This is a genomic window from Actinocorallia libanotica (genome assembly GCF_039525175.1).
GTDB lineage: Bacteria > Actinomycetota > Actinomycetes > Streptosporangiales > Streptosporangiaceae > Actinocorallia > Actinocorallia libanotica.
Window position 1 is genome coordinate 1 of record NZ_BAAAHH010000030.1, and the last position, 99,960, is coordinate 99,960.

Annotated in this window: 95 protein-coding genes, 2 tRNA genes and 1 pseudogene; 45 read left to right on the plus strand and 53 right to left on the minus strand. The window is 71.7% G+C overall.

Features of this window, described 5'->3' with window-relative positions; all coding sequences use genetic code 11:
- On the minus strand, positions 1-1,210 hold a 1,210-nt coding region (locus tag ABD140_RS29220), incomplete at its 3' end, for a PucR family transcriptional regulator (RefSeq protein ID WP_344244247.1).
- Between the two features lie 81 nt (positions 1,211-1,291).
- On the opposite strand from ABD140_RS29220, the gene ABD140_RS29225 reads away from it, so the two are divergent.
- The 5 genes from ABD140_RS29225 (at position 1,292) to ABD140_RS29245 (ending at position 6,095) form a co-directional block, all read left to right on the plus strand.
- Positions 1,292-1,594, plus strand: a complete 303-nt coding sequence (locus ABD140_RS29225) for a hydroxyisourate hydrolase (RefSeq protein ID WP_344244248.1) — start codon at positions 1,292-1,294, stop codon at positions 1,592-1,594.
- A gap of 52 nt (positions 1,595-1,646) precedes the next feature.
- Positions 1,647-3,038 (plus strand): NCS2 family permease, encoded by a 1,392-nt coding sequence (locus ABD140_RS29230; RefSeq protein WP_344244249.1) that lies wholly within the window; start codon positions 1,647-1,649, stop codon positions 3,036-3,038.
- Positions 3,039-3,187: 149 nt separating this feature from the next.
- A complete protein-coding gene (locus tag ABD140_RS29235; RefSeq protein ID WP_344244250.1) occupies positions 3,188-4,315 on the plus strand; it encodes a glycerate kinase in 1,128 nt (375 codons plus the stop codon).
- A gap of 51 nt (positions 4,316-4,366) precedes the next feature.
- Positions 4,367-5,497 carry an alanine dehydrogenase gene (gene ald / locus ABD140_RS29240; RefSeq protein WP_344244251.1) on the plus strand — a complete coding sequence of 377 codons (1,131 nt, stop codon included), beginning with the start codon at positions 4,367-4,369 and terminating at the stop codon, positions 5,495-5,497.
- Positions 5,498-5,507: 10 nt separating this feature from the next.
- On the plus strand, positions 5,508-6,095 hold the full coding sequence (locus ABD140_RS29245) for a histidine phosphatase family protein (RefSeq protein WP_344244252.1): 588 nt from the start codon (positions 5,508-5,510) through the stop codon (positions 6,093-6,095).
- Between the two features lie 8 nt (positions 6,096-6,103).
- Here ABD140_RS29245 and ABD140_RS29250 read toward each other — a convergent pair whose 3' ends face one another.
- Positions 6,104-6,304 carry a heavy-metal-associated domain-containing protein gene (locus tag ABD140_RS29250; RefSeq protein ID WP_344244253.1) on the minus strand — a complete coding sequence of 67 codons (201 nt, stop codon included), beginning with the start codon at positions 6,302-6,304 and terminating at the stop codon, positions 6,104-6,106.
- A 113-nt stretch (positions 6,305-6,417) separates the two neighbouring features.
- Between ABD140_RS29250 and ABD140_RS29255 the strand changes: the two genes are divergently transcribed.
- Positions 6,418-6,702, plus strand: a complete 285-nt coding sequence (locus ABD140_RS29255; protein ID WP_344244254.1) for a metal-sensitive transcriptional regulator — start codon at positions 6,418-6,420, stop codon at positions 6,700-6,702.
- 133 nt (positions 6,703-6,835) lie between these two features.
- Here the strand turns inward: ABD140_RS29255 and ABD140_RS29260 are convergent, their stop codons facing one another.
- Both ABD140_RS29260 and cutA read right to left on the minus strand, forming a co-directional pair.
- Positions 6,836-7,675 carry an oxygenase MpaB family protein gene (locus ABD140_RS29260; protein ID WP_344244255.1) on the minus strand — a complete coding sequence of 280 codons (840 nt, stop codon included), beginning with the start codon at positions 7,673-7,675 and terminating at the stop codon, positions 6,836-6,838.
- Positions 7,676-7,745: 70 nt separating this feature from the next.
- Positions 7,746-8,105 (minus strand): divalent-cation tolerance protein CutA, encoded by a 360-nt coding sequence (cutA, locus tag ABD140_RS29265; protein WP_344244256.1) that lies wholly within the window; start codon positions 8,103-8,105, stop codon positions 7,746-7,748.
- Positions 8,106-8,236: 131 nt separating this feature from the next.
- Here cutA and ABD140_RS29270 point away from each other — a divergent pair, with 131 nt between their 5' ends.
- Genes ABD140_RS29270 through ABD140_RS29285 form a run of 4 tightly spaced genes read left to right on the plus strand, consistent with a single transcriptional unit; the run spans position 8,237 to position 12,202 of the window.
- A complete protein-coding gene (locus tag ABD140_RS29270; protein WP_344244257.1) occupies positions 8,237-9,031 on the plus strand; it encodes an NUDIX hydrolase in 795 nt (264 codons plus the stop codon).
- Positions 9,032-9,039: 8 nt separating this feature from the next.
- The gene (locus ABD140_RS29275) at positions 9,040-10,005 is read left to right on the plus strand and encodes a serine/threonine-protein kinase (protein WP_344244258.1); all 966 of its coding nucleotides are present in this window, start codon (positions 9,040-9,042) and stop codon (positions 10,003-10,005) included.
- A gap of 26 nt (positions 10,006-10,031) precedes the next feature.
- Entirely contained in the window at positions 10,032-10,997 is a 966-nt protein-coding gene (locus ABD140_RS29280; protein WP_344244259.1) for a hypothetical protein, read from the plus strand.
- A complete protein-coding gene (locus ABD140_RS29285) occupies positions 10,994-12,202 on the plus strand; it encodes an adenylosuccinate synthetase (RefSeq protein WP_344244260.1) in 1,209 nt (402 codons plus the stop codon). The genes ABD140_RS29280 and ABD140_RS29285 overlap by 4 nt, the downstream gene beginning before the upstream one ends.
- Here ABD140_RS29285 and xylB read toward each other — a convergent pair.
- Both xylB and xylA read right to left on the minus strand, forming a co-directional pair.
- Positions 12,154-13,530 (minus strand): xylulokinase, encoded by a 1,377-nt coding sequence (gene xylB, locus ABD140_RS29290; protein WP_344244261.1) that lies wholly within the window; start codon positions 13,528-13,530, stop codon positions 12,154-12,156. The two genes, ABD140_RS29285 and xylB, sit on opposite strands and share 49 nt — an antisense overlap.
- Positions 13,527-14,672 carry a xylose isomerase gene (gene xylA / locus ABD140_RS29295; RefSeq protein WP_344244262.1) on the minus strand — a complete coding sequence of 382 codons (1,146 nt, stop codon included), beginning with the start codon at positions 14,670-14,672 and terminating at the stop codon, positions 13,527-13,529. The genes xylB and xylA overlap by 4 nt, the downstream gene beginning before the upstream one ends.
- 70 nt (positions 14,673-14,742) lie before the next feature.
- On the opposite strand from xylA, the gene ABD140_RS29300 reads away from it, so the two are divergent.
- The 6 genes from ABD140_RS29300 (at position 14,743) to ABD140_RS29325 (ending at position 20,048) form a co-directional block, all read left to right on the plus strand.
- The gene (locus tag ABD140_RS29300) at positions 14,743-15,849 is read left to right on the plus strand and encodes an ROK family transcriptional regulator (RefSeq protein ID WP_344244263.1); all 1,107 of its coding nucleotides are present in this window, start codon (positions 14,743-14,745) and stop codon (positions 15,847-15,849) included.
- Positions 15,850-15,947: 98 nt separating this feature from the next.
- A complete protein-coding gene (locus ABD140_RS29305) occupies positions 15,948-16,709 on the plus strand; it encodes a neutral zinc metallopeptidase (protein WP_344244264.1) in 762 nt (253 codons plus the stop codon).
- A gap of 107 nt (positions 16,710-16,816) precedes the next feature.
- Positions 16,817-17,176: a hypothetical protein gene (locus tag ABD140_RS29310; RefSeq protein ID WP_344244265.1), complete on the plus strand. Its 360-nt coding sequence runs from the start codon at positions 16,817-16,819 to the stop codon at positions 17,174-17,176.
- Between the two features lie 62 nt (positions 17,177-17,238).
- The gene (locus ABD140_RS29315) at positions 17,239-18,012 is read left to right on the plus strand and encodes a hypothetical protein (RefSeq protein WP_344244266.1); all 774 of its coding nucleotides are present in this window, start codon (positions 17,239-17,241) and stop codon (positions 18,010-18,012) included.
- Between the two features lie 499 nt (positions 18,013-18,511).
- Positions 18,512-19,720, plus strand: coding sequence for a S8 family serine peptidase (locus tag ABD140_RS29320; RefSeq protein ID WP_344244267.1), 1,209 nt, complete (start codon positions 18,512-18,514; stop codon positions 19,718-19,720).
- A 199-nt stretch (positions 19,721-19,919) separates the two neighbouring features.
- The gene (locus ABD140_RS29325; RefSeq protein WP_344244268.1) at positions 19,920-20,048 is read left to right on the plus strand and encodes a hypothetical protein; all 129 of its coding nucleotides are present in this window, start codon (positions 19,920-19,922) and stop codon (positions 20,046-20,048) included.
- Between the two features lie 281 nt (positions 20,049-20,329).
- On the opposite strand, the gene ABD140_RS29330 is transcribed toward ABD140_RS29325, so the two are convergent.
- The gene (locus ABD140_RS29330) at positions 20,330-21,490 is read right to left on the minus strand and encodes a M20 metallopeptidase family protein (RefSeq protein ID WP_344244269.1); all 1,161 of its coding nucleotides are present in this window, start codon (positions 21,488-21,490) and stop codon (positions 20,330-20,332) included.
- Between the two features lie 60 nt (positions 21,491-21,550).
- Entirely contained in the window at positions 21,551-22,642 is a 1,092-nt protein-coding gene (locus ABD140_RS29335) for a carboxylate-amine ligase (RefSeq protein ID WP_344244270.1), read from the minus strand.
- 72 nt (positions 22,643-22,714) lie between these two features.
- Here ABD140_RS29335 and ABD140_RS29340 point away from each other — a divergent pair.
- The 5 genes from ABD140_RS29340 (at position 22,715) to ABD140_RS29360 (ending at position 27,318) form a co-directional block, all read left to right on the plus strand.
- Positions 22,715-22,788: transfer RNA gene (locus tag ABD140_RS29340), tRNA-Ile, on the plus strand.
- A 196-nt stretch (positions 22,789-22,984) separates the two neighbouring features.
- The gene (locus tag ABD140_RS29345; RefSeq protein ID WP_344244271.1) at positions 22,985-23,521 is read left to right on the plus strand and encodes a DUF6968 family protein; all 537 of its coding nucleotides are present in this window, start codon (positions 22,985-22,987) and stop codon (positions 23,519-23,521) included.
- Positions 23,522-23,630: 109 nt separating this feature from the next.
- Positions 23,631-24,290: an LppX_LprAFG lipoprotein gene (locus ABD140_RS29350; RefSeq protein WP_344244272.1), complete on the plus strand. Its 660-nt coding sequence runs from the start codon at positions 23,631-23,633 to the stop codon at positions 24,288-24,290.
- Positions 24,291-24,292: 2 nt separating this feature from the next.
- A complete protein-coding gene (locus ABD140_RS29355) occupies positions 24,293-25,795 on the plus strand; it encodes an MFS transporter (RefSeq protein ID WP_344244273.1) in 1,503 nt (500 codons plus the stop codon).
- A 122-nt stretch (positions 25,796-25,917) separates the two neighbouring features.
- Complete coding sequence (locus ABD140_RS29360) at positions 25,918-27,318, plus strand: WS/DGAT/MGAT family O-acyltransferase (RefSeq protein WP_344244274.1); 1,401 nt, start codon at positions 25,918-25,920, stop codon at positions 27,316-27,318.
- Between the two features lie 12 nt (positions 27,319-27,330).
- On the opposite strand, the gene ABD140_RS29365 is transcribed toward ABD140_RS29360, so the two are convergent.
- Complete coding sequence (locus ABD140_RS29365) at positions 27,331-27,951, minus strand: TetR/AcrR family transcriptional regulator (protein ID WP_344244275.1); 621 nt, start codon at positions 27,949-27,951, stop codon at positions 27,331-27,333.
- Between the two features lie 98 nt (positions 27,952-28,049).
- Here ABD140_RS29365 and ABD140_RS29370 point away from each other — a divergent pair, with 98 nt between their 5' ends.
- Together ABD140_RS29370 and ABD140_RS29375 are read left to right on the plus strand one after the other, a co-directional pair.
- Positions 28,050-29,414: an MFS transporter gene (locus ABD140_RS29370; RefSeq protein WP_344244276.1), complete on the plus strand. Its 1,365-nt coding sequence runs from the start codon at positions 28,050-28,052 to the stop codon at positions 29,412-29,414.
- Entirely contained in the window at positions 29,411-30,016 is a 606-nt protein-coding gene (locus ABD140_RS29375; RefSeq protein ID WP_344244277.1) for an SGNH/GDSL hydrolase family protein, read from the plus strand. The genes ABD140_RS29370 and ABD140_RS29375 overlap by 4 nt, the downstream gene beginning before the upstream one ends.
- On the opposite strand, the gene ABD140_RS29380 is transcribed toward ABD140_RS29375, so the two are convergent.
- The 8 genes from ABD140_RS29380 to ABD140_RS29415 all read right to left on the minus strand — a co-directional run bounded on the left by ABD140_RS29380 (position 30,006) and on the right by ABD140_RS29415 (position 36,330).
- The gene (locus ABD140_RS29380; RefSeq protein WP_344244278.1) at positions 30,006-30,740 is read right to left on the minus strand and encodes an amino acid ABC transporter ATP-binding protein; all 735 of its coding nucleotides are present in this window, start codon (positions 30,738-30,740) and stop codon (positions 30,006-30,008) included. The two genes, ABD140_RS29375 and ABD140_RS29380, sit on opposite strands and share 11 nt — an antisense overlap.
- Positions 30,740-31,603 (minus strand): amino acid ABC transporter permease, encoded by an 864-nt coding sequence (locus tag ABD140_RS29385; RefSeq protein ID WP_344244279.1) that lies wholly within the window; start codon positions 31,601-31,603, stop codon positions 30,740-30,742. The genes ABD140_RS29380 and ABD140_RS29385 overlap by 1 nt, the downstream gene beginning before the upstream one ends.
- Complete coding sequence (locus tag ABD140_RS29390; RefSeq protein ID WP_344244280.1) at positions 31,600-32,460, minus strand: ABC transporter substrate-binding protein; 861 nt, start codon at positions 32,458-32,460, stop codon at positions 31,600-31,602. Before ABD140_RS29390 ends, ABD140_RS29385 begins: the two co-directional genes overlap by 4 nt.
- A 57-nt stretch (positions 32,461-32,517) precedes the next feature.
- Positions 32,518-33,318: an SAM hydrolase/SAM-dependent halogenase family protein gene (locus ABD140_RS29395; protein WP_344244281.1), complete on the minus strand. Its 801-nt coding sequence runs from the start codon at positions 33,316-33,318 to the stop codon at positions 32,518-32,520.
- Positions 33,319-33,421: 103 nt separating this feature from the next.
- A complete protein-coding gene (locus tag ABD140_RS29400; protein WP_344244282.1) occupies positions 33,422-34,318 on the minus strand; it encodes a DUF1648 domain-containing protein in 897 nt (298 codons plus the stop codon).
- Positions 34,315-34,653 carry a GntR family transcriptional regulator gene (locus ABD140_RS29405; protein WP_344244283.1) on the minus strand — a complete coding sequence of 113 codons (339 nt, stop codon included), beginning with the start codon at positions 34,651-34,653 and terminating at the stop codon, positions 34,315-34,317. Before ABD140_RS29405 ends, ABD140_RS29400 begins: the two co-directional genes overlap by 4 nt.
- 28 nt (positions 34,654-34,681) lie before the next feature.
- Entirely contained in the window at positions 34,682-36,016 is a 1,335-nt protein-coding gene (locus tag ABD140_RS29410) for an MGH1-like glycoside hydrolase domain-containing protein (RefSeq protein ID WP_344244284.1), read from the minus strand.
- A gap of 44 nt (positions 36,017-36,060) precedes the next feature.
- Positions 36,061-36,330, minus strand: coding sequence for a YtxH domain-containing protein (locus ABD140_RS29415; RefSeq protein WP_344244285.1), 270 nt, complete (start codon positions 36,328-36,330; stop codon positions 36,061-36,063).
- Between the two features lie 134 nt (positions 36,331-36,464).
- Between ABD140_RS29415 and ABD140_RS29420 the strand changes: the two genes are divergently transcribed.
- Together ABD140_RS29420 and ABD140_RS29425 are read left to right on the plus strand one after the other, a co-directional pair.
- Positions 36,465-36,540 (plus strand) — tRNA-Asn (locus tag ABD140_RS29420).
- 250 nt (positions 36,541-36,790) lie between these two features.
- On the plus strand, positions 36,791-37,297 hold the full coding sequence (locus ABD140_RS29425; protein ID WP_344244286.1) for a hypothetical protein: 507 nt from the start codon (positions 36,791-36,793) through the stop codon (positions 37,295-37,297).
- Between the two features lie 327 nt (positions 37,298-37,624).
- On the opposite strand, the pseudogene ABD140_RS40225 reads toward ABD140_RS29425, so the two are convergent.
- From ABD140_RS40225 to ABD140_RS29460, 8 genes and pseudogenes are all read right to left on the minus strand, one after another.
- Positions 37,625-39,352 (minus strand): annotated as a pseudogene (locus tag ABD140_RS40225) (transposase family protein); the annotation flags it as partial.
- An 89-nt stretch (positions 39,353-39,441) separates the two neighbouring features.
- Complete coding sequence (locus tag ABD140_RS29430) at positions 39,442-40,290, minus strand: HAD family hydrolase (protein ID WP_344244287.1); 849 nt, start codon at positions 40,288-40,290, stop codon at positions 39,442-39,444.
- Complete coding sequence (locus ABD140_RS29435; protein WP_344244288.1) at positions 40,287-41,378, minus strand: cysteine protease StiP family protein; 1,092 nt, start codon at positions 41,376-41,378, stop codon at positions 40,287-40,289. The genes ABD140_RS29430 and ABD140_RS29435 overlap by 4 nt, the downstream gene beginning before the upstream one ends.
- Positions 41,375-42,733 (minus strand): phosphoribosyltransferase family protein, encoded by a 1,359-nt coding sequence (locus tag ABD140_RS29440; protein ID WP_344244289.1) that lies wholly within the window; start codon positions 42,731-42,733, stop codon positions 41,375-41,377. Before ABD140_RS29440 ends, ABD140_RS29435 begins: the two co-directional genes overlap by 4 nt.
- Complete coding sequence (locus tag ABD140_RS29445) at positions 42,730-43,905, minus strand: HpcH/HpaI aldolase/citrate lyase family protein (RefSeq protein WP_344244290.1); 1,176 nt, start codon at positions 43,903-43,905, stop codon at positions 42,730-42,732. The genes ABD140_RS29440 and ABD140_RS29445 overlap by 4 nt, the downstream gene beginning before the upstream one ends.
- A 223-nt stretch (positions 43,906-44,128) precedes the next feature.
- Positions 44,129-45,238 carry a DUF475 domain-containing protein gene (locus tag ABD140_RS29450; protein ID WP_344244291.1) on the minus strand — a complete coding sequence of 370 codons (1,110 nt, stop codon included), beginning with the start codon at positions 45,236-45,238 and terminating at the stop codon, positions 44,129-44,131.
- Between the two features lie 64 nt (positions 45,239-45,302).
- On the minus strand, positions 45,303-45,881 hold the full coding sequence (locus ABD140_RS29455; RefSeq protein ID WP_344244292.1) for a TerD family protein: 579 nt from the start codon (positions 45,879-45,881) through the stop codon (positions 45,303-45,305).
- Positions 45,882-45,907: 26 nt separating this feature from the next.
- Positions 45,908-46,483, minus strand: coding sequence for a TerD family protein (locus ABD140_RS29460; protein ID WP_344244293.1), 576 nt, complete (start codon positions 46,481-46,483; stop codon positions 45,908-45,910).
- 196 nt (positions 46,484-46,679) lie between these two features.
- On the opposite strand from ABD140_RS29460, the gene ABD140_RS29465 reads away from it, so the two are divergent.
- Entirely contained in the window at positions 46,680-47,933 is a 1,254-nt protein-coding gene (locus ABD140_RS29465; RefSeq protein WP_344244294.1) for a coiled-coil domain-containing protein, read from the plus strand.
- 9 nt (positions 47,934-47,942) lie between these two features.
- On the opposite strand, the gene ABD140_RS29470 is transcribed toward ABD140_RS29465, so the two are convergent.
- The 4 genes from ABD140_RS29470 to ABD140_RS29485 form a co-directional block, all read right to left on the minus strand.
- A complete protein-coding gene (locus ABD140_RS29470) occupies positions 47,943-48,323 on the minus strand; it encodes a YbjQ family protein (RefSeq protein WP_344244295.1) in 381 nt (126 codons plus the stop codon).
- A gap of 84 nt (positions 48,324-48,407) precedes the next feature.
- Positions 48,408-49,556 (minus strand): RNA polymerase sigma factor RpoD, encoded by a 1,149-nt coding sequence (gene rpoD, locus ABD140_RS29475; RefSeq protein WP_344244339.1) that lies wholly within the window; start codon positions 49,554-49,556, stop codon positions 48,408-48,410.
- Positions 49,557-49,629: 73 nt separating this feature from the next.
- The gene (gene dnaG, locus ABD140_RS29480; RefSeq protein ID WP_344244296.1) at positions 49,630-51,477 is read right to left on the minus strand and encodes a DNA primase; all 1,848 of its coding nucleotides are present in this window, start codon (positions 51,475-51,477) and stop codon (positions 49,630-49,632) included.
- A 10-nt stretch (positions 51,478-51,487) separates the two neighbouring features.
- Positions 51,488-52,525 (minus strand): phosphatase PAP2 family protein, encoded by a 1,038-nt coding sequence (locus ABD140_RS29485; RefSeq protein WP_344244297.1) that lies wholly within the window; start codon positions 52,523-52,525, stop codon positions 51,488-51,490.
- Between the two features lie 166 nt (positions 52,526-52,691).
- Here ABD140_RS29485 and ABD140_RS29490 point away from each other — a divergent pair, with 166 nt between their 5' ends.
- From ABD140_RS29490 to ABD140_RS29520, 7 genes are all read left to right on the plus strand, one after another.
- Complete coding sequence (locus ABD140_RS29490) at positions 52,692-52,994, plus strand: urease subunit gamma (protein WP_344244298.1); 303 nt, start codon at positions 52,692-52,694, stop codon at positions 52,992-52,994.
- Positions 52,995-53,005: 11 nt separating this feature from the next.
- Entirely contained in the window at positions 53,006-53,323 is a 318-nt protein-coding gene (locus ABD140_RS29495; protein ID WP_344244299.1) for an urease subunit beta, read from the plus strand.
- Entirely contained in the window at positions 53,316-55,025 is a 1,710-nt protein-coding gene (locus ABD140_RS29500) for an urease subunit alpha (RefSeq protein ID WP_344244300.1), read from the plus strand. Before ABD140_RS29495 ends, ABD140_RS29500 begins: the two co-directional genes overlap by 8 nt.
- The gene (locus tag ABD140_RS29505; RefSeq protein ID WP_344244301.1) at positions 55,025-55,726 is read left to right on the plus strand and encodes an urease accessory protein UreF; all 702 of its coding nucleotides are present in this window, start codon (positions 55,025-55,027) and stop codon (positions 55,724-55,726) included. Before ABD140_RS29500 ends, ABD140_RS29505 begins: the two co-directional genes overlap by 1 nt.
- Before the next feature lie 10 nt (positions 55,727-55,736).
- A complete protein-coding gene (gene ureG, locus ABD140_RS29510) occupies positions 55,737-56,396 on the plus strand; it encodes an urease accessory protein UreG (RefSeq protein WP_344244302.1) in 660 nt (219 codons plus the stop codon).
- On the plus strand, positions 56,396-57,130 hold the full coding sequence (locus ABD140_RS29515; protein ID WP_344244303.1) for an urease accessory protein UreD: 735 nt from the start codon (positions 56,396-56,398) through the stop codon (positions 57,128-57,130). Before ureG ends, ABD140_RS29515 begins: the two co-directional genes overlap by 1 nt.
- A 93-nt stretch (positions 57,131-57,223) precedes the next feature.
- On the plus strand, positions 57,224-58,483 hold the full coding sequence (locus ABD140_RS29520) for an ABC transporter ATP-binding protein (RefSeq protein WP_344244304.1): 1,260 nt from the start codon (positions 57,224-57,226) through the stop codon (positions 58,481-58,483).
- Positions 58,484-58,501: 18 nt separating this feature from the next.
- On the opposite strand, the gene ABD140_RS29525 is transcribed toward ABD140_RS29520, so the two are convergent.
- From ABD140_RS29525 to ppdK, 3 genes are all read right to left on the minus strand, one after another.
- On the minus strand, positions 58,502-59,713 hold the full coding sequence (locus ABD140_RS29525) for a deoxyguanosinetriphosphate triphosphohydrolase (RefSeq protein ID WP_344244305.1): 1,212 nt from the start codon (positions 59,711-59,713) through the stop codon (positions 58,502-58,504).
- Between the two features lie 40 nt (positions 59,714-59,753).
- Positions 59,754-60,434, minus strand: a complete 681-nt coding sequence (locus ABD140_RS29530) for a YdcF family protein (protein ID WP_344244306.1) — start codon at positions 60,432-60,434, stop codon at positions 59,754-59,756.
- A gap of 164 nt (positions 60,435-60,598) precedes the next feature.
- Positions 60,599-63,268 (minus strand): pyruvate, phosphate dikinase, encoded by a 2,670-nt coding sequence (gene ppdK / locus ABD140_RS29535; protein ID WP_344244307.1) that lies wholly within the window; start codon positions 63,266-63,268, stop codon positions 60,599-60,601.
- 216 nt (positions 63,269-63,484) lie between these two features.
- Here ppdK and ABD140_RS29540 point away from each other — a divergent pair, with 216 nt between their 5' ends.
- Together ABD140_RS29540 and ABD140_RS29545 are read left to right on the plus strand one after the other, a co-directional pair.
- On the plus strand, positions 63,485-65,383 hold the full coding sequence (locus tag ABD140_RS29540; protein WP_344244308.1) for a glycoside hydrolase family 15 protein: 1,899 nt from the start codon (positions 63,485-63,487) through the stop codon (positions 65,381-65,383).
- Between the two features lie 435 nt (positions 65,384-65,818).
- The gene (locus tag ABD140_RS29545; protein ID WP_344244309.1) at positions 65,819-66,481 is read left to right on the plus strand and encodes a hypothetical protein; all 663 of its coding nucleotides are present in this window, start codon (positions 65,819-65,821) and stop codon (positions 66,479-66,481) included.
- Between the two features lie 149 nt (positions 66,482-66,630).
- Here ABD140_RS29545 and ABD140_RS29550 read toward each other — a convergent pair whose 3' ends face one another.
- Genes ABD140_RS29550 through ABD140_RS29565 form a run of 4 tightly spaced genes read right to left on the minus strand, consistent with a single transcriptional unit; the run spans position 66,631 to position 69,630 of the window.
- Positions 66,631-67,023 (minus strand): Fur family transcriptional regulator, encoded by a 393-nt coding sequence (locus tag ABD140_RS29550; protein ID WP_344244310.1) that lies wholly within the window; start codon positions 67,021-67,023, stop codon positions 66,631-66,633.
- Positions 67,020-67,883 carry a metal ABC transporter permease gene (locus ABD140_RS29555; RefSeq protein ID WP_344244340.1) on the minus strand — a complete coding sequence of 288 codons (864 nt, stop codon included), beginning with the start codon at positions 67,881-67,883 and terminating at the stop codon, positions 67,020-67,022. Before ABD140_RS29555 ends, ABD140_RS29550 begins: the two co-directional genes overlap by 4 nt.
- A 22-nt stretch (positions 67,884-67,905) precedes the next feature.
- The gene (locus ABD140_RS29560; RefSeq protein WP_425544165.1) at positions 67,906-68,694 is read right to left on the minus strand and encodes a metal ABC transporter ATP-binding protein; all 789 of its coding nucleotides are present in this window, start codon (positions 68,692-68,694) and stop codon (positions 67,906-67,908) included.
- Positions 68,695-68,700: 6 nt separating this feature from the next.
- The gene (locus ABD140_RS29565) at positions 68,701-69,630 is read right to left on the minus strand and encodes a metal ABC transporter substrate-binding protein (RefSeq protein WP_344244312.1); all 930 of its coding nucleotides are present in this window, start codon (positions 69,628-69,630) and stop codon (positions 68,701-68,703) included.
- Positions 69,631-69,719: 89 nt separating this feature from the next.
- Here ABD140_RS29565 and ABD140_RS29570 point away from each other — a divergent pair, with 89 nt between their 5' ends.
- The 3 genes from ABD140_RS29570 (at position 69,720) to ABD140_RS29580 (ending at position 72,423) form a co-directional block, all read left to right on the plus strand.
- The gene (locus ABD140_RS29570; RefSeq protein ID WP_344244313.1) at positions 69,720-70,007 is read left to right on the plus strand and encodes an antibiotic biosynthesis monooxygenase family protein; all 288 of its coding nucleotides are present in this window, start codon (positions 69,720-69,722) and stop codon (positions 70,005-70,007) included.
- A gap of 88 nt (positions 70,008-70,095) precedes the next feature.
- A complete protein-coding gene (locus ABD140_RS29575) occupies positions 70,096-70,914 on the plus strand; it encodes a DUF1906 domain-containing protein (RefSeq protein WP_344244314.1) in 819 nt (272 codons plus the stop codon).
- A gap of 120 nt (positions 70,915-71,034) precedes the next feature.
- Positions 71,035-72,423: a glycine--tRNA ligase gene (locus ABD140_RS29580; protein ID WP_344244315.1), complete on the plus strand. Its 1,389-nt coding sequence runs from the start codon at positions 71,035-71,037 to the stop codon at positions 72,421-72,423.
- An 84-nt stretch (positions 72,424-72,507) separates the two neighbouring features.
- Here ABD140_RS29580 and ABD140_RS29585 read toward each other — a convergent pair whose 3' ends face one another.
- Positions 72,508-72,870, minus strand: coding sequence for a winged helix-turn-helix transcriptional regulator (locus tag ABD140_RS29585; RefSeq protein WP_344244316.1), 363 nt, complete (start codon positions 72,868-72,870; stop codon positions 72,508-72,510).
- Positions 72,871-72,987: 117 nt separating this feature from the next.
- Here ABD140_RS29585 and ABD140_RS29590 point away from each other — a divergent pair, with 117 nt between their 5' ends.
- A complete protein-coding gene (locus ABD140_RS29590) occupies positions 72,988-73,725 on the plus strand; it encodes an SDR family oxidoreductase (protein WP_344244317.1) in 738 nt (245 codons plus the stop codon).
- Positions 73,726-73,835: 110 nt separating this feature from the next.
- On the opposite strand, the gene ABD140_RS29595 is transcribed toward ABD140_RS29590, so the two are convergent.
- Positions 73,836-74,465, minus strand: coding sequence for an RlpA-like double-psi beta-barrel domain-containing protein (locus ABD140_RS29595; RefSeq protein WP_344244318.1), 630 nt, complete (start codon positions 74,463-74,465; stop codon positions 73,836-73,838).
- Positions 74,466-74,777: 312 nt separating this feature from the next.
- Here ABD140_RS29595 and ABD140_RS29600 point away from each other — a divergent pair, with 312 nt between their 5' ends.
- On the plus strand, positions 74,778-75,203 hold the full coding sequence (locus ABD140_RS29600; RefSeq protein WP_344244319.1) for an OsmC family protein: 426 nt from the start codon (positions 74,778-74,780) through the stop codon (positions 75,201-75,203).
- Between the two features lie 103 nt (positions 75,204-75,306).
- Here the strand turns inward: ABD140_RS29600 and ABD140_RS29605 are convergent, their stop codons facing one another.
- The 3 genes from ABD140_RS29605 to recO all read right to left on the minus strand — a co-directional run bounded on the left by ABD140_RS29605 (position 75,307) and on the right by recO (position 77,706).
- Positions 75,307-76,104, minus strand: a complete 798-nt coding sequence (locus tag ABD140_RS29605; RefSeq protein WP_344244320.1) for a hypothetical protein — start codon at positions 76,102-76,104, stop codon at positions 75,307-75,309.
- An 86-nt stretch (positions 76,105-76,190) separates the two neighbouring features.
- Positions 76,191-76,973: an isoprenyl transferase gene (locus ABD140_RS29610; protein WP_344244321.1), complete on the minus strand. Its 783-nt coding sequence runs from the start codon at positions 76,971-76,973 to the stop codon at positions 76,191-76,193.
- Positions 76,912-77,706, minus strand: a complete 795-nt coding sequence (recO, locus tag ABD140_RS29615) for a DNA repair protein RecO (RefSeq protein WP_344244322.1) — start codon at positions 77,704-77,706, stop codon at positions 76,912-76,914. The genes ABD140_RS29610 and recO overlap by 62 nt, the downstream gene beginning before the upstream one ends.
- A gap of 89 nt (positions 77,707-77,795) precedes the next feature.
- Between recO and ABD140_RS29620 the strand changes: the two genes are divergently transcribed.
- Together ABD140_RS29620 and ABD140_RS29625 are read left to right on the plus strand one after the other, a co-directional pair.
- Complete coding sequence (locus ABD140_RS29620) at positions 77,796-78,833, plus strand: M4 family metallopeptidase (RefSeq protein WP_344244323.1); 1,038 nt, start codon at positions 77,796-77,798, stop codon at positions 78,831-78,833.
- The gene (locus ABD140_RS29625) at positions 78,830-79,087 is read left to right on the plus strand and encodes a protealysin inhibitor emfourin (protein ID WP_344244324.1); all 258 of its coding nucleotides are present in this window, start codon (positions 78,830-78,832) and stop codon (positions 79,085-79,087) included. The genes ABD140_RS29620 and ABD140_RS29625 overlap by 4 nt, the downstream gene beginning before the upstream one ends.
- Before the next feature lie 86 nt (positions 79,088-79,173).
- On the opposite strand, the gene ABD140_RS29630 is transcribed toward ABD140_RS29625, so the two are convergent.
- Positions 79,174-79,608 carry a GtrA family protein gene (locus tag ABD140_RS29630; RefSeq protein WP_344244325.1) on the minus strand — a complete coding sequence of 145 codons (435 nt, stop codon included), beginning with the start codon at positions 79,606-79,608 and terminating at the stop codon, positions 79,174-79,176.
- A gap of 131 nt (positions 79,609-79,739) precedes the next feature.
- On the opposite strand from ABD140_RS29630, the gene ABD140_RS29635 reads away from it, so the two are divergent.
- Positions 79,740-81,755, plus strand: coding sequence for a hypothetical protein (locus ABD140_RS29635; protein ID WP_344244326.1), 2,016 nt, complete (start codon positions 79,740-79,742; stop codon positions 81,753-81,755).
- A gap of 23 nt (positions 81,756-81,778) precedes the next feature.
- Positions 81,779-82,720, plus strand: a complete 942-nt coding sequence (locus tag ABD140_RS29640) for a decaprenyl-phosphate phosphoribosyltransferase (protein WP_344244327.1) — start codon at positions 81,779-81,781, stop codon at positions 82,718-82,720.
- 66 nt (positions 82,721-82,786) lie between these two features.
- On the opposite strand, the gene leuA is transcribed toward ABD140_RS29640, so the two are convergent.
- Complete coding sequence (leuA, locus tag ABD140_RS29645; RefSeq protein ID WP_344244328.1) at positions 82,787-84,481, minus strand: 2-isopropylmalate synthase; 1,695 nt, start codon at positions 84,479-84,481, stop codon at positions 82,787-82,789.
- Between the two features lie 271 nt (positions 84,482-84,752).
- Here leuA and ABD140_RS29650 point away from each other — a divergent pair, with 271 nt between their 5' ends.
- The gene (locus tag ABD140_RS29650) at positions 84,753-85,673 is read left to right on the plus strand and encodes a GH12 family glycosyl hydrolase domain-containing protein (protein WP_344244329.1); all 921 of its coding nucleotides are present in this window, start codon (positions 84,753-84,755) and stop codon (positions 85,671-85,673) included.
- A 3-nt stretch (positions 85,674-85,676) separates the two neighbouring features.
- Here ABD140_RS29650 and ABD140_RS29655 read toward each other — a convergent pair whose 3' ends face one another.
- The 10 genes from ABD140_RS29655 to ABD140_RS29700 form a co-directional block, all read right to left on the minus strand.
- Positions 85,677-87,842 (minus strand): galactose oxidase early set domain-containing protein, encoded by a 2,166-nt coding sequence (locus ABD140_RS29655; protein WP_344244330.1) that lies wholly within the window; start codon positions 87,840-87,842, stop codon positions 85,677-85,679.
- Positions 87,843-88,031: 189 nt separating this feature from the next.
- Positions 88,032-90,188 carry a galactose oxidase early set domain-containing protein gene (locus ABD140_RS29660; RefSeq protein WP_344244341.1) on the minus strand — a complete coding sequence of 719 codons (2,157 nt, stop codon included), beginning with the start codon at positions 90,186-90,188 and terminating at the stop codon, positions 88,032-88,034.
- 72 nt (positions 90,189-90,260) lie between these two features.
- Positions 90,261-90,752 (minus strand): hypothetical protein, encoded by a 492-nt coding sequence (locus ABD140_RS29665; RefSeq protein ID WP_344244331.1) that lies wholly within the window; start codon positions 90,750-90,752, stop codon positions 90,261-90,263.
- Between the two features lie 440 nt (positions 90,753-91,192).
- Positions 91,193-92,368, minus strand: coding sequence for a mannose-6-phosphate isomerase, class I (gene manA, locus ABD140_RS29670; RefSeq protein ID WP_344244332.1), 1,176 nt, complete (start codon positions 92,366-92,368; stop codon positions 91,193-91,195).
- 21 nt (positions 92,369-92,389) lie between these two features.
- Positions 92,390-93,397, minus strand: a complete 1,008-nt coding sequence (locus tag ABD140_RS29675; RefSeq protein ID WP_344244333.1) for a glycoside hydrolase family 26 protein — start codon at positions 93,395-93,397, stop codon at positions 92,390-92,392.
- Positions 93,398-93,465: 68 nt separating this feature from the next.
- Positions 93,466-94,212, minus strand: coding sequence for a polyprenol monophosphomannose synthase (locus ABD140_RS29680; RefSeq protein WP_344244334.1), 747 nt, complete (start codon positions 94,210-94,212; stop codon positions 93,466-93,468).
- Between the two features lie 27 nt (positions 94,213-94,239).
- Complete coding sequence (locus tag ABD140_RS29685; protein WP_344244335.1) at positions 94,240-95,562, minus strand: glycoside hydrolase family 26 protein; 1,323 nt, start codon at positions 95,560-95,562, stop codon at positions 94,240-94,242.
- Between the two features lie 34 nt (positions 95,563-95,596).
- A complete protein-coding gene (locus ABD140_RS29690) occupies positions 95,597-97,141 on the minus strand; it encodes a hypothetical protein (RefSeq protein ID WP_344244336.1) in 1,545 nt (514 codons plus the stop codon).
- A complete protein-coding gene (locus tag ABD140_RS29695) occupies positions 97,131-98,276 on the minus strand; it encodes a glycoside hydrolase family 26 protein (protein WP_344244337.1) in 1,146 nt (381 codons plus the stop codon). The genes ABD140_RS29690 and ABD140_RS29695 overlap by 11 nt, the downstream gene beginning before the upstream one ends.
- Positions 98,277-99,960: glycosyltransferase family 2 protein (locus ABD140_RS29700; RefSeq protein WP_344244338.1), on the minus strand; the 1,684-nt coding region annotated here is incomplete at its 5' end. It lies immediately after the preceding gene.

The window sequence follows — 99,960 nt, forward strand, 5'->3', positions numbered from 1 at the left end:
TCTCGTCGCTGGTCACCAGGTGGGCGCCCCGGGCGCGGCGGGCCCCCGCCAGCCGCCGGGTGTGGCGCGCCTCCTCCACCGCGCCGCGCAGCAGCGACGGGCCGGGCGCCGGGCCGCTGACGCCGACGGTCAGCCGCTCGCGGGTCAGCGCCGTCTCCAGCAGCGCCGCCCCGGCGCGCAGCTGCTCGACCAGGCCGGGGTCGTCGGCGGGGACGACGGTCACCGCCTCGTCCTCCAGCGCGGTCACCGCCGCCGCCTCGGGCATCAGCTCGCGCAGCACCGCCACCGCGTCGCCCGGCTCGGCCTCGCCCGGCCCGCCGAACGCGCAGGCCACCGCGACGAACCGGCGCTCGGGGTCCAGGCCGCAGGCGCGCATCCGGGCGGCGACCTCGCTCGGCTCGGTCACCCCCGGGTCCAGCAGCGCGTCCAGCAGCCGCCGCTCCACCCGGTGCCCCTCGGCCAGGCGCGCCCGCTCCAGTGCGGTGAGCGCCGCCAGCTCGTACGCCGACTCCCGGCTCTCCTCCGGCACGTCGACCAGCGCGCCCTCGCAGACCAGGAACCATCCGGCGACCCGGTGCGCGGCCCTGGTGTTGATCGGCAGCAGGGTGTGGGTGGCGCCGCCGGGCCGCGCCACCACGTGCGGGAGCCGGTCGGCCGAGAGGTACTCGGCGGCCAGGCCCTCGGCGCCGGGCAGCTCGCGCCCGGGGCCCACGACCACCCGCCCGGTCGAGGAGACCACCCAGCAGGACCGGCCGAGCTCGGCGCGGGTGAGCTCGAACACCCGGGCCAGCCCGGACCCCTCGGCCACCGAGGAGATCAGCCTGCGGTGCCGGCCCAGCACGGTGGCCAGGCCCGCGGCCCGCTCGGCGGTGAGCCGCCGGGTGACCACCTCGCTGATGGTGGCGAACGACACCTCGCGCGGCACCTCGACCAGCGGGAGGCCGACGCGCTCGCACGCCTCCCTGACCCGTTCGGGCACCTCGTCCTGCACCGAGAGCCCCACGCCCAACGCGGTGGCCCCGGCGTCGACCAGCTCGTCGACGAGCGCCTCGGGGCGTTCGCGCAGCTGCGGGCCGATCAGCCCGGTGAGCACCAGCTCGTTGCCCGACAGGTAGCGCCCGGCCTCCGGCAGCTCCGTCAGGTAGACCCAGCGGATGGGGCGGTCCAGCGCGTGCCCGCCGGACAGCAGCCGCAACCCCAGACCGCTCATACCTAGAAGATCCCGGAGTTTCACCCCTACAGGCTAGTGGCGGAAGTTTGGAGGATCATCCGAATCATGCAGGATAGGGACATGAGTCTCACCCTGCGCGCCCTCGACGCCGTGCGCGGCCGTCCTGCCGCCGACCTGCCCGTCCGCCTCGACCGCTACGACGGGAACACCTGGCAGGCGGTGGAGGAGGGCGCCACCGGCGGCGCCGGGGAGATCGTCTTCCCGGTCGCCGAGGCCGGGCTCTACCGGGCGCGTGCGGCGGCCGGTCAGTACTTCACTACGAAATTTCCGGAAATCCAGGTCATTTTTGAGTTCACACCGGGTGATCGAATCGAACTCCAGGTGACCCCCGCGGGGTACACCACCTGTCTGGTGACGCCATAATCTGCGTTGGCCGTTTACGGAAATCGGCCGACGCACTTATGAAAGGACCGAAATGGCGGGAAGTTCACTGTTGGAGCGGCGTTTCGCTCTGACGGAGCGGCGGACCACGGTGGGCCGCGAGTTCCGCGGTGGTATCACCACCTTCGTGGCGATGGCCTACATCCTGCTGCTGAACCCCATCATTCTCGGCGGGGCCACCGACGTCACCGGCGCGCAGCTGTCCATCCCGCAGCTCACCGCGATGACGGCGCTGTCCGCGGCGATCGCCACCGTGCTCATGGGCCTGGTCGGCAACGTCCCCATGGCGGTCGCCTCGGGCCTGGGCATCAACGCCGTGGTCGCCTACCAGGCCGCGCCCCAGATGACCTGGCCGCAGGCGATGGGCCTGGTGGTGCTGGAAGGCGTGATCATCGTGCTGCTCGCCGTCACCGGCGTCCGGCAGATGATCATGGACTCCATCCCGCTGGCCCTCAAGTACGCCATCACCGCGGGCATCGGCGCCTTCATCGCCCTCATCGGCCTGGTCGACGCCGGTTTCGTCAGCTCCGGCGAGGGCACCGTGCTCACCCTCGGCCAGGGCGGGCTGCTGCGCGGCTGGCCCATCGTGGTCTTCGTGTTCACCCTGCTGCTGATGTTCGTGCTGCACGCCCGGCGGGTGCCCGGCGCCATCCTCATCAGCATCGTCGCGGGCACCGTCCTGGCCGTGGTGATCAACGCCGTGGCCACCGTCCCCGAGGGGCAGTGGGGCCTGGTGACGCCGCACCTGCCCGACCAGCTGCTGGCCATGCCCGACCTGTCGCTGTTCGGACAGGTCGACGTCTTCGGCGGCTTCGGCCGGGCCGGCGTCGTCACCGCGCTGGTCGTGCTGTTCACCCTGGTGCTGTCGGGCTTCTTCGACGCCATGGGCACCATCGTGGGCCTCAGCGAGGAGGCCGGCACCGCCGACGAGAAGGGCCAGGTCCCGGGCCTGGGCCGCATCCTCACCGTCGACGGCGTCTCGGCGGCGCTGGGCGGGCTCACCAGCTCCTCGGCCAACACCGTCTTCGTCGAGTCCGCGGCCGGCATCGGCGAGGGCGCCCGCACCGGCCTGGCCAACCTGGTCACCGGCGGCCTGTTCGCGCTCACCCTGTTCTTCACCCCGCTGGCCTCGGTGGTCCCCGCCCAGGCCGCGGCGCCCGCGCTGGTGATCGTCGGCGCGATGATGATGGCCCAGGTGGCGAAGATCGACTGGTCCGACCCCGAGATGCTCGTCCCGGCCTTCGTCACCATCGTGATGATGCCCTTCACCTACTCGATCACCACCGGCATCGGCGCCGGCGTCGTGGCCTACACCGTGGTGCGCACCGCGCTGGGCCGCCGCGCCGGCTGGCTGCTGTGGGTCATCACCGCCGTCTTCGCCGTCTTCTTCGCGCTCGATCCCCTGCAGCGGCTCTTCGGCATCTGAGCGAACCGCTGAGAACGGCTGCCCGGCGCCTTGGCAAGAGGCTCCGGGTAGCCGTTTCCATATCGGCTGGGCCACTCTCCCCTGCGGACGCGGCCGGGTGGGCTTCAATGGATGCCATCCCCTGCGAATCGCGGCCAGAAAGGCATGTGGTGGCCTCACCCACCGGGCACGTCCTCATCTCCCCGGACAAGTTCAAGGGCTCGCTCAGCGCCTCCGAGGCGGCCGCCCGCCTCGCGGCCGGGCTGGCCCGGCACCGGCCCGGCGTCCCGCTGGTGATGCTGCCCGTCGCGGACGGCGGCGACGGCACGGTCGAGGCCGCCGTCGCCGCCGGCTTCACCCGCCGCTCGGCACGGGTCGCGGGTCCGACGGGAGAGCCGGTCGAGGCCGGGTACGCCGTCCGCGGCGACACCGCCGTGGTGGAGCTGGCCGAGGCCGCCGGGCTGCACCTGCTGCCGGAGGGGCGGCTTCGGCCGCTCGGCGCCTCCAGCCTCGGCGCGGGCCAGCTCCTGCTGGCCGCGGCCCGGGGCGGCGCCCGCCGGATCGTGCTGGGCCTGGGCGGCAGCGCCTGCACCGACGGCGGCGCCGGGCTCGTCCAGGCGCTGGGCGCCCGGCTGCTGGACGCCGGCGGCAACCGGCTGCCGCCCGGCGGGGCGGCGCTGCGCCGGCTGCACGCGCTGGACCTGCGCGGGTTCAACGACCTGGGCGGCCTGGAGGTCGTCGTCACCACCGACGGCGACGACCCGCTGCTGGGCCGGGAGGGCGCCGCCGCCGTCTACGGGCCGCAGAAGGGCGCCGACCGGGAGGGCGTGAAGACGCTGGAGGCCGGGCTGCGCCGCTGGGCCGACCTGGCCGAGGCCGCGGTGCGTCGGCCCGCCCGGGACCGTCCGGGAGCGGGCGCGGCCGGCGGTGTCGGCTTCGCCGCGCTGGCGTTCCTCGGCGCCCGGGTCGAACCGGGCATCGCCTACCTGCTGGACCTGCTCGGCTTCACCGAGAAGCTGGCCGGGGCCCGGCTGGTGATCACCGGGGAGGGCTCGCTGGACGCCCAGACCCTGCGCGGCAAGGCGCCGGTGGGCGTGGCCCGCGCCGCCGCCCGCGCGGGCGTCCCGGTGGTGGCCGTCTGCGGCCGCAGGGCGCTCACCGGCGAGCAGCTGCGCCGGGCGCGGATCAGCGCCGCCTATCCGCTCACCGATCTGGAGCCCGATGTGGAACGCTGCATCAGCGCCGCGGGCCCGCTCCTGGAGCGCCTGACCTTCGCCATCGCCGAGGAGTGGCTGTGAGCGGGAGCGGGAACCCTTCTGGGGTACGCGGCTGACCCTGGGGGCGATGCGGTGAGGATCGGCGTTCCACGCGAGATCAAGGAGCAGGAGGACCGGGTGGCCGTCACCCCCGCGGGGGTGCACGCGCTCGTCGGCGCGGGCCACGAGGTGCTCGTCGAGCGCGGCGCGGGCGCCGGCTCGGCCCTGCCGGACGGCGAGTACGCGCGGGCGGGCGCCGTCCTGACCGCCTCCGCCGACGAGGTGTGGGCCGAGGGCGAGCTGATCCTCAAGGTCAAGGAGCCGGTCGCCGCCGAGTACCACCGGATGCGGCAGGGCCAGGTGCTCTTCACCTACCTGCACCTGGCCGCCTCCCGCGCGTGCACCGACGCGCTGCTGGAGGCGGGGGTCACCGCGATCGCCTACGAGACGGTGCAGACCTCCGGCGGGGCGCTGCCGCTGCTGGCGCCGATGTCGGAGGTGGCCGGGCGGCTGGCCGCGCAGGCCGGCGCGCACCACCTGCTGAGCTTCAACGGCGGCCGCGGGGTGCTGCTCGGCGGCGTCCCCGGGGTCTCGCCCGCCGACGTGCTGGTGCTGGGCGGCGGTGTCGTCGGCCTGAACGCGGCGCGGATCGCCGCGGGGATGGGCGCCCTGGTGACGATCATGGACGTGGACGTCGACCGGCTCCGCCTGGTCGAGGCGCGCTACGGGGCGCGCATCCGGACCCTGGTCTCCAGCGCCTACGCGGTGGAGCGGCAGGCGCTCCGGTCGGATCTGGTGATCGGCGCGGTGCTCGTCCCCGGCGCCAAGGCGCCGACCGTGGTCTCCCGCGAGCTGGTCGGCCGGATGCGGCCGGGCTCGGTGCTGGTGGACGTCTCCATCGACCAGGGCGGCTGCTTCGAGGGCTCCCGCCCCACCACCCACACCGACCCGACGTTCCGGGTGCACGACTCGCTCTTCTACTGCGTCGCCAACATGCCGGGCTCGGTGCCCCACACCTCGACGTACGCGCTGTCCAACGTGACGCTCCCCTACGCGCTGGCCCTGGCCGGCCGGGGCTGGGCGGAGGCGCTGCGGGCGGACCCCGCGCTGGCGCGCGGCCTCAACACGCACGCCGGCCGGCTCGTCCATCCCGGTGTCGCGCAGGCGCACGGGCTCCCCTTCACCCCGCTCTCGGAGCTTCTGGAAGGGCCCGGAGTCCCGTAACGTGATGCCCATGGGGGAACTGCTGATCCTGCGCCACGGGGAGACCGAGTGGAGCCGGGTGCGCAAGCACACCGGACGGACCGATCTCCCCCTCACGCCGCGCGGCGAGGAGGAGGCCGCGGCCCTGGCCCCGCGGGTGGCCGCGCGCCACGTCGTCCGCGCCTTCTGCTCCCCCGCGCTGCGCGCCCGCACCACCGCGCGGCTGGTCGGCCTCGGCGACGCCGAGCCGCTGGAGGACCTGTGGGAGTGGGACTACGGCGGGTACGAGGGCCGCACCACCGCCGAGATCCGCCAGGAGATCCCCGGGTGGGCGGTCTGGACGCACGAGATCGTCCCCGGCAGGACGCCGGGCGAGAGCGTGGAGGCGGTCGGCGCGCGCTGCGACCGGGTGATCGCGGCGGCCCGCCCCTTCCTGGCGGAGGGGGACGTGGCGCTGGTGGCGCACGGGCACGTGCTGCGCGTCCTGGCGGCCCGCTGGCTGGGCCTGCCCGCCGACCACGGCAGGCTGTTCGCCCTGCGCACGGGCACCACCTGCACGCTGGGCTTCGAGCACGGCCGGGAGGTCTTCACCTCCTGGAACGTCCCGCCGGACGCGTAGCCCGCGGCTCAGACGACCTGGTAGCCGGCCTCCTCGACGGCCTTGCGGACCTGGTCGTCGGTGAAGCCCTCGCCGCTGACGACGACCTTGCCGCTCTCCAGGTCCACGTCCACGCCGGTGACGCCGGAGACCTCGCCGACCTCCTCGGTCACCGAGGCCTTGCAGTGGCCGCAGGTCATGCCCTGGACGGTGTAGGTGCGCTCGGACACGGGTACTCCTTCCGATAGGGATACCCCGTAGGGGTATATCGACAGGAACAGATCATACCCCCTGGGGGTTGGTAGTCTGTACACCACCCCGCCCGGCGATTGTGAGGCCCGCCATGACCACCCGCGGCTACACCGCGACCAAGGACCAGTTGCAGACCCGGCTGCGCCGGATCGAGGGCCAGGTGCGCGGCATCGAGCGCATGGTCGACGAGGACCGCTACTGCATCGACGTCCTCACCCAGATCAGCGCGATCCAGGCCGCCCTGGACAAGGTCGCCCTGGGCCTGCTCGACGGCCACGTGCGGCACTGCGTCACCAAGAGCGCCGCGGAGGGCAAGAGCGAGGAGATGTCCGAGGAGCTGATGGCCGCCGTCGGCAGGCTCATGCGCCGCGGCTGACCCCGCCCTCCCCCGGCGCGGTCCGGCGCCGCCGTGGTCGGCTCACGGGCTTCTGCGGTGCGCCGAGCACCCGTTGCGGACGGCCCGCGCGCCCCGCGACGCGGCCGAGCACCACCGCGGTCGAGTCGCGGGCTCAGGCGGCGTGGTCGAGGGTCTCCGCGGTCAGGTCGCGGGCGCGCCGGGCCTCCGGCGGGTAGCGCAGTGAGGCGGGCACCAGCCGGGTCGAGCGGTGGAGCGCGCGCAGCGCCGCGGTCGCGGCCAGGTCGGAGGTCGGCAGGCCCGGGAGGCCGTACATCCGCCGCGCCCAGCGCGGGAGCGTCGCGACGACCAGCGCGGCCAGCGGGGGCGCGATCGGCTTCAGCGCCGCGGCGTACGGCAGGGGCACCGGCGGGTTCAGCAGGCGCCGCAGCCCCTGCTTCGCCTCGTCGCAGGCGTACAGGTGCGGCCGCATCGCCCGGTAGTAGTCGGACATCTCCTCCACCGAGCCCGGGACCTCCGCCGGGTCGAGCCCGACGACGGCCGCGGCGCGGCGCTGCTCGTCCACGAAGCGGTCGCAGTCGGCGCGGGACAGCCCGACCCCGGCGCGGCGCGCGACGTCGAGGTAGGAGTCGACCTCGCCCAGGTGCACCCACAGCAGGTTCTCGGGGTCGTCCACCGGGAAGACCTCGCCGGTCCGCCGGTCGACGCCGCTCAGCTTGGAGTGCAGCTTGCGCACCCGCCGGCCGACCCGCTCGACCTCCTGGGTGCTCCCCCAGGTGCGCACGCCCACGAACTCGATCGTGCGGCCCAGCCGCGACCAGGCGGCGTCGGCGTCCATCAGCGCGGAGTTCTGCGCCGTCCCCCACATCGAGTGCGGGTGCAGCGCCTGCAGCAGCAGCGCGCGGAACCCGCCGACCATGAGCACCGGCTCGCCCATGATCCGCCAGGTGACCGAACCCGGCCCGAACAGCCCGTGATCCTGCGCGGCGGCCATGGCGGCTCCTCAGTCAAGCGACGCCTTATGGTGCGATATGTCACCGCGACGCGGCAAGACCAAACGGTCGCTAGTCCAAAATCTCCAGTTCGTCCTCTTCGAGCGCCGGCTCGGCGGTCTGCGCGCTGACCCAGCCGAGGTAGTCGGCGCTCCCGGCCACCACGGGCGTCGCGATGATCTCCGGCGTCTCGTAGGAGTGCTGCTCGTTGATCAGGCCGGCCAGCTCCTCGAAGCGGTCGGCCGTGGTCTTGAACAGGACCATCCACTCCTCGGCCGTCTCGATCTCGTCCTCCCACCAGTAGGTGCTGGAGATCGGCCCGAGGACCTGCGCGCACGCGGCCAGCCTTTCGGACACCGCCACGGCGGCCAGCTCGGCCGCCTCGGCCCGCTCGTCGACCGTGGTGGTCACCTGCACGTAAGCCTGCGCCATCAAAGGGCTCCTTCCCCACCCGATGATCGTAGCCGCTGGACATCCCGCGCGCCCCGGGTTATGTTGTTCTCAGTTAGAGTTTTACTCAATTTGAGATAGACCGGCGGAGCCGGGAAGGGACAGGTGGCGGGATGAGCGAAGAGGAGTTCCTCGCCGAGTACGACCCGCGGGCCTACGACCCGATCGCGGTGACGGTGGACGTCGTGGCGCTCACCATTCGCGACGGCGTGCTGCACGTCCTGCTGATCCGGCGGGCCGAGCCCCCCTTCGCCGGCCGGTGGGCGCTGCCCGGCGGGTTCGTCCGGGCCGTCGAGGACGAGGAGGACCTGCGCGAGGCCGCCGCCCGCGAGCTCGCGGAGGAGACCGGGCTGACCACCAAGGCGCTGGGCCGCGTCCATCTGGAGCAGCTCGGCACCTACGGGAAGCCGGGACGCGACCCCCGCATGCGCGTGATCTCGGTGGCCTACCTGGCGTTCGGCCCGGATCTGCCCGACCCGCAGGCCGGAAGCGACGCCGCCGACGCCTCCTGGATCCCGGTCGAGGCGCTGCGGCTGACCGCGGCCGCCTCCCAGGCGCCCGGAACCACCCGCAGGCTCGCCTTCGACCACGCGCGGATCCTCGCCGACGGGCTGGAGCGTGCCCGCGCCAAGCTCGAATACACCCCGCTGGCCACCGCCTTCCTCGGTGAGTCCTTCACCATCCCCGAGCTCCGCGCGGTCTACGAGTCGGTCTGGGGCGAGCCCCTGCACGCGGGCAACTTCCACCGCAAGGTGCTGTCGGTGCCCGGCTTCGTCGAAGGCACCGGCGACACCACCCCGACCGGCGGCCGTCGAGGCGGCCCCCGCGCCCGGCTCTACCGCGCCGGCGACGCCCGCCTGCTGCACCCCGCGCTGCTGCGGCCCAGCAGCGAGGACGACCTGCGATAGGAGCCCGCATGAACAGGGACACCGTGCTGGCGCTCCTCGACCGCCCCGCCGCGGAGATCTTCGGGGCCGACCCGGCCGAGGCCGTGCGCGTCTACCACCGGATGGCCCGCCTGCTGCACCCCGACACCGGTGCCGACGGTACGGCGTTCACCCGGCTGGCCGCCAAATGGCGCTCCTACGGCCGCGGGGAGACGGTGACGATCACCACTCGGAAGCACCGCTACGAGGTGGGACCGAAGCTGGCCAGAGGAGACCTGGCCGACCTGTTCGCGCTCACCCGCGACGGCGGCTCCGCCATCCTCAAGCTTCCCCGCGACCCGGCCGACAACGACCTGCTGGAACGCGAGGCCACCGCGCTGCGGCGGTTGCGCAAGGACGGCGACCCCCAGTTCCTGCCGTACGTGCCGGAACTGGTGGAGAACCTGCGTTACGAAGGCCGCAGCGGCAACGTTCTCGCCCGCCTGGAGGGCTTCCACACGCTCGCCGAGGTGAGGGAGGCCCGCCCGGACGGGGTGGACCCGCGGGACGCGGCCTGGATGTGGCGCAGGCTGCTCGTGGCGCTCGGTTTCGCGCACCGGGCGGGCGTCCTGCACGGTGCGGTGCTGCCCGAGCACGTGCTGATCCACCCCGAGCAGCACGGCCTCGTACTGGTCGACTGGTGCTATTCGGTGTCGGCCTCCGCCGATCCCGGCGAACGGGTGCCTGCGCTGGTGAGCGACAGGGCGTCCTGGTACCCGCCGGAGGTGCCCGGACGCGAACCCGCCTCCCCTGCCACCGACCTGTTCCTGGCCGCCCGCTGCATGACCTACCTGATGGGCCCGAAGATCCCGGACCCGCTGCGGAACTTCGCACGAGGCTGCACCCTGCCCGCGCAGAAGAAGCGCCCCTCGGACGCCTGGCGCCTTCTGGAGGAGCTGGACGAGCTCCTGGAGCGCCTGTACGGGCCGCGCAAGTTCCGTCCCTTCGCCCTCTGAACCCCCGCGACACAAGGAGAACCCTCATGGGAAGCGGTACCTGGTCCACCGACGTCTACGCCGCCGCGGCGAGCTACCGCCGCGCCACCGGGGCGAGCGCCTTCGCCCACTCCGACAGCGGCGCCCGCCACGTCCACCCCGCCCTCGACCCGCACGGCGTGACCGTCCGGGAGAGCCGCGACAACGACGAGCACCCCGAGTCGCAGGCGATCGCGGTGCTGTTCGACGTCACCGGCTCGATGCGCAACGTGCCGCGCGCACTGCAGACCAAGCTCCCCGAGCTGCTCGGCCTGATCCTGCGCAAGGGCTACGTCACCGACCCCCACATCCTGTTCGGTGCGATCGGCGACGCCACCTGCGACCGCGCCCCGCTGCAGATCGGGCAGTTCGAGTCCGACAACCGCATGGACGACGACCTGGGCCGCATCCTGCTGGAAGGCGGAGGCGGCGGCCAGATGACGGAGTCCTACGAGCTGGCGATGTACTTCATGGCCCGGCACACCGCCATGGACTGCTGGGAGAAGCGCGGCAAGCGCGGCTACCTCTTCCTCATGGGCGACGAACTGGCGTACGCCAAGGTCAAGAAGGCCGAGGTGAAGAAGGTCATCGGCGACGACCTGAAGCGGGACATCCCGATCGCCGAACTCGTCGCAGAGCTGAAGGAGCGCTTCGACGTCTACTACTTCATCCCCACCGGCACGTTCCACGCCGAGGACCCGAAGCTCCTGGAGTTCTGGCGCGGCCTCCTCGGCCAGAACGTCATCCGCCTCGACGACCTCGACGCCGTCTGCGAGACCATCGCCCTGACCATCGGCCTCGCCGAGGACGCCATCGACCTCGACGAGGGCCTGGAACACCTCGAGGAGGTCGGCTCGAACGCCGGCGAGGTCGTCTCCCGCGCCCTCGCCCCCCTGCGCCGCGGCGCGGTCGCCAAGGCGAGCACCCCGCTGGACCTCTCGAACGACCTGCCCCGCGGCACCACCCGGCTATGACCCATCACATCGTCGTCGACCTGGGCTACGGCGACTCCGGCAAGGGCACCGTCGTGGACCGCCTGTGCGCCCAGGGCTCGGCACGGACGGTCGTCCGCTTCAACGGCGGCGCCCAGGCCGCGCACAACGTGGTGACCACCGACGGCCGCCACCACACGTTCGCGCAGTTCGGGTCCGGCACGTTCACCCCGGACGTCCGGACCCACCTGTCCCGCTTCATGCTCGTCGACCCCCTGGCCCTGGCCGCCGAGGCCGCCCACCTGCGCGCCCTGGGCGTCCCCGACGCCCTGGACCGCCTCACGACGGACGCCTCGGCCCTGTTGACGACCCCGTACCACCAGGCCGTCAACCGCGCCCGCGAACTGGCCCGCGGCACGGCCCGACACGGCTCCTGCGGAATGGGCATCGGCGAAACCGCCTCCTACGCCCTGGACCACCCCGAGGCCCCTCGCGCAGGCGACTGCCGCTCCCCCGCCCGCCTCCGCAGACTGCTGCGCGAAGTCCGCGACTGGGCCCTCTCCCTCTTCCCGGCCCTGGACGTGCCACCGGTCGACGACTGCGCCGAAACGTTCCTGGCCTTCGGCGCAGCCGTCCAGATCGTCCCCGAGACCTTCCTACGCCGTCTCCTCCGGGACGCCCCCGCCGTCTTCGAAGGCGCCCAAGGCGTCCTCCTGGACGAGTGGCACGGCTTCCACCCGTACACGACGTGGTCCACCACCACCTTCGCCAACGCCCTGGACCTCCTGGAAGGCACGGACGCCCTCCGCCTGGGCGTCGTCCGCAAGTACCTCACCCGCCACGGCCCCGGCCCCTTCGTCACCGAAGACGCCGCCCTCGACCTCCCCGAACCGCACAACGCCCACGGCACTTGGCAGGGAGCCTTCCGCACCGGCCACTTCGACGCCGTCGCCCTCCGCTACGCCCTGGAGGTGACAGGCGGCGTAGACGGCCTCGCCATCACCCACCTGGACGCTCCCCCGGTACGCATGTGTGTCTCTTACGACACGCTGGAGCGCATACCCGTCCACGCGAAGGATCTGAAAGCCCAGGAGCGGCTCACCCGCCGCCTGATGCGGGCACGCCCCCTCTACGACGGCTGGGCCACCGACCCGTCCGACATCGGCCGCGCCCTCGGCGCCCCGGTCCTCCTGGAGTCCTACGGCCCGACCTCCGCCGACAAGAAGGGCCCGCTGACGGCGGCGTAGCGGGCTCGGACGTGGGGGGTGGGGGCGGCTTCGTAGGCGGCTTGTGCCGTGGGGGTCCATTCGGGGGGCTCGGGGGTGTTCGCCAGGAGCCAGGCGGCTTGGCGGGCGGCGCCCGTGGCGACGTATTCGGCGGGCTCCGGGATGAGGACGGGGCGGCCGAAGATCGCGGGGGCCAGGTGGCGGACGGCTTTGGAGCGGGCGCCGCCGCCTATGAGGAGGAGGCGGGTCGGGGCGAGGCCCAGGGCGTCTACGGCGTCGGCCAGGTGGCAGAGGAGGCCCTCTACGGCGGCCCGGGCCAGATGGGCGGGGGTCGAAGTCGACAGGCGGAGGCCGTGCAAGGAGCCGGTGGCGTCGGGGAGGTCGGGGGTGCGTTCGCCTTCCAGATAAGGGAGGAGGACGAGGCCGTCGGCGCCGGGCGGGGCGGTCAGGGCGAGGTCGGAGAGGCGGTCCAGGCTCACGCCCAGCATCGCGGCGGTGGCGTCGAGGACGCGGGCGGCGTTGAGGGTGCAGACCAGGGGGAGGTGGCGGCCGGTGGCGTCGGCGAAGCCGGCGACCTTGCCCGAGGGGTCGGCGGCGGGGGTCTCCGCTACGGCGAAGGCCGTTCCCGAGGTGCCGATGGAGATGACGACGTCGCCGGGGCGGCCGCCTACGCCGAGCATGGCGGCCATGTTGTCGCCGGTGCCGGGGGCTACGGGGATGCCGTTCCATTCGCCTGCCTGCTCGCGGGGGGCGAGGACCCGCGGGAGGTCGGGGGTGGCGCCGAAGGCGTTCCGGAGGATGTCGTGGCGGTATTCGCCGGTGGCGGGCGACCAGTAGCCGGTGCCCGAGGCGTCGCCGCGGTCGGTGGTCAGGGCGCCGGTGAGGCGGCTGGTCAGCCAGTCGTGGGGAAGGCAGACCGCGGCGGTGCGGCGGGCGTTGTCCGGTTCGTGTTCGGCGAGCCAGCGGAGTTTGGTGACGGTGAAGGAGGCCACGGGCACGCTGCCGACGGCTTCGGCCCACCAGGCGCGGCCGTGTTCGGCGACCAGGGCGGCGGCGGCGCCGGCCGAGCGGGTGTCGTTCCACAGCAGGGCGTCGCGGACGACCTCGCCGTGCTCGTCCAGGCAGACCATGCCGTGCTGCTGGGCGGCGATGCCGATGGCGGCGACGTCCGCCAGGCCTCCGGCCGCCGCGGGGGCGCGTTCGAAGGCCGTCCGCCAGGCGGCGGGTGCGACCTCGGTGCCGGGCGGGTGGGGGGCGGCGCCCTCGCGGACGAGGGCGCCGGTGCCGGCGTCCCGCACCACCACCTTGCAGCTCTGGGTGGAGGAGTCCACCCCGGCGACGAGGGTCATCCCCGCACTCCCATGAGGTGTTCGAGGGCGAGCTGGTTGAGGCGGGTGTAGGCGCTGTCGCGCAGGGCGGCGGCGTCGGGGTCGAAGTCCTCGGCGAGCAGGTCGGCGAGGGCCTCGCCGGGGGCGAGGGTCGGCACGGCCAGTTCGGGGGCGCGGGTGGCGGCCAGCGCCTCGGCGACCTCGGGGTCGGCGCGGAACGCGGCGGCCTTCTCCTTGAGGATCAGGTACGTGCGCATGTTGGCGGCGGCGGACGGCCACACGTCCATGTCGGTGCGCAGCGGCTTGTAGTCGAAGTGGCGGGGGCCGTCGTAGCCGGCGGACTCCAGCAGGTCCACCAGGAAGAACGCGTCCTTGAGGTCGCCGTGGCCGAAGACCAGGTCCTGGTCGTAGCGGGGGCCGTGCTGGCCGTTGAGGTCGATGTGGAAGAGCTTGCCGTGCCACAGCGCCTGGGCGATGCCGTGGGTGAAGTTGAGCCCGGCCATCTGCTCGTGGCCGACCTCGGGGTTGAGGCCGACGCGTTCGGGGTGCTCCAGCTCGTTGATGAACGCCAGCGCGTGGCCGACGGTCGGCAGGAGGATGTCGCCGCGCGGCTCGTTGGGCTTGGGTTCGAGCGCGAACCGCAGGTCGTAGCCCTGGTCGATGGCGTAGGAGGTGAGGAGGTCCAGACCCTCCTTGTAGCGGTCGAGCGCGACGCGGACGTCCTTGGCGGCGGCGGACTCGGCGCCTTCCCTGCCGCCCCAGCACACGTAGGTGGTGGCGCCCAGCTCGACGGCGAGGTCGACGTTGCGGATGACCTTGCGCAGCGCGTACCGGCGGATGTCGCGGTCGTTGCTGGTGAAGGCGCCGTCCTTGAAGACGGGGTGGGTGAACAGGTTCGTGGTGGCCATCGGGACCTTGAGTCCGGTCTCGGCCAGGGCGCGCTTGAAGTTCTCGACGGCCTTGTCGCGGTCGGGTTCGACGGCCAGCAGGTCGTCGTCGTGGAAGGTGACGCCGTAGGCGCCCAGTCCGGCCAGGCGGTGGAGGGTCTCGGCCGGGTCCAGCGGGGGCCGCGTCGCCTCGCCGAAGGGGTCGCGGGCCTGCCAGCCGACGGTCCACAGGCCGAAGGTGAAGCGGTCCTCGGGCACGGGCGTGTAGCCGGGCATCGGCACTCCTCGGTATTTAGTCCATAATGTGAACTAAATACGACCACAGGGGGGTGGCATCGTCAAGGCCGTGAACCAGCCGGTACGCCACGGGGCGATGCGCGCCCGCAACCTCGGCCTGGTCCTGGGCGAGGTGGCCGGGGGCGGGCCGCTGACCCGCGCCGCGCTGGCCGAGCTCACCGGGCTGACCAAGACCACGGTCTCCAGCCTCGTCGCCGACCTGCTCGCCGCCGGGCTCGTCGCCGAGTCCCCGGCCGTGCGCGCCGGGGAGCGCGGCAGGCCCGGCACGGAGGTGCGGCTGAGCGGCGGACGGGTCGCCGCGCTCGGCCTGGAGGTCAACGTCGGCTCCCTGACGGCCTGCGTCGTCGACCTGACCCGCGTCGTCCGCGCCCGGCGCACCGTCCGCGCCGACAACCGCTCCCGCGAACCCGGACGGGTGCTGGCGGCGCTCGACCGCCTCGCCGGGGAGGTCCTCGCCGAGGCGCCCTCCCTGCGGATCGCCGGGACGGTCCTGGCCGTGCCCGGAACGGTCGGGGACGGGCTGATCCACCACGCGCCCCACCTCGGCTGGCGGGACGTCGCCGTCTCCGCGCTCCCGTCGGGCCGCCCCGTGGCGGTGGAGAACGAGGCCAACCTCGCCGCGCTGGGCGAGCTGGAGTTCGGCGACGCGCCGCGGGACTTCCTCTACGTCTCGGGCGAGATCGGCATCGGCGCGGGGATCGTCCGCGACGGCGGGCTCCTGCGCGGCGCGACGGGGCTGGCGGGCGAGCTCGGCCACGTGGTCGTCGCCGAGGGCGGCCCGGCCTGCCGGTGCGGGAGCCGGGGCTGCCTGGAGGTGTACGCGGGGCAGGACGCCCTGCCCTCCCCCGAGGCCCTGGCCGCCGGCGGCCCGGAGGCCGCCGCGGCGTGCGAGCGGGCCGGGCGCGCCCTGGGCCTGGCCCTGACCTCGGCGGTGAACGTCCTCGACCCCGGCACGATCGTGCTCGGCGGCTGCTACGTGCCGCTCTTCCCGTGGCTGGCCCCGCCCGTCGCCGCCGTCCTGGCCGACCGGCTCGGCGCGCTGCGCCCCGCCCCGCCCGCGCTCGTCCCGGCCGCGACCGGCCCGGACGCCGCGGTCCTGGGCGCCGCGGCCCGCGTGCTGCGCCGCGTCCTGGCCGACCCGGCCGCCCAGTGGTGAGGACCACCGGGGATCCCTGACCGAAAAGCGAACCGTTTTCCTCTTCGCGGAGTCAGAAGTCCTGGATGGTCCCCCGCCCTGACCTGCCGGAGCAAGACATGTTCAAACGCCTCCTCCCCCTCGCACTGGCCGCCGTCATGGCCACCACGGCGGGCTGCGAGTTCCAGGTGGGCGACGTCGGGACCCAGCCCTCGAACGTCCCGACCATGCAGCCGGGCCCCAACACCGGCGCCCCCAACGCCGGAGGCCCGCCGCCGGAGAACGGGCAGCCCGCTCCCGGCGCCCAGCTCTCCGACGCCGACGTCACCAAGGAGATCAACGACGCCATCCAGGTGATCGACACCTACTGGAGCACGCACTGGCCGGAGCTGTTCACCGGCACCTACAACCCGCCGCGCGTCGTGGGCGCCTACAAGGCCGACGACCCGGCCCGCCCCACCTGCGGCGGCCAGCCCGCCGAGGCGTTCAACGCCTTCTACTGCATCCCCGAGGACTACGTCGCCTGGGACTTCCAGCTGATGCGCGACGGCTACGCCAAGGGCGACGCCTGGATCTACCTGGTCATCGCGCACGAGTGGGCGCACGCGGTGCAGAACCGCCTCCAGACGAGCCTGGTCGCCGAGGCCAACGAGCTCCAGGCCGACTGCCTCGCCGGCGCCGTCCTGTGGGGCGCCTCCCAGGTCGACCGGACCCTGAAGTGGGAGGACGGCGACACAACCGAGATCAGCACCGCGTTGTCGTCCTTCGGTGACGACCTCCCGTGGACCGACCCCAGCGCCCACGGCGACGCCGTCGAGCGGGTCACCGCCTTCGGCCAGGGCCGCACCAAGGGCGTCCGCGGCTGCCTCGCCCAGAGCTGACCGGGCTCGTCCCCCGCCCCGGTCCGCATTCGGCCACAACCTTGAAACATTCGGAAGGAACTGGAGAAGATCATGAAGAAATTATTTCTGACAGAAGGGGGAACATCATGAAGAAGGCTGTCCAGATAGCCGTCCTCGCTCTTGCCGCCGCCGCTTTCTTCCATCCCGTTCAGGCATCCGCGAGTTCTGCTCGGATGTGCACGGACTTCACCGCCTTCCTCTTCGACGAAAAGCAGCTCCAAGGCACCAAGCAAGGATTGTGCGGTAGCACGTATTTCGCCGGCCTGCCGTTCAACAACAAGGCGAGTTCCGGGCGGAGCCAGAATCTCCTGTGCACCTACCGCCTGTTCGACGCCGCCAATGCGACGGGAAGCTACACCGCCCTCTCTCCCGGCGAAAGGGACAACGACTTCTCCAACGACACCGTCGGCAACAACCGGGTCTCCTCGGTGCAGAAGGTTTGCTGAGCCGTCTTCCGGCCGCGGCGGGCGCCCTGTTCGCACTCCTGGCGACGGGGTGCGCAACCTCGGTGGCGCCCGCCGCGCCGCCTCCTCCCCCGGCCGAGGAGCACGCCGCCTTCCTGCTGCCCCTGGACCCCTACGTCCTGGACGAGTCCGGCCTGATACGCGTTCTTGATGCGACGGACGTGGTCGCCGAACGATGCGCGAAGCAAGCGGGCGTGGAGTGGCCCGCCGTCGACCGCCCGGACCGCGGCCCGAGCCCCAACCGCAGACGCTATGGCGTGGCGGAGACCCTGATCGCACGGATGTACGGCTACCACCCCCCTCCGGATCCCGCGCTCGAGGAGACGACCTCGCGGTCGGAGCGTCGGCTCAAGGAGCTGGACGGGGGCGAACGCGAGAAGATCCTCGGCCCCGGAGGATGCCTGGAGAAAGCCCGCTCCGAGGTGAACGGCGGCCTCGGCCCGTTGGAAGACCAGCCCTCGGAAAGCATCGACCAAATTTCCTTTGCAGAGTCGAAAAGTGATCCGAAGGTGGCCGGCGCCCTGCAGGAGTGGACCTCCTGCATCATCTCCCACGGCTACTCCTTCAAGGATCCCCTGACCGCGGCGAGCGACTCCCGCTGGAACTCCCCTACAGCTTCTCCAGAGGAGAAAAAAATCGCCCTCGCCGATGTCGACTGCAAGAAGAAGAGCGATCTCGTGCGAGTCTGGAGCTCTGCGGAGGCGAAGATCCAGACTCGGCTGATCAACGAGAACAGAGACCGGCTGGGGCCCCTGAGAGAGCTCAAGGAAACACAATTGCGCAATGCCGCTCGGATCCTGTCCGCGCCAGGGCCCTGACCGTCGACGCGAGAACGGGGCACCGCACACCATGCGCCGCGGCCCGGGGTTCCACGGCTCACAGGACGCGGTCGGGCGTCCCGGGGCCCGCTGGAACGAAGTGTGCAGATGCGGCCGGCGACGGGACAGCTCGGCCCTGGCGCAGCCGGCGGCCTGCAGCAGACCGCGCAACGCGCGGATCTCGGAGCCGCGGATGACGGCGGCCGCCTCCCGGGTGAGGCCCGCGCTCCCGGTGCCCCGCCGCCGGGACCGCCGCGGCCCGTGCCCGTTTCACTGGAGGTTCGCGCTACATCCTCACCAATCTCTGTGCTTTTCGTGATCAGTGTTTACATGCTTCGGAAAAGCGAACATCCGCCACAAAAAATATGCGACGGATGACCGGTTAATTGCCGGAAGGGAATTTATTTGCCGTGATGAAATTCCCCGAACAACGACCAGGGCTGCTTACCATTGACGGGTCAGGTTCTGGTGCAGGATTCAATTCCGAAGGAATCCCCCCATGCGACGCTCGCTCCCCGCCGTCCTCACGGCGATCGCCCTCACCGCTCCCGCCGCGCCCCCCGTCCGGGCCGCGGCGCCCGAGGGCTACATCGTGGTCCTGAGGAAGGGCACCGACTCCGTCTCGATCGCCCAGGAGCACTCCGGGAAGCACTCGGCGAAGCTCCTGCACACCTACAACCACGCCCTGCACGGTTACGCCGCCGCCCTGACGGAGGCGGCCGCCAAGGAGATCGCCGACGACCCGCGCGTGGTGTTCGTCCAGGCCGACCAGCGCGTCCGCCTGGAGGCGCAGACCGTCCCCACCGGGGTCGACCGCGTCGACGCCGAGCTCAGCCCCACCGCCGACATCGACACGGTGGACAAGCGTGTCGACGTGGACGTCGCCGTGATCGACACCGGGATCCAGGCCGACCATCCCGACCTCAACGTGTACGCCGCCGGCGCCAAGAACTGCGCCGGCGGGGTCGGCGCCGCGGACGGCAACGGCCACGGCACCCATGTGGCGGGCACGATCGGCGCCCTCGACAACGGCGACGGCGTGGTCGGCGTGGCGCCGGGCGCGCGGATGTGGCCCGTCCGGGTGCTCGACGACTCCGGCAACGGCACCTTCTCGTCGATCATCTGCGGCGTCGACCACGTCACCGCCAACGCCGACAAGATCGAGGTCGCCAACATGAGCCTCGGCGCCGCCGGCACCGACGACCGGGACTGCGGCAGGACCAACCGCGACGCCCTGCACCAGGCGGTGTGCGCCTCGGTGGCCGCCGGCGTCACCTACGCGGTGGCCGCGGGCAACTCCTCGGTCGACTCCGCCAAGCGCGTGCCCGCCGCCTACGACGAGGTGATCACCGTCAGCGCCCTGGCGGACTTCGACGGCAAGCCCGGCGGCAGAACCGCCTCCACCTGCGTCGCCGACGACGACGACAGCCTCGCCAACTTCTCCAACCACGGCCGCGACGTCGACCTCATCGCGCCCGGCGCGTGCATCCGCTCCACCTGGATCAAGAGCGGCTACCAGGTCAGTTCGGGCACCTCCATGGCCTCCCCGCACGTCGCCGGAGCCGCCGCCCTCTACAAGGCCGCCCACCCCTCGGCCACGCCCTCGGCGGTCCGCACCGCGCTGATCTCCGCCGGCACCGGCGAATGGAACGCCGGCGACGACCCCGACGGGGTCAAGGAACCCCTGCTCAATGTGCGGACTTTCTGACCCGGAGCCGCCGGATCCGCCCGGTAGGCCTAGACAAGTCCTAGTTTTCAGGCATATGACAGTAAATAGAGCCTTGAAGGCCGCTTTGCTGCTCCCGGACAGGAGAGGGGGACGGATATCCTTGACTGGTAGCATCCGCCTCCAGACCGGCTCCGAGCCGTGCTCCGGGGCCACCGCAGAGCGAAGGGAACCAGCAGCCGTGACCGACCAGTCGCCCACCTCCGTGAACGAGGAGATCGAGACGCCCGTCGCCGCCGACGACGAAGTGGCCGCCGCGCTCGCCAACTGGCCTGTCAACACCGCGAACCCGCGCCGCACCCAGATCTGACGCGGCCCGTGCCGACGGCGATCCCCGGCCCTCCCTCAGGGGGAGGGCCGGGGATCGCCGTCGTTCGCGCGCTCTCACGCGTCATCCGCGCGGCGGCCGCCGAAACGGCGAAGCCGCGAAAAGCGCGAACGATCACCTGAAATCACGGCACCGCAGCGCTTTTGCCATGATCAAAAAGGTATATCCACCGCGAACGGTACAGATAAAGGCCGATCCTCTAAGAGTCATCCGATAAAACAGGCATGCCTGGATATCGCATGCGTGGAGCTCCGCCGGGGGACCTAGGAAGCGGCCGCGGCGTAGCCGGCCACGAGGGCGTCGGCGACCCGGGTGATCGCCTCGTCGGGCGGGAGGAAGGCCGGGTGGTGCAGGCCGGGGGCCGACGGGTCGGTGCCGGTGCCGACGAAGAGCATGAGGCCGCGGGTGCGGTGGCAGTAGTGCGAGAAGTCGTCGGCGCCGTAGGAGCGGAAGGTGCGGTCGACGGGGACGCCGAAGCCGTTGAGCACCGCGGTGGCGCGGTCGGCGAGGCCGGGGTCGTTGCGCAGCACCGGCTCCAGGGGGTGGATGCGGGTCTCGGCGGCGCAGCCGAAGGCGGCGGCGGTGTGCGCGGCGGTCTCGGTGATGATGCGGGTGGCCTCGGCGCGGTCCTCGTCCCGCATGACGCGGACGGTGCCGCGCGCGACCGCGGTGTCGGGGACGACGTTGGGGGCGCTGCCGCCGCTGACGTGCCCGACGGTGCAGGACGCGCCGAGCACGGGGTCGAACCGCCGCGACGCCAGGTGCTGCAGGGCCACCACGATCTGGCACACGGCCAGGACGGGGTCGCGGGTCAGGTGCGGGTAGCCGGCGTGGCCGCCCACCCCGGTCACCGTGATCTCGAACTCGTCGGCCGCGGCGTTGACCGGGCCGGGGACGGCGCTGACGTGCCCTTCGGGCAGCCGCGGCTGGACGTGCGCGCCGACCACGGCGAGGGCGCCCTCCAGGACGCCTTCGCGCACGACGTCCTCGGCCCCCGACGGGTGGGTCTCCTCGCGCGGCTGGAGCAGGGCCAGGACCGGCACGTCCACGCCGATCCGGGCGGCGGCGCGGCAGACGGCGACGAGCGCGGCGAGGTGGACGTCGTGGCCGCAGGCGTGCATGGCGGCGCCGGTCGAGCTCCAGGGGACGCCGGTGCGCTCGGTCATCGGCAGGGCGTCGAGCTCGGCGCGCAGCACCACCCCCGGTCCGGTGCCGCCGACGCGCAGCAGGCGGCCGGTTCCGGCCACGCGCTCGCCCTGCCCGGCGTCCAGGGCCGCCACGACCGCGCGGGCGGTGTCCTCCTCCCGGCCGGAGACGCGGGGGTCGGCGTGCAGCCGGTGCCGCAGCTCGACGGCCGCGGGGATCTCGTCGGCGACGGCCGCGCGGAGCTTACGGGCAAGGGAATCGTCCGCTTCGGGGGGCATGTGCCCTTTTTACTGCACACTGAAGGTGACTTTCACCTCCCGCAGGGTGTTGAACCGGTCTCAGCCGGCGCCGCCGGTCTCGGCGAGCAGCGCCGCCACGACCCGGCGCAGCGAGCCGGAACGGGCGTGGACGGCGCGCTGCCGCGACGCGCAGTCCCCCCGCCCCAGCAGGGACTCGGCGAGCCCGGAGACCGTCTCCCAGTCCCCCGACTCCTCCAGGGACGGCCGCAGCCCCGCCACCATGTCCCGGACCACCGCCTCCGCGGGCGCGGGACGGCCCGTGGCCGGGTCGACCAGCGTCCCGCCGAGCCCGGACCTGGCCGCGTGCCAGGTCGCCGAGCGCAGCAGCTCGCCCCGCACCGGCCGGAAGGCGCCGCTCTCCGCGCACTCCCGCCGGACCAGGGCGCGGAACAGCCCGGCCAGCAGCACGACGTCGTCCACCCGCGGGCAGGCGTCGCAGATCCGCAGCTCCAGCGTGGGCAGGTGGCTGGACGGGCGAACGTCGGAGTAGACCATGCCCTCGTCGAGGATCGTCCCCCGCGCCACCAGCTCCGCCACCATCGCGTCGTACTCGGCGGCGCTCTCGAAGGGGCCGGGCGGCCCGGCCGTCGGCCAGCGCTGCCACAGCACCGAGCGGTAACTGGCGTAGCCGGTGTCGGCCTCGCGCCAGAACGGCGAGCCGGCGCTGAGCGCGAGGAGGACCGGCAGCCAGGGCGCCAGCCGCTGCAGCACCCGCACCGCCAGGTCGCGGTCGGGCACGTCCACGTGCACGTGGGCCCCGCAGATCAGCTGCCCCCCGGCCAGCCGCCGGTAGAGGTCGTGCATGCGCTGGAACCGCGGCAGCGGCGGGACCGCGGGCTCCTCCAGGCCGGGCAGCGGCGCCGTCCCCGCGGCCAGCACGCCCAGTCCCTGCTCCTCGGCCGTCCTGATCAGCGTCTTGCGGGTGGCCGTCAGATCGTCGGCGAGATCGGCCAGCGCCGTCCAGGGGGCGCTGTGCGCCTCGATCGTCGACTCCTGGAGCTCCGCGCTGTACCTGTCACCGGGCAACGCCTCCAGCAGCGCGGGCGAGGCGGACGCCAGCCGGCCGCTCTCCAGCGCGACGATGTGGAATTCCTCCTCCACGCCGACGAGCAGTTCCCCCGAAGTGTTCACCGTCCCCCCGCCACGCTCTACACTCTCTTATCGGATACCCGGCCGCATGCCCGCCGGGCCCGTACGAGACCAGGGGCGGTAGCTCAGCCGGTCAGAGCAGCGGACTCATAATCCGCCGGTCGTGGGTTCGAGCCCCACCCGCCCCACTCTCCTTAACCTCGATACCTACCCGATTCGACCGGGTTTCAGCCCTCCCGGGGCTCCTGGAGGGAGACCGCTCCCCCCGGTCGCGGCGCGACCGGCACCAAGTGCGGATCGAGTCCGGGTCGGCTGCGGGTATTCCTCGGCACCGGTCGGCATCGCCGTCGTTTCCCGGCGGGGACAACGCGGTAGATCGACCCTGTGAACGTGATCGCACGGCGGGTGCTGCAGCTGCACGACGACGACGGGGACGGGATCCGGGACGTGGTGATCTCGATCGGCCGCCCCTACCGCGACCCGGAGGGGCAGGGCGAATGGATCTGCCCCTACGAGATCGAGGGCCTGGACGAGTGGGACGGCCGCTACCAGGTGGCCGGCGAGGACTCCGTCCAGGCCCTCCAGCTGGTCCACGGGGTGATCTGGGGAGTGCTGACCGGCTCCGAGCGCAACCACCTGCTGCGCCTGTGGGGTGAGCCCGACCTGGGGTTCCCCTCCCCCTTCCAGCGCATCCAGGTGCTGCACGAGGCCTCCTCCGACAGCGCCTACATCGCGCTGGCCGGGGTCTTCGACCAGGCGCAGGAGGCGGTCGAGCAGATCGAGGTCGGCGACCGGAACGGCGAGCTCGCCGCCGTCCTGGACTTCGCCCGCTCCGGCGAGCTGCTGGGCATCGAGCTCTTCCGGGCGGGCCGCCGGCTGCCCGAGGGGCTGCGCGCCCGCCCCGTCGTCCAGGGCCCCTGAATCACTCCGTGGGGGGACGCGCCCGGCCCGTCGTCCCCCCGGGGACCGAACGAGAAGTCGGCGTGGGAGGTCTGTCCACCCCTGCGGCGAAGTGGCTAGGCTCACCGCCATGTCCCGACTTCGCACCCTTCTGGCGGCGCTGCTCGCCGTCGCCCTGCTGTCCGGCTGCTCCGGCGGGGAGGACTCCGGCGCCCCCCTCCCCGACGGCCAGGCCCTGCTGCGGGAGTCCGCCGCGGCCATGAAGGACGTCACCAGCGTCGGATTCGCCCTGACCACCGAGGGCGAGCCCGCGGGACTGCCGGTCAAGGCGATGAGCGGCCAGCTGCTGCGCAACGGCGACGCGCAGGGCGACGTGACCGCCGTCCAGCTGGGGATGACGATCGAGGCGAAGTTCGTGCTGGTCGGCCCCGACCTGTACTTCAACCTCATGGGCGGCTACCAGAAGACCGACAAGTCCATGATCACCAGCATTCTCGACCCGTCGGCGATCCTCGACCCCGAGCGCGGCATCCCGCTCATGCTCTCCCAGGCCACCGGTGCGAAGTCCGAGGCGCGGGAGGACGGCGCCGTCCGGATCTCGGCCTCCCTGCCCGGCACCGCCGTCGCCGGGCTGGGCATCAAGACCGACCAGACGCTGCAGGGCACGGTGTGGGTGAACGAGGACGACAAGCGGCTCACCCGGGTCCTGATGAACCTGGAGGGCGGTTCGGCGAACCTGGCGCTCTCCGAGTTCAACGCGAACCCGACGATCCAGGCACCGAAGCAGTAGCCGTGCGCGACCGCCGCCGACTGGCGATCGGGGCCGGCGGGGCCATCGTCCTGCTGGCCTCGCTCGACGCCTATGTCATCGTCACCGTGCTCACCGAGATGACGAAGGACCTCGGCATCCCCGCCAACCGTCCCGAGCGCATCACCCCCATCGTCACCGGGTTCCTGCTCGGCTACGTGGCGGCCATGCCGCTGCTGGGCCAGCTGTCGGACCGCTTCGGCCGCCGCGCCGTGCTGCACGCCTGCCTGCTGGCGTTCGCGGCCGGTTCGGCCGTCACCGCGGCCGCCGACGGCTTCCCGCTGCTGGTGGGCGGACGCGTCCTGCAGGGCGTGGCGGGCGGCGCGCTGCTGCCCATCACGATGGCACTGGCGAGCGACCTGTGGGCCGAGCGCGACCGCCCGGTCGTGCTCGGCGTCGTGGGCGCGGTGCAGGAGCTGGGCAGCGTCCTGGGCCCGCTGTACGGGGCGGGGCTGGCCGCGCTGATCGGCTGGCGCGGCATCTTCTGGGTGAACGTCCCGCTGGTGCTCGCCGCCATGGCCGCGGTGCACTTCGCCGTCCCCGCCGCCAGATCCGCCGCGCCGCCCGCGAAGGTGGACGTCCCGGGCGGGCTGCTGCTGGCCGGAGGGCTGGGACTGCTGGTCCTCGGCACCTACAACGAGACGCCCGAGAACGGCGTGCTGCCGCCCGGCGGGGCGCAGATGATCGTGGCGGGCGCGGTGCTGCTCGTGCTGTTCGGGTGGTGGGAGTCGCGGACGAGCGCGCGGCTGCTGGACCTGTCCGGGGTGCGCAAGAGCCCCGTGTTCGCCGTCCTGGCCGTCAGCCTGCTGTCGGGAGCGGCGCTGATGGTCACCCTGGTGGACGTGCAGCTGATCGCCACGACCCTGCTGGGACGCACGCCGTCGGAGGGCGCGTTCCTGCTGTCGCGGTTCCTCGTGGCGCTGGCGCTCGCCGCCGTCCTCGGCGGGTTCGTCGCCCACCGGTACGGCGAGCGGTGGCCGCTGGTGGCCGGAATGGCCATGGCCGCGCTGGGGTACCTGCTGGTCTCCGGATGGCCGCTGGATCCGGCCTCCGCCTCCTACGGTCCGCTGCCGCGCATGGACGTCGACCTGGTACTGGCCGGTGCCGGGCTGGGTCTGGCGATCGCGCCGGTCTCCTCGGCGATCCTGCGGCTGGTGCCCGCCGGGCAGCACGGGGTGGCCTCCGCCGCCGTCGTGGTCGCCCGCATGATGGGGATGCTGCTGGGTATCTCTGCCCTGTCGGCTTACGGTTTCCACCGTTTGCAGTCATTGACGGCCGGGTTGACGGTTCCGCTGCCGTTCGGGAACCCGAACTTCAAGGCCGAGTTCGAGGTGTACCAGGCGGGGCTGCAAGAGGCTCTGCACACCGAGTACCGCGAGATCTTCCTCATCACCTCGGTCCTGTGCCTCCTCGGCGCGGTGGTGGCGGCGAGCATCCGGAAACCCCCCTCCGACCTGCCGCATCCGGCCAAGGAGCTCGCTGTCTGATTCCTGCCAGTCCGTTGTCAGGACCCTACGGTGGGTGATTACTTCTATTCCTGGCCGTATGTAGCTGTATCGCTACGTTTCTAACCGTCACGGCCGAGGAGGGAAAGACCATCGTGCAACGGATGAGCGGGCTGGACGCCAGCTTCTATCTGCTCGAGGACGAGAACACGCCACTGCACGTGGCGGCCGCGATCGTCCTGGAAGGGCCCGCACCCGGCTACGGCGACCTCGTCAGGCTCGTCGCCGCCAAGCTGCCCGCCGTCGAACGCTACCGGCAGCGGGTGCGGTCCGTGCCCCTGCATCTGGGCCGTCCCGTCTGGGTGGACGACCCGCACTTCCAGATCCTGTACCACGTGCGCCACACCGCCGTCCCCGCGCCCGGCACCATGGACCAGCTGCGCAACCTCGCCGGGCGCATCATCGCCCAGCGCCTGGACCCCCAGAAGCCCCTGTGGGAGCTGTGGCTGGTCGAGGGGCTGGAGGGCGGCAGGTGGGCGCTCATCGGCAAGGTCCACCACTGCATGGTCGACGGCGTGGCGGGCATGGACCTCATCGCCTCGATGTTCGACCTCGACCCCGACGCGCCCCGCCCCGCGCCGCCCGCCGAGGAGTGGACGCCGAGCCGCGGCCCGTCCGGGCTGCGGCTGCTCGGCGAGGCGCTGGTCGACAACGCGCTGCAGCCCCTGCGGATGGCCGGGGCGCTGCCGCGGCTGGCCCTCTCGCTCGCCGACGCCCCGCGCCTGGCCGGCTACGCCGGCGGCGTCGCGCGCCAGGTGTCGCGGTTCACCCGCAGGTCCGCCAGCGTGCTCAACGGGCCGATCGGCCCGCACCGGCGCTGGCCGTGGGCGAGCGTCCCGCTCGACGACGCGCAGAAGATCCGCAAGCGGTACGGGGGCACCGTCAACGACGTCGTCCTGGCCGCCGTCACCCGCGGCTTCCGCGGCCAGCTGGCCGGCCGCGGCGCGCTCACCTCCGACATGGTCGTGCGCTCGGGGGTGCCGGTGTCGGTGCGCACCGAGGAGGAGAAGGGGGCGCTCAACAACCGCGTCTCCGCCATCTTCGTCAACCTGCCGGTCGGCGTGGCCGACCCGCTCGAGCGCTACCTGCTGATCCGCGACCAGACCGAGGACCTCAAGGCCAGCGGGCAGGAGGTCGTCGGCGCCAAGATCACCCGCGCCACCGACGCGGCGGTGGCGCCGGCGCTGCTGGCGCTGGGCGCCCGCATCCCCGTCCGCATGTTCAACCCGGTCGTCCAGACCATCACCACCAACGTGCCGGGCCCGAACTTCCCCCTGTACGTCCTCGGCCGCCGGATCGAGGACCTCTTCCCCTACGTGCCGCTGACCGGCGGCATCCAGGTGGGGACCGCGGTCTTCAGCTACAACGGCAGGCTGAGCTTCGGGGTGAGCGCCGACTTCGACGGCCAGCCCGACATCGAGGTGTTCGCCGAGGGCATCCGCGCCGGTTTCGACGAGCTGCTCCACACCCGCAGGCGGCCGCGCCCGGTGCGCGCCGGGAAGTGACGGCCGCGCCGCCTAGGCGGACCGCGGCCGGGCCCGCCGCAGCCGTGCGGAGACGGCTTCGCGGGCCCGGTCGAGGAACACGTCGTCGTCGTACAGGACGCCGTTGCCGCACGCCTGCCAGACATAGGAGGTGAGCTCGAAGACGAGCTGGTCCACGTCGGTGGCGGCGTCCAGCTCGCCGCGCGCCACGGCCTCGCGGACGGTGTCGCGCAGGTGGCCGTGCCAGGCGCCGTGCGAGGCGGCGACCGCGTCGCGGATCCGTCCCGGGCGCGCGTCGTATTCGGCGCTGATGGAGTACAGGACGCATCCGCCGGGGAAGACGCGCCGCCGGACGTAGTCGAGCCAGCTCGCCAGCAGCGCCTCGAGGCGGGCCAGGCCCGGCTCCGCGGCTGCCGCGACGGGCCGCACGACCTGGTCGACGAAGGCCTCGCGGGCGGCCTGGACCGTCGCGAGCTGGAGCTCCTCCTTGGAGCCGAAGTGGGCGAAGAGCCCGCTCTTGGACAGCGACAGGTCGCCTGCCAGCCGTCCGATGGACAGTCCTTCCAGCCCTTCGGCCGAGGCGATGTCCAGCGCCCGGTCCAGGATGGTCCTTCTGGTCTGCTCGCCGCGCAGCAGCCGTCCGTCGGTGGTCACCCCCAAAGAATACGACCGTTCGTGCGATCGGTCACTTGACAGGACGCCCCGGGAAAAGAAATCGTACGACCGTTCGTACTTTTACTGAGAGGCCCCCCATGTCCGCACGTGTCCTGCCGCTCGCGGCGGGAGCCACCTTCCTGGCGATGCTCGACGCCACCGTGACCAACCTCGCCTTCCCCGACCTCCAGCGCGACCTCACCGGCAGCACGGTCAGCGGGCTCACCTGGATCGTCACCCTCTACGCCGTGGCGTTCGCCGCCCTGCTCGCCCCCGCCGGGCGGCTCGCCGACCTGGTCGGGGTGCGGCGGCTGTACCGCGCGGGAGTCGGCGTGTTCACCCTGGCCTCCCTGGCCTGCGCGCTCGCCCCGGACCTGCCGGTGCTGCTGGCCGCGCGGGCCCTCCAGGGCGCGGGCGCGGCCGCGATGGTCCCCGCCTCGCTGGCCGTCCTGCTGCACGGCACCCCGCCCGAGCGGCGCGCCCGCGCGATCGGCCTGTGGAGGGCCTCGGCCGCGGTCGCCGCCGCCGTCGGCCCCTCCCTCGGCGGCGTCCTCGTGGACGCCTTCGGCTGGCGGTCGCTGTTCTTCATCAACCTCCCGCTGGGCCTCGCCCTCCTGTGGGCCGCCCGCGCGCTGGCGCCCCGGCACGGCGAGGGGAGGCTCCCCGACCTCGCGGGCACCGTCCTGCTCGCCGGCGGCCTCGGCGCGATCGCCCTGGCCGTCAGCCAGGGCGAGGACCTCACCCGTCTCGACCCGCTCGTCCTGGCCGCGCTGCTCGGCGGGATCGCCGCCGTCGCGGTCGCGCTCGTCCGCTCGGCCCGCCACCCCGTGCCCGTGCTGGAGATCTCGCTGTGGCGCGACCGCGCCTTCGCCGTCACCAACGCGGTCTCCTTCTTCTACGGCGCGGCGTTCTTCCCCTGGATGCTCGCCGGGGTCCTGGTCCTCACCCGGATGTGGGGCTACTCGGAGCTGGAGGCCGGGCTGGCGATGACGCCCGGCGCGCTCGCCGCGGCCGCCGCCTCCGTGCTCATGGGACGGCTGGCCACCCCGCGCGCCGCCATGCTCACCGGTGCGCTCGCCATGCTGGCCGCCGCCGTCTGGACCTGGCTCGCGCTCCCGGAGGAACCGCGGTTCCTGGCGTTCTGGCTGCCCTGCGGGCTGCTGGTCGGCGCCGGGATGGGCGCCCTGGCCACCGGGACCGCCGGCTCGGCCGCCCTGTCCGTCGCCCCCGCCCGGTTCGCCGGGGCCACCGGGCTCAACACCACCGCCCGCCAGCTCGGCGGCGCCCTGGGCACCGCCGTCCTGGCCGCGCTGCTGGCCGGTCCGCGGACCGGGCCCGAGACGTTCACCACCGTCTACGCCTGCTGCGCGGCCGCCTGCGCGCTCGCCCTCCTGGCCGGGCTCGTGCTGCGGACCGCCGCCCCCTCCGTTTCCGCCCGCACCGCAGAAGGAGTACCCGCATGAACCGGTGGACGAGGCTCGCGGTGATCGGCGACAGCATCGCCGCGGGGGTACGGGAGCCCGCCGAGGGCTATGAGGACCTGTCCTGGACCGACCGGATCACCCGGGAGCTCGGCACCCGCACCCTCAACCTCGGCGAGCGCGACCTGACGGCCCGGCGGGTGCGCGAGACCCAGCTCGCGCCCGCGCTGGCCTTCCTGCCCGACCTGGCGGTCGTCGTCTGCGGGGGCAACGACGCCTTCCAGGAGGAGTTCGACGCCGACGCGCTCGCCGCCGAGCTCGACCTCATGGTCGGATCCTTCCGCGGGCTCGGCGCGGACGTCGTCACCCTCGGCCTGTTCGACAACACCTCCGCCGGGTTGACCGGGCGGCGCTTCCAGGAGGTCTTCGGGCCGCGGCTGCGCACGCTCAACCAGATCACGCGGCAGATCTCCGCGCTGCGGGGAGCGGTGTTCGTCGACTTCAGCCGCCACCCCTCGGGAAGCGACCCGTCGATCTACGCGAGCGACCGCATCCACCTGAACGCCAAGGGGCACGCGATCGCCGCGGAGGAGAGCCTCCGCATGCTCGCGGCGCACGCGGACGGCACGACGGTCAGCGCGTAGCCGTCCTGGCCAGGAACGCACGGGTGCGCGGCTCCTGCGGATCGGTGAAGATCCGCTCCGGGGAGCCGCGCTCCAGCAGCACTCCCCCGTCCAGGAAGCACACGGTGTCGGCGATGTCGCGGGCGAAGGACATCTCGTGCGTGGCCAGGATCATCGTCATGCCCTGCTCCTTGAGCTCCCGGACGATGTCGAGCACCTCCCCGACGAGCTCGGGGTCGAGCGCCGAGGTGACCTCGTCCAGCAGCAGCACCTGGGGTCCGGCGGCCAGCGCCCGCACGATCGCCGCCCGCTGCTGCTGGCCGCCCGACAGGCGGTCGGGGTACTCCGCCGCCTTGTCGGCCAGGCCGAAGCGCGCCAGCAGCTCCATCGCCTCCTCCCGCGCCTGCTTCCGGCGCTTGCGGTGCACCTTGACGGGGGCGAGGACGACGTTCTCCACCACGCTCATGTGCGGGAAGAGGTTGTACTGCTGGAAGACCATGCCGACCCTCCGGCGGACGGCGTCCTCGTCGACGTCCACGGCGGTCAGCTCCAGGCCGTCCAGGAAGACCGCCCCGTCGTCGACGGTCTCCAGCAGGTTCACGCAGCGCAGCAGCGTGGACTTGCCGGAGCCGGACGCCCCGATGAGGCAGACCACCTCGTGCGGCTCGACCGCCAGGTCCACCCCGCGCAGGACGGGGCGGCCCCGGTACTCCTTCCACAGGCCCTCGATCTGCAGCAGCGGCATCAGCGGCCTCCGGGAGCGCGGCGGTCGGCGGCCCTGGCCGCCAGCCAGTCGGTGAACCGCGCCATCGGCACGGTCAGCAGCACGAACAGCAGGGCCGCCGCGAGGTAGGGCGTGTAGTTGAAGGTCTTGGCGGAGTGGATCTGCGCCTGCCGCAGCGCCTCGACGACGCCGAGCACCGAGACCAGCGCGGTGTCCTTCTGCAGCGATGCGAAGTCGTTCAGCAGCGGCGGGACGACACGGCGCACGGCCTGCGGCAGCACCACGTGGCGCAGCGTCTGCGCCTGGGAGAGGCCGAGCGAGCGGGCGGCGGCGCGCTGGCTGGGGTGGACCGAGTCGATGCCCGCGCGGAACACCTCGGCGACGTAGGCGCCGTAGGACAGGACCAGGGCGACGACGCCCAGCACCATGGGGTCGTCGGGCACGCCCTGCAGGTTGAGCGCGGGGACGCCGAACCCGACCAGGAAGACCAGCAGGATCGTGGGGATGCCCCGGAAGACGTCGGTGTAGGCCACGGCGAGCGCGCGCAGCGGGAAGAACGCCGGGGTCTTCACACCGCGGGTCAGGGCCACCGCGAGGCCGACCACCAGGATGATCGGCTCCGCGATGAGGAAGATCTGGACGTTCTTCCAGAAGCCCGCGAGGACGTCGGGGAACGCCTCGGTGAAGTGCGGCCAGGAGAAGAAGGTCTCCCGGACCCGGGGCCAGCCCGGCGAGGCGGTCAGCCCCACCGCCAGCAGGCCCAGCACCACCACGGTGGACGCCCCGGCGACCAGGCCGGAGACGACCGCCTTGCGGCGGCGCCGCGCCTCTCTGGCCAGCTGGCGCTCGCTCTTGACCCGGGCGGGCCCGGTGGAGGACTTCACTTCAGGACGGGTGCCCCGGCGGCTTCCGCCAGCCACTGATCGGTGATCTTCTGCAGGCTCCCGTCGGCCTTCAGCTCGCCGATCGCCTGGTTCAGGCAGGTGACGAGCGGGCTGCCCTTCTCCAGCAGGAGGCCGAACTTCTCGTCCTCGCCGGACGCGGGGAGCTGCCCGACGATCTTGGAGCCCTCGACCTGGGCGGCGGTCACGTAGAACGCGGTGGGCAGGTCGACGACGACGGCGTCCACCTGCTTGTTCTTCAGCGCGTTGATCACGTCGATCTGGGTGTTGAAGACCCGCGGCTCCTCGCCCGGCTCGAGCTGCTCCTGGACCGCGGTCAGCGAGGTGGTGCCGACCTGCACGCCGATCTTCGCGTCCTTGAGCTGCTCCTTGGTGGCGGCCCCGGCGAACTTCCCGTCGCCGAGGGTCACGACGCCCTGGGCCACGGTGTAGTAGCCGTCGGAGAAGGTCACCGCCTTCTCCCGCTCGGGGGTGACGGAGATCTGGTTGATGTCGAAGTCGAAGTCCTTGGAGCCCGGCGCGTAGGACTGCTCGAAGCCGACCTTCGTCCAGACGACCTCGCCCTTGGCGAAGCCGAGCCGCTCGGCGACGGCGTAGGCGACCGCGCTCTCGAAGCCCTCGCCGTTGCCCGGGTCGTCGTTCTTGAACCACGGCTCGAAGGCGGGGGTGTCGGTGGCGATGGTCAGCTTGCCCGCGGTCTTCAGGGGCAGCCGGTCCTTGGCGCAGTCCGCGGCGGACGCGGACGGCGCGGCCCCGGTGCCGGTGTCGTCCGCGGGGGCGCAGGCCGAGGCCGCCACGACGGCGGCCAGGGCGGGCAGGACGAGGAGACGACGCAACAAGACGACCTCCGGCCTTTCTCAGTTCTCACATAAAACAGGGGGAAACAGGGGGAAAGTCTAACTTTCTCGGATCACACGCAGGGTCACGGTCCTGCCCGCGGACAGCCCGAAGCGGGTGGCCGCCGAACCGAGGTTGACGCCCAGGGCCAGCCGGCCGGAGGAGTCGGCGAACAGCAGGGGCTCGCCCTCGGGGACGTCGCCGAAGGTCGCCGCCCAGCACACGCGGATGCCGGCGAACTCCAGCTCCGTGCCGTGCTCCAGGGGGCCGAACGCGGCGGCCAGGTCCCGCGGCGTCGCGCCGAGGACCAGGCTGCCGAAGTCGTCGGGGTAGAGCACGACGGTGCCCAGCTCGCCCTTGCCCAGGACCGGTTCGGGGATCTCCAGGGGACGCGGCCGCAGAGCCGTGCCGAACTCGCCGAGAGGGACGCCGTTGGCCAGGTGGGCGGCGGCGGGGGCGAAGACGTCGCGGCCGTGGAAGGTGCTGGAGACCGCGGGCAGCCGCAGCTCGGGGTTCTCCAGGATCCGCGCCTCGGCGACGCCGCCGAGCGCCTCGGCCGCCGGGACGAGCAGCCCGTTGTCCGGGCCGACGAGGAAGTCGCCCCGCCCGGTGCGCACGGCGATCGGGTGGCGGGGGGTGCCGACCCCGGGGTCGACGACCGCCAGGTGGACCCCGACCGGCAGGTGGGGCAGCGCCTGCTCCAGCAGCAGCGCGCCCTCGACCACCGCGTACTTGCTCACCTCGTCGCTGAGCACCTGCACGCGGGCCGCGGGCGCGAGTCGGGCCGCCACCCCGGCGCAGATGCCGGTGTAGGCGGCGCCGAAGTCGGTGGTGATGCTGAGGTACGGGGGCGGTGTCACGGAAGGGCCTTCAGATCGGCGGAAACAGGGAGATCGGTTCGGCAACGCTACCAAATCCCTGGTCAGGGCCCTTCCGCGGCCACCGATTCAGCGGTTCAGCGGTTCAGCGGTTCTTCAGGGTGTTGATGAGCGCCGCGCCGCGTGCGGCGTCGTCCACGCTGATGGCGAACCTGCCGCCACCGGGGTACTCCAGCACCAGGCACTCCCCGGCGCGCAGCATCAACGTGGTGTGCGGCGGCAGCCCGCGCAGGCCCCATCCGCCGACCTCCGTGGGCTTGATGTCCTCGGTGCGGGCCGCGGCGATCGCCGGCAGCGCCCTGCGCCAGACCGGGAACGACAGGGGGCCGTAGGCCACCGCCACACCGCGCTCGCTCACCTGCACCCGGATGGTGCTGACCAGGAGCCCCGCAAGACCGATCACGACACCCGTGATCGCGATGATCGGCGGGACCGGCGAGGCCGCCCCGCCCGGACCGACGATCAGCAGCGCGACCGCGCCCGCGCCGAGGAACACGTAGCCCACGGCGAGCATCGGGACGTTGGTGCAGCGGGAGACCCACACCGCGTGCCTGCCGGGGGGCAGGTCCAGGGTCTGGACCGGGCCGTCCGGCACGTCCTCCCGCCGCGGCGCGAGCCGCGTCGCCAGCCAGCCGGCCAGCGTCGCCAGCCCGATCATCAGGACGACCGCCCACCAGGGCAGGTGGCGCGCGTCCCGCCAGTCCGCCCGGTCCAGGTTCGCCCAGACGGACATGCCCTGCAGCAGCACCGCCAGGACGTACATGAACACCGCGATCGGCGGGTTGCGCCGTCCGGCCAGGAGCCCGAGGAGCGCGACCGCGAACGGCAGCGCCAGCGCCGCCGCCCTGGGCAGGGAGCCGTCCGGCTCGCCCCCGACGCCCCAGTGCGAGGCCATCGGGTCCGGCAGGCTCCCCCACCACACGGCGGCCGGGAGGGCCAGGACCAGCGCCACCGGGACGCTCCACAACAGAAGTCTCTTCACATCGCCTCGATCATCGCTATCAGGTCCGCGCGGGTGTGCCCCGCCCTCTCGGCGTCGCGGACCAGTTCCCGTATCCGGTCGAGGAGCTCGCCCCTGCGGCCGGCCCCGGGGATCACCCGGATGCCGCGGCCGCGCCGGAACTCCAGCAGCCCCTCGTCGCGCAGCTCGCGCAGCGCGCGCAGCACGGTGTTGGGGTTGACGTCGAAGGCCGCCGCCAGATCGCGGGCGGTGGGGAGCCGTTCGGGGGCGCTCCCCTCCGCGATGGCGCGGCGCAGCGCCCCCGCCACCTGTTCGTGCAGGGGGCGCGGGTCGTCCGCTTCCAGCCTCAACAACATGGTGCTAATAGTACTAGCACCATTAGCGTCATGTCTCCCGGGGACAGGCCTCCGGCACCACGCGGCGCGCGGCCATCAGGTCCAGCAGCAGCGCGGCGGTCCAGCTGTAGTCGTGGCTGCCGCGGCCCGAGCCGTCGAACGGGTCGAAGAACTCCCGGAAGCCCGACTGGCGGATCAGGCGCAGCGTGCCGCCGTAGAGCAGGTCGGCGATCGAGTCCATGCCCTGCTGCCGGGCGCCGGCCCACAGCAGCCAGTTGGTGTTGACCCAGGTGGGGCCGCGCCAGTACGCCGACCGGTCGAAGGCCGAGGCCTGCAGGTCGCAGGTCGGCACCGGGTAGCCCGCCGCCCCGGCGAAGCGCGCCGACAGCAGCAGGTCGGCCAGCCGCCGCCCGATCGGCACGGGCAGCTCCGGATCCAGCAGCGGGACCAGGGAGGCGATCGTGGCGACCCGGATCAGCCTGCCCGACCGCAGGTCCCGCGGGTAGAAGCAGCGCTGCTCGTCGTCCCACAGGCGGCGGACCAGCGCCGCGTGGATGCGCTCGGCCGCCTCCCGGTGCGGGGCGGGGTCGGCGCCCACCAGCGCGGCGATCTCGGCCAGCGCGTGGGTGGAGGCCAGGTAGACCGTGTTGAACAGGGGATCCTCGACGAGGAAGGGGTGCTCGTCCCGCAGGTGCCCCTCGGCGTAACCGGAGTCCCGGTAGGCGGTGACGAGCCAGGCGTAGCGCTCGTGGTCGACGCCCGCGGGCTGCGAGCGCGGGACGGACGGGCGCGCGTAGGAGGTGGGCGGCGGCTGGACGGCGGCCAGCGGCCGGTCCCAGGCGGGACCGTTGTCCAGCCCCGACTCCCAGGGGTGGCAGATCGCGGCCAGCCCCTCCCCGCCCACGTCGCGGACGCGGGCGAGGTACCCGTGCTGGGCCACCAGCCGGGGGTAGGCCCAGCACAGGAATGCGCGGCTGCGCGCGCCGTCGGAGGCGGCGGCGTGCATCCGCAGCGCCGTGAAGGCGTGCAGCGGAGGCTGCGTGATCGCCGAGGTCTCGACCGACCGGGGGGCTTCCGGCCGCCCCCGGCTGAGCCACAGCTCAGGCCCGGGGAAGTAGCCCTTCCGGACGAGATCGGCGTTGAAGACGGTGTGCGGGATCATCCCGCCCGCCCACTGGGCCTCCAGCAGCGCGGCCAGTTCGCGTTCGGCCCGCTCGGGCCGGCACCGGGCCAGTCCCAGGCAGGCGAAGGCCGAGTCCCAGCTCCACTGGTGCGGGTACAGGCCGGGCGACGGTGTCGTCGCGGTCCCCGTCCAGTTGGCGTCCAGCACCCGAATGGCCGCCCTCCAGAGCGTGGACTCGTCTCCGGTCAGTCGCGGGCTCATCTCCCCAGAGTGACCCCGAGATCGCGTTCTGGCCAGCCTCCCGATCAGGTGATCAGCACTTCCTCTTCCCGGTCCCGGTGCAGCCGGTCGTTGACCTTCTGCTTCGCGGAACCGGCGACGGCCCCGGCCTTCTGGGCGCCGTTGCTCGCCGCCATCGACGCCTGCTCGCGCACGCTCACCGCGGCCGACTGCACCGACGGATGCGCCCACACCTCCTGCGCCGTCTTCTTGATCTGCTCGTACCGCTCACGCCCGGCCCGCGAGCCCAGCACGTACCCCACGGCGGCACCGGTGAGGAACATCAACTGCTTCATCCGGAGATCACTCCCTTTCAGTCGTCTCCACCATCCCCCCGTACCCGCCCAGCCGATAACGATGCACGAGCACCCGCCAAGATGCGCTAATGTAGACGCGCTGGCAGGGAGCGAAGCCCCCCGCCGGACGCCGATCCCGCGTAGCTCAATCGGCAGAGCAGCCGGCTGTTAACCGGCAGGTTATTGGTTCGAGTCCAATCGCGGGAGCCAGAGAAAACGCAGCTCAGGGCCGCTTTCCGGAAACGGGGAGCGGCCCTGGGTCGTTTTCCGCCAGGTCTCGGGACGCCCTCTGCGCGGGGCTCGGCGGTGGTGGCCGGGAGGGGGGCCGGGGCGGGGCGGGCGTGGCCCATCTCACGGTCGGGACGGGCGGTGCGCCGGGGGCGGCGGGCGGCCGAAGCCGGTTCGGAGCGGGTGGGAGAATCCGTGGTGGGTCTGATCACCTGGCGGTAGGTTGGGGGGCATGTCGCGCCTGCCTCGTCCCGTACGTGAACTGCTCCGGTTGGAGCGTGGTGAGAAGGTGCTCGCGCACGCGAGTACGCGCGGGGGGTCGGTGGTGGCGGCCACCGGGCACGCGCTGCACGTGCCGGACGGCCGCGGGGGGTTCACCCGGGTGCCGTGGGAGAAGGTGCTGCGGGCCTCCTGGCAGGGGGACCGGCTGCACGTGCAGGGCGATGACACCGACTACCAGGTGCGCCTGGTGGCGCCCGGGTCGGTGCCCGAGGTGGTGCAGGAGCGGGTGACCTCGACCGTGGTGGTCAGCCGGCACTTCGACCTGGAGCCCGGGACCGTCGACGGCGGCGGGGTGCGGATCGTGGGGCGGCGGCCCACGCACGACCGGCCCTCCCCCTCCCGGGAGGAGCTGCTGTGGGCGATGGTCTTCGACGAGGGCGTCGACTCCGACGATCCGAAGGTGCGGGCCAAGGCCGAGCAGCTGCTGCAGGCCGTGCGGCGCCAGGTCGGGCTCTAAGGTCTGTCTCGCAGTAGAGACGTTCCGGTGCCCTGCGGTGTCTGTCCGGTGTGGTCCCTTGAGGGTCTCTGACCGGGGTCGGCGCCGTCGGCGTTCCGGATGCGGCCGAGCAGAGGCCGCACCCCCAGGGGTGCGGCTGCCGCCTCGCCCGTCCCCGCCCGGAAGGACGGGTGAGGGGCCGGTGGCGGTTGACTCGGCCAGGGCTCCTTGCAGCCCCGACCCGTACACGCCCAGGGCGTGTCGGGAGGCTTCGAAGTCGACCGACGCCGTCTTGGGGTCGGTCGCATCGGTCCATGTCACGAACGCGCCCAGTGCGGCCGAGACGAGGTCCCGGTCGGCTTCCAGCCCGCAGGCGGGGCAACGGTGCATCCGCTGAGACAAGGGCTTGGGCACTCGGCGGCCGCACAGGCAGTGCTGGGACAGCCGGGTGGTGAACGTGCCCGCTCGCGCCAGCCGTCCGCCCACAGCCGCGCATTCGGCCGCCAGGGCGGTGGTGAGCATGCCGGGGGTGAAAGCCGCACACGCCCGCCCCCACAGCCGGAACCACGAGGCCAGGCGGCAGTCCTCGACCGTCAGCCGTCCTCCGTGGGTGGAGACGAGCCGGGCCGCCACCGCCCGGGCACGAGCACGCCTGGCCTCGGTACGGCCGATCCGCTCGGCACGGCCACGAGTGCGCAGGGCACGGTAGCCGCCGGAGAGACTGTCCTTGCGATAAGCGGTACGAGGCCACCCGGCCGCATCAGCCAGACGCGGGCCTTGGGGCAGGTCGACGTGACGGGCGGCCAGTCCGGCGTCCTGCCTGCGCCGCGCCCGCTCGTCCTGGCGGCGGGAGAGCTCATAGCGGGCTTTGTTGGCCGCCCGCCGTGAGCGTTCCAAGGCACGGGCGCGTCTGCGGGCGGTGCACCGGTCCCGCTCCACGGCGGCGCGTTCCAGCGTGGTGAGGACGATCTGGTCGGCCAGCACCCGACCCGTCTCAGGGTCTGGCGGGGTGGGGAAGGAGACCAGGGACAGGTTCCCGACGTTGACGTCCACCCCTCCCATCCGCTCCAGCCCAGCGGCCCGTGCTCTGCGTTCGCGGGCGGCCGGGGAGGCATAGCCGCCGTCCAGGATCATCAGATGCGCCTCGTACACCCACCCGCCCGGCCCGCAGGGATGCGGCCGCCGGACCAGGTCGATCTTGTGCCACAGCTGCGGTCTGTCCAGGAAGTGGCACAGCCACCCCCAGCGGCCCGCACCCGAAGGGAGACGTACCGGCAGGACCAGCTCGCCCCGGCTGCCGTCGGGGCCGCCGGTGAACACCACCGCCAACGGTCCCTCGTACTCCCACCAGGAGGCCCGGCCCGACCGGCCCGACGGAGGAGCAGGCGGGGGCATGCGGCGGGGCTGAGCCAGGACCGCAGTGCCCGGCTCCGACCGTGCGGCCTGCGCGGGAGTGGCCACCTCACCCGGTAGTGCAGGATGGCGGTAGGCGTCCAGGTGGCCTTGCAGGCTGCCGTGCAACCGGAACGTCTCCCACTTGCGGGCAGTGGTGTGGGAACGGGCCCGGCCGGGGATGCGCGTGTACTCCCACCAGGAGCCCACCCGGGGGCGGCCCGCCCGCCGTCCGGAGGCATCCGGGAACAAGTGACGCTCCACCCCAGCCCATACTTCATCGGCCTGATGCAACGCCAACGCCTTGGTCGCGTGGTGCCGCAGCCAGCCGGAGGCGTCCAGATGTTCGTAAGCCGCCCGCTCCAAGCCCTGACGCGACAGACCCAGCTCACGACGCCACCCGGCCCCATCCACCCCACGCCGATGGGCGCCCGCCCAGAACGCCGCCACCCGGGCACGGGCGTCATGCTGCAACGCCCGCTTGAGCGCGAACATCGCCGAAAACAAACCCTCCAACCGGACGGCGGCCTGCGCATCCACCACCAGGGGCAGGCGGATCACCGATACCGGTCCGTCCCACCGCCACGCGGGTGCCTTGTTCTTCCCCCGCGTGCGACGCACACCGTCGGCCGGAGCACCGGACGTTCGCGGTGTCCCGACGCTGGTCGCGGCGGTCCTCGTCATGACCCAGGATCCTGCCAGACGCAACCGACAGAATGCAGAGAGTCACCAAAATTTCCCATGACGAACTTTGAGACACGCCCTAGCAGCCTTCAGGCGGGAGGTGCCGGGCGTACGCGCCAGGCTCCCGTCTCGGGGATGAAGGACGGCTCCAGGGCGCGGGCCAGGAGCCAGGAGACGATCTCCTCGCCGGCCAGGACGCCGGGGCCGGAGGTGACGGCGGTGCCGGTGTGCGCCTGCTCGTGGAGTTCGCCGTGGGCCGGGCGGATCGCGGCGTCCGCGGCCTCCAGGAGCTCGGTGTCCAGCAGGGAGTCGCCGGCCGCCAGCAGGTGGGAGGCGCCCGTCCGGTGGGCGATCTCCGCCGCGGCCGCCGACTTGGTCAGCGGGACGGGCAGGCAGTAGACCTTGCGGCCCTGCAGCGAGACCTTCCAGCCGCGCGCGGCGCACCAGGCCGCCAGCTCCTCCACCCAGCCGTCGGGCAGGCGGTCGCGCTCCACGACGGTGTAGACGAACAGGTCCGAGGCCGTCCGCACGCTCAGGGTGAAGTCGCCGCTGCGGGCCTGCACATGGTCGAACACCTCCAGGACGGGCGCGCAGCCCGCCGTCTTCTTGCGCACCGACGCCGACCAGGCGGTGTCCTCCTCCCCGTCGACGAGCAGGAAACCGCCGTTCGCGCAGATCGCGTGGGACGGCGGGCGTCCGGGCAGGCGGATCCGCGCGTACTGCTCGGGCGTGCGGGTCGTGGTCGGGACGAGCACGGCCGCCCGGGCGAGGATCTCCCAGGCCTTCGCCGCGTCCGAGGTCACGAACGACAGCGGGCGCGCCTGGTAGAGCTCGACGCACAGCAGGCGCGGCGGTTCCGCCTCGCGGCCCTCCAGCGCCAGGGCGTTCGCGGAGTAGATGAGCGTGCGGTCCAGGTCCACACAGGCCACGACGGTCACGCACCGGCTCCTCTGGGTCTGATGAGCCCCACGCACGCGTAGGGCAGGTCGCCGTCCACTTCCTCGACGGGCACGCCGCGCTCCGCCGCCAGCAGGCGGACGTGCGCGAGATCGTCGCGGGCGTCCGGACGGGCCAGGATGCGCCAAGGGACGCGCCGCAGCAGCACCCTGGTGGTCTCCCCCACCCCGGGTTTGACGAGGTTCACGTCGCCGATCCCGTACTCCTCGCTGATCCTGCTCACCGCCGCCCAGCCGGACCAGTCGGGCTCCTCCACCGCCGGGTGCTCGGGGACCTCCACGGACGGGAAGTACGCGCACACCGCGTCGAGGAAGAGATGGGAGACGTCGGAGTAGGCCAGGTCCTTGTAGAACTTCGCGCCGTGGAAGTCGCCCGGCCCGATGAGGTCGCGGTTGAGGACCGTGCGGCTGACCAGGCCGGAGACCGTGGAGTTCAGGCACGCGGACGGGATGAGGAAGTCCTCGCGGGTCCCGTGGATGCGCACGCACCGGCCGGGGTCGGCGAGCACGGCCAGCTCCGGGGAGAACCCGCCGGGCAGCGCCGCCACGGCCTCGGCCAGCTCGCGCGTGATGGCGCCCTTGCCCGTCCAGCCGTCGACGAACATCACGTTCCTCGGGTCGTGGTGGCGGGCCAGGTAGTCCATCGCGACGGTGTCGATGCCGCGGCCCCGCACGATGCTCACCGCGTAGTGCGGCAGGTCGAGCCCGTGGGCGTGGGCGGCCCAGCGGCGGGCCAGGACGCCGACCGGCGTGCCGGCGCGGGCCAGCGAGACGAGCACCGCGTCCGGGCCGCGCTCGGCGAGGATCCGCTCGGTGATCATGGCGACGGCCTGGGCGATGCGCGCCGCCGACTCCTCCAGCGCGGAGTGGAAGAGCATCTGGTACCCGGGCGAGGGCTGGTACTCGATCGGCAGCGACTCGGCGTAGTGCGCCGCGCCCGACTGGATCGCCTCCTCGCGCTCCTCGGTCGGGGCCTCCAGCTCCACGTCCGACAGGTCGGTCAGCAGCCAGGCGACGTCCTCGGGCCGGTAGCTGCCGAAGCCCGGGCCGCGCAGCGGGTGCGCGCTCATGAGGGGATCACCGCCACCAGCGCCTCGGCGCCCAGCCGCCGCACCCCGCGCAGCAGGCCGTGCTCCAGCGCGGGGGTGTCCCCCGCCTCGTCCACCACCACGGCCACCGCGTCGAACCCCTGGTCGACGTTGTAGGCGTAGCGCTCCCCCGGCCCGTCGGCGGGGTCGTCGTGCGCGGGGAAGACCAGCCGGTTCCGGATCGCGTAGGCGGGGTCGTCGACGGTGAGCACGGGTGAGCGGGTCGTCGTCGAGTACCGCACGTCGGTGTCCTCCAGCAGGTCGGCGAGGGCTTCGGCGAGCCGCAGCGGAGCGTACATCAGCTCCTCGAAGCCCAGCACGAGCACCCTGCGCGCCCCCGCGGGCAGCGCCTCCGCCAGGCGGGCCGCCATCGCGGGAAGCTCCTTCTCCAGTTGTTCGCGGTGCACGGGCAGGAAGCCGTGGCGGCCTCCCTCGGGCACCCCGGCGGGCCAGCCCAGCCGCACCCGCCGCACGCCGCCCGGTGCCCGCTCCGGGGCCTGGGAGCGCCCCATCCCCCGTTCGACCCGGGCGACGAGCTCCCGCCCCGCCTCCAGGACGCCCGGGGGCAGCCCGACCCGGCCCGTGACCAGCGCCACGACGTCCACGCGGGCGCCGAGCTCCCCTTCGAGCCCCGCCATCGCGGCGCGGTCCGCCTCGTCGCGCAGGTCCGTCAGGGCCGCCACCACGTAGTGCCGCCGGGGGCGCACCGCGTGCAGCGCCCGCAGGGTGTTGCGCACCGTCCTGCCGGTCGAGAGCTCGTCGTCCACCAGCACCAGCGGGCCCTCGGACTCCAGGAGCCCGGGGGGCACCGGCAGCAGCAGGTGGCTCGTGGCGTGGCTGTGCTCCTCCTCGAAGCCGCCGTAGGGCCTGACCTCCGCCACCGGCCGCCGGGTGGAGTGCAGGTACACCGCCTCCCCCAGGGCGTCGGCGACGCCGTGGCCCAGCGCCGTCGCGGTCTCGGCGTACCCCACGACCACGGCTCCCAGCACGCGCCGGTGCGCCGTCAGGAGGTCGCGCAGCCCGGCCGCCGCGCCCGGTTCGCCGCGCAGCCCCGCCTCGGCGAGCAGCCCGGCCTTCTCCTCCGGCCCGCCCGGGAGCGGCTGGAGGACGTCGGCGACCAGCCTGCCCAGCAGGAGGGCGCTGCCGTGGACCAGGCGCGGGTCGGTGGGGACGTGCTTGCCCAGGACGGTGGAGACCAGCAGGTGCGCCCGCCGGGGGTTGCGGCGGACGGCGAGCCCGACCAGGCCCGGCAGGGTGAGCCCCACCGGGGAGTGCGCGTCGCTCAGCGCCAGGCCCAGCCGGGAGGTGACCCACTCCCCGGGCCAGGGCGCCGTCACCGGCCCACCGGATTCATCGTCTCGGCTCCCACGGTCGCCTCCAGCAGGTCCACGAAGCCGACGTCCGGCGCGGCCACCCCGAACACCCCGGCGCGGCGCAGCAGCCTCTCGGCCCAGGCCCGGTGGGGTTTGGCCTCGTTCATCTTGTTGGCGTAGCTGGAGGCCATCGCGCCCCCGCCCGCGACGCCGAGGATGTCGGTGGCGTCGCTGTACTCCTCGTGCGTGACCACCGACAGGGCGTGCACGGCGCCCACGTGGCTGGGGTGGATCACGGTCTTGCCGGTCAGCCCGTTGGCCTTGTCCAGGGTGACCTCGCGGATCAGCCCGTCGAGGTCGGCGGTGAGCAGCCTGCGGCGCAGCGCCGCGGCGTCCTGCTCGTCGAAGGGCGAGGACCTCAGCTGCGGCTTGAACATGCGCTCGCCGGCCGAGAAGTACTCCCAGACGGGCCCGGTGACCACGTGCCCGGTGCCGTCGGCGCGGCCGAAGACGTTGACGACGTCGGAGATGAGCCCGGCGACCAGCTGGATGTCGTAGATCGTCAGCTCGCGGGGGCGGCGCAGCCCGTAGGCGGCGCACAGGTCGGTGCCGCCGAGCCGGACGGCCAGGACCTGCTCGCGGTGCTGGGCCAGCAGCACCGCGATCTCGTGCAGGACGGTGCGGCGGCTCTCCCGGTGCAGGGCGTCGCGGGTCTCGATCACCGGCATGCCCAGCAGCCGGACGCCGCTCAGCTCGGCGGCCTCGGCCAGCACGTCCAGGTAGCGCTTGCCGCCGGCGGCCTCGAACTTGGGCAGGACGAACCCGCTGAGCAGGGCGGTCTCGCGGCCGAGCCGCCGGACCAGGCGGGTGATCTGGTCGGGTTCGCGGACCCTGACGAACAGGAGCGGCGCCCGCGCCGGGTCGATGAGGCGCAGCTGGGCGACGAGGTTGTCCTCCGCGTGCGCGACGTCCGCGTCGGAGATGGCGTCCTCCAGGCAGAGGACCATGCTGCGCACCCCGCGCCGGGCGCGCCCGACGACGTCGCCGGCGAGCGTCGGGCGGGTGGCGGGGCTGTACAGGGTGGCGCCGAGCGCCACCGCCAGCACGTCCGGATCCGCGTCTCTGGTGAACTCGCGGGGCGGTCGGTGGAACAGTTCCGCGCGGCGCGCGGCGTCGATGTGATCGAAGTGACGCACGGCTCGGCTGCCTTTCCGTTCGCTCTGGCCGCACAACGTAGAGACCACATGCGTAGTTCCGCCTCCGCGGGCCAATAACCGAAATACTACCCAGATAGCTATTAACTAGCCGAAAACTCCTTTGCCCCCGTGTGAAAAGCATGTGTCCGAAAAGGGGAGGCCCCGGCCGCTTCCGGCCGGGGCCCGCACACGTTCCGCCGCGTCCGCACGCGGCCCCGCCGGGTCAGACCCGGCTGGACTCCGACTCCAGCTTGCCGGACTCCTCCTCCTCGGCCCCGCCCTCGGGCTTCTTGCGGACGATCGAGCTGATGAGGGCCGCGACGATCAGGCCCGCGCCCAGCCCGCCGGTGATCCACTCCGGCACGTGGTGGCCGATGCTGATCACCATGCAGGTCGCCAGCGCGCCGATGGCCCAGTGCGCGCCGTGCTCCAGGAAGCGGTACTCCTGCAGCGTGCCCTGGCGGACCAGGAAGACGGTGATCGACCGGATGTACATGGCGCCGATGCCCAGACCGAGCGCGATGATGACCGGGTCGGTGCTGATCGCGAACGCGCCGATCACGCCGTCGAAGGAGAACGAGGCGTCCAGGACCTCCAGGTAGAGGAAGAGGAAGAACGCCGCCTTGCCGGTGGCCACGGCCAGCCCGCTCGGCCCCCGCTGCACCTGGTCGCCGGCCAGGCCCTCCACCTGCTCGTCGATCTCGTCGGTCTTGTCGAACAGCTCGCCCAGCCCGTTGACCAGCAGGTAGACGACCATGCCCAGCAGGCCCGAGATCAGCACGTTGGTGCGGTGGGCGTCGTCGGCCAGCCAGGTGGCCGCGGCGGCGAGCGTGCCGCCGGCGATCACCACGGAGAGCTGGTTGAGCCTGCCGATGCGCGCCAGCGGGCGCTCCAGCCACGGCAGCCAGTGCGCCGAGCGCTCCTCGAAGATCCAGTCGAGGAACAGCATCAGCAGGAACATGCCGCCGAACCCCGCGATCATGGGGTAGGCGTACTCCATGCTCTCCTTGTAGCGCTCGTTGTCGTTGAGCGCCATGTTGATCGCTTCGATCGGCCCCATGTTGGCGGTGATCGCGACGATCGCCACCGGGAAGACCAGCCGCATGCCGAACACCGCGATCGCGATGCCGACCGTGAGGAAGATCTTCTGCCAGAACGGGCTCATCCGCTCCAGCACCTTGGCGTTCACCACGGCGTTGTCGAAGGAGAGCGAGATCTCCAGGACGGCCAGGACGGCCACCAGGAGGAACGCCTGGGTGTTTCCATAGAAGAACGCGGCGACGAGGCCCGCGATGGTGACGGCGAACGACCAGCCGAACGTGCGCAAAATCATGATGTCTTCAGTGTCCTCGGGTCCGCCGGCGCGCGAGGGCGCCGGCGGACCCCGTCAGGGGGCGTCAGCCGACGTTGACCCCGAAATCCTGGGCTATTCCGTGCAGTCCCGAGGCGTAGCCCTGGCCGATGGCCCTGAACTTCCACTCCGAGTTGTAGCGATAGAGCTCACCGAAGACCATGGCCGTCTCGGTCGAGGCGTCCTCGGTGAGGTCGTAGCGGGCGAGTTCCGAGCCGTCCGCCCGGTTCACCACCCTGATGAACGCGTTGCGCACCTGGCCGAAGGCCTGGCCGCGGTTGACCGCGTCGTGGATGGACACGGGGAAGACCACGCGGTCCACCCGCGGGTCCAGCCCGGCGAGATCCACGTTGATCGACTCGTCGTCGCCGTCGCCCTCACCGGTGAGGTTGTCGCCGGTGTGCTCGACCGTCCCGTCCGGCGAGGTGAGGTTGTTGTAGAAGACGAAGTGCTGGTCAGAGAGTACCTTGCCGTCGGTGCCGAGCAGCAGCGCCGAGGCGTCGAGGTCGAAGTCCGTGCCGGTGGTCACCCGCACGTCCCACCCCAGACCGACGGTGACCGCGGTCAGGTTGGGAGCTGCCTTGCTCAGTGAGACGTTCCCGCCCTTGGACAGGCTGACGCCCATGGCTCTCCTTCCGGTCGAAGACGGCGTCAGACGTTGACGCCGAAGTCCTGCGCGATGCCCTGCAGACCCGAGGCGTAGCCCTGGCCGACCGCGCGGAACTTCCACTCCGCGCCGTTCCGGTAGAGCTCACCGAAGATCATGGCGGTCTCGGTGGAGGCGTCCTCGGTGAGGTCGTAGCGGGCGATCTCGGTGCCGCCGGCCGCGTTCAGCACGCGGATGAAGGCGTTGCGCACCTGGCCGAAGCTCTGGCCCCGGCCCGCTCCGTCGTAGATGGAGACGGGGAAGACGATGCGCTCGGCGTTCGGCGGCAGGCCCACCAGGTTGACCTTGACCTGCTCGTCGTCGCCCTCGCCCGCGCCGGTGAGGTTGTCGCCGGTGTGCTCCACCGCGCCGTCCGGCGTCTTGAGGTTGTTGAAGAAGACGAAGTGGCCGTCGGAGAGCACCTTGCCGGTCGCGTCCACCACGATGGCCGAGGCGTCGAGGTCGAAGTCCGTGCCGGTGGTCGTCCGGACGTCCCAGCCCAGACCGACGATCACCGACGTCAGGCCGGGGGCCTCCTTGCTCAGCGAGACGTTGCCGCCCTTGCTCAGACTGACCGGCATCCTTGCCTCCAGAAATGATGTGTAGGGATCTTCGGAAGGACCATGCCCCGCGGGGGCCGCGCGACACGATCCGCCCTGACAGACGTGCGAGCGATGCTATCGGTTCCACCTGATCACCCAAGGTCATGCGGATTTGCTTGCACGCCGTGAGGTGATTGGCTGTGAACCAGGGTGGAACGGCTGTGGAGGAGGCCCGGTGTACCGATCCGGTGATTCCCGTCGCAGGGGGCGCCGGGACCAGCGCGCGGCCGAGGCCCGCGCCGCGGCCCTCGCCGCCAAGGCGGAGGCCGCCCAGGCCTTCTACGAGATGGACCTGGCGCAGAAGCACCTCGCGGGGCGGCTGTCGCTGCTGGAGGACCTGGACCGCGCGGCCGCCGACCGGCTCCGGTCAAGGCCGGAGCGGGCCGGTGCCGGGGCCGACGCCGCGGCCCTGGACTACATCACCGTGGTCGACTCCCACGACCTGGACTCCGAGGACCGCCCGTACGTCGAGTACGAGGCGGCCCGCTTCGCCCTGAGCGCGACCACCACCGCGCTGCGGCGCGCCTCCTCGGAGCTGGCGGGCGCCACCGCGGCGGTCGACTCCGAGCTGGCCCGGCTGGAGGGCGGCCTGGAAGGCCTGGCGCCCCGGCTGCGGGCCGCCCGCGAGGCCTTCCAGGCGGCGCAGGAGGCCGTCTCGGCGGCCCGGGAGGCGGGGATGCGCACCGAGGAGGTCGCCGCCGACCTGGCCGTCCTGCAGGGGCTGCTGGCCGAGCTGACCGCGCCGGGGCTGGGCGGGCTGGGCCTCCAGGGGGCGATGGCCCGCGCCGAGGAGGTGGCGGACCGTGCCGCGGCCCTGGCCGAGGAGGCGCGGAACCTGGCCGTGGCGGTGCGCAAGACCCGCAACGACCTGGCCAGCGTGCGGACGCGGGTGCAGATGGTCTCGGGCCGGCGCGAGCGCGTCGACGAGGCGATGAGCCTCCTGCGCCGCCGCTACTCCGCCTCCTGCTGGCAGGACCTCCAGGGCGCGCCGAACGCCATCGCGCAGGCGCTGGAACGCGCGCTGGAACGGATCGCCGAGACCGAGCGCGCCGCCGCGGAGCAGGAGTGGCGGGACGTCGCCCGGAGCCTGGCCGCGGCCCGCACCGAGCTCAAGGACGCCGAACGCCGCGCCCGCGCGGTCACCGGCCGGGTGGAGGAGCTGGCGGAGGCCGAACGCGATCCGGACCGCCCGCTGGAGCAGGCGCGCTTCACCGTCCGCGACGCCCAGCGCCTGGCCGTCGCCGCGCCGGGGGGCCTCGATCCCCGGCACGCCCGGGCCCTGGACGCGCTGGCCGGGCGGCTGGAGCGGGCCCCCGGTCTCCTCCAGGGGCCGCATCCGGACTACTGGGGCTATCTGCGGGAGCTGCGCGCGATCTCCACCGGCGCCCGCGACGTCGTGGAGGTCATCCGCGACGAGCTCTCCCGCTGAAAGGCGGGGTCAGCGGCCGGGCACCTGCACGGTGAGGTTCCGGCCGACCATCGGCATGCCCCCGGCGGGGGTGGAGGGCGGCGGGGAGACCGGCGGGGGCGTGGTCTGCGCCACCTGGTGGTCGCGCGAGGCTCCGGCGCCGGCCTGCTCCACCAGCACCGCGGTGCCGTAGGCGTAGACCTCGAACGAGCCGTCCCCGATCGCGCAGTTGGCGAAGCGCATGCCCAGCACGGCGTTGCAGCCGTACCGCTCGGCGTCGGCCTTGAGCCGTTCGATCGCCTCCCGCCGCGCGGCACTGAGCCCGCCGTGCGCGATCCCGGCTCCGGACACCGCGCCACGGACGTACCGGACCTCATACCCCGGAATGGTGTCGGTAGTTACGATCAGCATGAAGCCACCGTAGACGACGTTCCGTCCCAACGTGAGTAAATGCCGGGGCCCGGGAGTCGCCTCCCGGGCCCCGGCTCGATCCGGTCAGTCCAGGTACTCGCGCAGCATCTGCGCGCGGGAGGGGTGGCGGAGCTTGGCGAGGGTCTTGGACTCGATCTGGCGGATGCGCTCGCGGGTGACGCCGAACTCCCGGCCGACCTCCTCCAGGGTGCGGGGGTGCCCGTCGGCCAGCCCGAAGCGCAGCTGGATGATGCGCTGCTCGCGCTCGGACAGGGTGGACAGGATGCCTTCGAGCTGGTCCTGGAGCAGGATGAACGCCGCCGCCTCGATCGGCACCACCGCGTCGGCGTCCTCGATGAAGTCGCCGAGGTCGGAGTCCTCCTCGCCGATCGGCGACTGCAGCGAGACCGGCTCCTGGGCGATCCGCTGGATCTCCACGACCCGGTCGGCGCTCAGCCCCATCTCCAGCCCGATCTCCTCGGGCAGCGGCTCGCGCCCGAGGTCCTGGTGCAGCTGGCGCTGCACCCTGATCAGTTTGTTGATGGTCTCCACCATGTGCACCGGGATGCGGATGGTCCGCGCCTGGTCGGCGATCGCGCGGGTGATCGCCTGCCGGATCCACCAGGTGGCGTAGGTGGAGAACTTGTACCCCTTCGTGTAGTCGAACTTCTCGACCGCCCGGATCAGGCCGAGATTGCCCTCCTGGATCAGGTCCAGGAAGAGCATCCCGCGGCCCACGTAGCGCTTGGCGATGGACACCACCAGCCGCAGGTTGGCCTCGATCAGGCGTTGTTTGGCGCGCGCCCCGTCGCGGGCGAGCTGCTGGAGGTCGAGCCGTTCGGAGAGGGAGAGCACGGCGGCGCCGGCCACCTTCTCCTCCGCGAACAGGCCCGCCTCGATGGACTTGGCGAGTTCTACTTCGTCTTCCGCCGTCAGCAGCGGGACACGGCCGATCTCGCGCAGATAGATCCGGACCAGGTCGCTGGTGGCGGCCGCCCTCCTGCCGGCGTCCTCCGCCCCCGCCCGCTGGAGCTCCTCGACGTCGGCGCGCGACTCGAGGACCTCCACTCCCTGCTCGGCGAGGATGCGGGCGACGCGCTCCAGGGCGTCGGCCGGCAGTTCAGAGCGGTCAAGGGCTGCGGCGACGTCGTCGACGGTGACGCCTCCGCGTTCCCTTCCACGTGCGACGAGGTCGGCCACCTGCTCGGCCGACGGTGCCTCGCTCGGCATCATTACCAAAGGGCCCACATGGACAGTGTGCTTCAGAACACACTGAAATAGCAGGCCCCAATTCACTGACGCCGGGTCACAACTCCGATACCCCCTGGTCCCGGAAGCCACGTCTGCGCTGCTCAAGTGCCACCAGGTCACCGAAAAGGCGGTTGTACTCCTCCGCCTCGGAGACCGGATTCAGCCTCCCGAGTTTGGACTTCAGCGCGGTGATCTGCCTCGTGAGCTGCAGTTCCATGAAACGGGCGAGAAGCGCCTGGGAATAGGCATCGTCCGAAACTCCGGCGGCCTTGGGCGGCTCCACCCCGAAGCGGGTCAGCAGCGTCCTGACGTCCTCGCCGGACGCCAGCTCCCGCAGCCGCGCCGACCACTCCAGCGGCGCGCCCGCGCCGGACGTCCCGCCGCCGGCCAGGATCACCTCGTGCACGGCGCGGTGCTCGGGCGCGGTGAACGCGTCGGCGGACAGCGCGTCGTAGGCCGGGCCGAGCGCCGCGGGGCGCTGGAGCGCCATCTTCAGCAGCTCGCGCTCCAGCTCGACGGCCGGGTCGTTCGGGTCGGCGGCCAGGCGGGCGGAGCCGGGGGCGGGGGCGCCGCCCTTCATCTGCTCGTTGACGCGCTGCAGTACCAGCCGCTCGTCCATGATCCCGAGCCAGCGGTCGAGGTTGACCGCGTACCGCTTGCGGACCCCGGCGTCGCGGATGCCGGCGATGATCGGCGCCACCGCGTCCAGCGCCCGCATCTGCCCCTCGACGTGGTCGAGGTCGAAGCGCTCGATCCGGCTGCGGATGGCGAACTCGAACAGGGGGACCCGGGAGGCCACCAGGTCGCGGACCGCCGCGTCGCCCTGCCTGATCCGCAGCTCGCACGGGTCGAGCCCGTCGGGCTGGACCGCCACGAACGTCTGCCCGCCGAACTTGTGGTCGGCCTCGAAGGCGCGCAGCGCCGCCTTCTGCCCGGCGGCGTCGCCGTCGAAGGTGAAGATCACCTCGCCGCGGCCCTCGTCCTGGTCCATGAGCATCCGGCGCAGCATCTTGATGTGCTCGTCGCCGAAGGAGGTGCCGCAGGTGGCGATGGCCGTGGTCTCCCCCGCCAGGTGGCAGGCCATGACGTCGGTGTACCCCTCGACGATCACCGCCTTCTTCGCCCTGCCGATCTCCCGTTTGGCCAGGTCGAGCCCGTACAGGACGGAGCTCTTGTGGTAGATCGGCGTCTCGGGGGTGTTGAGGTACTTGGGGCCGTCGTCGGAGTCGAGCAGTTTGCGCGCGCCGAAACCGATCACGTCGCCCGAGACGTCGCGGATGGGCCAGACCAGCCGGCCGCGGAACCTGTCGCGCGGGCCGCGCCGCCCCTCGACGCTCAGGCCGCCCTCGATCAGCTCGCGGTCGGTGAAGCCGCGGGAGCGCAGGTGGCGCACCAGCGCCTCCCACTCGTCGGGGGCGTACCCGATGCCGAAGTGCGCCGCGTCGGCGGCGCGGAAGCCGCGCTCCATGAGGAACCTGCGGCCGGGCTCGGCCCGAGCCGTGCTCAGCTGGGCGGCGTAGAACTCCGCCGCCGCCTTGTGCGCCTCGATCAGCCGCGCCCGCTGGCCGCTCTCCCGGCTGCGCGGGACGTACCCGCCCTCCTCGTACCGCAGCTGCACCCCGGCCTTGGCCGCCAGCCGCTCCACGGCCTCGGCGAAGCTCAGGTGGTCGATCTCCTGCACGAACCGGATGACGTCGCCGCCGGCGCTGCAGCCGTGGCAGAAGTACAGGCCCCGGCTGGGGGTGACGTTGAAGGAGGGCGTCTTCTCGTCGTGGAAGGGGCACAGGCCCTTGAGGTTGCCGCCTCCGGCGCTGACGAGCTGGAGGTGATCGCCGATCACGGAGTCGATCTGTGACCGCTCCCGCACCAACGCGATGTCTTCCTGTCGGATGCGGCCTGCCATGCCCGCGAGTCTAACGACCGCCGACGGCCCCTTCGGTCGGGACCGCCTCCTGCCCGGCGGGCGCCCGCTCGGCGGGGTCCGCCGCGACGCCCGGGGGCGCCTCCGGGGACGCCTCCAGGGGCGCGTCCACCACCTCGGCCGCCTCCGCCAGGACCACCTGCCGCCGCGCCCGCTCGCGGCGCCCGCGCAGGAGGGCGGCGATCCGGAAGGCCAGCGCGCTGGCGACCACCGTGTAGACGACGCCCGCCAGGATGTCGAAGACGTAGTGCTCGCCCATGTAGACGATCCCGATCCACAGCGAGACGGGGTAGAACGCCACCCACCACACGCGCCGCCACCCGAACACCGCGGCGAGGAAGATCAGGATCACCAGCGGGTAGGAGGCGTGCAGGGACGGCACGGCGGCCACGAGGTTGGGCGAGAGCCTGCTGTAGAGGGTGTCGGGGTCGGCGATCCCCACGGCCTGCCAGATGTCGTGGGAGACCCGGTGGATCCGCGGGATGTAGCCGTAGTCCGACGACATCCACGGCGGGGCGGCGGGGAAGGCCACGTAGGTGACGAAGGCCGCGAACGACAGCCCCATGACCGCGCCGACGAAGACCCAGTACAGCTGCGGCCGCCGCTTCCACACCACCAGCGCGACCACCAGCGGCATCACGAAGTGCGCGGTGTAGAGCAGGTAGAAGTAGAAGTCGTACCAGCGCAGCTCCCCGTCCCACATGTGCTGCTGCAGCCACCGCGTCGGCAGCTCGTCGCCGCCCGCCAGCCACATGTCGAAGTTCGCCATCGGCATGTAGTGGACGGTGGGGTTGATGTCGTCGGCCAGCCCGCTCAGCACGAAGTAGAGCAGGAACAGCACCAGGAACGGCGCCAGGTACCGCAGGAACATCCGCGACCCGAACCCCGCCACCAGCAGCGCCACCAGCCACAGCGTGTCCGGCGGCCAGGTCGGGTGACGGACGACGGCCACCGCGCACAGGACGAGCACGGCGACGATCCGGACGGCGGTGCCCCGGGAGAGCCCGCCGAGGGAGCTGCGCAACCACATCCGGGCGATGTTAGTGGGGAAAGGTCCCATACCTCGTTACATTCCCCTACGAAAGCAGCAAGTCACCCAAAGTAACCGAACCTCCCGCACTGACCTCCCGTTAATTGGTCGTTAAATCGTCAATTCAAACGAATTAATCGGCTTTAACCGGGTTTAACCTCGCGCCGTGATGATTTCTCCGCACGAGCAGGAGCGCCTGCTCATCCATGTGGCGGCGCAGGTGGCGCGGGAGCGCCGCGGGCGGGGGCTGCTGCTCAACCACCCCGAGGCGACCGCGCTGATCGCCGTCCACGTGCTGGAAGGGGCGCGGGACGGGCGGACCGTCGCGGAGCTCATGGACTCGGGACGGGGGGTGCTCACCCGGGAGGACGTCATGGAGGGGATTCCGGAGCTCCTCGACGCGGTGCAGATCGAGGCGACGTTCCCCGACGGCACCAAGCTCGTCACCGTGCACAGGCCGATCCCGTGAGCGGGGAGGCCGTGAGCGGCGGACTCGTGCCGGGGCAGGTCGTCGTCGGCGCCGAGCCCGTCGAGCTGAACCCCGGACGGGAGCGGCTGGCGCTGACCGTCGAGAACACCGGCGACCGGCCCGTGCAGGTCGGGTCGCACTACCACTTCGCCCAGGCCAACCCGGCGCTGAGCTTCGACCGGGAGGCCGCCCGCGGGCACCGGCTGGACGTCCCCGCGGGGACCGCCGTGCGCTTCGAGCCCGGCATGGTCTGCGAGGTCGCCCTGGTGCCGCTGGCCGGGGCCCGGATCGTGCCGGGCCTGCGGCTCGAAGGAGGACTCGATGGCTGAGATCTCACGCGCGCGCTACGCCGCGCTGTACGGGCCGACGGCCGGCGACCGGATCCGGCTCGCCGACACCGACCTGTTCATCGAGGTCACCGAGGACCTGGCGCGCGGCGTCGGGGCCGGGGACGAGGCGGTGTTCGGCGGCGGCAAGGTCATCCGCGAGTCGATGGGCCAGTCCCGCGCCACCCGCGCCGAGGGCGCCCCGGACCTGGTGATCACCGGGGTGGTGGTGCTGGACCACTGGGGGATCGTCAAGGCCGACGTGGGCGTGCGGGACGGGCGGATCACCGCCCTGGGCAAGGCCGGCAACCCCGACGTCATGGACGGGGTGCACCCGGACCTGGTGATCGGCCCGTCCACCGAGGTCCTCGCCGGCAACGGCAGGATCCTCACCGCCGGCGCCGTCGACTCCCATGTGCACTTCATCTGCCCGCAGCTCATCGAGGAGGCGCTCGGCGCGGGCGTCACCACGCTCATCGGCGGCGGCACCGGCCCCGCCGAGGGCACCAAGGCCACCACCGTCACCGGCGCCTGGTACCTGCACCGGATGCTGGAGTCCCTGGACTCCTGGCCGGTGAACGTCGCGCTGCTCGGCAAGGGCAACACCGTCTCCGAGGAGGCGCTGTGGGAGCAGCTGCGGGCCGGGGCGTCCGGCTTCAAGCTGCACGAGGACTGGGGCACCACGCCCGCGGCGATCGACGCCTGCCTGCGGGTCTGCGACGCCTCGGGCGTGCAGGCCGCGCTGCACTCCGACACCCTCAACGAGGCCGGCTACGTCGAGTCGACGCTCGGCGCGATCGCCGGGCGCTCCATCCACGCCTACCACACCGAGGGCGCGGGCGGCGGGCACGCGCCGGACATCATCACCGTGGCCGCGCACCCCAACGTGCTGCCGTCCTCGACCAACCCGACGCGCCCGCACACCGTCAACACCCTCGACGAGCACCTCGACATGCTGATGGTCTGCCACCACCTCAGCGCCTCGGTGCCCGAGGACCTGGCGTTCGCCGAGTCGCGCATCCGCCCGACGACGATGGCGGCCGAGGACGTCCTGCACGACCTGGGCGCCATCTCGATCATCGGCTCCGACTCCCAGGCGATGGGCCGTATCGGCGAGACCGTCCTGCGCACCTGGCAGACCGCGCACGCCATGAAGGCGCGCCGCGGCGCGCTGCCGGGCCTGGCCGACAACCTCCGCGCCCGCCGCTACGTCGCCAAGTACACGATCAACCCGGCGATCGCGCACGGCCTGGACGGCGAGGTCGGCTCGGTCGAGGTCGGCAAGCTCGCCGACCTGGTGCTGTGGGACCCGGGCTTCTTCGGCGTGCGGCCGTCCGTCGTGCTCAAGGGCGGCATGATCGCCTGGGCGCAGATGGGCGACGCCAACGCCTCGATCCCCACCCCGCAGCCGGTGCTGCCGCGGCCGATGTTCGGCGCCTCCCCGGTGGCCGCGGCGGCGACGTCGGTGCACTTCGTGTCCGAGGCCGCGGTCGAGGACGGCCTGGCGTCGAAGATCGACGTGCGGCGCGCCCTGGTGCCGGTGCGCGGCACCCGCTCCGTCGGCAAGTCCGACCTGCCGCTGAACGACGCGCTGCCCCGCATCGAGGTCGATCCCGACACCTTCACCGTGCGGATCGACGGCGAGGAGATCGAGCCCGCGCCGGCCGCCTCGCTGCCGATGGCCCAGCGCTACTTCCTGTTCTGATGCGCAACGACCTGCTGCTGCTCGCCGACTCCCGGCTCCCCGCCGGAGGCCACGCCCACTCGGGGGGCCTGGAGCCGCCCGCCACGTCCGGCGCCGTCAGGACGGTCGCCGACCTGGCGGACTTCCTGCACGGCAGGCTGCACACCGCCGGGCTGGCGGCGGCGGCCCTGGCCGCGGCCGCCTGCCGCCACGCGGGCAACGGCCCGGACCCGGCCTCCTGGCTCGTCCTGGACGCCGAGGCCGACGCCCGCGACCCCTCCCCCGGCCAGCGCGCCGTCGCCCGCGCCCAGGGCAAGGCCCTGCTGCGCGCCGCCCGGGGCACCTGGCCCTCCCCCGTCCTGGACGCCCTGGGCGACGCCCACCGCGCCCGCCGCACCCCCGACGGCCGCGGCCCGCACCACCCGGTGGTCCTGGGCGTCGCCGCCTTCGCGGCGGACGGCTCCCCCCACGACGCCGCCGCGATCGCCGCCTACACCGCCGTGAGCGGCTCGGCCTCGGCCGCCGTCCGCCTCCTCGGCCTGGACCCCCTGGGCGTCCACCGCGCCCTGGCGGACCTGTCCGCCGCGGTGGACGCCGTCGCCCATGAGGCCGCCGGCCACGCCGAGGACGCGTGGGCGGACCTGCCCGCGCCGTCCGCACCGGTCCTCGACGGGTGGGCGGAGCTCCACCTGCTCGCCGACCTCCGATTGTTCGAGTCCTAAGGAGACCACGTTGGGCGGATACCACGGCCCCGACCAGCACCACGCCGCGCCGAGGTACGGCAGGCCCCTGCGCCTGGGCGTCGGGGGGCCCGTCGGCAGCGGCAAGACCGCGCTGACCGCCGCCCTGTGCCGGGTCCTCAAGGAGGAGCTGAACCTCGCCGTCGTCACCAACGACATCTACACCACCGAGGACGCCGACTTCCTGCGCCGCAACGCCGTCCTGGACGACGACCGCATCATGGCCGTCCGGACGGGCTGCTGCCCGCACACCGCCATCCGCGACGACATCTCGGCCAACCTCGACGCCGTCGAGGAGCTGGAGGACCGCCACGGGGACCTGGAGCTGGTCATCGTCGAGAGCGGCGGCGACAACCTCACCGCCACCTTCAGCCAGGGCCTGGTGGACCGGCAGATCTTCGTCCTCGACGTCTCCGGCGGCGACAAGGTGCCCCGCAAGGGCGGCCCCGGCGTCACCTCCAGCGACCTCCTGGTGATCAACAAGACCGACCTGGCGCCCCTCGTCGGCGCCGACCTGGCCGTCATGGACCGCGACTCCGCGCGGGTCCGCGAGGGCCGGCCGGTGATCTTCAGCTCGATCCGCGAGGAGCCCGCCGTCCCGAAGGTCGCCGACTGGGTCCGCGCCCGCGTCCACGACTTCCGGCACCACTGATGCCCGCGAGCGCGTACACCGCGTGCGCGGCGGTCACCGCCGAGCTCGGGCCGTACGGGCGCACCAGGCTGACGCGGCTGCGCTCGGACGGGCCCCTCGCGCTGCGGGAGACGCCCGACGGCCTCTACCTGGTGGGCGCGGCCGCCGGTCCGGTGGGCGGGGACCGGCTGCGGCTGGAGATCACGGTGGGGGCCGGGGCGAGCCTGCGGATCCGCTCGGTGGCCACGGCGATGGCGCTGCCCGGCCGCGGCGAGTCGGTGTACACCGTCGACGCGCGGGTCGAGGGGTACCTGGACTTCGCGCCGGAGCCGACGATCGCGGTGAGAGGCTGCCGCCACCGCGCCGTCAGCCGGATCGAGCTGGGGGCCGAGGGGGACGTGCGCTGGCTGGAGGAGCTCGTCCTGGGCCGGCACCGCGAGGAGCCGGGACGGCACGTCGGCCGGATCGACGTGACGCGGCTGGGCGTCCCGCTGCTCCGGCACGAGCTGCGGCTGGACGCCTCGGCGCGCAGCCGCGCCGTCCTGGGCGGCGCCAGGGCCGTCGGATCGCTGGTGCGCACCGCCGCCACCGCCGGCCCGCACGCCGAGGACGGCCTGACGGTGCTGCCGCTGGCTGCGGGCGGAACGCTGGCGAGCGCCGTCGCGCCCGACTCCGCCGCGCTGCGGCGGCTGCTCCGGCGGGCCGAGGAGGGGCTGGAGCCGGTGGAGACGGCTTCCCCGATCGCGACCCGGTAGAGGAACCGGCCCCGTCTCAGGAGTGTCCAATCGTCACGCCATTGCCCTAGATTGTGAGCTGTTTAACACTTCCGCGCCCTGGGGTGGTCCGTGATGAACGATGTGGTCCTCGACCGAGTGAGCAAGTACTACGGCCCCGACCACTGCGTCGTGGACGACCTGCGGCTGCACATCCGCCAGGGCGAGCTGTTCGTGCTCCTCGGCCCGTCCGGCTGCGGCAAGTCCACCGTCCTGCGCATGATCGCCGGACTGGAGGAGATCACCTCCGGTGACCTGTGGCTGGGCGGCGCGCACGCCAACGGCCTCGCGCCGCGCGACCGGGACGTGGCGATGATCTTCCAGTCGGGCGCGCTCTACCCGCACATGAGCGTGCGCGGCAACATCGGCTTCCCACTGCGGCTCGCCGGACGGGAACCGGACGAGGCGGGCGCCAGGGTCACCGAGATGGCCCGCGCCCTGGGCCTGGAGTCCCTGCTGGCCCGCGGCCCCGCGACGCTCTCGGGCGGCCAGCGCCAGCGGGTGGCGATGGGCCGCGCCATGGTGCGCGACCCGCGGATCTTCCTCATGGACGAGCCGCTCTCCAGCCTCGACTCGGGCCTGCGCCACGAGCTGCGGGCGGAGATCGGCGGCATGGTGCGCGCGCTGGGCGCCACCACCGTCTACGTCACCCACGACCAGATCGAGGCGCTCACCCTCGCCGACCGCATCGGGGTGATGCGCGACGGCGTCCTGCAGGACGTCGGCACCCCCACCCAGATCTACGACGACCCCGCGACGGTCTTCGTCGCCTCCTTCCTCGGCTCGCCGCAGATCAACCTGCTCGCCGGGACGGCCTGGGTCCGCCCCGGCGAGGGCGTGGTGCTGGCCCTGGGCGACCAGCGGCTGGACCTGCCCTGGTCGGACCCGCGGGCCGCCTCCTTCCGCCCCCACCACGGCGGGCCGGTGATCGTCGGCCTGCGCCCCGACGCCCTGGTCCCCGCCGGTCCGGACCACGCGGGCCCCTCGCTGGCCACCCGGCTGCGGGCGGTGGAGTTCCACGGCCACGAGTGGATGGCCTTCGGCGAGATCGACATCCCGGCCGTCGACGTCGACGTGATCGGCCGCAGGCCGTCCCGGCGGCGGGCCCCGGCGACCGGCGGGGCGGCCGAGCCGCTCGGGCTGCTGCGGCGCAGACGGCCCCGGCCCGCCCCCGAACCCGCGCCCCCGGGCCGCCACCACCGCACCGACCTGCTGTTCCGGGCCGGACGGGCGGGCGGCGCGCGCCGCGGCGACCGGATGCGGCTCGCCGTCGACCTCGGGCGCGCCCTGTTCTTCGGCACGGACGGCCGCCGGATCGACCCGGTGCTCCGCTGACCGGGCCGGACGGGAGGGTCAGGCCGTCAGGCGGGCGTGCCAGGCCAGGGCGCTGGTGTCGGTGAGGGAGGCGACCTGGTCGACCACCACGCGCAGGCGCGCCGCGTCGTCGGCGGCGTCGGCGTAGGCCCAGCGGAACAGGGGGTCCAGCGTCCCGGGCGCGCCGGCGGCGATCGCCTCGGCCAGCTCGGCGATCACCTCGCGCTGGCGGGCGCGGTTGTGCTCGTAGCTCACCCACACGTAGTGCGCGGTGATCGCCTTGAGCAGCGCCACCTCCTGGCGCACCGGCCCGGGGACGATCAGGTCGGCGCCGTAGCGGGTCAGCGGGCCCGGCCCGTAGGCGGCGCGGGTGGCCTCCTCGGCGCCCAGGCAGAAGCGGCCGATCAGCCAGCTGGTGAGGTTCTTCAGCGCCGCGTAGCTGCTGGCGGTGTTGTCGATCACCCGGGGCCAGAACGGCTCGGCCAGCAGCACCTCGAAGCGCGCCTCCAGCTCGGCCAGGTCGGCGGGCCCGTACAGCTTGGCGGCCACCTCGCACACGTCGCGGCGCAGCACCGGGTCGGCCAGCATGCCCAGGTCGACCGTGCCGGTGACCAGGGCGTCCTCCAGGTCGTGCACGGAGTAGGCCACGTCGTCGGACCAGTCCATGACCTGGGCCTCGAAGCAGACGCGGCCCTGCGGGGCGTCCCGCCTGATCCACAGCGCGACCTCGAGGTCGTCGTCGTAGACGCCGTACTTGGCCGGGTTGTCGCGCCTGCGCCAGGGGTACTTCATCGTGGCGTCCAGCGCCGCCCGGGTGAGGTTCAGCCCGACGCTGCGCCCGTCGGCGGCGAAGGACTTGTGCTCCAGGCGGGTGAGCAGCCGCAGGCTCTGGGCGTTGCCCTCGAACCCGCCGCAGTCGGTGGCGAAGAGGTCCAGCGCCTTCTCGCCGTTGTGTCCGAACGGGGGGTGGCCCAGGTCGTGCGCCAGGCAGGCGGTCTCCACCAGGTCCGGGTCGCAGCCCAGGGACTTGCCGAGCTCCCGGCCGACCTGGCCGCACTCCAGGGAGTGGGTCAGCCGGGTGCGCTGGAAGTCGTTCTGGCCGGGGTCGCCGACCTGGGTCTTGGACGAGAGGCGGCGCAGGGCCGCGCTGTGCAGCACCCGCGCGCGGTCCCGTTCGAAGGCCGTCCGGTCCCGGCGCTTGGGCGGTTCGTCCGCCCAGCGTCGAATGTCCTGCGAGGAGTAGCCGTTCATCTCCAGAGGATAGGACTCCCAGGTGAGGGGTTCGTGACTTTCACATGGTGTGTCGGCTACGGCCGAGCAGCACGTAGTAGAGATACCCGCCCGTCTCGCGGACTATCGAGTGGAACTGGGTGTCGCGCGTCCGCACGCTGGGGCCGCTGCGGGTGGGCGAGGAGACCGCCTCGATCCCGTTGTCCTGCGCCATCTTGTTCGACCGCAGGCTGTGCCACGGGTCGGTGACCACGACGCCGCTGTCCCAGCCGCGCTCCCGGTAGGCGCCGCCGACGGCGATCATGCTCTGCAGGGTGTCCCGGCCGGTCTCCACCGCCACGACGTCCGCGGCCGGCGCCCCCAGCCGGACCAGGAAGGCGCGGCCCGCGGCGGCCTCGGTGACCCGGTCGCCCTCCTGCTTGCCGCCCACGGTGACGATCTTCGGGGCGACGCCGTCCCGGTAGAGGGAGTAGGCGTGCCGCAGCCGCGCCTCGAAGTAGGGCGAGGGGCGGCCGTCGTACTGCGCGGCGCCCAGCACGATGATCGCGTCCGACCTCGGCCGGTCGTCCTGCCTCGCCTCGTACCAGACCCGCCAGCCCACGACCAGCGGCGTGAGGACGGACACCGCGACCACCACGAACAGCAGCCGCCCGGTCCACACCAGCCAGCGCGGCAGCCGCCGCCTTCTCCTGCGGCGCGGCGCGTCCTCGCCGTCCGCGTCCCGGATCTGCGGCTCGTCCATGTCCGTCACCATCGTGGCACTCACGATAGGTCAGACGTGCCCGTGGATCAGCGGGTTCGGCCCGACGCGCGAAAGAACGCGCGCCGGGCCCGGCGACGACCGACCGCGGCGAAGCGGGGACCGGTCGACGCCCTTGCGGGGTCCGGGGTCGCCCCCGGGAGAGGTCAGCGGCTGTCGCTGCCGTCGGTCTCCACCGCCGCGCGGCCCGCCTCCAGACGGGCCACGGGTACTCGGAACGGCGAGCAGGACACGTAGTCCAGGCCGACCTCGTGGAAGAAGTGCACCGACTCGGGGTCGCCGCCGTGCTCGCCGCAGACGCCGAGCTTGAGGTCCGGGCGGGTGCGGCGGCCCTCCTCGACGGCGATGCGCACCAGGCGGCCCACGCCCTCGCGGTCCAGCGTCTCGAACGGGGAGACGCCGAAGACGCCCAGCTCCAGGTAGCGGCTGAAGAACGAGGCCTCGACGTCGTCGCGGGAGAAGCCCCACGTGGTCTGGGTGAGGTCGTTGGTGCCGAAGGAGAAGAACTCCGCGCCCTCGGCGATCTGGCCGGCGGTCAGCGCGGCGCGCGGCAGCTCGATCATGGTGCCGATCAGCGCCTTCACCTCGCCGCCCACCGACGCCAGCACCTCTTCGGCCTCTTCCCTGGCGTGTTCGAGTTCCTGAATGGAGCCTACGAGGGGGATCATGATCTCAGGACGGGGGTCACCCCCCTCGGACAGCCGCTGGGCCGCCGCCTCCGCGATGGCCCGCACCTGCATCGCGAACAGGCCGGGAATCACCAGACCCAGCCTCACCCCACGCAGACCGAGCATAGGGTTCTGTTCGTGGAGGCGGTGGACCGCCTCCAGCAGCCTGCGGTCCTTCTCCGACGCATCGGCCCCCGCGAGGGCCACCTTCACCGAAAGCTCCGTCAGATCCGGGAGGAACTCGTGCAGCGGCGGGTCGATCAGCCGGATCGTGACGGGCAGACCGTCCATCGCCTGGAGGATGCCGTGGAAGTCCTCCTTCTGCAGCGGCGCGAGCGCCTCCAGCGCCGCGTCGCGCTCGGCGGCGGAGGTGGCCAGGATCAGGTCCTCCACCAGCCGCCGCCGGTCGCCGAGGAACATGTGCTCGGTGCGGCACAGGCCGATGCCCGTGGCGCCGAAGCGGCGCGCCCGCGCGGCGTCCTCGGGGGTGTCGGCGTTGGCCCGCACCGCCAGGCGCGCCGCGTCGTCGGCGTGGCGCATCAGGCGGTGCACCGACTGGACGAGCTCGTCGCCGTCCGCGGCGCGCAGCTCGCCCTCGAAGTAGCGCACCACCGGGGAGGCGCTGACGGGCACCTCGCCCAGGTAGACGTCGCCGGTGGAGCCGTCGATGGAGATCACGTCGCCCTCGGAGACGACCGTGTCCCCGGCCCTCATGCGGCGGGCCTTGACGTCGACGTCGAGGTCCTCGGCGCCGCACACGCAGGTCTTGCCCATGCCGCGGGCGACGACGGCGGCGTGCGAGGTCTTGCCGCCGCGCGAGGTGAGGATGCCCTCGGCGGCGATCATGCCGGTGAGGTCGTCGGGGTTGGTCTCCCGGCGCACCAGGATGGTCTTCTCGCCGCGGGCCGCGGCCTCGACCGCGGCCTCGGAGGAGAAGACGGCCCTGCCCACCGCGGCGCCGGGCGAGGCGTTCATGCCCTTGGCGATGCGCGTCTTGGGCGCGTCGGCGGCGAAGCGCGGGAACATCAGCTGGGCGAGCTGGTCGCCGTTGACCCGGTGGATCGCCTCGTCCAGGTCGATCAGGCCCTGGTCGGCCAGCTGGCAGGCGATGCGGAACGCCGCGGCGGCGGTGCGCTTGCCCACGCGGGTCTGCAGCATCCACAGCTTGCCGCGCTCGACCGTGAACTCGATGTCGCACAGGTCGAGGTAGTGGTTCTCGAGCGTCTCCATGATCTCCAGCAGCTGGTCGTAGACCGGCTTGTTGATCTGCTCGAGGTCGGCCAGCGGCACGGTGTTGCGGATGCCCGCCACCACGTCCTCGCCCTGGGCGTTCTGCAGGTAGTCGCCGTAGACGCCCTGCTGGCCGCTGGCGGGGTCGCGGGTGAAGGCCACGCCGGTGCCCGAGTCCATGCCCAGGTTGCCGAAGACCATGGAGCAGACGTTCACCGCGGTGCCCAGCTCGGCGGGGATGCGCTCCTGGCGCCGGTAGAGGATCGCCCGGTCGGAGTTCCAGGAGTCGAACACCGCCTGGACGGCCAGGTCCATCTGCTCGCGCGGGTCGGTCGGGAACTCCCGGCCCGCCTGCTCGCGCACGATGCCCTTGAAGGTGCCGACCAGCTTCTGGAAGTCGTCCGCCCCCAGGTCGAGGTCGTCCGTGGTGCCCTTGGCGTGCTTGAGCTCCTCCAGGGCGTCCTCGAACAGCTCGCCGTCCACGCCGAGGACGGTCTTGCCGAACATCTGGATCAGGCGCCGGTAGGAGTCCCAGGCGAAGCGCTCGTTGCCGGCCTGGGCCGCCAGGCCCTGCACGGACTCGTCGTTCAACCCGATGTTGAGCACCGTGTCCATCATGCCGGGCATCGAGAATTTGGCACCGGAACGTACGCTGACCAGAAGCGGATCGTCCGCCTGGCCGAGCCGCTTGCCCATGGTGCTCTCGAGCGCGGTCAGGTGCTCGGTGATCTCCTCGGCCAGGCCCGCCGGGACGGACCCCTCGGTGAGGTAGTGCCGGCAGGCCTGCGTGGTGATGGTGAACCCCGGAGGTACCGGAAGTCCCAAATTTGTCATTTCGGAAAGATTTGCACCTTTTCCGCCCAGCAGATCTTTGAGGTCTTTGTTGCCCTCTGTGAAGTCGTAAACGAACTTCGGCACGGCCAGCTCCCTTCCACCCTTTGGGCGTGGACTGTACCCGTTGCCCAGTTCAGGCCCCGTCGCCCCATTCAACCAGAGAGCAAACTCGCTGGTCAGGGCGGGTCCCGTGGTCTATTCCAATAGTCTTGTTCCGATAACTTTGCGTTCTTTTCACAGTGGATTGGAGCGTGCTAGCCCGTGAAAACCGGGGAAGCAAGGTACGAGGGAGGTGAGGCCGTGCGACGTCGTGGGGCCCTGGGGCCTGGCAGTGAACCGTTCGCGCCCATCGCGGACTTCGGGTTCCTGTCGGACTGCGAGACCACGGCGCTGATGGCGCCGAACGGCAATGTGGAGTGGTTGTGCCTGCCCTCGATGGACTCGCCGAGCGTCTTCGGCTCCATCCTGGACCGTGACGCCGGCTACTTCCGGATCGGTCCGGCGGGGGTCGAGGTGCCGGCGGCACAGCGCTACATCCCCGGGACCATGGTGATGGAGACCACCTGGTGGACCAGGGGCGGCTGGCTGGTGGTGACCGACGCCCTGCTCATGGGGCCCTGGCACCATGAGACGGAGCGCTCGCGCTCCTACCGGCGCGCGCCCACCGACTACGACGCCGACCACGTCCTGCTCAGGATGGTCAAGTGCGTCAACGGCAACGTCCAGGTCCGCATGGACTGCATGCCGGTGTTCGACTACGGCCGCCTGCCGGCCCGCTGGGAGTACACCGGGCAGGGCTACCACCAGGCGCTGGCCACCGGGGCGGGGCACGCCCTCGACCTGCACCTGACCAGCGACATGAACATCGGCTTCGAGGGCTCGCTGGCCACCGCCCGCACCCTCCTCAAGGAGGGCGAGTCCCGCTTCGTGGCGCTGTCGTGGAGCTCGCACGGCGCCCCGCAGCACCTCAAGGAGGCGCAGAAGCGCCTGCGGTGGACCATCCACCACTGGCAGCACTGGCTGGACCGGGGCGACTTCCCCGACCACCCGTGGCGCTCCTACCTGCAGCGCAGCGCCCTCACCCTCAAGGGCCTGACGTACGCCAACACCGGCGCGGTGGCCGCGGCGGCGACGACCTCGCTGCCCGAGACGCCCGGCGGGGACCGCAACTGGGACTACCGCTACACCTGGATCCGCGACTCCACGATGACGCTGTGGGCGTTCTACGCCCTGGGCTACGACTGGGAGGCCAACGACTTCTTCCACTTCATCACCGACATGGCCGAGGAGTCCGACGGCAGGCTCCAGATCATGTACGGGGTGGACGGCAGGTCCGAGCTGCCGGAGTCGACGCTGGACCACCTGAGCGGCTACGACAACGCCAAGCCCGTCCGGATCGGCAACGGCGCCTACACCCAGGCCCAGCACGACGTCTGGGGCGCCATCATCGGCTCGATCTACCTGTTCGTCCGCAAGCGCGACAGGCTGGACGACCGGCTGTGGAAGATCGTCATCACCCAGGTCGAGGAGGCGCTGCTGCACTGGCGCGAGCCGGACTGCGGCATGTGGGAGGTGCGGGGGGCTCCCCAGCACTTCACCTCCTCCAAGGTGTTCTGCTGGGTGGCCGCCGACCGCGGCGCCCGGCTGGCGCGGCTGCGCGGGGCCGACGAGGCCGAGCGCGCCGCGCGCTGGCAGGCCGCGGCCGACGAGATCCGCGACGACGTGCTGGCCAACGCCGTGGACGAGCGGGGGGTGTTCACCGCCCACTACGGGACCAAGGCGCTGGACGCCTCGGTCCTGCTGATCCCGCTCCTGGGCTTCTTGCCGGCCGAGGACAAGCGGGTGCGCGAGACGGTGCTGGCGATCGCCGAGGAGCTCACCGAGGACGACCTGGTGCTGCGCTACCGGGCCGAAGAGACCGATGACGGGTTCGCCTCCGAGGAGGGCACCTTCACCATCTGCTCGTTCTGGCTGGTGTCGGCGCTGGTGATCATCGGCGAAACGGAACGCGCCAAAACCCTCTGCCACAAGCTGCTGTCGTACGCCTCGCAGCTGCAGCTGTACGCCGAGGAGATCGATGCGCACACCGGCCGCCACCTGGGCAACTTCCCCCAGGCCTTCACCCATCTGGCGCTCATCAACGCCGTGATGCAGGTCATCGGGATGGAGCGCGGCCAGCGCCTGTTCCCCTTCACCTGAGACGCGTGCGCCCGGCCCCCCGGGGCCGGGCGCGCCCGAGGCCATGGCAGCGGTCCTCCGCCGCCATGGCCTTCGCCTTCTCCCCCGGGAGGCGGTCCTCCCTCCGCCCACCCGACATGGGCGGAGACGGGCCCGCGGCCTTCAGCGTAGACGAGGGGGTGATCTTCGCCCCACCCCCTTCCGGCAGGTGTACCGCCTTTCACCAGGCCAGGGAGTGTCGTGTGTCACAAACCGGCCACCGAGAGCGACGGAGGCCCGCGCGCGCCGCCGACCGCTGACCTGTCCGCACATCGCCGATCGTGATTTTGAGCACGGGTGACAACCGAGTGACGCCTGTCACAATCCGGTCATATACGACATCTCGTGAGCCGTTGACGCCCCCGGAGCACCTGCCTACTTTCGCAGTGGCATTGCAATCGGACAAAGGAGATGTCAATGCCGCGCATCAGACAACTGGCAGCGCTCACGGGAGCCGCGGCCCTCGCCCTCACCGCGGTGGGCGCCCCCGCCTACGCCGCGGGCACCGAGATCCACCGGACGGACACCAGCCCGCACGCCCTCTTCGCGGGCAACGCCCAGGCCGGCCTGCTCGGCAACCTGGTGGTCAACGGCGGCGGCACCACCACCTGTACCTCGGCCACCCTCACCGGCAGCGTCGACTCCGACGGCGACCCCCTGACCATGAGCTCGGCGTCGGTCAGCGGCTGCTCGGGCATCGCCTCCGCGATCACCTTCCTGAACCTGCCGTGGACCGGCACCGTGCAACGCACCACCGGAACCACCCACGACGCGATCATCACCCTCAACGGGTTCAGCGTGCGGGCGACGGTGACCCTCTTCGGTCTCACCGTCAACTGCACCTACGGCGGCACCGCCACGGCGAAGGGCTACAACGCCACCAACGCCGCCCGACCGGTCACCTCCAACAACCAGGCGCAGGTCGACATGTCCGGCGTCACGATCACCCGCACCGGCGGTTCCTTCCCCTGCCCCAGCAGCGCCACCATCCAGACGGGCGCCTTCCAGCTCAGGGGTGAGGGCAGCACCGCGGGCACCTACAACGTGCCCCTCGAAGTGGTGACCCCCGGCCAGCCCTGATCCGGCCGGCTCACCGCATAACGCGGGCCTGCTTCCGCCCATTGGAGCTGGGCGGAAGCAGGCCCGCCGCGTTCCACACTAACGGAGGGGCCGTCCCCTCCACCGTGCCGTGTTCCGCCTCCGGAAGCGTGCCCGGAAAGGCCGTGCGGCTAGCCGCGGCGGCCCGCGGCTGCGCAGGCGGGGCAGGTGCCGAAGACCTCGACGGTGTGCGTCATGTCGGTGAAGCCGTGCTCGGCGCCGACGGCGTCCGCCCACCGCTCCACCGCGGGTCCCTCCACCTCGACGGTGCGGCCGCAGGAGCGGCAGACCAGGTGGTGGTGGTGGTCCTCGGTGGCGCAGGCGCGGTAGACCGCCTCGCCCTCGGCGGTGCGCAGCACGTCGACCTCGCCGGACTCCGCCATCGCCTGCAGCGCGCGGTACACCGTGGTCAAGCCGATCTTCGAGCCCTCCCCGCGCAGCGCCGCGTAGATGTCCTGGGCGCTGCGGAAGCCCTCACCGGCGCCCAGGGCCCGGCGTACCGCCTCGCGTCTGGCGGTCGTCATGGCGTCTCCTCACTGACGGGTCCGCCCCCAGACCTTACAGGGCCCGCGAGAGGCCGGGCGTGGCGGCGCCGCGCCAGGAACCCGCCGGCGGTGGACAGGACGAAGATCGCCAGTGCCGCCACGACGATCGCGGGACCCGGGGAGATGTTCACCTCCCCCGTGCTGAACTGGTACGACCCGGCCAGCCCGCCGACCGCGGCGAGCACCCCGAAGAACATGGCGAGGAAGGCCGTCGCCCTGAAGCCCCGCGTGAGCTGCTGGGCCGCCGCGACCGGCACGACCATGAGCGCGCTGACCAGCAGCAGCCCCACCACGCGCATGGCCACCACGATGGTGAGCGCGGCGATGACGGCCAGCATCATGCTGAGGAGGCCCACCCGCAGCCCCGAGGCCCGCGCGACCTCCTCGTCCTGGCACAGGACGAACAGCTCGCGGCCGAACAGCAGCAGGGCGCCCAGCACCGCCGTCACGAGCACGCCGATGACCAGCAGGTCCTGCTCGGAGACGCTGCTGATCGAGCCGAACAGGTAGGACAGCAGGTTGGACGTGCTGCCGCCGGGCGCGAAGTTGGTGACCAGCACCCCGCCGGCCAGGCCGCCGTAGAACAGCAGCGCCAGCGCCACGTCGCCGCCGGTGCGGCCGCGGGTGCGCAGGAGCTCGATGCAGATCGCGCCGAGCACCGAGACGACGATCGCGCCCAGCAGCGGCGAGGTGCTGGTGACCAGGCCGAGGGCGACGCCGGTCAGCGCGATGTGGCCGATGCCGTCGCCCAGCAGGGCCAGCCGCCGCTGCACGATGAAGACGCCGACGGCCGGCGCGGCCAGGCCGATGAGCAGCGCGGCCAGCAGCGCCCGCTGCATGAAGGCGTAGGCGAGCAAGGGTTCAGTGCCTTCCCGTCTTGCCCACCCGGGCCCGCCACAGGGAGGCGGGTTCGGGCTCGGCGTGCGGATGGACGTGGTCGTGGCCGGGCAGGGCGCACTCGCCCGTGGGCTCGGGCGGGGCGCCCCGGTGCACGATCACGCCGTCCTCCAGCACCACGCTGTGCGTGATCAGCGGTTCGAGCGGGCCGAGCTCGTGCAGGACCAGCACGATCGTACGGCCGTCGGCGACCAGCGCGGACAGCGTGTCGGCCAGCGCCCGCTGGTTCTCGGCGTCCACCCCGGCCAGCGGTTCGTCCATGATGAGCACGTCGGGCTCGCCGGCCAGGGCGCGGGCGATGAGCACCCGCTGCTGCTGGCCGCCCGACAGGTGGGAGACGCTCTGCCGGGCCAGGTGCTCCACGCCCAGCGCCGCCATGGCCCGCCCGGTGGCCGCGCGGTCGGCGCGGGAGGTGGGCCTGAAGCGGGACTGGCGGGCGATCCGCCCGGAGGCGACGATCTCCCGGACGGTCGCGGGCACTCCCCCGCCGACGTCCAGCCGCTGCGGCACGTACCCGATCCGCGCCCAGTCGCGGAACCGGGCGGAGCCGAAGACCGAGCGCCGCCCCGAGCTGAGGGGCACCAGTCCCAGCAGGGCGCGCACCAGGGTGGACTTGCCCGACCCGTTGGGGCCCATCAGCGCGACGACCTCGCCCGCGCCGATCCGCAGGTCGATCCCGTGCAGGATCTCCCTGCCGTCCAGCCGGACATGCCCGTCGTGCAGCTCGAAAACGGCATCCATCATGGTTTCCATTGTCACTCAGGAACAGGACAGCGCGGTCCGCAGCGCCTCCAGGTTCCGGCGCTGAACCGACAGGTAGTCGTCACCCGACCCCTCCTTGACGCCCTCCAGCGGGTCCAGGACGGCGGTCTTCACCCCGGCCCCGTCGGCCAGCGTCCGCGCGAGCCGGGGGCTCGCCAGGGTCTCGGTGAACACGGTGGTCACGCCCAGCTTCTCGACCTCGTCGCTCAGCTCCGCCATGCGCCGGGGCGAGGGCTCGGAGTCGGGGTCGATCCCGGCGATGGACACCTGCTCCAGCCCGTAGCGGTCGGCCAGGTAGGAGAACGCCGCGTGCGAGGTCACAATGGTCTTCCGCTCGCAGCGGGCGAGCCCCTTCTCGAACTCGCCATCCAGTGTCTTCAGCTCTCCGGCGACCTGCTGGGCGTTGGCGCGGTAGTCCGCGGCGTGGTCGGGATCGGCCTCGGCCAGCCGCTCGCCGAGTCCGGTCGCCACGGTGGCCATGCGGGAGGGGTCGAGCCACAGGTGCGGGTCGTGCTCGCCCTCGTGCTCGTGCGCCTCCTCCCCCTCGTGCTCCTCGTGGGCGTGGTCGTCGGCGGGAAGCGGCTCCACCAGGGTGGAGACGTCCAGGGAGCGGTCGCCGGCGTGCTGGGCGACCGCCTCGTCCACGGCGGGCTGGAGGCCCTTCACGTACACGGCGAGGTCGGTCTCGGTGATCCCCGCCACCTGCCGGGGCGACAGCTCCAGGTCGTGCGGCTCGGCGCCCGGCTTGGTCAGGACCGAGACCTCGGCGTTCGGGCCGCCGACCCGCTCGGCCAGCCAGGCGACCGGGTAGAAGGAGGCGGTGATCTCCGTCTTCCCGTCCGCGCCGGAGGAGCCGCCGTCCCCGCAGGCCGCGGTGGTCAGCAGCAGGACGGACAAAGCACTGGAAATCAGGACGCTTCTCTGCATACCTTGATGATGACGAAAATGAAAATGATTGTCAAAACCAGCGAGATCATCCGGCCGCCCGCGCCGTCCGGAACTGCCAGGATGGCCCTGTGATCGCCGTTACCCGCTACCGCGTCCCCGAAGGCGCCCGCGCCGAGCAGTTCCAGGCCGAGATCGCCACCGTCCTCACCGCCCTGGAGGCCGCACCCGGCTTCCGTTACGGGCGGCTCGGGCGCTGTGTCGACGATCCCGAGCTCTGGGCGCTGATCACCGAATGGGACGGTGCCGGGTACTACCGCCGGGCTCTGGGTGCTTACGAGGTCCGCATGACCTTCATCCCCCTGTCGGCCCTGGCCATCGACGAACCCGGCGCCTACGAACTGGTCAAGCCAGAGTAAAGCTTGGCACGGGCCGTTTGCCGGGGCGACAACGTGGTGATCAACGCCTCACCTCTCACCCGGACCACCGGTCACCGGAAGGACGTCGATGCCCCGACCCCTCCTCGCCCTCGGGCTGCTCAGCCTCGCGATCGTGCTGCCGTGCGCCTCGGCCGAGGCCGTGTCCCGCCCCAAGGGACCGGGCCCCGCCGAGCGCGCCGTCTCCCCGCCGCGCGGCCAGCACCAGGCCTGGGCCTCCGGACTCGGCTTCGACACCTGCGCCGCCCCCTCCCTGCGCGCCATGCGGGCCTGGCGGGAGGCGTACTCGGTCGCCAACGTCTACATCGGCGGCGCCGCCCGCAGCTGCGCCCAGCCCCACCTCACCCGGGAGTGGGTCGGCCAGACGCGGCGGATGGGCTACCGGCTGATCCCCACCTACGTGGGCCCCCAGGCGCCCTGCACCCGCTTCCGCCACCGGTTCGGCGGCCGCGACGCCTTCGAGCGCGGCCTGGAGGAGGCCGAGCAGGCCGTGGCCGACGCGCAGCGGCTCGGCATCCCCGAGGGGCAGCCGATCTACTACGACATGGAGGCCTACCGCAGCCGCGACCTGTCCTGCCGCGACGCGGTCCTGTCCTTCCTGGACGCCTGGACGGTCCACCTGGACGAGCTCGGCTACCTGCCCGGCGTCTACAGCAGCGCCGCCAGCGGCATCCGCGACCTGGCCGAGGCCGAGGGGATCACCCGCCCGCACGCCGTCTGGTACGCCCGCTGGGACGGCGAGCCCGAGCCGTACGGCGACAAGCACGTGCCCGACGACCTCTGGTACGACCACCAGCGGATCAAGCAGTACCGGGGCGGCCACTTCGAGGAGCACGGCGGGGTGCGGATGAAGATCGACAGCAACATGGTCGACGGCCCCGTCTACTGAAGGTCACGATTCCAGGGCACACCGTTACCCGCCGCCCATGATTAACAGACGTGGCCGTCTACCCGGGTGCCCTAGACTCAAAACCGTCAATTACCGGGGTTTCTTGCTGGAGACATACTCATGGCCCGCCGTTCCGATGTGATGGAAAAGATCGTCTCGCTGTCTCAGAAGAGAGGCATCGTCTTCCCTTCGAGCGAGATCTACGGCGGACTGCGCGCCTCCTGGGACTACGGCCCGCTGGGCGTCGAGCTGAAGAACAACGTCAAGCGCCAGTGGTGGAAGGCCGTGGTGCAGGGCCGCGACGACGTCGTCGGCCTGGACTCCTGCGTCATCCTCAACCGCGAGGTGTGGGAGGCCAGCGGCCACGTCGAGACGTTCACCGACCCGCTGACCGAGTGCCAGAACTGCCACAAGCGCTACCGGGCCGACCACCTCGAGGAGGCCTACGAGGAGAAGCACGGCAGGCCTCCGGCGAACGGCCTGGCCGACCTCACCTGCGCGAACTGCGGCGTCAAGGGCTCCTTCACCGAGCCCAGGCAGTTCAGCGGCCTGCTGAAGACCTACCTCGGCCCCGTCGAGGACGCCTCCGGCCTGGCCTACCTGCGGCCGGAGACCGCGCAGGGCATCTTCATCAACTACAAGAACGTGGAGCAGGCGGCGCGCCGCAAGGTCCCGTTCGGCATCGGCCAGATCGGCAAGTCGTTCCGCAACGAGATCACGCCGGGCAACTTCATCTTCCGCACCCGCGAGTTCGAGCAGATGGAGATGGAGTTCTTCGTCCAGCCGGGCACCGACGAGGAGTGGCACCAGTACTGGATCGACGCCCGGATGGCCTGGTACCGCGACCTGGGCATCCGCGAGGAGAACCTGCGCTTCTACGAGCACGCCAAGGAGAAGCTCAGCCACTACTCCAAGCGGACCGTCGACATCGAGTACCGCTTCGGCTTCCAGGGTTCGGAGTGGGGTGAGCTGGAGGGCATCGCCAACCGCACCGACTTCGACCTGAACGCCCACTCCAAGGCCTCGGGCAAGGAGCTCAACTTCTTCGACCAGGCCACCGGCGAGCGCTACACGCCGTACGTGATCGAGCCGGCGGCCGGCGTCGACCGGGCGATGCTGACCTTCCTCATGGACGCCTACACCGAGGACCAGGCGCCCAACGCCAAGGGCCAGATGGAGACCCGCTACAGCCTGCGCCTGGACCCGCGCCTGGCGCCGGTCAAGGTCGCGGTGCTGCCGCTGTCGCGCAACGCCGACCTCTCCCCCAAGGCCCGCGACCTCGCCGCCGCCCTGCGCCGCCACTGGAACGTGGAGTTCGACGACGCGGGCGCGATCGGCCGCCGCTACCGCCGCCAGGACGAGATCGGCACCCCGTTCTGCATCACCGTCGACTTCGACACCCTGGAGGACCAGGCGGTGACCGTGCGCGAGCGCGACAGCATGAAGCAGGAGCGCATCGCGCTGGACCGCGTGGAGTCCTTCCTCGCCGCCCAGCTCATCGGCTGCTGACCGCGGGTTCGGACCGGCACGGCCGGTGACGGCACGGACAAGGAAGGCCCCGGCTCCCGCCGGGGCCTTCCCCGTTCCCGCGCCCTATCCCGCCCTCTCGGCGGCGTCGTGTGCGGCCTGGGCGGCGAGGATGCCGTCGGCATGGTCCCGGATCCAGTCGGACAGGGCCTGGAGGGGTTCGGTGATCCCGTGGCCGAGCGCCGTGAGCCCGTAGCTGACCTGCGGCGGGGTCGAAGGGGTGACGGTGCGCAGGACGAAGCCGTCGCGTACCAGCGTGCGCAGGGTCTGGGAGAGCATCTTCTCGCTGATGCCCTCGATCTTGACGCGCAGTTCGTAGAACCGCAGCGGACCCCCGCGCATGGCCGTCAGGACCAGCACGCCCCAGCGGCCGGTGACGTGGTCGAGCACCATGCGCGCCGGGCAGTCCCGGTGAAACGCATCACTCAAGGCGTCCTCCCGCCCTCCGCGAGCTGTGGGCCGATCTTCGGGTAAGGAGCATACTCTGAGGTACGTACTTACCGAAAGAAAGCCCGCCTCCTAGGGTCGTGTCCCGGGAGGTAGAACATGAAGCAGAACGCCCTCATCACCGGCGCCGGGCGGGGCATAGGCGCCGCGACCGCCCTCGAACTGGGCCGGCGCGGTTTCCACGTCATCGTCGACTACCGGGACGACGCCGCCTCCGCGGCCTCCGTGGTGGAGCGGGTCGAGGAGGCCGGAGGCACCGCGCACGCCGTCCGGGCGGACGTCCGCCATCCCGGTCAGGTGGCCGAGATGGTCCGGGAATGCGGGCGGATCGACGCGCTCGTGTGCAACGCCAACATCCGGCCGCCGTTCGCGCCGCTGGCCGAGATGGCGTGGGAGGAGTTCTCCGCCAAGGTCACCGGGGAGCTCGCCGCCGTCTTCCACATCACCCGGCTCGCCCTCGACGTCATGCGCGGGCAGGGCGGAGGCCGGATCGTGTACGTCTCGAGCCTCAGCGCCGACCTGCTGCGGCCCGGAACGATCGCGCACGCGACCGCCAAGGCGGCGCTCGACACCTTCGCCCGGCACGTCGCCGCCGAGGCCGCACCGCACGGGATCGCCGTGAACACCGTGGCTCCCGGCGGGGTGCGCACCGACGCCAGCGCCTCGATGCGCACCCCGGAGGCGGAGGAGGCGCTGGCGTCGCGCTCGATCCTCCGCCGCATGCTGGAACCGCAGGACGTGGCCGGGGTGATCGGGGCGCTCCTCGGTGGGGGCTTCGACGCGGTGAGCGGCGTCCGCGTCGCCGTGGACGCCGGCCGAGGCCTCTTCCCCGGCTGAGGTTCCAGGCGCTGCGGGCCGCAGGGCATGAAAAGAGCCCCGGCTGTCGCCGGGGCTCTTCCCTGTCCCTGGAGCGGCCGGAATCCGCCGCTCGCCCTCAGTTCCCGAGGTCAGCTGCCGAAGGGCTTGGGGGCGCCCTTCTTGCCCGCGCCCTTGCCCCACTCCAGGACCTCGTACTTCACGTTCTTGAGGTGGCCGGCGGGGACGCCGGCGGTGTACTTGCTCTTGGGCTGCTTGCCGTCGTACAGGTACCGGAACGTGTAGGTGTCGAGGTCGAGCATGACACCGCGGTGGGAGGGCTCGCCCGGACCGCGGTCGCCGACGAAGCCGGTGACGGAGCGGCCGTTGTAGGTGACCTTCACCTTGGTGTGCAGCGGCCAGGACGGGGAGGCGAACAGGCCCTTCTGCATGGGCTTGCCGCCCGCCGGGGCGCCGGTGTCGCCGTTGACGCCCGAGCCGTCGTCCCAGAAGTAGGACGCGGTGGTGGTGCCGGCGAGAAGGGCCTTGGCCTTCTTCTCGGCGGTCTCCTTCTTGGTCTCGTCGGCCTGCGCGTCGCCGGCCTTGCGCTCGGCCGTGGCGGCCTGCGTGGCGGGCGCCTGCTCGGAGGCGGTGCTCTTCTGGGGGGCGGCGACGGTGTTGGACGCAGAGGTGGTCTCGCCGGAGTTGGCGACGACGCCGGTGGACAGGGCGGCCAGAGCGGTGGCGCCGGCCAGGGACAGGGTGAGGGCACGCTTCTGCAACGCGGTTCCTTTGCTCGGTGGACAGGACGTCCCTGAACGGCTTTGCGCATCTGGGACGCCGTCGGGACCGGCACTCGGGTGGTCGTGCTCGATGGCCACGACGCGGTGCCTAAGCGATCTCGAATCGCTTCCGTGGAGGCGGGGGAGAGACGGACATTGCCTTCCCGTTGCCTGGATTGCCACCAGTTAACCATATGTGTCAAGAAAGGCCCAAACAGAGGGTCTCGACCGGTATGCAAAGACCCCTGTAACCCTTACGTGATAGGCGATCCGGCCGATGGTAAAGATCGGAAAGGGACGTAAGATCAGGTCATGGCAACCACTCGCACCGCCGCCGCGCACTGGGAGGGCCCGCTCTTCGGCGGGCAGGGCACCGTCTCCCTGGAGTCCTCGAAGCTGGGCACGTTCGAGGTCACCTGGCCCTCCCGGGCCGAGTCCCCCGACGGGCGCACCAGCCCCGAGGAGCTCATCGCCGCGGCCCACTCCACCTGCTTCTCCATGGCCCTCTCCAACGGTCTGGCCCAGGCCGGCAGCCCGCCGCAGCGCCTGGACACCCGGGCGGACGTGACGTTCCAGCCGGGCGAGGGCATCACCGGGATCCACCTGAGCGTCCGGGGATCGGTGCCGGGGATGGACGCCGGGCAGTTCGCCGAGGCCGCCCGCAACGCCAAGGAGGGCTGCCCGGTGAGCCAGGCGCTGAAGGGTGTGAAGATCACCCTCGACGCCTCCCTGGAATGACGCGCACCCTTCACTGACAACGGATCGACAAGATCTGTCAGAAAGGTAAAGAAAAGGCCGCCTCCAGCCGGAGCGGCCTTTTACTTTTTACCTTCGGGAAAGATCAGAGGGTGGGCAGGGCGCCGCCCAGGTCGCCGGTGGAGCTGACCAGGCTGCAGGTGATCCGGTTGGGGCCGGTGCTGCTCCAGGCCGTGGCCAGCGGGAAGAACGCCGACACCGTGAAGTTCGGGTCGCGCTGCCGCAGCTGCTGGAAGGCGTCGCCGTGCCGGCCGGCCCAGGTCTCGGCCTGCTCGCTGCACCTGTCGAGGAACTGGGTGGCGGTCGGGTAGGTGCCGCTGGTCATCGTGGTCTCGCCGATGACCTGGGCGTTGTGGCGCTGGCTGCAGGGGATGGCGTCGATGCTGCGGACCGTCTCGGTGGTGTCCACGCTGGAGATGTCGTTGTGATAGCAGTCACCGACCTTCAGCTTCAGCGGGTCCATGTTCCCGGGGTCGGTGATCTCGCCGTTGGTGGTCCGGTCGGGGGCGCCGATGTCGTCGATCGCCTCCGAGGCGGCGTCGCTCGCGGCGCCCAGGACGAGCCGGGCCGCGATGAGGGCCACGACCACCCCGACCACGACGAGGCCGCCGATCAGCGGGCCCTTGCCCTTGCCGGACGGCGGTGGCGGCGGGGGGAAGGCCCCGCCCGGGTGCTGGGGCGGGGCTCCGTAGAACGGCGGCGGGGTCTGGGGCTGCCCCTGAGGCGGGTACCCCGGCGCCTGCGGGTACCCCTGCGGCGGCGGAGGGGGACCCGGCTGGTAACCCTGAGGCGGAGGGTGGCCCGGCTGGTATCCCGGCTGCGGAGGAGGACCCGGCTGGTAGGGCGGTTGCCCCTGCGGGTCGTATTGCGGGGGGAAGCTCATGAAGCCGCACCTTACAAGGGATGCGGGACACTTCCCACTCCGATCTCCGCCCGGGCCCCCGGCCTTCGCCGGTTCTGTCAGATCCGTCAGATCACCGGTACGGGGTTGGGCATCGCCCCGCCGTAGCGCCGGTCGCGGCTGGCGTACACCTCGCACGCGTGCCACAGGTGCCGCCGGTCGAAGTCCGGCCAGAGGGTGTCCTGGAACACCATCTCGGCGTAGGCCGACTGCCACAGCAGGAAGTTGGACGTGCGCTGCTCCCCCGACGGCCGCAGGAAGAGGTCCACGTCGGGCACCTGCGGCTGGTAGAGGTACTTGCCGATCGTCTTCTCGGTGATCTTCTCCGGGTTCACCTTCCCGGCCTTGACGTCCCGCGCGATCGCCGCCATGGCGTCCGCCAGTTCGGCGCGGCCGCCGTAGTTGACGCAGAACTGCAGGGTCAGCACGTCGTTGCGGGCGGTCAGCTTCTCGGCGTCCTCCAGCTCCTTGATCACCGAGCGCCACAGCCGCGGCTTGCGGCCCGCCCACACCACGCGGACGCCCATCTCGTGCATCTGGTCGCGGCGGCGCCGGATCACGTCGCGGTTGAAGCCCATGAGGAAGCGCACCTCCTCGGGCGAGCGCCGCCAGTTCTCGGTGGAGAAGGCGTACGCCGACAGGTAGGGGATGCCGATCTCGACCGCGCCCTCGATCACGTCGAAGAGCGAGAACTCCCCCCGCTTGTGCCCCTCGGTCCGGGGCAGGCCGCGCTCCTTGGCCCAGCGCCCGTTGCCGTCCATCACCATGGCGACGTGCCGGGGGATCAGCTCACGGGGCAGTTCCGGTGGCTTGGCCCCACTGGGGTGCGGGTCCGGTGCGCGGAACTTCACTCTTGCTCCTCTCGACATGGCGCAGTGAACGGATCCCGTGTTCGAGATGCCACTGCAGGTAGGCGGCCACCAGGCCGCTGCACTCCACCCGGTGCCGGTCCTGGCTGGCGTCCGCGGCGTCCCACTCGCCGCGCAGCAGCGCCAGCATCAGCGAGAACGTCTCGGGCGCGGGGGTGGCCGAGCCCGGAACCCGGCAGGCCAGGCAGATCGCGCCGCCCGCCGCGATGGCGAAGCCGCGGATGCCGGCCCGCCCGCCGCAGCGGGCGCACTCGTCCAGCGCGGGCGCCCAGCCCGCCACCGACAACGAGCGCAGCAGGAAGGCGTCCAGCACCAGCCGCGGCTCGTGGACGCGCTCGCACAGCGTGCGCAGCGCCCCGACCAGCAGCAGGAACTGCCGCAGCGACGGCTCCCGCTCCTCGACGACGAGCTTGTCGGCGGTCTCCAGCATGGCCACGCCCGCGGTGTAGCGCGGGTAGTCGCTCACCAGAGGCTCCCCGTACGGGCGCAGCGTCTCGGCCTGGGTGATGAGGTCGAGCGAGCGGCGCTCGTACAGCTGGAGGTCGACGTGGGTGAACGGCTCCAGCCGGGCGCCGAACTTCGACCTGGTCTTGCGGACGCCCTTGGCCACCGCCCGGATCTTCCCGGTGCGCCGGGTGAGCACGGTGATGATCCGGTCCGCCTCGCCCAGCTTCTGGGTGCGCAGCACGATGCCCTCGTCGCGGTAGACCGTCACCCGTCCATTGTCCCGCATGACCCGGCGTGCGAAGGCGACCGGCGAACCCCTCTCCGAGGTAGTACAACTCCGAAACCGAGAGTGACACGATGAGCGCCATGAGATGCACGATCGTTCCCCCGCACCTGCTCCAGCGGATCGTGGAGCGCACCGCCGACCCGCGGACGCGCGCCCGCGCCATCCGCACCCTCACCCTGGACGCCGCCAACCGCGCCGAAAGGGAGCTGGTCCCCGGGACGCATACGGGCAATGGCAGACGCGACGAGCCGCGGCGCGCGGTCAAGGACGCCGAGCGGCGTGAGAAGCTGCCCGGCCGCACCGTCCGCGCCGAGGGCGACGGGCCCACCGGAGACACGGCCGCCGACGAGGCGTACGACTGGCTGGGCGTGACGTTCCGCTTCCTGGAGGACGTCTACGATCACGACTCGATCGACAACAACGGGATGGAGATGGTCTCCACCGTCCACTACGGGGTCGACTACGACAACGCCTTCTGGAACGGCGAGCAGATGGTCTACGGGGACGGGGACGGGCGGCTGTTCCTGTCCTTCACCGGGCCGCTGGACGTCACCGCCCACGAACTGGCGCACGGCGTCACCCAGCACACCGCCGACCTCGCCTACTACGGCCAGTCCGGCGCGCTCAACGAGTCGGTGTCCGACGTCATCGGGGCGATGGTCAAGCAGTTCCACCTGGGCCAGCACGCCGAGGAGGCCGACTGGCTGATCGGCGAGGGCCTGTTCGGCCCGGACGTGCGGGGGGTGGCGCTGCGCTCCATGAAGGAGCCCGGCACCGCCTACGACGACCCGGAGCTCGGCAAGGACCCGCAGCCCGGCCACATGGACGACTACGTGCGCACCCACCGGGACAACGGCGGCGTCCACATCAACTCCGGCATCCCCAACCGGGCGTTCCACCTGCTGGCCGTCGGGCTGGGCGGGCACTCCTGGGAGCGCGCCGGGCGGATCTGGTACGACACGCTCACCAGCGGGCTGATCTACCCCGACACGGACTTCGCGGGTTTCGCGGCGGCCACCGTCAAGCTCGCCGGCACCCGCTACGGCGCGGAGAGCGCCGAGCGGCAGGCGGTACAGGCGGCCTGGGCGGGGGTAGGTGTGACCCTATGAGGGTGAGTGTGGTGCGTTCGGGCGGATTCGCCGGGATCGAGCGGCGGGCGGAGGCCGACACCGCCGAGGATCCCGCGCTGGCGGCCCTGGTCTCCCGGAGCGGCCTGGAGGCGGATCCGCCCGGCCGCGAGCGGCGCGGAGGCGGCGACCGCTTCGTCTACGAGATCGACCTCGGCGGCCGCAGGATGACCGTCGGGGAGTCCCAGCTGACCGAGCCGCTGCGCGAGCTCGTCGGCCACCTGTTCCGGCGTTAGACCCGGGCGCCCGCGACCGGGCGGCCCTCCTTCGTCCCGGGGAGTCTCCTTCCCGGGACGATGTGTCTTCGGACACGGTCGGAGGCTCACCCCACCCGCACGGGCTCCTCGGTGTGACGTTCTCGGAAGACCCAGCGCTTATAACCCCAGTAGCGAAATATCGTCGCCAGCCCGATGCCCAGCAGCAGCGCGCCGTTCGACGTCCACTTGCCGTCGAACCCCGCGAGGTGCGCCAGCCACAGCACGGCCTCCGTTATCACGAAGCCGACCCCGTTGAGGACGAAGAAAAGAACGTACTCGCGGGCCACCCCGGACTCGTCGCTCTCGCGAAATGTCCAGTAACGGTTAGCTACATAACCGACACTGGTCGAGACGACCATGGCCAGGGCATTCGAGGTCAGCGACTCGATCTCCAGACCATAGCGCAGCAGGTTGTACAGGGCGATGTTCACCGCCACGCACAGCACTCCGACACTGCCGAATCGGGCCAGCTCACCGATCAACTTCCGGTAACGACGCACCCGCACGATGCTAGAGCAAATCCCCCATACCCCGGCAATACATCACAAGACCTGCCAGCATCAGATACCCTCCTGTCCCATATAGCGAACTTTTAAGTTACGTAACCGAAATCTCACCAGGAATCTGAGGTATGGCGGAGGCATTGCTGCTGGTCACGGCGACTTCACTCGTCCTGACCGGCGCATTCGGTCTCACCGTCTGGGTCCGCCCGGTCCGGCCCGCCGAGGCGCTGGTCACCTTCCTGACCTTCCTCCTCTCCGGGATCATGCTGCTCACCATCGTGGTGGGCGCGCTGCTGCGCTACTACGAGCCGATCCCGCTGGCCTGCGGCGCGGGCATACTGGCGGGCGTCGGCCTGCTGTGCGCCTCCGCGGAGCTGCGCCGCCACCCCGGCGCCTTCGGCCGGCGGCTGAGGGTCTGGACCCGCCGATCCCTCCGCGGCTGGGCGGGCCGCCCCCTCCCCCTCTTCCTCGGCCTGCTCGCGCTCACCGCCTACGGGCTGCGGGGCTGGCTGGGCGTGCGGTTCCCGCCCACCGACTGGGACGGCCTGATGTACCACCTGGTCGCGCCCGCGCAGTGGGCGCAGACCGGGGCCGTGGACCGATCCAAGGAGATCATCTGGTCCGACACCTACCCCATGGGCGTGGAGTCGCTGGCCGGCTGGCCGCTGGTCTTCCTCGGATCCACCGACTACGGCGTGCTCTACCTCCTGGTCGGCTACCTGCTGGCCGCCGTCGCGATCGCCGGGCTCGCCCGGCGGCTGGGCGCGGGCCGCGGCTTCGCCGTCCTGGCCGGGCTCGTCTTCCTGCTCACCCCCTCCGTCTTCGCCCAGGCCCACACCTACTACGTGGACGTCCAGAGCGCCGCGTTCGGCCTGGCCGCCCTGTACGTCCTGGCCGTACTGCCCGGCGCGGCCCGCCTCTCCGGCCGCCCCGGCACGGTGGTGACCCGCAAGATGCTGGTGCTGGGCGCCGCCCTGGGCGCCGCCGCCGGATCCAAGAGCAGCAACCTCGCGGTCCTGGGGGCGGTGGGCGTGGCCGCCGTGGCCGTCGTGGCGTACACGGCGCGGCGCCACCGGCTGGGCTTCACCCCGTTCCTACGGTCGGCGCCCGCCCTGGTGCTGCCCGTCGTGATCGTCGGCGGCTACTGGTACCTGCGCACCTGGCTGAACTACGACAACCCCTTCTACCCCATCGCGATGATCGGCTTCGACGGGCCCGGCACCGTCCAGAACCTCGTCATGGGCACCAACGTCCCCGTGGAGCTGCGCGGGGTGCCGCTGCCGAAGCAGTTGTGGATCTCCTGGACCCGGCCGTTCACCGACTTCCAGACCCCCATCTACGACATCCGGGTGGGCGGCCTGGGCATGGCCTGGCTCGTCGTCGTCCTGCCGCTCTCCATCGCGGGCGTCCTGCTGTGGCTGGGGCGCCTGCGACACCGGCTCGGCGTCGGGGCGGGGATCCTGCTCCTGCTGGGCATCGCGGTGTCCTTCGGCCCCAGCCCCGCCCCCTGGTGGGGCCGGTACGTCCTGCTCGGCTACGGCTGCCTGCTGGCCTTCTGCTGCCTGCTGATGAGCAGGATCAACCGGGAGCGCCGGGGCCCCGTCCGCGCCCTCGACGGCGCGCTGCAGTTCGCCTTGGCCTCCTGCACGCTCCTGGCGGTGGCGACCGGCCATCTGCACATCCCCATCAACACCTCGGAGGCCGAAGACGGGGCCGTCGTCGCCGAGCGCGGCGGAACCCCGCTGACCCGGCTGCTGCCCCTGAGCCTGGCCGCCGACCGCGCCGGACAGGTCTGGCCCTGGACCGAGTTCCACGCCCTGGACCAGGTGCCGGAGGGCAGCGCCATCGCCCTGGCCGAGGGCAACGCGCAATCGCTGATCATGCCGCTGCGCGGCCCCCGCCTGCAACGCGACCTCGTGGTGGTCGATCCGCCCCGCGATCTGCCCCACCTGGTCCGGCAGCTGCGCGAGTACCAAGCCGACTACGTCCTGATCGACCGCGCCCCGGTATGGGACGGGATCCGAGAGGAGCTCGACCGCGATCCGCACTTCACCTTCGTCACTCCCCTGAGCGGTATCGCTCCCCGGTACGGCTCGGCCCCCCTCGGCCGGCTGTACCACCTCAAGCCCGAAAACCTGCGCTGACCCCGAAGAAAAGGACCCCCGCCTTGGGACGCCTCACGCTACTCGGACGGACAGACCGCCAGACCGCCTCCACCCCCTTCGTCTACACCCCCGCCCCCAGGCTCTGGCGGGGCCTGCTGCGCACCGCGCGCCCCAAGCAGTGGGCCAAGAACGTCCTGGTGGTCGCGGCGCCCGTCGCGGGCGGCCAGATCTTCGACGGCGGCGTCCTGTGGCGGACCGCGCTCGTCTTCGCGCTCTTCTGCATGGCCGCCTCCGGCATCTACTTCCTGAACGACTCCCTGGACGTCAAGGCCGACCGCGCCCACCCCGAGAAGTGCCGCCGCCCCATCGCCGCCGGGATCGTCCCGCTGAAGGCCGCCTACGCGATGGGGATCGGGTTGTCCCTGCTGCCGGTCCTGCTGGCCGCGCTGCTGCTGAACAAGGAGACGGCGACCGTCCTGTTCGTCTACACGGTCGTGCAGATCCTGTACTGCGTGCACCTCAAGCACGTCGCCGTGATGGACATAGCGGTGGTCGCCTCCGGCTTCCTGCTGCGCGGCATCGCGGGCGGCGTGGCCACCTCGGTCGCGCCCTCCCAGTGGTTCCTCATCACCGTCGGGTTCGGCTCCCTGTTCGTGGTCGCCGCCAAGCGCTCCTCGGAGCTGGCCTCGCTGGGCGAGCAGGCGCAGCACACCCGCAAGCTGCTCAGCGAGTACAGCGAGAGCTACCTGCGCTTCGTCTGGCAGGGCGCGGCGGCCCTGATGACCCTGTCGTACTGCCTGTGGGCGCTGGAGTCCGACGACCCCGACACCGCCGCCTGGCGGATGATCTCCATCGTGCCGATGACCCTGGCCGTCCTGCGGTACGCGCTGGTGGTGGACCGGGGCGAGGGCGGCGCGCCCGAGGACGTCCTGCTGGGCGACCGGGTGATCCTCTCCCTGGGCGCCCTGTGGGGCGTCGCCTACGGCATCTCGCTCGTGGGCTGAGCCCCCGGACGCGCGAAGGCCCCCGGCGGTGGTTCACACCCGCCGGGGGCCTTCGCGTCCCGGGCCCTACCTCGCGGCGCGGTTCACCGCGGACAGCACGGCCTTCAGGGACGCGGTGACGATGTTCGCGTCGACTCCCGCGCCCCACAGGGTCTCTCCGTCCACCTGGCACTCGACGTAGGCGGCGGCCTTGGCGTCGCCGCCGGAGCTCATCGCGTGCTCGTGGTAGTCCATCACCTTGACCTCGACGCCGACCGTCGCCAGGGCGTCCACGAAGGCGCTGATCGGGCCGTTGCCGACGCCCTGGATCTCCCGGATCTCGCCGTCGACCCGCACGTCGCAGTCGATCAGGTCCTTCTCGTCGACCCGCGAGGAGGTGCGGTGGGCCAGCAGGCCGACGCGCGGGCCGCCCGACAGGTACTCCCGCTCGAAGATCTGCCACATCTCCTCGGCGGTGACCTCGCCGCCCTCGCCGTCGGTGCGCTCCTGCACCACCCGCGAGAAGTCGATCTGCAGCTTGCGCGGCAGGTCCAGGGAGTGCTCGGTCTTCATGATGTAGGCGACGCCGCCCTTGCCGGACTGGCTGTTGACCCGGATGACCGCCTCGTAGGAGCGGCCCACGTCCTTGGGGTCGATCGGCAGGTAGGGCACCTGCCAGGTGAACTCCCCGACCGGCGTGCCCGCCGCGGCGGCGTCGCGCTCCAGGTGGTCGAAGCCCTTCTTGATGGCGTCCTGGTGGGAGCCGGAGAAGGCGGTGTAGACCAGGTCGCCGCCGTAGGGGTGGCGCTCGTGCACCGGCAGCTGGTTGCAGTACTCCACCGTGCGGCGGATGTCGTCGATGTCGGAGAAGTCGATCTCGGGGTCGACGCCCTGGGTGAACAGGTTCAGGCCCAGGGTGACCAGGCAGACGTTGCCGGTGCGCTCGCCGTTGCCGAACAGGCAGCCCTCGATGCGGTCGGCGCCGGCCAGGTAGCCCAGCTCGGCGGCGGCCACCGCGGTGCCCCGGTCGTTGTGCGGGTGCAGCGACAGGACGATGGAGTCGCGGCGCTCCAGGTGCCGGTTCATCCACTCGATCTGGTCGGCGTAGACGTTGGGGGTGGCCATCTCCACCGTGGCCGGCAGGTTGATGATCACCTTGCGCTCGGGGGTGGGCCGCCACACCTCGTTGACGGCGTTGCAGACCTCGACCGCGTACTCCAGCTCGGTGCCGGTGAACGACTCCGGCGAGTACTCGAAGAAGATCTCGGTGTCGGTCTCGGCCGCCAGCTTCTTGCACAGCTCGGCGCCCTCGACCGCGATGGCGGTGATGCCGTCCTTGTCCTGGCCGAAGACCACCCGGCGCTGCAGCGTCGAGGTGGAGTTGTACAGGTGGACGATCGCCTGCTCGGCGCCCTCCAGCGCCTCGAAGGTGCGCTGGATCAGCTCGGGCCGCGCCTGGGTCAGCACCTGGATCACCACGTCGTCGGGGATCCGGCCCTCGTCGATGATCTGGCGGACGAAGTCGAAGTCGGTCTGGCTGGCCGCGGGGAAGCCGACCTCGATCTCCTTGTAGCCCATCCGGACCAGCAGCTCGAACATCTTCAGCTTGCGCGCGCCGTCCATCGGGTCGATCAGCGCCTGGTTGCCGTCGCGCAGGTCCACCGCGCACCAGCGCGGCGCCTGGGTGATCACCTTGTCGGGCCAGGTGCGGTCGGTCAGCCGGACCGGCTGGAAGGGCTGGTACCTGGCGAAGGGCATGCCGCTGGGCTTCTGGTCGTTCATGGGATTCCCCTGCTCCTGAGATTCCTGAGTGTGTGGTCTGGCTCGCGGCCGACAGGCGACACTCAGCACCGCGACGAGGAAGCCGGCCCTTTAGGCCTCGTCGCGGCCGCTAAGGAGGAGCAGGCCATACAGCATGGTGGAAACGTAGCAGATTTCCGAGGCGTTAACGAAACGCGGAACCTGTGATCTCCACGGCTTTCGCAGGCGAGATGTGCTTCTATGGGGGCTTTCGGGGAGGGGGACAGGCCTAGTGAAGAGCCTGCTGGGAGGGTTGACGGGGGCAGCGCTGCTCGCGTCGGTGGTGACGGCGTCGAGCGCGGGGGCGCGGGCGCTCGAGGAGCGCTGCAACATCGGCGAACCCGGGTTCGTCGCCGGGGGGTACGCGGTCCAGGCCAACCGCTGGAACTCCCACGGGGAGATCTGCGTCACCTTCGGGGAGGGCACCTCCTGGACGGTCAGCCGCAGCAACCTGGACTGGGGCACCCTGCAGAACGGCGCGCCGCCGGGCGCCTACCCCAACATCGGCACCGCCATCGCCGAGGAGCGGCTGCCGCTGCGCGTGGACGACCCGCGGGAGGTCCGCACCACCTGGGACATCACCCCGGCCGAGGGGGACTTCAACGCCTCCTACGACATCTGGTACCACCCCGACCCGGCGGCCTGCCGCTCCACCACGCCCTACATCGTCGCCAACGGCGGGGCCCTGGAGATCATGATCTGGCTGACCAGCCCGGGCATCGACCCCTCCCCCGAGTGGAAGCTCGCCGAAGGCGTCACGGTGGGCGGCCGGACGTACGACCTGTACCGGTTCACCGGACCCACCGGGCAGGTCGGCCTCATCTACGACATGCGCGAGCAGACCCACCGGATCGAGGGCTTCGACCTCAGGCCGTTCGGCGCCGACGCCGCCGCCCGCGGCTTCCAGAGCCCGCAGGCCTACCTGTGCAAGGTGCAGGCCGGCTTCGAGGTGACCCGCAACGGCACCGGCCTGCGCACCAACGAGTTCTCCCTGGACGTCGGCCCCGCCGCGCAGACGACCGCTCCGGCGACGGCGGAGCCGAGGTCGGCGGCCGCCTCGCGCCGCAAGGAGGAGGAGCCGGCCGGACCGTCCCGCTTCCTGCCGCTGGTGCTGCCGGTCGTCATCGGGATCGGCGCGGGCGCCTGGTGGTGGCGGCGCGCGGCCCGGCGCTGAGCCTCAGTTCACGTGCACCCACTGCGCGGGTGAGGGGATGCCGCTCCTGGTCGTGACGAACAGCATGTACCAGCCGGGCGGCGCCATGGCCGGGCGCCGGTCCATCCGCAGCCGGTACCTCCCGCCGCCCAGCGGGCTCACCGGCAGCCGCACCAGCCGCTGGTTGGGGTCGGAGGAGTGGGTGACCGCGACCGGGCGCACCAGGGACGCCCCGGTGATCGCGGTGTCCGTCGTGATCACCGGCCGGGAGCCGTAGGACCAGCCCTTGGGCACCTCGGTGATGCGCGGCCGGGCGCCGCCCTCCCGGTACAGGTAGGGCGGGTGGTAGATCGAGATGCGGGTGTCGAAGTAGCTCTCGCCGTCCGGGCCCGCGTTGCCGGGGTTGCTGCCCGCCGCCATGACGCGGCCGTCCGGGAGCAGGACGGCGGTGTTGTGGTACGTCCGCGACACCGGATCGGCGGCGACGGGCTTCCACCTCATCCGGGACGGCTTCCTGCCGCGCGGGTCGAGGATCGACGCCTCGTGCACGTGCTCCATGCGCACCCGCTGGGAGCCGCCGGTCTCCATGACGGTGCCGTCGGGCAGGATCACCGCCGACACGTACGTCTTCCCGGCCTTGGCGGGCTGCGGCCTGAAGCGCTGGCGGCCCGCCTGCACCCCGCCCATGTTGACGCGGCCGTGCGGCAGGTCGGGTCCCGCCTCGTACCGGGCGTCCTCGCCCTCCTTCAGGTCGATGACGTCGGTGCGGCCGATCGCGTACTTCCCGGTGGCGGAGAAGTCCTTGCCGCCGACGACCATGACGCGCTGGTCCTGCGCCGGGGGCAGCAGCACCGACGCCGACATGTCCCGCGCCTTGGGCTGCCGCAGTCCCCCGTCGTCCTCCAGCGCCAGCCAGCCGCCGGTGTCCGGGTCGAGGAAGCCGGGGCCGCGCAGCGAGCCGTCCTTGTTCACCGGATGTCCGAAGACGCTGGTGCCGCTGTAGAAGAGGCGGCCGTTCCCGGCGAGGATCAGGGAGGGGTAGGTGGCCCAGTTGATGCCCGGCTGGGCGACCTCGGTCTCGTCCAGCCAGCGGCCCTCCCGCCACGAGAAGCGTTCGGCCACCGTCGAGACCTGGTTGGCGCCGTCGGCGGTGCGGGTCGCCGCGTATCCTCCGGCGGCGTAGACGTCGCCGTCGGCCAGCGCCGTCGCCGACGGGTACCAATGCCCGTCGTTCAGGTCGTTGACCCGGGTGTACCGCTCGGTCCTCGGATCGAAGACGTAGGACTTGCGCGAACCGGTCCAGCCGGAGGTCGTCCGCCCCTCCTCGTTCCTGGCGTACGCGGCGGTGCCGCTGACCACCAGAACCCGGCCGTCGGGCAGGTGCACGTGGCCGGCGCAGAACATGTCGTAGGGGGTCGGGACGCTCTTGAAGGTGTTGTTCTTCGGGTCGTAGATCTTCGTGACGAACCGGCCCTTCTCGAAGCGCTTGGCGCTGTTGCCGGAACCGGCGATGAGCAGCACCTTGCCGCTGTGCAGCAGCACGCTGTGGATCGCCCGCACGCCCCCGCCGCCGAAGTCGTGCACGGCCCAGTGGCCTTTGGCGCATTCAGGCCCGGCGCAGCGCGCGCTCCCCCGCGCCGCCTTCAGTCCGAGGTCGTCGGCGACCAGCGTGCCCTTGCCCTCCAGGCCGACCCCGACCCGTACCTCCCCGGCGCCCTCCGGCACGACGGGCGTGCGCAGGGCCGCCGACCGGAACCTCTTCGAGCCCGGCAGAAGGGGGAAGGAGTGCCAGCGCACCCACCGGTCGCCCTTCTTCCGCAGCAGCACGACCCGGACCTTGCCCGAGGTGCTCCTGTAGGACAGCTCCAGGTCGAGGCGCCCGCCCGCCCGGACCCGGACGGCGCAGTCCTCCCGCTGGACGACCGCCCGCAGCCCCCGCGCGTGCCGGGCGACCCGCACCTCCACGGCACGTCCGCCCGCCCGGCGCACCGCCCGCACCCCGCCTTCGGTGCTCCCGCGGGACCAGCGCGCCCAACACGCGGGAAACCCTCCGGAGAGCCGCTCGAATCCGGGGTTCTGGACCCGCGCCGCGGGCTCGGACAGGGCGGGGTCGGCCGACGCCGGCAGGAGCGCCGTCCCCATCAGGGACGCGCCCAGCACGACGGACGCCCTGGAGCGCCGGAACTTCATCTCCTACTCTCCCAACACGGTCAGTCATCGCAAGCGACCTTGTTCATCTCCTGAACCTCATCACGCGGGCCAAAACCCATTACCGTAAGAGAACTGAAATTCAGCCGGTTTTCCGGCATAAAAAAAGCGCCATTCATGCATTAAGCATGAATGGCGCAGTAGGTCAATTAATGACCGTTTTGCCATGCTTCAGCTGAGGTGCACCCACTTCGCGGCGGAGGGCACGCCCGAGCCGTCCACGAAGGAGACCATGTACCAGCCGGGGGGCGCCATGTTGGGGTTCTTGGTCACCGACAGCTGGTAGCGGCCGCCGCCCAGGGACTTGACCGGCAGGTCCACCGACCGCTGGTTGGGGTCGGAGGAGTGGGTGACCGCGACCGGGCGGATCAGGGAGGCCCGCACGACCCTGCTGTCGGTCTTGATCACGGGCTTGGAGCCGTAGCTCCAGCCCAGCTTCTTGCCGCCCCTCTTGGGCAGCGCGGTGATCTTCGGCCGGGCGCCGTTGTCCTTGTACATGTACGGCGGGTAGTAGATCGAGATGCGGGTGTCGTAGTAGCTGTCGCCGTCGGCGCCCAGGTTGCCGGGGTTGCTGCCGGCCGTCAGGACCCGGCCGTCGTCCAGCAGGACCGCCGTGCTGTGGTAGGTGCGCGACACCGGGTCGGCGGCGACGCTCTTCCACTTCATCTGGGACGGCTTCTTGTTGCGCGGGTTGAGGATCGACGCCTCGTGCACGTGCTCGAAGCGCGCCGTCTGCGAACCGCCGGTCTCGAAGACCGTGCCGTCGGGCAGGATGACCGCCGACACGTACGTCTTGCCGGAGTTGCCCTGCTGCTGCACGAACACCGGCTGGCGCATGCTGCCCACGTTCACCGGACCCTGGAGGAGGTTCGGACCGGCCTGGAAGCGGGCCTTCATGCCCTTCTTCAGGTCGATGACGTCGGTCTCGCGGATCGCGTTCTGGCCGGCCTCGGGGTCGTTGGGGTCGCCCGAGAAGTTCTTGCCGCCGAGGACCATGACCCGCTGGTCCTGGGCCGGAGGCAGCATCAGGGCGGCCGACATGTCGCGCGAGGCGGGCTTGCGCAGGTTGCCGTTGCCCGGCAGGGCGCGCCAGGCGCCGGTGTTGGGGTTGAAGAAGCCGGGGCCGCGCAGCGTGCCGTTGCCGTTCACCGGGTGGCCGAAGACGCTGCTGCCGTTGTAGAACAGCTGGCCGTTCCCGGTGAGGACCAGCGACGGGTAGGTGGCCCAGTTGATGTTCGGCTGCGCCACCTGGTTGGCGGGCAGCCAGCGCCCCTGCTTCCAGGAGAAGCGCTCGGCGACCGTGGAGATCAGGTTGCCGCCGCCCGCGTTGCGCTGGGCCGCGTAGCCGCCGACCGAGTAGACGTCGCCGTTGCCCAGCGCCGTCGCCGACGGGTACCAGTGCCCGTCGTTCATGTCGTTGACCTTCTGGTACCGCTCGGTCTTGGGGTTGAAGATGTAGGACTGCTTCGACCCGATCCAGCCCATCGTCTCCTGGCCCTGGGCGTTGTACTGCGCGTACTCCTCGGTGCCGCTCATGACGAGCACGCGGCCGTCGGGGAGCTGCACGTGGCCGGCGCAGAACATGTCGTAGGGCGTCGGGATGCTCTTGAACTTGTTGTTCTTCGGGTTGTACAGCCAGGTCACGAACTCGCCGCGGTTGAAGCGGTTGTTCCCGTTGCCCGAGCCCGCGATGAGCAGGACCTTGCCGTTGTGCAGCATCACGCTGTGGATCGCGCGCACGCCGCCGTCACCGAAGTCGTTGACGATCCAGTGGCCCCTGGTGCACTCCGAACCCACGCAGCGCGCCTTGCCGCTGGCGGCCTTGAACTTGTAGTTGTCGGTCACCAGGCGCCCGGCGTCGGCCAGGCCCATGGCGAACCGCACCGCCTTGGTGCCCGCGGGCACGGCGGGGGTGCGGGTGACCGCAAGGCGGAACTTCTTCGAGGCCGGCAGGTAGGGCATGTACTTCCACTTGACCCACTTGCCGTTGGCCTTCTGCCGGAAGAGCATCACGGCGACCTTGCCGGAGGTGCTCTTGTAGGACAGCTCCAGGTCGTAGCGGCGGCCCGGCTGCACCTTGAGCGCGCAGCCCGCCGTCTGCACCACGGCCTTGGCGCCGCTGGCGTACTGGGTCACGTTCACCGCGACGCCCCGCTTGCTGCGGCCGTCGTTCGCCGGGTCGATGGTGCCGGTGTTGTTGCCGGTGGTGAAACGGGTCCAGCAGGAGGGGAAGTTCCCCTTCATCTTCTCGAAACCCGGGTTCTGCACCTTCCCGGTGGGTGCGGCGATGGCCGACGAGGCCAGGCCCGGGAGGGCGGTCGCTCCCATCACGGAGGCACACAGTACCGCTGCGGCCTTGGAGCGCTGGAACTTCATTGGTGGAAACCCCCAACCAAACGTTCAGTTGTCACAAGCGATCTTGTTCTTGTCCGGGTCCAGTCCGTGCCGGTCGCGGCCGGGGACGGGAAGGTAGTCGAAGCCGCGCTGCTTGAGCCACGCGCACTTCTCCTTCTGGCTGTCCACCGCGGAGGGGAAGGACCAGGGAACGCATATGGTCGCGCCGTAGGCGTGGTCGCATCCGTCGACGTCCTCGGGCACCACGCGGGTGTCCTCGGCGTTCTCGACGCCGGGCGACGGCTTGGCGGAAGTGGAGGAGGAGGGCTGCGCCGCGGGAGTCGTCGTGTCGACCTCCGGGTCCAGCGGTTCGGGGTCGGCCGTCTCGGTCTCCCCGGGGAGCCGCTCGGCCGGCACTTCCTCGATCTTCACCGTCTTCTTGGCGTCGGCGGAATCGTTGTCATCGCCCCCGCCGCGGAAGAGCACGACACCGCCGATGACGGCGGCCACGGCCAGGACTCCGGCGGCGACGAAAGCGATGATCTTGTTGCGTGTCAAAACACATCACCCGACAGGGAACAGGGCGGCAGCGGACGGCATCCGCGCCGAGCGGACGACGAAGGGCAGGTACCAGCCCACGGCTCGATCTGCGGGCCGGTCAGCGTGCTGACCCGCTGCTCTCCGGCACCGGAAGGCACGACCGGCCACCCCCTTTCGATCCGCCGTGGATCCCAACCGACGCTCCATGCCCTTCAGAACCAAAAAGCGCCACGCCGCTTAGATGCGCGAAATGGGCCCAAGGTTGTCGTGAACGGGCAAATATTTTGATCCGGCCACCGGGACGTGACGATCGTCACGGTCCAGCGCGCCACGTGGGACACGTGGAGGTTCGGCGCAGAGGCCGCACGCAAGAAATCCCTGATGCCGGATTTATCAATGAAAAGGATGTTACCAGCGGCTCAACGACAGGCTGTAGAACGTGTCCCGAATGCAATAGATCACGGGAAGGACACGAATTCACCAAGTCCTTCGCCGTTTTTTCCGGGCGGTCCGCAGGGCACCGCCGCGCGGAAACCCGTCCCGTCTCCGGTGACCCGCAGCGCGCCGCCGGCGTGCGGGATGAAGAGCGCCTCGCCGCAGCGCAGCCGTTCACGGCAGGCGCCGCGCGCCACCTCCAGCTCGCCTTCCAGGCACAGCAGCGCGCCCGGCCCCGGCTCCGCCACCTCCACCGCCGGATCGGGGCGCAGCCGGGTGAGCTGGAACTGCGTCACCGGCGCCGGGTAGAGGACCTCTCCCCCGCCCATCGCCACCGGGGAGACCAGCTCCGGCAGGCCCGGGGTGAAGTCGGTGACCTCGAGCAGCTCCGGCAGGTCGATGTGCTTGGGGGTCAGGCCGCCGCGCAGCACGTTGTCGGAGCTGGCCATGATCTCCACGCCCGTGCCCCGCAGGTAGGCGTGGATGGTGCGGGGCCGGGCGAACAGCGCCTGGCCGGGCCGCAGCACCACCCGGTTGAGCAGCAGCGCGGTGACCACCCCGGGGTCGTGGGGGTAGCGGCGGGCCAGCAGCTCCCGCCAGCCGCCGCTCGCGAGCACCTCGCCCACCAGGTCGGCGCGGTCGTGGACCGGCCAGTTGGCCAGCAGCTCCAGCGCCCCGCGCGGGCCGCCGGACTCCACCGCCCCGGCCACCTCGGCCAGCCGGGCGCCGCCCAGCGTGCGCAGCTCGGCCGCGGCGTCGGCGACCGGGCGGAAGCCGCACAGCGCCTCGAAATCGGTGACCGCGTAGACGAGCTCCGGCTTGGGCCAGTCGTCGTGATAGCAGCGCTTGGGGTCGCCCGCGGGCGGGCCGCAGGACTCCTCCCGGGCGAACCCCTGGACCGCCTGCCCGGCGTCGGGGTGCACCTGCAGGGACAGCGGGGCGTCGACCGCCAGCACCTTCAGCAGGAAGGGCAGGCGGCCGACGCCGGGACCGAGCATCCGGACCGGGTCGCGGTCGATGCGCTCCAGCAGCGACCCCCGCCCGGCGATCCGGGACGGGGCTCCGGGGTGCGCGCCGATCCACAGCTCGGCCTCGGGACCGGCGCTGGGCACCGGCCTTCCGAGCAGTCCGGCGAGGACGTCGCGTGAACCCCAGTCGTAGGCCCGTATCGGGTTGTCCAGCCGCAGCAGCTCGGTCATATGGTCATTCTCTCTCGATCGTCAGGGGCGACCGAAAGAGTACTTGGTGACGAGGGAGCGGAACGTCTTCACCGACGACTTGTTGGCTTCCAGCCGGTAGTCGGCCTTCTCAGCCTTCCTCTTGTCCATGTTGAACCAGATAATGCCGATGATGTCCTTGCGCTTGGCGACGGTCGTGAGCAGGTCCGTGATCTTCTTGTCGCGGCCCGGACCCGTCTGGACGCCGGTCTCGGCGAGCAGGATCGGCTTCTTTGAGAACTTCTTGATCTGCTTGATCGTCGGATCGAAGATCCACTTGAAGGTGGAGGACTTCTGGTTGTTGCGGTAGTAGCCGATCACGCCCACCCAGTCGACGTAGGCGTTGCCCGGGTAGTACTGCTTGAGCTTGACCTTGGGCATCGGGTAGACGACGTTCGGCGTCCACAGCCACTTGACGTCGGTGGCCCCCTCCTCGGCGAAGAGGTCGTGCATGCGGCGCCAGGCCTTCACGAACGTCCCGGCCTTGGTCTTCTTGGTTCCCCAGTCGTACCAGTAGCCGTTCATCTCGTGCGCGAAGCTGATCGAGATCGGCACCCCGGCCGCCTTGACCTGCTGGGCGTAGGCGCGGATGTACTCGTCGCTGCGGCCCGCGGCGATCGCCTCGATCGTGCCCGCGCCGTGCGGCTCGATCTCCATCTGCGGCAGGGCGCCGGCCTTGTAGGCGGTCTTCGCCCAGCTCGTCGGGAAGCCCGAGGGCCAGGCGTGGAAGAACTTGGCGATGGTCGGCTTGCGGCCGAACTTCTGCTTGGAGAACTTCGCCTGCTGGACGGGCTTGTTCTTGTACTTGCCCTCCATGTAGACGCCGAGGTAGTCGCCCTTGGGGGCGCGGGATGCCTCGGTCTCCTGCCCGCCGGACCGGCCGGGCGGGTGCGCCCCGGGGTCCTGCGAGGCGGTCTGTGCCGCGGGGGCGTCCACCGGGCCCTCCGTCGACGAGCACCCGGTCACGAGCGCGAGCGGCAACGCCGTTGCCGCGACATACCGGAACTTCATCAGGCCTCCAGGCCGTTCGGGTGTGATGGTCGGGGGGCGGGGGGAGGGGGTCGGAGCCGCCGTGGTCCCTAGCGGCGGGGGCTCCTGGCGCCGAGCCTGTCGCGGACGCCCCACCGGGTCACCCGCCACATCGCCTCGGCCACGATGTCACCGCTCATCTTGCTGACGCCGAGCTCGCGCTCGACGAAGGTGATGGGGACCTCCACGACGTGCAGGCCGGCACGGACGGCCCGCAGCGCCATGTCGATCTGGAAGCAGTAGCCGCGGGAGTCGACCTCGTCGAGGCCGATCTTCTCCAGCGCGGTCCGCCGGAAGGCACGATAGCCAGCGGTGGCGTCGTGCAGGTGGATGCCGAGCACGAGTCTGGCGTAGGTGTTGCCGCCGCGAGAGAGCACCTCGCGGGACAGCGGCCAGTTGCGCACCTGGCCGCCGCGCACCCAGCGCGAACCGATGACCAGGTCCGCGTCGCGCAGCGCCTCGAGCAGGCGGGGCAGTTCCTCGGGCCGGTGGGAGCCGTCGGCGTCCATCTCCACGATGACGTCGTAGCCCCGCTCCAGCGCCAGGCGGAACCCGGCGATGTAGGCCGCGCCCAGCCCGTCCTTGGCGGTGCGGTGCAGCACGCGTATCCGCTCGTCCTCGGCCGCCAGGGAGTCGGCCAGTTCCCCGGTGCCGTCCGGGCTGGCGTCGTCGACGACCAGCACGTCGGCATCGGGCGTCGCCGCCCGCACCCGCCGCACGATCAGCGGGAGGTTGAGCCGCTCGTTGTAGGTCGGGATCACCACGACCACGGCGCCGAGCGGTTCGGGGGCGCTCATGTCCGGCCTCTCCTCACCTGGCGGGGATTACTTGTGCGTCCTGGCGTTGTACTTGTTCTTCAGCGGGGACCTGGGGTTGAAGCCGAACGCCGCCTTGTGGATGTACTTCTTGAAGGCGCGGGTCGAGGTCCCGTTCGTGTCGATGCGGAAGTCTATCTCGCTCGGCTTGTTGTAGCTGAACCACAGGAAGCCGATGACGTCCGAGCGCTTCGCCACCCCGTACAGGAAGTTGTGGATGTCCTTGGGGCGGTTGTAGGAGTCCATGCCCATCTCGGGGATGAAGATCGGCTTCTTGGAGACCTTCTTGAGGGCCCTGATGCTCGGCATGAACACGGTGTCGAAGGTGTGGTACCAGCCCTTCTCGCCGTAGTAGTAGCCGACCACGCCGAGCCAGTCCACGTAGGACTCACCGGGGTAGAACTGCTTCAGGCCCACCTTCGGCCGTGCGCCGATCTGGTTGGCCTGCCAGAGCCAGATCGCGTTCGTGGCGCCCTCGGCCTTGAAGATGTTGTGCATGCGGCGCCAGGCCCGCCTGAAGTCGCTCGGCTTGTTCTTCACCTGGCAGGCGTTGGAGTCGGCCTTGGAGGTCGAGCCGCAGTAGCCCCACGGGTACCAGTCGCCGTTGAACTCGTGCCACGGGCTGAAGACGACCGGCACGTTGGCCTGGCGGATGTTCTTGGCCAGGGTGCGGACGAACTCGTCGTGCTGCCCGTTGGCCACCTCGGCGATGGTCGCCACGTCGGGGTCCTGCATCTCGAGCTCGTACTGCGGGATCGCGCCCGCCGCCCAGATCTGCCGCGCCCAGTTGGGGTCGAAGCCGTTGTTCCAGTCGTAGAAGCTCTTGATCATGTTCGGCTGCATGCCGACCTTGCGGCCCAGCGCGTTGCGGTCCGCGACCTGGTTGCGCTGCTGGTCGGTGAAGACGCCGAAGATCTCCCGCCGGGGGTAGATCAGCTTGGTGACGTTGTAGGCGCCGGGGGCGTTGTAGCGCTTGTAGCCCCTCGGGGGCTTCATGTTGTAGACGATCTTGCCGCCGCTGGTGCCGGTCTTGCGGGTCCGGGCGGAGGTGTCCTGCGGCCCGCCGGCCGGCTCCTCGGCCGGCTCGTCGAACGCGGCCGCCGGGCCGGTGACCGGGTCGGCCGCCGGGGCCTCGGTGTCGGGACCGGCCGCCTCGACCTCGATGGGCGTCTGCTGGGGGACCTCCTCGGTGTAGAAGTCCCGGCCGCTCGCCTCCTTGTCGATCGTGTAGGTGGTCTTCTCGGGCGCTGCCACCGGCTCGGAGCCGGCGGCGCAACCGGCCGCCAGGACCGCGGGGAGGGCCAGGGCCAGCAGGGGTCTGATGGACGTCATGACAGATTGTGCTCCAGGTGGGGGGATAGTGCGATCACTTGACCGGGTGCACCAGATCCGGAATCCAGAGCTGGTGGCTTCCTCCGGTCCAGCCCAGGCGGAACGGCTCCCCGGTCAGCATCCGGTAGTTGCCGACGCCCTTCTTCAAGGCTTCGAGCAGGTCCTTGTCGATGGCCGAACCGGCAGGGGTCTGTAGAACGATCAGGTTGTAGGTGCGCTTCTTCAGCACCGACTCGGCGCTGCCCTTCAGCTCGCTCGTCGCGTTCCACTGCGCCGTGCGGTAGTTCTCCATGTAGAAGCTGAAGGTCCCCGGGTCGGAGGCCAGGTAGCGCCCCTCGGACTGCATCTGGGTGTCCACGACCTTGGCCACGTTCTCGTAGCTGGGCCACAGCGTGTACTCGTACTCCGACTGGGTCATGCCCAGGGACAGCAGCGCGACGGCCGCGGCGATGCCCAGGTTGGGGAAGTGGAAGTGCGCGCCGACCAGGCGGACCAGGCCCACGCCGACCATCGTGGCGGCGAGCAGCGCGCCGAACGCGAACTGCGGCCGCCACACCGTCCCGAAGACCGGGGAGGCCAGCAGGAAGAACGGCGCCAGCAGGGCGGGCAGGACCATCGCGACGCCGAGCATCAGCCGCCACACGGGGCTGGGGTCGGGGCTGGCGCCGGTGGGCACCTCGCCCATCCGGGCGCGGCGGGTGTACATGACCACGCCGAGCAGGGCGAAGGCGGTGAACAGGCCGATCCAGTTCAGCCAGCCCTGGAGCAGGTCGGAGACCGGCTCGCCCTCGGGGGCGGTCAGCCCGGAGGTCGCCATGATGTAGTAGCCGGCCGAGCACAGGAAGGCCCCGGCGAGCGGCGCGGCCCGCATGACGGCCTGGCCGGTCGCGGTGTGCCGCAGCGAGACCAGGACGGCCAGCATCACCAGCCACGGCAGGTAGAACAGCGCGCCGAACTTCACCACCACCGCCAGCAGCGCGACGGGCGCGGCGGCGATGGCGGGCCAGAACGGGCCGCTGCGGCTGAGCACCACCAGCCAGGTGGCCAGCGCCAGCAGGAAGAGCGACAGGGCGTCCTCGGTGGCCAGCGCGCCCAGCACCTGGGTCGGCGCGATCACGGCGAACGCGCCGGCGGCGACCAGGCCCACCCGCTCGTTGAACAGGCGGGTGCTCCAGGAGTACAGCAGCCCGGTGGCGCAGACCATGAAGACCATGCTGAGGAACCGCAGGCCCTGGATCCCCAGCGCGCCCTCCATCATCTGGGCGATCGAGGGGTACAGGGAGGAGCCGCTGGTGAAGTCCCCGCCGAACCGGTGGTCGGGCAGCACGTGCATCTCGGTCGGCGACGCGGAGTTGCGCAGCCGCAGCGTCAGCACGGCCTGGAGGACCAGCAGGCACGCCAGCAGGAGGCGGCTCACCCACGCGCGGCGGGGGCTGTTGTCCGAGGCCCAGGCGATCGGGGGGGCCGCCGGGATGCGGTAGGGCGCGGGCCGGACGTTCGACCGGTACCGGTTGGGCTGCTCCTGCTCCTGTTCCTGCTCCTGGGCCAGGCGGAGGTCGAGGCTCGTCTCAGTCGTCATTGATCAGCTGCTTAGGGTTGAATCCGAACTTCGAGTCCCACTTGGGAGCGTTGAAGATGTTGCGGTACATCTTCAGCGAGTCCGGCCGGGCATCGATGCGGAAGTCCGTCTTCTTACCGAACTCTTCTTTCTCAATGTTGAACCAGACGAACCCCAGCATGTCCGGACGCTTCGCGCTGGCCTTGATCAGGTTCGCGATGTCCCACTGCTTGCGCTCAGTGGCGGTCGATCCCGTTTCCGCGACGATGATCGGCTTCTTGGTGAAGGTCTTGAGCTCTTTGAAGAGGTCACCGAACACACGATTAACGATCTTGTCGTCCCGCTTGAAGATCGGCGAGTTCGGGTCCTTGTCCTCGTTCATGTAGCCGCTGACACCGATCCAGTCGACGTACTCGTCTCCCGGGTAGAACTCCTTCAGCGGAGGGATGTCGTCCTCCTTCGCCGTGTTCGGGCTCCACACCCAGATCACGTTGCCCACGCCCATGTCGACGAAGATGTCGTGAAGGTGCCGCCAGGCGTCGACGAAGTCCTCGGGCTTGTTGTCCTTGGACTCGCCCACGCAGGCCCGGCCCAGGTTCTCGCCGGTCTTCTCCTCGCCGCTGTTGGTCTCGTGGCCCTTCCTGCTGCAGTACCCCCACGGGTACCACCAACCGTTCATCTCGTGGCCGAAGGAGTAGGCCAACGGGATGTTGGCCTTCTTCACCTGCAGGGCGTAGGACCTGATCTCGTCGTCGAAGTGACCGTCGGCGAACTCCCGGAGCGTGCCCTCCATCGGCTCCACGTCGACGAACGGCAGGAAGCCCTCGTCCCAGAGCGTCTGGTTCTCCTCGGTGTTGAAGGTGGCGCCGAACTCCTCGAAGTACTTCAGGAGGTTGTGCTCCTTGCCGACCTTTTCTCCGAACTTCTGGGCTCGCTCCATCCCAGAGGTGATCGTGTCGTCGTAAGCCAGGCCGAGGTAGTCCTGCTCGGGCCAAATGAGCTTGCGGATGTCGACCGGGTCGACGGGGGTGAGGGCTTCCATCTCCTTGGCGACCTTGTAGCCGCCGCGGTCGAGCGCGGGGTCGCCGCAGGCGGACAGGCCGAGCGCGACGGCCAGCAGCAGCGCCGCCGTCCGCAGCGTGCGCGTGTTCCTCATCTAGTCCTCCTCCACCAGGAACTCGCGCGGCTCCACGAGCACGCGGCCCAGCACCAGGGCGTAGAAGAGGGCGCCGGCCAGGGCGATGGCCACGTCCGGCGGGTACATGGTCGCCATGCGCCAGCCCGCCAGGGCGAGCCAGGTCACGGCGCAGCCGCCGCCCCAGACGAAGTACGCACCGACGACGCGGCGCATCTTGTTCTTCTTGACGCCGCTGGAGCCCGAGGGCTTCCAGCCCATCTCGCGGCCGCGCACCATGTCCCAGATCGCGAACACGTGCGCCCAGCCCTGCATGAGGGCGGCCGAGAAGGCCTCCAGCCGGAACGTCGCGCGATGCCACAGCGGGAAGATGATCGTGGAGTAGATCAGGCTGGGCAGCAGCCACGGCAGGTAGCCGATGTTCAGCAGTTCGGGCGCGACGATCAGCATGATGATCGTCATCAGCGGCGCGACGAAGATGAACAGCGCGGTGTGCAGGTAGTAGACCATGCCCGACGCGAAGGACAGCTTGGTCGAGAAGGGCAGCGAGGACTGCCAGAACTTCTTGGCGCCCAGCAGCGAGAAGGAGCCCATGCACCAGCGGTACTGCTGGTTGTGGAAGGCGCCGACGTTGTCGGGGCACACGCCGGCCGACAGCGCGATCGGCAGGTACTTGGTCTTCCAGCCCAGGCCCAGCAGGTCGAAGCCGGTGTGGATGTCCTCGGAGTGCTCGATGAGCGTGGTGCCGTTGTTCTCCTCCAGCGCCGCGCGGCGGTACACCGCGCAGGAGCCGACGCAGATCGAGCCGTTGCGGATCTGCCGCGACACCTGGACCGAGCGGTAGAAGAACTCCTGGGTGACGCCCGCGCCGCGCTCCACCCAGGTCTGGTGGTCCAGCACCCGGAAGAACTGCGGCGTCTGGACGATGCCGACGTCCGGCTCGTCGTCCATGAGCGGCAGGACCTCGTTGAGGATGTCGTGCCGGGGGGCGAAGTCGGCGTCCAGCAGCAGGATGAAGTCGCCGTCGGAGCTGTGGAAGCCGAACTGCAGGTTGCCGGCCTTCTTGTACCAGCCCTGGTTGGGCCGCGAGCCGTAGCGGAACCCGAAGTCGGCGGCCATGGCGGCCAGCTCGGGGCTGGCGCCGTCGTCCAGGACGTAGGGGACGACCTTGCCGGGGTAGTGCTCGACGACCTTGCGCACCGCGGTCCACGTGTTGTGGACGACCTCGATCGGCTCACCGCAGACCGGCAGGAAGACATCGACGCTGGGGTAGTGCTGCGGCCGCCAGTTGTCGACGATCTTCTTGTGGCGCTCCAGGTTGTAGTCCTTGCTGAACAGGTCGAGCCGCAGCGTCAGCAGGGAGTTGAGGATGGTGAAGAACAGCATGGGAATGGCGAGCCACAGCATGCTGATCGTCAGGAACTTGATGCCCGTGATCACCAGGCTCACCATGCACACGACCATGCACAGGTTCAGGAACCACGTGTGCCGGCTGGCGTAGGAGTACTTCTCCTCGTCGTTGGGCGGCTGGGGCAGCAGCGGCGACGGGTCCGGGATCGGGGGGACCGGGCGCAGCCGGCGCCCGCGCGGCTGGGGGCGCCGCGGCATCGGCGGCAGGTCCTCCATGGTGCGCAGCGTGTCCCCGCCGACGGGGCCCGGCGGCACGGGGCGGCGCGGGGGGCGGGGTCCGGGGTTGCGCGGCCGC

What these genes read in the sequence shown, in the direction of transcription:
- ABD140_RS29225 (WP_344244248.1), top strand. Translation starts at nt 1,292, where the DNA reads ATGAGTCTCACCCTGCGCGCCCTCGACGCCGTGCGCGGCCGTCCTGCC.
- ABD140_RS29230 (WP_344244249.1), top strand. Translation starts at nt 1,647, where the DNA reads ATGGCGGGAAGTTCACTGTTGGAGCGGCGTTTCGCTCTGACGGAGCGG.
- ABD140_RS29245 (WP_344244252.1), top strand. Translation starts at nt 5,508, where the DNA reads ATGGGGGAACTGCTGATCCTGCGCCACGGGGAGACCGAGTGGAGCCGG.
- ABD140_RS29255 (WP_344244254.1), top strand. Translation starts at nt 6,418, where the DNA reads ATGACCACCCGCGGCTACACCGCGACCAAGGACCAGTTGCAGACCCGG.
- ABD140_RS29260 (WP_344244255.1), bottom strand. Translation starts at nt 7,675, where the DNA reads ATGGCCGCCGCGCAGGATCACGGGCTGTTCGGGCCGGGTTCGGTCACC.
- cutA (WP_344244256.1), bottom strand. Translation starts at nt 8,105, where the DNA reads ATGGCGCAGGCTTACGTGCAGGTGACCACCACGGTCGACGAGCGGGCC.
- ABD140_RS29270 (WP_344244257.1), top strand. Translation starts at nt 8,237, where the DNA reads ATGAGCGAAGAGGAGTTCCTCGCCGAGTACGACCCGCGGGCCTACGAC.
- ABD140_RS29275 (WP_344244258.1), top strand. Translation starts at nt 9,040, where the DNA reads ATGAACAGGGACACCGTGCTGGCGCTCCTCGACCGCCCCGCCGCGGAG.
- ABD140_RS29280 (WP_344244259.1), top strand. Translation starts at nt 10,032, where the DNA reads ATGGGAAGCGGTACCTGGTCCACCGACGTCTACGCCGCCGCGGCGAGC.
- ABD140_RS29285 (WP_344244260.1), top strand. Translation starts at nt 10,994, where the DNA reads ATGACCCATCACATCGTCGTCGACCTGGGCTACGGCGACTCCGGCAAG.
- xylB (WP_344244261.1), bottom strand. Translation starts at nt 13,530, where the DNA reads ATGACCCTCGTCGCCGGGGTGGACTCCTCCACCCAGAGCTGCAAGGTG.
- xylA (WP_344244262.1), bottom strand. Translation starts at nt 14,672, where the DNA reads ATGCCCGGCTACACGCCCGTGCCCGAGGACCGCTTCACCTTCGGCCTG.
- ABD140_RS29305 (WP_344244264.1), top strand. Translation starts at nt 15,948, where the DNA reads ATGTTCAAACGCCTCCTCCCCCTCGCACTGGCCGCCGTCATGGCCACC.
- ABD140_RS29310 (WP_344244265.1), top strand. Translation starts at nt 16,817, where the DNA reads ATGAAGAAGGCTGTCCAGATAGCCGTCCTCGCTCTTGCCGCCGCCGCT.
- ABD140_RS29320 (WP_344244267.1), top strand. Translation starts at nt 18,512, where the DNA reads ATGCGACGCTCGCTCCCCGCCGTCCTCACGGCGATCGCCCTCACCGCT.
- ABD140_RS29330 (WP_344244269.1), bottom strand. Translation starts at nt 21,490, where the DNA reads ATGCCCCCCGAAGCGGACGATTCCCTTGCCCGTAAGCTCCGCGCGGCC.
- ABD140_RS29350 (WP_344244272.1), top strand. Translation starts at nt 23,631, where the DNA reads ATGTCCCGACTTCGCACCCTTCTGGCGGCGCTGCTCGCCGTCGCCCTG.
- ABD140_RS29360 (WP_344244274.1), top strand. Translation starts at nt 25,918, where the DNA reads ATGAGCGGGCTGGACGCCAGCTTCTATCTGCTCGAGGACGAGAACACG.
- ABD140_RS29370 (WP_344244276.1), top strand. Translation starts at nt 28,050, where the DNA reads ATGTCCGCACGTGTCCTGCCGCTCGCGGCGGGAGCCACCTTCCTGGCG.
- ABD140_RS29375 (WP_344244277.1), top strand. Translation starts at nt 29,411, where the DNA reads ATGAACCGGTGGACGAGGCTCGCGGTGATCGGCGACAGCATCGCCGCG.
- ABD140_RS29380 (WP_344244278.1), bottom strand. Translation starts at nt 30,740, where the DNA reads ATGCCGCTGCTGCAGATCGAGGGCCTGTGGAAGGAGTACCGGGGCCGC.
- ABD140_RS29405 (WP_344244283.1), bottom strand. Translation starts at nt 34,653, where the DNA reads ATGTTGTTGAGGCTGGAAGCGGACGACCCGCGCCCCCTGCACGAACAG.
- ABD140_RS29410 (WP_344244284.1), bottom strand. Translation starts at nt 36,016, where the DNA reads ATGAGCCCGCGACTGACCGGAGACGAGTCCACGCTCTGGAGGGCGGCC.
- ABD140_RS29415 (WP_344244285.1), bottom strand. Translation starts at nt 36,330, where the DNA reads ATGAAGCAGTTGATGTTCCTCACCGGTGCCGCCGTGGGGTACGTGCTG.
- ABD140_RS29425 (WP_344244286.1), top strand. Translation starts at nt 36,791, where the DNA reads ATGTCGCGCCTGCCTCGTCCCGTACGTGAACTGCTCCGGTTGGAGCGT.
- ABD140_RS29435 (WP_344244288.1), bottom strand. Translation starts at nt 41,378, where the DNA reads ATGAGCGCGCACCCGCTGCGCGGCCCGGGCTTCGGCAGCTACCGGCCC.
- ABD140_RS29450 (WP_344244291.1), bottom strand. Translation starts at nt 45,238, where the DNA reads ATGATTTTGCGCACGTTCGGCTGGTCGTTCGCCGTCACCATCGCGGGC.
- ABD140_RS29455 (WP_344244292.1), bottom strand. Translation starts at nt 45,881, where the DNA reads ATGGGCGTCAGCCTGTCCAAGGGCGGGAACGTCTCACTGAGCAAGGCA.
- ABD140_RS29460 (WP_344244293.1), bottom strand. Translation starts at nt 46,483, where the DNA reads ATGCCGGTCAGTCTGAGCAAGGGCGGCAACGTCTCGCTGAGCAAGGAG.
- ABD140_RS29470 (WP_344244295.1), bottom strand. Translation starts at nt 48,323, where the DNA reads ATGCTGATCGTAACTACCGACACCATTCCGGGGTATGAGGTCCGGTAC.
- rpoD (WP_344244339.1), bottom strand. Translation starts at nt 49,556, where the DNA reads ATGATGCCGAGCGAGGCACCGTCGGCCGAGCAGGTGGCCGACCTCGTC.
- dnaG (WP_344244296.1), bottom strand. Translation starts at nt 51,477, where the DNA reads ATGGCAGGCCGCATCCGACAGGAAGACATCGCGTTGGTGCGGGAGCGG.
- ABD140_RS29485 (WP_344244297.1), bottom strand. Translation starts at nt 52,525, where the DNA reads ATGTGGTTGCGCAGCTCCCTCGGCGGGCTCTCCCGGGGCACCGCCGTC.
- ABD140_RS29500 (WP_344244300.1), top strand. Translation starts at nt 53,316, where the DNA reads ATGGCTGAGATCTCACGCGCGCGCTACGCCGCGCTGTACGGGCCGACG.
- ABD140_RS29505 (WP_344244301.1), top strand. Translation starts at nt 55,025, where the DNA reads ATGCGCAACGACCTGCTGCTGCTCGCCGACTCCCGGCTCCCCGCCGGA.
- ABD140_RS29515 (WP_344244303.1), top strand. Translation starts at nt 56,396, where the DNA reads ATGCCCGCGAGCGCGTACACCGCGTGCGCGGCGGTCACCGCCGAGCTC.
- ABD140_RS29520 (WP_344244304.1), top strand. Translation starts at nt 57,224, where the DNA reads ATGAACGATGTGGTCCTCGACCGAGTGAGCAAGTACTACGGCCCCGAC.
- ABD140_RS29525 (WP_344244305.1), bottom strand. Translation starts at nt 59,713, where the DNA reads ATGAACGGCTACTCCTCGCAGGACATTCGACGCTGGGCGGACGAACCG.
- ABD140_RS29530 (WP_344244306.1), bottom strand. Translation starts at nt 60,434, where the DNA reads ATGGACGAGCCGCAGATCCGGGACGCGGACGGCGAGGACGCGCCGCGC.
- ABD140_RS29545 (WP_344244309.1), top strand. Translation starts at nt 65,819, where the DNA reads ATGCCGCGCATCAGACAACTGGCAGCGCTCACGGGAGCCGCGGCCCTC.
- ABD140_RS29550 (WP_344244310.1), bottom strand. Translation starts at nt 67,023, where the DNA reads ATGACGACCGCCAGACGCGAGGCGGTACGCCGGGCCCTGGGCGCCGGT.
- ABD140_RS29555 (WP_344244340.1), bottom strand. Translation starts at nt 67,883, where the DNA reads ATGCAGCGGGCGCTGCTGGCCGCGCTGCTCATCGGCCTGGCCGCGCCG.
- ABD140_RS29560 (WP_425544165.1), bottom strand. Translation starts at nt 68,694, where the DNA reads ATGGAAACCATGATGGATGCCGTTTTCGAGCTGCACGACGGGCATGTC.
- ABD140_RS29565 (WP_344244312.1), bottom strand. Translation starts at nt 69,630, where the DNA reads ATGCAGAGAAGCGTCCTGATTTCCAGTGCTTTGTCCGTCCTGCTGCTG.
- ABD140_RS29575 (WP_344244314.1), top strand. Translation starts at nt 70,096, where the DNA reads ATGCCCCGACCCCTCCTCGCCCTCGGGCTGCTCAGCCTCGCGATCGTG.
- ABD140_RS29580 (WP_344244315.1), top strand. Translation starts at nt 71,035, where the DNA reads ATGGCCCGCCGTTCCGATGTGATGGAAAAGATCGTCTCGCTGTCTCAG.
- ABD140_RS29590 (WP_344244317.1), top strand. Translation starts at nt 72,988, where the DNA reads ATGAAGCAGAACGCCCTCATCACCGGCGCCGGGCGGGGCATAGGCGCC.
- ABD140_RS29600 (WP_344244319.1), top strand. Translation starts at nt 74,778, where the DNA reads ATGGCAACCACTCGCACCGCCGCCGCGCACTGGGAGGGCCCGCTCTTC.
- ABD140_RS29605 (WP_344244320.1), bottom strand. Translation starts at nt 76,104, where the DNA reads ATGAGCTTCCCCCCGCAATACGACCCGCAGGGGCAACCGCCCTACCAG.
- ABD140_RS29620 (WP_344244323.1), top strand. Translation starts at nt 77,796, where the DNA reads ATGAGCGCCATGAGATGCACGATCGTTCCCCCGCACCTGCTCCAGCGG.
- ABD140_RS29625 (WP_344244324.1), top strand. Translation starts at nt 78,830, where the DNA reads ATGAGGGTGAGTGTGGTGCGTTCGGGCGGATTCGCCGGGATCGAGCGG.
- ABD140_RS29635 (WP_344244326.1), top strand. Translation starts at nt 79,740, where the DNA reads ATGGCGGAGGCATTGCTGCTGGTCACGGCGACTTCACTCGTCCTGACC.
- leuA (WP_344244328.1), bottom strand. Translation starts at nt 84,481, where the DNA reads ATGAACGACCAGAAGCCCAGCGGCATGCCCTTCGCCAGGTACCAGCCC.
- ABD140_RS29655 (WP_344244330.1), bottom strand. Translation starts at nt 87,842, where the DNA reads ATGAAGTTCCGGCGCTCCAGGGCGTCCGTCGTGCTGGGCGCGTCCCTG.
- ABD140_RS29660 (WP_344244341.1), bottom strand. Translation starts at nt 90,188, where the DNA reads ATGGGAGCGACCGCCCTCCCGGGCCTGGCCTCGTCGGCCATCGCCGCA.
- manA (WP_344244332.1), bottom strand. Translation starts at nt 92,368, where the DNA reads ATGACCGAGCTGCTGCGGCTGGACAACCCGATACGGGCCTACGACTGG.
- ABD140_RS29675 (WP_344244333.1), bottom strand. Translation starts at nt 93,397, where the DNA reads ATGAAGTTCCGGTATGTCGCGGCAACGGCGTTGCCGCTCGCGCTCGTG.
- ABD140_RS29680 (WP_344244334.1), bottom strand. Translation starts at nt 94,212, where the DNA reads ATGAGCGCCCCCGAACCGCTCGGCGCCGTGGTCGTGGTGATCCCGACC.
- ABD140_RS29685 (WP_344244335.1), bottom strand. Translation starts at nt 95,562, where the DNA reads ATGACGTCCATCAGACCCCTGCTGGCCCTGGCCCTCCCCGCGGTCCTG.
- ABD140_RS29690 (WP_344244336.1), bottom strand. Translation starts at nt 97,141, where the DNA reads ATGACGACTGAGACGAGCCTCGACCTCCGCCTGGCCCAGGAGCAGGAA.
- ABD140_RS29695 (WP_344244337.1), bottom strand. Translation starts at nt 98,276, where the DNA reads ATGAGGAACACGCGCACGCTGCGGACGGCGGCGCTGCTGCTGGCCGTC.